The sequence below is a fragment of the Gracilibacillus timonensis genome, from assembly GCF_900086715.1.
GTDB classification, from domain to species: domain Bacteria; phylum Bacillota; class Bacilli; order Bacillales; family Amphibacillaceae; genus Gracilibacillus; species Gracilibacillus timonensis.
In genome coordinates, this window is the sequence record NZ_FLKH01000012.1 from 519,043 (window position 1) to 634,385 (window position 115,343).

At 40.4% G+C, this 115,343-nt stretch carries 118 protein-coding genes, 1 tRNA gene, 1 other RNA gene and 1 pseudogene (1 of these 121 running past the window's edge); 90 read left to right on the forward strand and 31 right to left on the reverse strand.

Annotated elements, in window-relative coordinates:
• The 12 genes from BN6556_RS13505 to BN6556_RS13560 form a co-directional block, all read left to right on the forward strand.
• Window positions 1-18, forward strand: the 3' portion of a protein-coding gene (locus BN6556_RS13505; protein ID WP_066192409.1) for a hypothetical protein. 210 nt of this gene lie to the left of the window's left edge; the window shows 18 of its 228 coding nt (coding positions 211-228); the start codon falls outside the window, past its left edge; it ends in the stop codon at window positions 16-18.
• Window positions 19-551: 533 nt separating this feature from the next.
• Window positions 552-809: a helix-turn-helix transcriptional regulator gene (locus BN6556_RS13510; protein WP_066192411.1), complete on the forward strand. Its 258-nt coding sequence runs from the start codon at window positions 552-554 to the stop codon at window positions 807-809.
• 1,151 nt (window positions 810-1,960) lie between these two features.
• Window positions 1,961-2,905, forward strand: a complete 945-nt coding sequence (locus BN6556_RS13515; RefSeq protein WP_066192413.1) for a hypothetical protein — start codon at window positions 1,961-1,963, stop codon at window positions 2,903-2,905.
• A gap of 44 nt (window positions 2,906-2,949) precedes the next feature.
• Window positions 2,950-3,075: a hypothetical protein gene (locus BN6556_RS22665; protein ID WP_262361316.1), complete on the forward strand. Its 126-nt coding sequence runs from the start codon at window positions 2,950-2,952 to the stop codon at window positions 3,073-3,075.
• Between the two features lie 85 nt (window positions 3,076-3,160).
• A complete protein-coding gene (locus BN6556_RS13520) occupies window positions 3,161-3,823 on the forward strand; it encodes an HNH endonuclease (RefSeq protein ID WP_066192416.1) in 663 nt (220 codons plus the stop codon).
• Window positions 3,777-3,968: a hypothetical protein gene (locus BN6556_RS13525; RefSeq protein ID WP_066192418.1), complete on the forward strand. Its 192-nt coding sequence runs from the start codon at window positions 3,777-3,779 to the stop codon at window positions 3,966-3,968. Before BN6556_RS13520 ends, BN6556_RS13525 begins: the two co-directional genes overlap by 47 nt.
• Before the next feature lie 735 nt (window positions 3,969-4,703).
• A complete protein-coding gene (locus tag BN6556_RS13535) occupies window positions 4,704-5,231 on the forward strand; it encodes a hypothetical protein (RefSeq protein WP_148436785.1) in 528 nt (175 codons plus the stop codon).
• On the forward strand, window positions 5,221-5,550 hold the full coding sequence (locus BN6556_RS13540) for a hypothetical protein (protein WP_066192423.1): 330 nt from the start codon (window positions 5,221-5,223) through the stop codon (window positions 5,548-5,550). Before BN6556_RS13535 ends, BN6556_RS13540 begins: the two co-directional genes overlap by 11 nt.
• Window positions 5,551-5,664: 114 nt before the next feature.
• Complete coding sequence (locus BN6556_RS13545; RefSeq protein ID WP_066192425.1) at window positions 5,665-5,991, forward strand: hypothetical protein; 327 nt, start codon at window positions 5,665-5,667, stop codon at window positions 5,989-5,991.
• A gap of 52 nt (window positions 5,992-6,043) precedes the next feature.
• On the forward strand, window positions 6,044-6,811 hold the full coding sequence (locus BN6556_RS13550; RefSeq protein WP_066192426.1) for a hypothetical protein: 768 nt from the start codon (window positions 6,044-6,046) through the stop codon (window positions 6,809-6,811).
• A 55-nt stretch (window positions 6,812-6,866) separates the two neighbouring features.
• Window positions 6,867-7,205, forward strand: coding sequence for a hypothetical protein (locus BN6556_RS13555; protein ID WP_066192427.1), 339 nt, complete (start codon window positions 6,867-6,869; stop codon window positions 7,203-7,205).
• A 32-nt stretch (window positions 7,206-7,237) separates the two neighbouring features.
• On the forward strand, window positions 7,238-9,544 hold the full coding sequence (locus tag BN6556_RS13560) for a phage tail protein (RefSeq protein ID WP_066192429.1): 2,307 nt from the start codon (window positions 7,238-7,240) through the stop codon (window positions 9,542-9,544).
• Between the two features lie 751 nt (window positions 9,545-10,295).
• Here the strand turns inward: BN6556_RS13560 and BN6556_RS13565 are convergent.
• Together BN6556_RS13565 and BN6556_RS13570 are read right to left on the reverse strand one after the other, a co-directional pair.
• Entirely contained in the window at window positions 10,296-10,532 is a 237-nt protein-coding gene (locus BN6556_RS13565; protein ID WP_066192431.1) for a BRO-N domain-containing protein, read from the reverse strand.
• Between the two features lie 317 nt (window positions 10,533-10,849).
• Window positions 10,850-10,922: transfer RNA gene (locus tag BN6556_RS13570), tRNA-Arg, on the reverse strand.
• 588 nt (window positions 10,923-11,510) lie between these two features.
• Here BN6556_RS13570 and BN6556_RS13575 point away from each other — a divergent pair.
• A complete protein-coding gene (locus tag BN6556_RS13575; protein ID WP_066192433.1) occupies window positions 11,511-13,307 on the forward strand; it encodes a PLP-dependent aspartate aminotransferase family protein in 1,797 nt (598 codons plus the stop codon).
• Between the two features lie 105 nt (window positions 13,308-13,412).
• Window positions 13,413-14,375 carry an L-lactate dehydrogenase gene (locus tag BN6556_RS13580; protein ID WP_066192435.1) on the forward strand — a complete coding sequence of 321 codons (963 nt, stop codon included), beginning with the start codon at window positions 13,413-13,415 and terminating at the stop codon, window positions 14,373-14,375.
• Between the two features lie 857 nt (window positions 14,376-15,232).
• Here BN6556_RS13580 and BN6556_RS13590 read toward each other — a convergent pair.
• A complete protein-coding gene (locus tag BN6556_RS13590; protein WP_066192439.1) occupies window positions 15,233-16,990 on the reverse strand; it encodes a methyl-accepting chemotaxis protein in 1,758 nt (585 codons plus the stop codon).
• Window positions 16,991-17,305: 315 nt separating this feature from the next.
• On the opposite strand from BN6556_RS13590, the gene BN6556_RS13595 reads away from it, so the two are divergent.
• From BN6556_RS13595 to BN6556_RS13630, 8 genes are all read left to right on the forward strand, one after another.
• Complete coding sequence (locus BN6556_RS13595) at window positions 17,306-17,566, forward strand: glutaredoxin family protein (protein ID WP_066192441.1); 261 nt, start codon at window positions 17,306-17,308, stop codon at window positions 17,564-17,566.
• 156 nt (window positions 17,567-17,722) lie between these two features.
• The gene (locus BN6556_RS13600; protein ID WP_078060100.1) at window positions 17,723-18,751 is read left to right on the forward strand and encodes a sugar-binding transcriptional regulator; all 1,029 of its coding nucleotides are present in this window, start codon (window positions 17,723-17,725) and stop codon (window positions 18,749-18,751) included.
• A 37-nt stretch (window positions 18,752-18,788) separates the two neighbouring features.
• On the forward strand, window positions 18,789-19,796 hold the full coding sequence (gene gap / locus BN6556_RS13605) for a type I glyceraldehyde-3-phosphate dehydrogenase (RefSeq protein WP_066192444.1): 1,008 nt from the start codon (window positions 18,789-18,791) through the stop codon (window positions 19,794-19,796).
• 81 nt (window positions 19,797-19,877) lie between these two features.
• Complete coding sequence (locus BN6556_RS13610; RefSeq protein ID WP_066192446.1) at window positions 19,878-21,059, forward strand: phosphoglycerate kinase; 1,182 nt, start codon at window positions 19,878-19,880, stop codon at window positions 21,057-21,059.
• Between the two features lie 21 nt (window positions 21,060-21,080).
• Window positions 21,081-21,839 carry a triose-phosphate isomerase gene (gene tpiA / locus BN6556_RS13615; RefSeq protein WP_066192447.1) on the forward strand — a complete coding sequence of 253 codons (759 nt, stop codon included), beginning with the start codon at window positions 21,081-21,083 and terminating at the stop codon, window positions 21,837-21,839.
• Complete coding sequence (gene gpmI / locus BN6556_RS13620) at window positions 21,836-23,377, forward strand: 2,3-bisphosphoglycerate-independent phosphoglycerate mutase (protein ID WP_066192449.1); 1,542 nt, start codon at window positions 21,836-21,838, stop codon at window positions 23,375-23,377. The genes tpiA and gpmI overlap by 4 nt, the downstream gene beginning before the upstream one ends.
• A 21-nt stretch (window positions 23,378-23,398) precedes the next feature.
• Window positions 23,399-24,685, forward strand: a complete 1,287-nt coding sequence (eno, locus tag BN6556_RS13625; RefSeq protein ID WP_066196381.1) for a phosphopyruvate hydratase — start codon at window positions 23,399-23,401, stop codon at window positions 24,683-24,685.
• Between the two features lie 95 nt (window positions 24,686-24,780).
• Window positions 24,781-25,095, forward strand: coding sequence for a CHY zinc finger protein (locus BN6556_RS13630; protein ID WP_066192451.1), 315 nt, complete (start codon window positions 24,781-24,783; stop codon window positions 25,093-25,095).
• A gap of 266 nt (window positions 25,096-25,361) precedes the next feature.
• Here the strand turns inward: BN6556_RS13630 and BN6556_RS13635 are convergent, their stop codons facing one another.
• The 4 genes from BN6556_RS13635 to BN6556_RS13650 form a co-directional block, all read right to left on the reverse strand.
• A complete protein-coding gene (locus BN6556_RS13635; protein WP_066190544.1) occupies window positions 25,362-26,534 on the reverse strand; it encodes an IS256 family transposase in 1,173 nt (390 codons plus the stop codon).
• A gap of 371 nt (window positions 26,535-26,905) precedes the next feature.
• On the reverse strand, window positions 26,906-28,621 hold the full coding sequence (gene ptsP / locus BN6556_RS13640) for a phosphoenolpyruvate--protein phosphotransferase (protein ID WP_066192453.1): 1,716 nt from the start codon (window positions 28,619-28,621) through the stop codon (window positions 26,906-26,908).
• 7 nt (window positions 28,622-28,628) lie between these two features.
• A complete protein-coding gene (locus BN6556_RS13645; protein WP_066192454.1) occupies window positions 28,629-28,898 on the reverse strand; it encodes a phosphocarrier protein HPr in 270 nt (89 codons plus the stop codon).
• Between the two features lie 124 nt (window positions 28,899-29,022).
• Window positions 29,023-29,955, reverse strand: a complete 933-nt coding sequence (locus BN6556_RS13650; RefSeq protein ID WP_078060101.1) for an alpha/beta hydrolase — start codon at window positions 29,953-29,955, stop codon at window positions 29,023-29,025.
• A gap of 139 nt (window positions 29,956-30,094) precedes the next feature.
• On the opposite strand from BN6556_RS13650, the gene secG reads away from it, so the two are divergent.
• The 5 genes from secG to ssrA all read left to right on the forward strand — a co-directional run bounded on the left by secG (window position 30,095) and on the right by ssrA (window position 34,639).
• Window positions 30,095-30,325, forward strand: coding sequence for a preprotein translocase subunit SecG (secG, locus tag BN6556_RS13655; protein WP_066192456.1), 231 nt, complete (start codon window positions 30,095-30,097; stop codon window positions 30,323-30,325).
• Between the two features lie 194 nt (window positions 30,326-30,519).
• Window positions 30,520-31,260 (forward strand): alpha/beta hydrolase, encoded by a 741-nt coding sequence (locus BN6556_RS13660; RefSeq protein WP_066192458.1) that lies wholly within the window; start codon window positions 30,520-30,522, stop codon window positions 31,258-31,260.
• Between the two features lie 38 nt (window positions 31,261-31,298).
• Window positions 31,299-33,581 carry a ribonuclease R gene (gene rnr, locus BN6556_RS13665; RefSeq protein WP_066192460.1) on the forward strand — a complete coding sequence of 761 codons (2,283 nt, stop codon included), beginning with the start codon at window positions 31,299-31,301 and terminating at the stop codon, window positions 33,579-33,581.
• A gap of 108 nt (window positions 33,582-33,689) precedes the next feature.
• A complete protein-coding gene (gene smpB, locus BN6556_RS13670; RefSeq protein WP_066192462.1) occupies window positions 33,690-34,154 on the forward strand; it encodes an SsrA-binding protein SmpB in 465 nt (154 codons plus the stop codon).
• Between the two features lie 119 nt (window positions 34,155-34,273).
• Window positions 34,274-34,639, forward strand: a transfer-messenger RNA (tmRNA) gene (gene ssrA / locus BN6556_RS13675).
• A gap of 801 nt (window positions 34,640-35,440) precedes the next feature.
• On the opposite strand, the pseudogene BN6556_RS13685 reads toward ssrA, so the two are convergent.
• Window positions 35,441-35,977, reverse strand: a pseudogene (locus BN6556_RS13685) (transposase); the annotation flags it as partial.
• Between the two features lie 273 nt (window positions 35,978-36,250).
• Between BN6556_RS13685 and map the strand changes: the two are divergent.
• From map to BN6556_RS13705, 5 genes are all read left to right on the forward strand, one after another.
• The gene (gene map, locus BN6556_RS13690; protein WP_066192466.1) at window positions 36,251-36,994 is read left to right on the forward strand and encodes a type I methionyl aminopeptidase; all 744 of its coding nucleotides are present in this window, start codon (window positions 36,251-36,253) and stop codon (window positions 36,992-36,994) included.
• Window positions 36,995-37,058: 64 nt separating this feature from the next.
• On the forward strand, window positions 37,059-37,580 hold the full coding sequence (locus BN6556_RS13695; protein ID WP_066192468.1) for a hypothetical protein: 522 nt from the start codon (window positions 37,059-37,061) through the stop codon (window positions 37,578-37,580).
• Window positions 37,581-37,584: 4 nt separating this feature from the next.
• Complete coding sequence (locus tag BN6556_RS22155) at window positions 37,585-37,749, forward strand: hypothetical protein (RefSeq protein WP_161485711.1); 165 nt, start codon at window positions 37,585-37,587, stop codon at window positions 37,747-37,749.
• A 9-nt stretch (window positions 37,750-37,758) separates the two neighbouring features.
• Entirely contained in the window at window positions 37,759-38,175 is a 417-nt protein-coding gene (locus tag BN6556_RS13700) for a hypothetical protein (protein WP_066192469.1), read from the forward strand.
• A 625-nt stretch (window positions 38,176-38,800) separates the two neighbouring features.
• A complete protein-coding gene (locus BN6556_RS13705; RefSeq protein WP_066192471.1) occupies window positions 38,801-40,138 on the forward strand; it encodes a C40 family peptidase in 1,338 nt (445 codons plus the stop codon).
• Window positions 40,139-40,430: 292 nt separating this feature from the next.
• On the opposite strand, the gene BN6556_RS13710 is transcribed toward BN6556_RS13705, so the two are convergent.
• Window positions 40,431-40,859: a BrxA/BrxB family bacilliredoxin gene (locus BN6556_RS13710; protein ID WP_066192473.1), complete on the reverse strand. Its 429-nt coding sequence runs from the start codon at window positions 40,857-40,859 to the stop codon at window positions 40,431-40,433.
• Window positions 40,860-40,907: 48 nt separating this feature from the next.
• Window positions 40,908-42,644, reverse strand: coding sequence for an aminodeoxychorismate synthase component I (pabB, locus tag BN6556_RS13715; RefSeq protein ID WP_066192476.1), 1,737 nt, complete (start codon window positions 42,642-42,644; stop codon window positions 40,908-40,910).
• 567 nt (window positions 42,645-43,211) lie between these two features.
• Here pabB and BN6556_RS13720 point away from each other — a divergent pair.
• Both BN6556_RS13720 and BN6556_RS13725 read left to right on the forward strand, forming a co-directional pair.
• Complete coding sequence (locus BN6556_RS13720) at window positions 43,212-43,691, forward strand: chemotaxis protein CheX (RefSeq protein ID WP_066192480.1); 480 nt, start codon at window positions 43,212-43,214, stop codon at window positions 43,689-43,691.
• A gap of 6 nt (window positions 43,692-43,697) precedes the next feature.
• A complete protein-coding gene (locus BN6556_RS13725; RefSeq protein ID WP_066192481.1) occupies window positions 43,698-44,168 on the forward strand; it encodes a chemotaxis protein CheW in 471 nt (156 codons plus the stop codon).
• Between the two features lie 116 nt (window positions 44,169-44,284).
• Here BN6556_RS13725 and BN6556_RS13730 read toward each other — a convergent pair whose 3' ends face one another.
• Window positions 44,285-44,926 (reverse strand): YczE/YyaS/YitT family protein, encoded by a 642-nt coding sequence (locus BN6556_RS13730; protein WP_130859730.1) that lies wholly within the window; start codon window positions 44,924-44,926, stop codon window positions 44,285-44,287.
• A 180-nt stretch (window positions 44,927-45,106) separates the two neighbouring features.
• Between BN6556_RS13730 and BN6556_RS13735 the strand changes: the two genes are divergently transcribed.
• Window positions 45,107-46,264: an acyl-CoA dehydrogenase family protein gene (locus tag BN6556_RS13735; RefSeq protein ID WP_066192485.1), complete on the forward strand. Its 1,158-nt coding sequence runs from the start codon at window positions 45,107-45,109 to the stop codon at window positions 46,262-46,264.
• Between the two features lie 138 nt (window positions 46,265-46,402).
• On the opposite strand, the gene BN6556_RS13740 is transcribed toward BN6556_RS13735, so the two are convergent.
• Window positions 46,403-46,810, reverse strand: coding sequence for a Fur family transcriptional regulator (locus BN6556_RS13740; RefSeq protein ID WP_066192487.1), 408 nt, complete (start codon window positions 46,808-46,810; stop codon window positions 46,403-46,405).
• Window positions 46,811-47,298: 488 nt separating this feature from the next.
• On the opposite strand from BN6556_RS13740, the gene BN6556_RS13745 reads away from it, so the two are divergent.
• From BN6556_RS13745 to BN6556_RS13805, 15 genes are all read left to right on the forward strand, one after another.
• Window positions 47,299-47,655 carry an arsenate reductase family protein gene (locus BN6556_RS13745; RefSeq protein ID WP_066192489.1) on the forward strand — a complete coding sequence of 119 codons (357 nt, stop codon included), beginning with the start codon at window positions 47,299-47,301 and terminating at the stop codon, window positions 47,653-47,655.
• Between the two features lie 18 nt (window positions 47,656-47,673).
• On the forward strand, window positions 47,674-48,057 hold the full coding sequence (gene gcvH, locus BN6556_RS13750; RefSeq protein WP_066192491.1) for a glycine cleavage system protein GcvH: 384 nt from the start codon (window positions 47,674-47,676) through the stop codon (window positions 48,055-48,057).
• A gap of 141 nt (window positions 48,058-48,198) precedes the next feature.
• A complete protein-coding gene (locus BN6556_RS13755) occupies window positions 48,199-48,552 on the forward strand; it encodes a toprim domain-containing protein (RefSeq protein ID WP_235817572.1) in 354 nt (117 codons plus the stop codon).
• A gap of 15 nt (window positions 48,553-48,567) precedes the next feature.
• On the forward strand, window positions 48,568-48,897 hold the full coding sequence (locus BN6556_RS13760) for a thioredoxin family protein (protein ID WP_066192493.1): 330 nt from the start codon (window positions 48,568-48,570) through the stop codon (window positions 48,895-48,897).
• Window positions 48,898-49,109: 212 nt separating this feature from the next.
• Complete coding sequence (locus BN6556_RS22310) at window positions 49,110-49,250, forward strand: hypothetical protein (RefSeq protein ID WP_162840599.1); 141 nt, start codon at window positions 49,110-49,112, stop codon at window positions 49,248-49,250.
• Between the two features lie 413 nt (window positions 49,251-49,663).
• Entirely contained in the window at window positions 49,664-50,449 is a 786-nt protein-coding gene (sufC, locus tag BN6556_RS13765) for a Fe-S cluster assembly ATPase SufC (protein WP_066196387.1), read from the forward strand.
• 15 nt (window positions 50,450-50,464) lie between these two features.
• Window positions 50,465-51,772: a Fe-S cluster assembly protein SufD gene (gene sufD / locus BN6556_RS13770; protein WP_066192495.1), complete on the forward strand. Its 1,308-nt coding sequence runs from the start codon at window positions 50,465-50,467 to the stop codon at window positions 51,770-51,772.
• Entirely contained in the window at window positions 51,772-52,992 is a 1,221-nt protein-coding gene (locus BN6556_RS13775) for a cysteine desulfurase (protein ID WP_066192497.1), read from the forward strand. Before sufD ends, BN6556_RS13775 begins: the two co-directional genes overlap by 1 nt.
• On the forward strand, window positions 52,982-53,434 hold the full coding sequence (sufU, locus tag BN6556_RS13780) for a Fe-S cluster assembly sulfur transfer protein SufU (RefSeq protein ID WP_066192498.1): 453 nt from the start codon (window positions 52,982-52,984) through the stop codon (window positions 53,432-53,434). The genes BN6556_RS13775 and sufU overlap by 11 nt, the downstream gene beginning before the upstream one ends.
• 32 nt (window positions 53,435-53,466) lie before the next feature.
• On the forward strand, window positions 53,467-54,864 hold the full coding sequence (gene sufB, locus BN6556_RS13785; RefSeq protein ID WP_066192499.1) for a Fe-S cluster assembly protein SufB: 1,398 nt from the start codon (window positions 53,467-53,469) through the stop codon (window positions 54,862-54,864).
• A gap of 547 nt (window positions 54,865-55,411) precedes the next feature.
• On the forward strand, window positions 55,412-56,389 hold the full coding sequence (locus tag BN6556_RS13790) for a TraB/GumN family protein (RefSeq protein ID WP_078060102.1): 978 nt from the start codon (window positions 55,412-55,414) through the stop codon (window positions 56,387-56,389).
• Between the two features lie 579 nt (window positions 56,390-56,968).
• Complete coding sequence (locus BN6556_RS13795) at window positions 56,969-57,343, forward strand: hypothetical protein (RefSeq protein ID WP_066192500.1); 375 nt, start codon at window positions 56,969-56,971, stop codon at window positions 57,341-57,343.
• A gap of 154 nt (window positions 57,344-57,497) precedes the next feature.
• Window positions 57,498-57,971: an SMI1/KNR4 family protein gene (locus BN6556_RS13800; protein WP_066192502.1), complete on the forward strand. Its 474-nt coding sequence runs from the start codon at window positions 57,498-57,500 to the stop codon at window positions 57,969-57,971.
• Window positions 57,972-58,055: 84 nt separating this feature from the next.
• A complete protein-coding gene (locus tag BN6556_RS22160; protein WP_161485712.1) occupies window positions 58,056-58,226 on the forward strand; it encodes a hypothetical protein in 171 nt (56 codons plus the stop codon).
• 21 nt (window positions 58,227-58,247) lie between these two features.
• On the forward strand, window positions 58,248-59,033 hold the full coding sequence (locus tag BN6556_RS13805) for a hypothetical protein (RefSeq protein ID WP_066192505.1): 786 nt from the start codon (window positions 58,248-58,250) through the stop codon (window positions 59,031-59,033).
• A 907-nt stretch (window positions 59,034-59,940) separates the two neighbouring features.
• On the opposite strand, the gene BN6556_RS13810 is transcribed toward BN6556_RS13805, so the two are convergent.
• Both BN6556_RS13810 and BN6556_RS13815 read right to left on the reverse strand, forming a co-directional pair.
• The gene (locus BN6556_RS13810) at window positions 59,941-60,534 is read right to left on the reverse strand and encodes a GNAT family N-acetyltransferase (protein WP_066192507.1); all 594 of its coding nucleotides are present in this window, start codon (window positions 60,532-60,534) and stop codon (window positions 59,941-59,943) included.
• A 106-nt stretch (window positions 60,535-60,640) separates the two neighbouring features.
• Entirely contained in the window at window positions 60,641-61,201 is a 561-nt protein-coding gene (locus tag BN6556_RS13815) for a TetR/AcrR family transcriptional regulator (RefSeq protein WP_066192510.1), read from the reverse strand.
• Between the two features lie 286 nt (window positions 61,202-61,487).
• On the opposite strand from BN6556_RS13815, the gene BN6556_RS13820 reads away from it, so the two are divergent.
• From BN6556_RS13820 to BN6556_RS13830, 3 genes are all read left to right on the forward strand, one after another.
• A complete protein-coding gene (locus BN6556_RS13820; protein ID WP_066192512.1) occupies window positions 61,488-62,237 on the forward strand; it encodes an alpha/beta fold hydrolase in 750 nt (249 codons plus the stop codon).
• Window positions 62,238-62,245: 8 nt separating this feature from the next.
• Complete coding sequence (locus tag BN6556_RS13825; RefSeq protein WP_066196393.1) at window positions 62,246-62,830, forward strand: TetR/AcrR family transcriptional regulator; 585 nt, start codon at window positions 62,246-62,248, stop codon at window positions 62,828-62,830.
• A gap of 118 nt (window positions 62,831-62,948) precedes the next feature.
• Entirely contained in the window at window positions 62,949-63,659 is a 711-nt protein-coding gene (locus tag BN6556_RS13830; RefSeq protein ID WP_066192514.1) for a DUF998 domain-containing protein, read from the forward strand.
• A 61-nt stretch (window positions 63,660-63,720) separates the two neighbouring features.
• Here the strand turns inward: BN6556_RS13830 and BN6556_RS13835 are convergent, their stop codons facing one another.
• The 3 genes from BN6556_RS13835 to BN6556_RS13845 all read right to left on the reverse strand — a co-directional run bounded on the left by BN6556_RS13835 (window position 63,721) and on the right by BN6556_RS13845 (window position 67,017).
• Window positions 63,721-64,509, reverse strand: a complete 789-nt coding sequence (locus BN6556_RS13835) for a helix-turn-helix transcriptional regulator (RefSeq protein ID WP_078060103.1) — start codon at window positions 64,507-64,509, stop codon at window positions 63,721-63,723.
• A gap of 141 nt (window positions 64,510-64,650) precedes the next feature.
• Window positions 64,651-65,811 (reverse strand): DUF418 domain-containing protein, encoded by a 1,161-nt coding sequence (locus BN6556_RS13840; protein WP_066192517.1) that lies wholly within the window; start codon window positions 65,809-65,811, stop codon window positions 64,651-64,653.
• A 273-nt stretch (window positions 65,812-66,084) separates the two neighbouring features.
• Complete coding sequence (locus BN6556_RS13845; RefSeq protein ID WP_235817530.1) at window positions 66,085-67,017, reverse strand: FMN-binding protein; 933 nt, start codon at window positions 67,015-67,017, stop codon at window positions 66,085-66,087.
• Window positions 67,018-67,334: 317 nt separating this feature from the next.
• Here BN6556_RS13845 and BN6556_RS13850 point away from each other — a divergent pair, with 317 nt between their 5' ends.
• Window positions 67,335-68,690 carry an outer membrane protein assembly factor BamB family protein gene (locus tag BN6556_RS13850; RefSeq protein ID WP_066192521.1) on the forward strand — a complete coding sequence of 452 codons (1,356 nt, stop codon included), beginning with the start codon at window positions 67,335-67,337 and terminating at the stop codon, window positions 68,688-68,690.
• Window positions 68,691-68,785: 95 nt separating this feature from the next.
• Window positions 68,786-68,989 (forward strand): CsbD family protein, encoded by a 204-nt coding sequence (locus BN6556_RS13855; protein ID WP_066192523.1) that lies wholly within the window; start codon window positions 68,786-68,788, stop codon window positions 68,987-68,989.
• 380 nt (window positions 68,990-69,369) lie between these two features.
• Here the strand turns inward: BN6556_RS13855 and BN6556_RS13860 are convergent, their stop codons facing one another.
• A complete protein-coding gene (locus tag BN6556_RS13860) occupies window positions 69,370-70,215 on the reverse strand; it encodes a C40 family peptidase (RefSeq protein WP_066192525.1) in 846 nt (281 codons plus the stop codon).
• 344 nt (window positions 70,216-70,559) lie between these two features.
• Entirely contained in the window at window positions 70,560-71,504 is a 945-nt protein-coding gene (locus BN6556_RS13865) for an alpha/beta hydrolase (protein WP_066192527.1), read from the reverse strand.
• Between the two features lie 468 nt (window positions 71,505-71,972).
• On the opposite strand from BN6556_RS13865, the gene BN6556_RS13870 reads away from it, so the two are divergent.
• The 7 genes from BN6556_RS13870 to BN6556_RS21725 all read left to right on the forward strand — a co-directional run bounded on the left by BN6556_RS13870 (window position 71,973) and on the right by BN6556_RS21725 (window position 78,004).
• A complete protein-coding gene (locus tag BN6556_RS13870) occupies window positions 71,973-72,500 on the forward strand; it encodes a GNAT family N-acetyltransferase (RefSeq protein WP_066192529.1) in 528 nt (175 codons plus the stop codon).
• Window positions 72,501-72,621: 121 nt separating this feature from the next.
• A complete protein-coding gene (locus tag BN6556_RS13875) occupies window positions 72,622-73,455 on the forward strand; it encodes a sulfite exporter TauE/SafE family protein (protein WP_066192531.1) in 834 nt (277 codons plus the stop codon).
• Between the two features lie 16 nt (window positions 73,456-73,471).
• The gene (locus BN6556_RS13880) at window positions 73,472-74,857 is read left to right on the forward strand and encodes a bifunctional metallophosphatase/5'-nucleotidase (RefSeq protein ID WP_066192534.1); all 1,386 of its coding nucleotides are present in this window, start codon (window positions 73,472-73,474) and stop codon (window positions 74,855-74,857) included.
• A 63-nt stretch (window positions 74,858-74,920) separates the two neighbouring features.
• The gene (locus BN6556_RS13885) at window positions 74,921-75,232 is read left to right on the forward strand and encodes a YunC family protein (RefSeq protein WP_066196396.1); all 312 of its coding nucleotides are present in this window, start codon (window positions 74,921-74,923) and stop codon (window positions 75,230-75,232) included.
• Between the two features lie 57 nt (window positions 75,233-75,289).
• Window positions 75,290-76,078 (forward strand): sporulation protein YunB, encoded by a 789-nt coding sequence (gene yunB, locus BN6556_RS13890; protein WP_066192536.1) that lies wholly within the window; start codon window positions 75,290-75,292, stop codon window positions 76,076-76,078.
• A 316-nt stretch (window positions 76,079-76,394) separates the two neighbouring features.
• A complete protein-coding gene (locus BN6556_RS13895) occupies window positions 76,395-77,876 on the forward strand; it encodes a sodium-dependent transporter (RefSeq protein ID WP_066192538.1) in 1,482 nt (493 codons plus the stop codon).
• A gap of 23 nt (window positions 77,877-77,899) precedes the next feature.
• Window positions 77,900-78,004, forward strand: a complete 105-nt coding sequence (locus BN6556_RS21725) for a methionine/alanine import family NSS transporter small subunit (RefSeq protein WP_130859748.1) — start codon at window positions 77,900-77,902, stop codon at window positions 78,002-78,004.
• A gap of 41 nt (window positions 78,005-78,045) precedes the next feature.
• Here BN6556_RS21725 and BN6556_RS13900 read toward each other — a convergent pair whose 3' ends face one another.
• Window positions 78,046-79,002 carry a M23 family metallopeptidase gene (locus BN6556_RS13900; protein WP_066192540.1) on the reverse strand — a complete coding sequence of 319 codons (957 nt, stop codon included), beginning with the start codon at window positions 79,000-79,002 and terminating at the stop codon, window positions 78,046-78,048.
• A gap of 125 nt (window positions 79,003-79,127) precedes the next feature.
• On the opposite strand from BN6556_RS13900, the gene BN6556_RS13905 reads away from it, so the two are divergent.
• From BN6556_RS13905 to BN6556_RS13915, 3 genes are read left to right on the forward strand one after another with little or no spacing between them, the layout of a single operon-like run.
• Window positions 79,128-79,403 (forward strand): YutD family protein, encoded by a 276-nt coding sequence (locus BN6556_RS13905; RefSeq protein ID WP_066192543.1) that lies wholly within the window; start codon window positions 79,128-79,130, stop codon window positions 79,401-79,403.
• A 29-nt stretch (window positions 79,404-79,432) separates the two neighbouring features.
• A complete protein-coding gene (locus BN6556_RS13910) occupies window positions 79,433-79,873 on the forward strand; it encodes a DUF86 domain-containing protein (RefSeq protein ID WP_066192547.1) in 441 nt (146 codons plus the stop codon).
• A gap of 12 nt (window positions 79,874-79,885) precedes the next feature.
• Window positions 79,886-80,314, forward strand: a complete 429-nt coding sequence (locus BN6556_RS13915; protein ID WP_066192549.1) for a YbaN family protein — start codon at window positions 79,886-79,888, stop codon at window positions 80,312-80,314.
• A gap of 44 nt (window positions 80,315-80,358) precedes the next feature.
• Here BN6556_RS13915 and BN6556_RS13920 read toward each other — a convergent pair whose 3' ends face one another.
• Complete coding sequence (locus tag BN6556_RS13920; RefSeq protein WP_066192552.1) at window positions 80,359-80,874, reverse strand: phosphatidylglycerophosphatase A family protein; 516 nt, start codon at window positions 80,872-80,874, stop codon at window positions 80,359-80,361.
• An 81-nt stretch (window positions 80,875-80,955) separates the two neighbouring features.
• On the opposite strand from BN6556_RS13920, the gene BN6556_RS13925 reads away from it, so the two are divergent.
• From BN6556_RS13925 to BN6556_RS13960, 8 genes are all read left to right on the forward strand, one after another.
• Entirely contained in the window at window positions 80,956-81,927 is a 972-nt protein-coding gene (locus BN6556_RS13925; RefSeq protein ID WP_066192554.1) for a protein kinase family protein, read from the forward strand.
• Window positions 81,928-82,209: 282 nt separating this feature from the next.
• Window positions 82,210-83,499, forward strand: a complete 1,290-nt coding sequence (locus tag BN6556_RS13930; protein ID WP_066192556.1) for a homoserine dehydrogenase — start codon at window positions 82,210-82,212, stop codon at window positions 83,497-83,499.
• 93 nt (window positions 83,500-83,592) lie between these two features.
• Entirely contained in the window at window positions 83,593-84,654 is a 1,062-nt protein-coding gene (gene thrC, locus BN6556_RS13935; RefSeq protein WP_066192559.1) for a threonine synthase, read from the forward strand.
• Window positions 84,651-85,562 (forward strand): homoserine kinase, encoded by a 912-nt coding sequence (gene thrB, locus BN6556_RS13940; protein WP_066192561.1) that lies wholly within the window; start codon window positions 84,651-84,653, stop codon window positions 85,560-85,562. The genes thrC and thrB overlap by 4 nt, the downstream gene beginning before the upstream one ends.
• 321 nt (window positions 85,563-85,883) lie before the next feature.
• Window positions 85,884-87,293 (forward strand): PTS mannitol transporter subunit IICB, encoded by a 1,410-nt coding sequence (locus BN6556_RS13945; RefSeq protein WP_066192563.1) that lies wholly within the window; start codon window positions 85,884-85,886, stop codon window positions 87,291-87,293.
• 32 nt (window positions 87,294-87,325) lie between these two features.
• On the forward strand, window positions 87,326-89,404 hold the full coding sequence (locus tag BN6556_RS13950; protein WP_066192565.1) for a BglG family transcription antiterminator: 2,079 nt from the start codon (window positions 87,326-87,328) through the stop codon (window positions 89,402-89,404).
• A 13-nt stretch (window positions 89,405-89,417) separates the two neighbouring features.
• The gene (locus tag BN6556_RS13955; RefSeq protein WP_066192567.1) at window positions 89,418-89,855 is read left to right on the forward strand and encodes a PTS sugar transporter subunit IIA; all 438 of its coding nucleotides are present in this window, start codon (window positions 89,418-89,420) and stop codon (window positions 89,853-89,855) included.
• 1 nt (window position 89,856) lies between these two features.
• Window positions 89,857-90,996: a mannitol-1-phosphate 5-dehydrogenase gene (locus BN6556_RS13960; protein WP_066192569.1), complete on the forward strand. Its 1,140-nt coding sequence runs from the start codon at window positions 89,857-89,859 to the stop codon at window positions 90,994-90,996.
• Window positions 90,997-91,032: 36 nt separating this feature from the next.
• On the opposite strand, the gene BN6556_RS13965 is transcribed toward BN6556_RS13960, so the two are convergent.
• Complete coding sequence (locus BN6556_RS13965; RefSeq protein ID WP_066192571.1) at window positions 91,033-91,263, reverse strand: NifU family protein; 231 nt, start codon at window positions 91,261-91,263, stop codon at window positions 91,033-91,035.
• 192 nt (window positions 91,264-91,455) lie between these two features.
• On the opposite strand from BN6556_RS13965, the gene BN6556_RS13970 reads away from it, so the two are divergent.
• The 3 genes from BN6556_RS13970 (at window position 91,456) to BN6556_RS13980 (ending at window position 93,018) form a co-directional block, all read left to right on the forward strand.
• Entirely contained in the window at window positions 91,456-91,701 is a 246-nt protein-coding gene (locus tag BN6556_RS13970) for a DUF1450 domain-containing protein (RefSeq protein WP_066192573.1), read from the forward strand.
• A 17-nt stretch (window positions 91,702-91,718) separates the two neighbouring features.
• The gene (dapF, locus tag BN6556_RS13975) at window positions 91,719-92,588 is read left to right on the forward strand and encodes a diaminopimelate epimerase (RefSeq protein WP_066192575.1); all 870 of its coding nucleotides are present in this window, start codon (window positions 91,719-91,721) and stop codon (window positions 92,586-92,588) included.
• A gap of 70 nt (window positions 92,589-92,658) precedes the next feature.
• The gene (locus tag BN6556_RS13980; protein ID WP_066192577.1) at window positions 92,659-93,018 is read left to right on the forward strand and encodes a HesB/IscA family protein; all 360 of its coding nucleotides are present in this window, start codon (window positions 92,659-92,661) and stop codon (window positions 93,016-93,018) included.
• A gap of 356 nt (window positions 93,019-93,374) precedes the next feature.
• Here the strand turns inward: BN6556_RS13980 and BN6556_RS13985 are convergent, their stop codons facing one another.
• Complete coding sequence (locus BN6556_RS13985; protein WP_066192579.1) at window positions 93,375-94,358, reverse strand: NAD(P)/FAD-dependent oxidoreductase; 984 nt, start codon at window positions 94,356-94,358, stop codon at window positions 93,375-93,377.
• 409 nt (window positions 94,359-94,767) lie between these two features.
• Between BN6556_RS13985 and BN6556_RS13990 the strand changes: the two genes are divergently transcribed.
• The 3 genes from BN6556_RS13990 to BN6556_RS14000 all read left to right on the forward strand — a co-directional run bounded on the left by BN6556_RS13990 (window position 94,768) and on the right by BN6556_RS14000 (window position 96,905).
• Complete coding sequence (locus BN6556_RS13990) at window positions 94,768-95,994, forward strand: NAD(P)/FAD-dependent oxidoreductase (RefSeq protein ID WP_066192581.1); 1,227 nt, start codon at window positions 94,768-94,770, stop codon at window positions 95,992-95,994.
• Window positions 95,995-96,239: 245 nt separating this feature from the next.
• The gene (locus tag BN6556_RS13995; protein ID WP_066192583.1) at window positions 96,240-96,551 is read left to right on the forward strand and encodes a YuiB family protein; all 312 of its coding nucleotides are present in this window, start codon (window positions 96,240-96,242) and stop codon (window positions 96,549-96,551) included.
• A gap of 66 nt (window positions 96,552-96,617) precedes the next feature.
• Window positions 96,618-96,905: a hypothetical protein gene (locus tag BN6556_RS14000; protein ID WP_066192585.1), complete on the forward strand. Its 288-nt coding sequence runs from the start codon at window positions 96,618-96,620 to the stop codon at window positions 96,903-96,905.
• On the opposite strand, the gene BN6556_RS14005 is transcribed toward BN6556_RS14000, so the two are convergent.
• Together BN6556_RS14005 and deoD are read right to left on the reverse strand one after the other, a co-directional pair.
• The gene (locus BN6556_RS14005) at window positions 96,871-97,344 is read right to left on the reverse strand and encodes a divergent PAP2 family protein (protein ID WP_066192587.1); all 474 of its coding nucleotides are present in this window, start codon (window positions 97,342-97,344) and stop codon (window positions 96,871-96,873) included. The genes BN6556_RS14000 and BN6556_RS14005 overlap by 35 nt on opposite strands.
• Window positions 97,345-97,484: 140 nt before the next feature.
• On the reverse strand, window positions 97,485-98,192 hold the full coding sequence (gene deoD, locus BN6556_RS14010; protein WP_066192589.1) for a purine-nucleoside phosphorylase: 708 nt from the start codon (window positions 98,190-98,192) through the stop codon (window positions 97,485-97,487).
• Window positions 98,193-98,492: 300 nt separating this feature from the next.
• On the opposite strand from deoD, the gene BN6556_RS14015 reads away from it, so the two are divergent.
• The 3 genes from BN6556_RS14015 (at window position 98,493) to BN6556_RS14020 (ending at window position 99,899) form a co-directional block, all read left to right on the forward strand.
• Window positions 98,493-98,756 carry a phosphocarrier protein HPr gene (locus tag BN6556_RS14015; RefSeq protein ID WP_066192591.1) on the forward strand — a complete coding sequence of 88 codons (264 nt, stop codon included), beginning with the start codon at window positions 98,493-98,495 and terminating at the stop codon, window positions 98,754-98,756.
• A gap of 338 nt (window positions 98,757-99,094) precedes the next feature.
• Window positions 99,095-99,268, forward strand: a complete 174-nt coding sequence (locus tag BN6556_RS22315; protein ID WP_162840600.1) for a hypothetical protein — start codon at window positions 99,095-99,097, stop codon at window positions 99,266-99,268.
• 55 nt (window positions 99,269-99,323) lie between these two features.
• On the forward strand, window positions 99,324-99,899 hold the full coding sequence (locus tag BN6556_RS14020) for a superoxide dismutase family protein (RefSeq protein ID WP_066192593.1): 576 nt from the start codon (window positions 99,324-99,326) through the stop codon (window positions 99,897-99,899).
• Window positions 99,900-99,919: 20 nt separating this feature from the next.
• Here the strand turns inward: BN6556_RS14020 and BN6556_RS14025 are convergent, their stop codons facing one another.
• From BN6556_RS14025 to BN6556_RS14035, 3 genes are all read right to left on the reverse strand, one after another.
• Complete coding sequence (locus BN6556_RS14025; protein WP_066192595.1) at window positions 99,920-101,092, reverse strand: MalY/PatB family protein; 1,173 nt, start codon at window positions 101,090-101,092, stop codon at window positions 99,920-99,922.
• A gap of 255 nt (window positions 101,093-101,347) precedes the next feature.
• On the reverse strand, window positions 101,348-102,772 hold the full coding sequence (locus BN6556_RS14030; RefSeq protein WP_066192597.1) for a YfcC family protein: 1,425 nt from the start codon (window positions 102,770-102,772) through the stop codon (window positions 101,348-101,350).
• 102 nt (window positions 102,773-102,874) lie between these two features.
• Window positions 102,875-104,029: a M20 family metallopeptidase gene (locus BN6556_RS14035; protein WP_066192599.1), complete on the reverse strand. Its 1,155-nt coding sequence runs from the start codon at window positions 104,027-104,029 to the stop codon at window positions 102,875-102,877.
• A gap of 234 nt (window positions 104,030-104,263) precedes the next feature.
• Here BN6556_RS14035 and yugI point away from each other — a divergent pair, with 234 nt between their 5' ends.
• Complete coding sequence (yugI, locus tag BN6556_RS14040) at window positions 104,264-104,608, forward strand: S1 domain-containing post-transcriptional regulator GSP13 (protein ID WP_066192603.1); 345 nt, start codon at window positions 104,264-104,266, stop codon at window positions 104,606-104,608.
• Window positions 104,609-104,652: 44 nt separating this feature from the next.
• On the opposite strand, the gene BN6556_RS14045 is transcribed toward yugI, so the two are convergent.
• Complete coding sequence (locus BN6556_RS14045; protein ID WP_066192605.1) at window positions 104,653-104,859, reverse strand: DUF378 domain-containing protein; 207 nt, start codon at window positions 104,857-104,859, stop codon at window positions 104,653-104,655.
• A gap of 299 nt (window positions 104,860-105,158) precedes the next feature.
• On the opposite strand from BN6556_RS14045, the gene BN6556_RS14050 reads away from it, so the two are divergent.
• From BN6556_RS14050 to BN6556_RS14065, 4 genes are all read left to right on the forward strand, one after another.
• Window positions 105,159-106,505 carry a glucose-6-phosphate isomerase gene (locus tag BN6556_RS14050; protein ID WP_066192607.1) on the forward strand — a complete coding sequence of 449 codons (1,347 nt, stop codon included), beginning with the start codon at window positions 105,159-105,161 and terminating at the stop codon, window positions 106,503-106,505.
• Between the two features lie 459 nt (window positions 106,506-106,964).
• Window positions 106,965-107,363 carry a YugN family protein gene (locus tag BN6556_RS14055; protein WP_066192609.1) on the forward strand — a complete coding sequence of 133 codons (399 nt, stop codon included), beginning with the start codon at window positions 106,965-106,967 and terminating at the stop codon, window positions 107,361-107,363.
• A gap of 104 nt (window positions 107,364-107,467) precedes the next feature.
• Window positions 107,468-108,526: a M20/M25/M40 family metallo-hydrolase gene (locus BN6556_RS14060; protein WP_066192611.1), complete on the forward strand. Its 1,059-nt coding sequence runs from the start codon at window positions 107,468-107,470 to the stop codon at window positions 108,524-108,526.
• Between the two features lie 92 nt (window positions 108,527-108,618).
• Window positions 108,619-109,182, forward strand: a complete 564-nt coding sequence (locus BN6556_RS14065; RefSeq protein WP_066192613.1) for an ECF transporter S component — start codon at window positions 108,619-108,621, stop codon at window positions 109,180-109,182.
• Window positions 109,183-109,257: 75 nt separating this feature from the next.
• Here BN6556_RS14065 and BN6556_RS14070 read toward each other — a convergent pair whose 3' ends face one another.
• Both BN6556_RS14070 and BN6556_RS14075 read right to left on the reverse strand, forming a co-directional pair.
• Window positions 109,258-109,629 (reverse strand): PaaI family thioesterase, encoded by a 372-nt coding sequence (locus tag BN6556_RS14070; protein WP_066192615.1) that lies wholly within the window; start codon window positions 109,627-109,629, stop codon window positions 109,258-109,260.
• A 12-nt stretch (window positions 109,630-109,641) separates the two neighbouring features.
• Window positions 109,642-110,574: a 1,4-dihydroxy-2-naphthoate polyprenyltransferase gene (locus tag BN6556_RS14075; protein WP_066192617.1), complete on the reverse strand. Its 933-nt coding sequence runs from the start codon at window positions 110,572-110,574 to the stop codon at window positions 109,642-109,644.
• A 758-nt stretch (window positions 110,575-111,332) separates the two neighbouring features.
• On the opposite strand from BN6556_RS14075, the gene BN6556_RS14080 reads away from it, so the two are divergent.
• The 3 genes from BN6556_RS14080 to menH are packed head-to-tail and all read left to right on the forward strand — an operon-like array spanning window position 111,333 to window position 115,238.
• Entirely contained in the window at window positions 111,333-112,724 is a 1,392-nt protein-coding gene (locus tag BN6556_RS14080; RefSeq protein WP_066192619.1) for an isochorismate synthase, read from the forward strand.
• The gene (gene menD, locus BN6556_RS14085; protein WP_066192620.1) at window positions 112,721-114,469 is read left to right on the forward strand and encodes a 2-succinyl-5-enolpyruvyl-6-hydroxy-3-cyclohexene-1-carboxylic-acid synthase; all 1,749 of its coding nucleotides are present in this window, start codon (window positions 112,721-112,723) and stop codon (window positions 114,467-114,469) included. The genes BN6556_RS14080 and menD overlap by 4 nt, the downstream gene beginning before the upstream one ends.
• Window positions 114,459-115,238, forward strand: coding sequence for a 2-succinyl-6-hydroxy-2,4-cyclohexadiene-1-carboxylate synthase (gene menH / locus BN6556_RS14090; protein WP_066192622.1), 780 nt, complete (start codon window positions 114,459-114,461; stop codon window positions 115,236-115,238). Before menD ends, menH begins: the two co-directional genes overlap by 11 nt.
• The last annotated feature ends 105 nt before the right edge of the window (window positions 115,239-115,343 follow it).

Consider the following 115,343-nt stretch of genomic DNA (forward strand, 5'->3'; position numbering starts at 1 on the left):
TTAGGAGGCGAAAGGTGACGGGCTTAAAGGAACGGAGGGAGGAGGAGGAGGAGGGTAGCGCCTTCCTTCTTCTAGGTTTTCGGTTGGCAATCGTTAACTTGGAGTTAGACCGTTCGTCATCGTCTAAAATGTGAACGAAAATGTTACAGTTTCTTTACAATTACAGACGAATGGGCAACTTAGGTGCTTATTAATACCATATATAGTAGGAAAGGTTTTAAATATCGATAACAAAACGTTGTACAGGGTAATTATGTCCGACAAATTGTTAACACCAAAAAAAGTTTAGGTTATATGGTTGTAACGGGGTTTTATTAATACCATATATAGTATAAGCACTTATTATGGAGGATTATCCATTTTGCCGGATAACTACAGTTTCTAAAAAAGTTTAGGTTATATAGTCACAATGAGGGTTAGTTCGTTTACTAGTAAGTAAGGACAACTTTATATAAAAGTATCAGAACGCTAGCTTTTCGCTAGCTTTTTATTTTCGCCTAAAAGCACAACTATAGGCGATAAAATATATTTATTTACAAGGAGGAGTTAAAATGACAAGTATATCAGCAAGCACGTTAACAGCCGAAGAGGTTCGCCTAATCCGCCAATTTTTAGAATTGACGCAAGAGGAGTTTGCCAAAGCAGCAGGGATGACCCGGGCAACTATCGCGAACATCGAAGCAGACAGAGTTATTATCACCGGTAGAAGTTGCCATCGCATTGTTAAGCTACTGGAGCCGGTCAAGTCCGATTTTATTAATTACATGGATATGCGAAGAAAGGTGGCGAAATCGTTGGCAGGGGCGTAGGAAGGCTATAGTCGCCAGTCTCGTACCTGTCAATTCGACAGGTTAGGATTCCGCTACAACAACCGTTTTTATTACGTTATATTCGATAACTACTTTTTCTTCCTACCCTTTAAGGGTTGAACGCTGTACCCCTTGGGGCGCAAGGCTTCATTTTCGAAATAACTACTTTTACTTCCTTATCTATCATTTATACACGGAATTAAATATTCGCTACTGTATATATCGCTAGGCTTTGCCTAGCTGGATTTGATCAATTACATCAAATCCGAAAGGGGAACACTCCGAGAGTTAAATAACTCCGATTAGTGTATTCCGTCAGTGATTTGCGATAAAGGTAGGCGCCTTATAAGTTCAAGGTCAAAGTCAAACCCTTTGCAACTTCGCCTAACGGCTCCGTTGCTGAGTAGATTTATCGGAATGTAGTATATCCGAACAAATATAAGCGAAGCTAATAAGTTACCGGCTTGAACGGTCTTTGTTCAAGGCGGCAGGGTTTAAACATTAGCGGCATATACCGAGGTAAAAAACGCCCTATTTTCTTTTAAGGGTTAAACGCTGTATCCCTTGGCGCTCTAAGCTTCGTAAAAAAATTTAGGAAGGTTTCTTCCTAGAATCATCGTAAAAAAGCAGAAGTTTCGCCAAAAGGGAAACTAAAATTAAACGAGAAAGGAACGAATGAAATGACGAATATAAAAGTAATTGATTTGATTATGGGAAGTGGTAAGTCGGAAAGTACAAATTACATTAGCGCCAACAGATAGCGCCTTATAATGGCGAATCCTACTATCGGTACTATTATTCTTCGGAAAATGTATTCCGTAAATAATAGGCGCTTTTATAAGACTACCTAAACTTGACAAAGTCAAGTTAATTTAGCTTTGCTAAATTTAAGTGTTTTATTAATAGTATTATTCCGAGTAAAAAATAAGTACATTATATACCCTTCGCTAACAGTAAACGTTATACCCTCTGATATAGAAGAGGAGTGACTTTTCAGAGAAAAAAGATGTAACCGTTGGGGCACAAGGGGTTCGGGCGTTTTTTAGCAAAAATTAATGCACATAAAAACCCTCCTATCTATCGAAAAATGCACATAAAAACCCTCCTATCTCGGAGTTATGTAAAAAAAACAATATTAAGGAGCCGATAAAATGACGGATTACAAAAAAGAAACTCAAGCATGGAAAGAGTTAACCGAAGACCAAAAACGCCAACTATTTTCGCTAAAAGAAAATATTGAAGTAGTTGACGGAGTTGTCTACGACAGGCGAACAGGCGAGGATGTGACGGAGAGAGTTAGCGTAACATTAAATATTACACAAGACCAGGCGAACGCCTACAAAGTAATAAAAGAGTTACAAACACACCAAAAAGATAACGGCGGCTTTGTATTCGCTTTCATATCCGAGAGCCAAGCGATTCAAGAACGCTTTCCAAGCCTAACGCAAGCGGACTATGCAATATTAATCTTCATGAGTACGTACCTATCATATAATAGTGGATATTTTAACTACTGTTACCTGGTGCATGACAACGGAAAGAAGATGGATAAGAAAGCGTTAAAAGCATTACTAGGCGTATCAAGGAATAAGTTTCCGGAATTTTATAAGAAACTTGTTGCCGAAGGGATTTTATTAGAATTACCGGAAGGGTTAGCGATTAATCCACACGTATTTTACCGAGGTACTAATGTCGATAAAATTTCGACAGACTACCGATATACTAGAGTATTCAAGCAAACAATCCGAGAGTTATACGGCAAGTTTACCGGACGAACACTAGCAAAGTTAGGCGTTATCTACGCGATTCTACCGTACATTAATTTTAATTATAACACAGTTTGCAAAAACCCGACAGAAGTAATTCCGGATAAGGTTAAACCGATGGAGATAAAGCAACTTGCGAAAGAGTTAGGTTTTGCCGATTATAAACACCTGGCAAAGACGTTAAAGTCGATCAAATATAAAAATAAGGCGGTATTCTTATTCGTAACTGATGGAAGCGATACTAGAAAAAGTTATATTATCGTAAATCCTAACGTCGTTTATGCAGGTAACGGCAAGCACCTAGAAAGTATCAAGGTTCAATTCAACTAACCGTATAAGTATACTTACGCCGGAGTGAAGGAAGGAGCGAGCGAATGACTACAGAACAACTGATTGAGTATCTAAAAGCGCTAGCCGAGCTAAGAAAGGCAGGCTTCCACGTAACTTTAGAGGCAACCGAAGCTATGAAGCAGTTAGACAAATTAACTAAACAGAGTTAGCCGACCAAAGCACGTAAGTTTATTTGTCATGCGCAAAAATGAAAACGCTATGAAAACAAAAAGATCGAATGAAGGAGAGACTAGAATGAACGAACAACTAACCCAAGCACAAGAAACGAAAACAACGGAGATAAAAAGCAAAACGTGCGCCAAGTGCGCCGAAGAAAAGCCGGTAACCGAGTTCACCAAGCATAAAGGCTACAAGGACGGACTAGAGGCGAAATGTAAGACCTGCCGCAGTGTGTATCGCACCACCGGAAAGGGCAAAGCGTTACAAGCCTTACACAACACCCAACGTCGCAGACAGAACGCAGAAACGGAGCTAGGCGAGCAGCTACTTGATACGTTAACAACCGAAGAGGTCGAGGACTTGCAAAACGAACCCGAATGCGCCTACTGTCAAACGCAGCTAACCGAAGAGAACCCAGTTACCTTAGACCACGTTATTCCGTTTAAACACGGAGGCGCTAACGAATACGAGAACCTAGTCGCCTGCTGCCGGTCATGTAACGCAAGAAAAAGAGACGGCTTCTTTTTCGAGTTTCTCCGGGACAACTTCGACCGCCAAGCCGAGTTAAGGTTTCTTCTATTACTAATCGAACGGTACAACGTCGATTTAAGCGACCTTGTCAACGCAGAAACGATCACACAAGCAGCGGAAGCTACTAACGAAGAGCCTACAGAGGAGGAGGAGCCGAGCAATGGATTCGAATGGAAGCGATTACAGTTGTCGAGCGCAAGAGCTTAAAGCCGAGCTAGGCGCCGTTAGCCAAGAACAGATTAGGATAACGAGGGATTTGCAAGAACAACTTGCAGAAATCCAACGAATAAGGTCGGAATTAAACAAGCTACAGAAACAGTTAGAGGAAGCGGAGGAGAAAACCAAATTATGACAGACACCCGAAAAATAAAATCACTACAGCACCGCATACACAAACACGCAAAAGACCATTGCGCTAACCATAAAGACGTAGATAAGTGTTTGTTAACTGACAATGAAAAATGTGTACTTTCGTTTAAAGGGGAGTCAGTAACCGGCAATATATGTCCGTATTTTGTAAAACATGTTGCGCCAAGTAGTCCGAGGTTACTAGAAGAGTACTCAGAACATTTGCCGGACGGGCACGAACTTAAAAAAGATAAAAAAGAGTTTCCTAACAAATGTAGCCGCTGCTACCAGCGATATAAAAAGACAAGTAACCGGCAGAAGTATTGTGATAAATGCCGACCCATCGTACAACAAAAACAAGCGAAGGAGCGTATGAAGGTAAGACGAAAAGCAGCCGTAACAAATCAGATATAAACTACTATCGTTACGCTTTAGACTATTTAAACACTTGATATGGCAGGGGTTGTAATCGCATATTTTCAATTTAGGATTAAACACCCTAGTACCCTTGTTTTTGCAGTTCTAAAGCGTAACAAATCAAGGAGGAACTTATTTGAAATGTATCGTAAGAGAACGCCAGCATGTAGGCGGGAACTCACCCCACCAGCCCGTACTAATTGAGAGCGACCACCTTACGCCTATTTGCGACGAAGGTACCCTTCTATCAATCACCCCGGAAGGATACCAATTAACGACGAATGCAGGCGAAACCCTTCGCCGGGGAAAAGAAACGGACGGAGTGGCAATCGTCCAAAGCCTAACCTTCGACCCTTCCCCGCTTTCCGTCTCCGACCAAATAAAAGGAGTAAGCTTGCCGTGGAAGCAGTACGAACGAAAATACGCACACGGCTTGTTTTTTCGAACGGATTCCCGTTGGTTTGTTGCTACCATAATTGCCAATAAAGCAGAGGAAGCCACCGCGCTGGGAGTTGCGGAAAGGGTTAAAGGAGAGACCGTAGCTATACACGGCATTTTTTACAACGGATATCTAACAAACAAGGAACAAGCCTACTTCTTATTAAACTACATTTACGACGAATTAGGCGCAACAGACTTTGGATTTATCCGAGGGCTGAAAGTCAACACGGGAAAAGTAGACCTAACGAAATTCACCGAACGCCTCCGAATTCACCCGTCCAACCCGAGGCAGGCAGAAGAAGCGGTAAAACTGGCAGAAAGTACGCTACAGAGGCGGACTGATATCGTAGAATACTTCGACGAGCCGATTAAATATAAACGAGAGGAGCAGCACGAACATGGATTATAAAACGTTGTACGAACAGTTAGAAACGGAAATAGCCGACCGAAAAGCCCAAGAAGACACCGAAGGCAAACGCAAGTTGCTGCTAAAGCAAGGCTATAACGAGAAGCAGGCGGAAAAATACCTTTCACATGTCACCGGAGAAACCGAGCAGGAGCAAAAGCAAGCGGCAATGCGGTTAGCGGACGAAATTCCGCCGAAGAAAACGTACGTAGACCCGTCCTTAATGAACGGCAAGCGCCAGCAGCCGAAGAGAGTTAACGGAGAAGAAAAAGGACGGACGCTAGCTAGACGCCTGTTAGCAAAACGGAGAGGTAACAAATGAGCAAAGGCTTTCAAACGCCCGGAATGTTCACACAAGAAGAAGTTAACGAAGAACAGGAGAAATGGCGCAAAAAAGTAGCCAAACAAGAACGCAAACACAAGGAGGAGTTAGAACATGTCAAACGTATCGCCAGAAGCAACGGAAGAGGTCACGGAGGAAGCAGCCGAAGCCGGAGCCGAGGAGGCGCAAGCAGAAGCCGAGGAGGAGCAAGCCGAGTATAAAGCGAAATACTTCGAGGCTTTAAAAAAGAAGGCGCTACTAGACGCAGGATTTACCTTTGACCAACTGTCAACCTATAAAAAGTACGTGGCAGGCGAATCCGCCGAAGCAATTGAACGAGCAGCGGAAGAACTGTACGAGGAAGTAGCTAGCCACGTCAAGCCGGCAGATTCTCCGGCAATGGCGCAGCGACGAAAACAAACGTGGAACCCGTTCAAATAGAGCGGGCAAGGGACGAAAAAAATAACAAACGAAAAGGGAGCGAATTAACAGTATGACAACGAAATTATTTTACTTGGACAACGTAGGAGACAACGCACAGCACACGGTAGGCAACGTAGAAAGCGAACAGGAAGCGAATCAATTAATCGAAGAAGGTAAAGCAAAACGGATTGAGTTCGGAAAATATGACGAGTACCGCCAACGAGCCAAGAAAGCCGTTAGCGATTACGAAAATAAGAAAGCGAAAATAGAGGCGGAGAAAAGCCCCCTCTTTACCGAGGAGGTAAAATCGTATGAGCTAGAAAAGGCGTATAAAGAGTTTCAAGCGGATTCTACCCGCATACAATCGGAATGGCAAGCAGAAGTTGCGGAGATGAAGGAAGAAGCCCGGAGAAAATCCGCCAGAGCAAGGATACACGTCACCCAAGCCGATAGAGATACGGCGGAGCAGTTTGCTAACCGCCATACGTTGGCGATTCAGAGTGCCCCGAACGACCTAGATATGAACGAAGCTATTAGGCGAGTGGAGCAGGACATTAAATATCTTTCCGACGCCGAGCGCACGGCTTTGCAGGGGCAATTAGGAACGCTATTATCCACGATAACGACCAACGGAGGTGATAGCAAAGGCGTTGTAAGAGCCGTACAACGGGTAGATGATTTAGACCTACTCGCTAACAAAGTGGCGGCGTATATTCCGGGTAAAGTTATCGAAGAAGCAGACAGAAAGCGGGCAGTTAGAGAACGTGGAGCGTTTGAATCATTCGGACAGACAAAGCCCCTTGCCGAAGCAGGAGAGCCGTTAGCACAAAGAAGTTAGCGAAAGAAGCAAGCAAGGAATACGAAAAATAAACTATTAAAGGAGCGATTTTACTATGAAAAAACAAATCGAAATCACGCAAAGGTTATACCCGGGAAATAAAGGCTACCCATTCCGTAACGGACGCAGGAGTTATACCGCTATACAAGACGGGGAGAGGATAGAAGTCAGATCAAATTCACGAGAAAATCCTATCGAATTTATAGAAGCGACGCTAAGCACGGTTATAAGTCATCAAATAGCACGGACAACCGACCCCACCCTGGAGCCGCTAGAAATCGAGGTAACCTACCCGAAAGAAGTTACACTGTCCCCGCAGTTAGAAACCCACCTAACCGACAAATATCAAGCCGAGGAGTTAGTCGAAAGCATAACGTTTAAAGCCCCCGAGTAAGGGGCTTTTTTCGTTAGGAAGGGAGCGAGAATATGCAAGATAAATACAATATACGGTTTAGGATATCCGCCATAGACAACTTTAGCAAAAACATGAAGAAGTTAGAACGTCAAATGGACTCGGTAGAACGAAAAGCCCGAAGCTTAGAGTCGCTAAAACCGATTAGTTTTGAAACCAAAGGCGCAGAAAAGGCTGTCTCCGAGTTAAAAGCGGTCGAAGAACAAGCGGAGAAAATTAACAACTATGTTCCGGTTAGAGTCGAAGCAACTGGAACCGGAAAAGCCCTTAACCAGCTAACGCAAGCCAACCGAACAGCAAGGCAAGTCCCTGCTGTCGTACACACTCACTTGCTTATAACCGGCTATAAGGACTATATGAATAAGATGGGCAAAGTCGCCACCAACTTGCGGAACTTTGATGAAATTATGCGAGGGATGGCAAGCGGAGGAATGTTCACCGCCCTGCCTGCCTTAGTCCCGATTATAGGCGTTGCAGCCGGAGGACTTGGAGCTATAGCGAGCGCCTTTAGTTCCGCAGCTTTGGGAGCAGGCGCCTTTAGTGCCGTAGCTATTCCGGCAATTGGAGGCGTGGTTAAGGCTAACGAGGACTTGAAAGAAGCCCAAGAAGCCGTTGACAACGCCTCTAACGAGGAGGAGCGAGCCGAGGCATTAAAGGAATTGACGCAGCTACAGGACGGATACACAGCCAAGCAGTTGGAAACCGTCGGAGCCATGCGGGAGTTTTCGAGTTTCTATAAGCAACTGTCTAAGCAGTTTGAAAATCCGATTCTAGATATCTTTATGGGAGGTTTAACCGCAACTAAAACGCTGCTTGAGTTGTCCAAGCCGGCGATAGAAGGCGTTACAACCGCCATGCAGAACTTGATTAACAAGTTTAACGCCAACTTAGAGGCGGAGGACATCCGAACCTTTTTCAACTGGTTAGGCGAGACTGCCGGACCAAGGCTAGAAACGCTAACTACCGCAGTAGGTAACTTTGCGGTTGGGTTACTGAACATGCTAGTTGCCTTTAATCCGTTAGCGGAGAGTTTTAGCCAAGGCTTTCTAAATATGTCGGAGCGATTCCGAGAGTGGAGCGCTGCCTTGTCGGAGAGTGAGGCGTTTCAAAATTTTATAGCATTCGTGCAGGAACATACGCCTACCGTCCTGAGTTTAATAGGCAATATCGCCACAACGCTAATTAATTTAGGAATAGCTATGGAGCCGGTAGCGGTTAAAGTGTTAGAGTTAGCCGACAAGTTCTTTGCATGGACGTCACAGCTACTCGAAAACCATAAATGGATTGGACAAGTGATAGGCGTCGCTATTTCCTTGGTGGGAATTATTAAACTCGTTGCGCCGATTGTTACGGCTGTCTCCTCCGCCTTTAAAGTATTAGCACCGTTCCTTAAAAAGGCGTGGAGTTGGATAGGGAAGCTAGGTAACATATTCGTTAAGATTTTCCCTAAAATCGCCATGTTTGGGACGAGGATTGCGAGCCTTACCAATCCGATAGGGATTGCGATTAACATCATTATTGCGCTAGCCTCTATCGTGATATCTAACTGGGATACCATATGGAGTTGGACAAAGGATATATTCTCGAAAGTTTCCGGCTGGATTAAAAAGAAGTGGCAACAAGCGAAAGCAGCCTTCGATATCGTTAGTACCATAGTTTCAACCGCCGTGAGAAAGTTTCAAGAACTAGTCGATACCGTTAAAGAAAAAATGGGTAACGTTAAATCGAAAATCGAGGAAATATGGGATAACGTCCTTGACTTTCTAGGTGGCGGATTTGACGACATGAAGGAAATAGGCGGTAACATTATCACCGGACTAATTGACGGGATTAAAGGAATGGCAAGTGACGCCGTTAATGCCGTTGGGGACGTAGTGAACGACGCTATCGGATGGGCAGAAAACCTGCTTAATATAAATTCGCCGTCAAAAGTCTTCATGGCAATGGGAGAATCGACCGGCGAAGGTTTCGTTAAAGGGATCGACCGAATGGCAGGAAAGGTTAAAGGCGCAACCGGCAACATGGCGAAGGACGCTATCAAAGGCTTTAAACCGCCACAGGTTGCCTTATCCTCTCCGGGTTACGCAGAAAGCCCGGACACGTTCAAAAAAAGGCAGCAGCAGACAGACCGTTCAGAAATGCAAGGAATTCGAGCAGAGTTGCAAGCAACTAACGGATGGTTGTCGCAAATTTATGCCGTCGGAAAAGACGGGCAAGTGATCGAGTTAGACCGCAGAGAGGTAGGCAGAACCATTACTTCGGAAGTAACGAGAGAGCAACGTATAAGTGCTAGAAGGTTGCGAGAAAGAAGCGCCTTGTAAACGCCACCTTTAAAGTGGAGATAACCCGCCAGAAAAGCGACATAAGAAGAAAGTCGAAACCTTCGCAGTTAATTCCGAGTTATTTAGTGCGGATTAAATGAACGATTGTTTACGGAGGTTCCGAGGTTAGTTAGTCGAGTAACGAACCCTTTTCGGTTCCATTTCGCAATGGATATGTGTTATCCTCCGTTATAGAGGCGTTGTGATTCCGTTGTGTTATCGTTACGTTATCGGAAAGCCCGTTCACCGCACGCAAGCCCCCAAAAATACGAGGGGCAAGCGCCTTTAACAGCGCCTACAAGCGAAGGCATAGGCGGAAAGCCTCCGAATGCCTAAGCGGACAACTAAGCGCCTTTAGGAACGCCTTCTAAGCGCCTATTATGCCGTACTTTATGCAGTATTTTATTCGTATAATTCCGGTGTATAACCCCTCGTATACATCCTCCGTCTACTCCCTCCGAACAAATGCCGTCATACCAACGGTTATAGTTGACTTCCGATAACATACAATATGTCAACTAGACGTAAAGAATGCCGTCGTATCAATGGTTTGACGTCCTTATTCCGTTTATTTACTTGGGTAAATACGGAAATAATCGAAGGGTTAGCGCTTTGCATACGGTGGATAAATATACGGAAGGCATACGGAGGCTTTGCGGCATAGCTTCGTGTTTTAAACCGCTGTCAAACCCCCGCGGGGAGGGGCTTTTAATTCGTCGCTGCCGGCTGTCCAACAAATTGCTATAAATTTTTATAAGTCGAAGGCAAAAACGGACTCTAGCTTGCTTCCGAAGATTAATGCGTACAGACCGGACTCGTTTATTATGGTCACTTCCCTGTTTTGTCCTGCGTACCCAACGCGGGTACGGAGCTTATCTTCGTTTTCGACTTTATCGCTAACCGCCTTTCTGTAATTTGAATACCCTAAAATCCTAGCGACATCGTTACCGACAAAATAAGTCTCCTCTTCGACCTCTACAATTCGCACTTGGTTACCTTCTTCCGCAGTTGTGAAGGAGTTACAGCGGAGGTTGAATCGAGGGAACTTTTAGGCGGAAAATAATATAGTAGAAACCCGGAACGAACACGAAGCCCCTGCGGAGGAGAGTTATCTCTGCGGGGGCTTTTTCGTGTCATTGATTAAAATAATCATCTAATTTATAATGAAAGGAGGCATAAAACGTAGGAACATTCACAGGCTTAGAGTGGTGGTGCAGGCGCAATTTTTGTCATGTTTATTTTACCCGCACCACTGAGCGTCCATTTCTTCCCAATAGGGTTCCGCCTTACTCTCCCAACGGATTACGCGCCCGGAGGGATTCGAACCCCCGGCTCATGGTACCGGAAACCATTGCTCTATCCCCTGAGCTACGGGCGCAAAAAAGGGTATGTAATAACAAACCTATTACAGTATACGGTTGATCAGTATAATATGTCAAGTTTAGATACTGAAAATTTTGTACTATAGAGAAAACCTATTTTTCACATCATCTAAATGATAAATCTACTGAATACATAACATAACGTCTTTTCTTAAAACGATTGACAACCAACGAGTGCCATGCTAGAGTATTACATATCAAAGTAAAGTGCAATACTTGGATTTAATTACGCTTATCTAGAGGGATGGAGGGGCTGGACTAACAAAGCCCGGTAACTATGAAGCAAAGACTTATAAGTCACGAAAACCTATAAGGGTTGCCCTGAAAGATAAGAAGGAGACATGGATGATGTAGCTAGAGCTTTCTTCTTAGGAAGAGAGCTTTTTTAATCTAGGTGTAAACGTTTGTGAATTTCACCTGGAAAAATGAAAAAAGTTAACCAGGATGGTAACGAACGCTAGCACTTGCTACACGAGGAAAGCCTTGTCAAAAAAAGCTAATGTATTGGCTCAAAAGAAAGTCGAATACGGGTTTTTTTATATAGCAAGCTATTCAAATATTCAAATTTTGGGAGGAAATAAAACATGACAGATTTTAAGCATTCAACGTATGATCCAGAAACCATTCATTTACATGGCGGGCAGGCACCAGATCCTACAACCGGTTCACGTGCTGTTCCAATCTATCAATCTACTTCCTATGTATTCCATGATACAGAACATGCCGAGCGGTTATTTGCCTTGGATGAACCCGGCAATATTTATTCTCGAATCGGAAATCCGACGGTAGATGTGTTTGAAAAACGGATGGCTCTTCTTGAAGATGGTGTGGCAGCTGTTGCAACCGCATCTGGTATGTCAGCCATTACATTATCGATTTTGAATTTAGCAAGTGCAGGTGATGAGATTGTTGCTGGTATAAACTTATATGGTGGTACATACAATTTGTTCAATGTCACCTTGCCACGTTATGGTATTAATGTGAAATTTGTCGATCCAACCGATCCTGAAAACTTTAAACAGGCAATCACCGACAAAACCAAGGCGGTTTATGGTGAAATTATCGGTAATCCTGGGTTACAAGTACTGGATGTGGAACGTGTATCAGAAATCGCTCATGAAGCAGGGGTTCCGGTCGTTATTGATAATACCTTTGCTACGCCGTTTGGCTGTAAACCTATTACACTAGGAGCAGATATTGTCGTACACTCCGCAACAAAATGGATCGGCGGTCACGGTACATCAATCGGTGGTGTGATTGTAGATGGTGGTCGTTTCAATTGGAATTCCGAGAAATATCCTGAATTTACCGAACCTGACCCAAGTTATAGCGGTATTCGATACGCAGTAGATTTTGGTACATTGGCCTTTATTACCAAAGTACGTGTACAGTTGCTCCGAGATTTTGGTGCAGCACTAAGCCCGTTCAACGCATTCCAGTTATTACAAGGATTAGAAACATTACACATCCGCGTCGAGCGTCATAATCAAAATGCTCTTGAACTTGCCCGTCATTTAGAGGCACATGAGGCAGTGGAGTGGGTGCGTTACCCTGGACTGGAAAGCCATCCATCCCATGCCTTGGCAGAACGAATCTTAAACAATGGCTTTGGTTCGATCATTGTATTTGGTATCAAAGGAGGTCGTGAGGCTGGAAGTGCCCTTATTAATAATGTGTCCCTATGGTCTCATGTAGCCAATGTAGGAGACGCCAAGTCCTTGATCATCCATCCAGGCTCTACCACTCATCAACAATTGTCTAAAGAGGAATTAGAGGAAACGGGTGTATCGGAAGAGTTAGTTCGTTTATCCGTCGGTATTGAGTCCCTTCGCGATATCCAAAATGATTTAGATCAAGCGTTAGTAAAAGCGACTGGAATTGGAAGTGAAGCAGATACCCAAATCGTGGTTAATGATGAAGGGGTTATCAAGTGGGCGTTGAATTCACCGTATGAACGCTATACGGAAAATGGCGAAGAAATTACCAGGCAAAAAACGTTGGCAGTGGTTGGATTAAGTGGTAAGGAAGCTCGTCCAAGTTATCGTTTGGCAAGAAAAATGCAGCGACTAGGTTACAAAATTATTCCTGTTAATCCGCGTGAAACAGAAATTTTAGGCGAAAAGGCATATCCGGATTTAAAAAGTGTGCCAGGTCCAATTGATATTGTACAAGTCTTCCGTAGCCCAGAAGCAGCCATAGGTATTGCCGAAGAGGCCATTGAAGTAAAACCAAAAGTATTCTGGCTGCAAGAAGGGGTCGTATCACCAGAGGCCGAGCGAGTAGCCTTGGAAGGTGGCTTGCAAGTAGTTCATAATCGTTGTACCTATAAGGAAGCTCAGCGATTACGAGGAACCATCTCTACCTATGCCTGTGAAATTTAACGAATAGAGGACGTGTTATGGGGGTAACGCGCCTGTTTCTTAAAAGACAAAAGTAAGGTATAGTAGTGAGTAGGTTAATCGTAATTAAGAGGGGATGAGCAGATAATGACGAACATTCAAACGAAAATCAGAAAAGTTGCCATTATTGGTGCTGGTTTTGTCGGAACAAGCTATGCCTATGCATTACTTAATCAGGCAATCGTCAATGAGCTGGTGTTAATCGATTTAGATGAGGAAAAAGCAGATGGGGAAGCACGTGATTTAAACCATGGTTTACCTTTTGGAGAACCTATGAAAGTCAAAACAGGTGGTTATGAAGAATGTCATAATGCTGACTTAGTAGTGATTACAGCAGGAGCTAGTCAAAAACCGGGCGAAACTAGGCTGGATCTGGTAGCCAAAAATGCAAAGATCTTTAAAGGAATTGTGGAGCAAGTAATGGCCGCAGATTTTCAGGGGATTTTCTTAGTTGCTACCAATCCAGTAGATATCCTTACCCATGTGACAAAAGAGGTTTCTGGTTTACCGAAAAATCGTGTATTTGGTTCAGGTACAAGCTTGGATTCCGCAAGATTACAGTATCTTTTAAGCGAGCGATTAGAGGTGGATTCCCGTGATATCCATGCCTATATTATCGGAGAGCATGGTGATTCTTCCTTGCCGGTATGGAGTCAGGCGAGAGTTGGCGGTGTGTCATTACAGTCCTATACCGGGATTACAGATATCGCGAATGACCCTGATATGATTGATCGGTTTGAAGGAGCACGAGATGCTGCCTACCATATCATTGATCGAAAAGGTGCTACCTATTATGGTATTGCCTTAGGATTATTACGTATAACCAAGGCTATTTTTCAAAATGAGAATGCCGTGTTACCTCTCTCAGTGGAACTGGATGGAGAATATGGACAACAAGGCATTTACATCGGGGTTCCAGCCATATTGAATCGTCAAGGCATTCGTGAAGTGTTGGAATTAGAATTGTCAGAAACGGAACAACAACAATTTGCACAATCGGCCGCGATTATTCAGCAAATGAATGAAACAGCACGGAAAGCTATTCAGTAAATAGAGATAATAGCGATATAAAAAACAAGCACACTTGACTCAAGTGTGCTTGTTTTTATTTAAAGATAAGAAAGTATAGAATTCTGAGTATGAAAGGATGTGGACCGATTTTGATCTTGAACGAATGGTGGTGCCGATAAGATGGATTATGTAAATTGGCAAGTCCATCTATTCCATGTAGTAAAGTTGATTGTTTGCCAGTGCTAGGAAACGCTTCGGAAATAGGTTCCGCTTTCCGCGAGCTTGGCTCAGCCTCCTCGTCAGCAAAGATCGCTTCCTGCGGGGTCTTCACACTGCGCTTTTCTCGCAGGAGTCTCCACCTATTCCCTCCGCTAGATTGGCGTACAACAATGGTTATCTCTGCAAGGAGAAAGCGTTCTAAGTACCTAGACACTGTTGTAGCAAAAGAAAAAAATCGTCAACTGATTCTTTGGCTGCGTAATGGATCACGGTACTAATATAAAAGTCATAACATAGGATCAAGCCGTTCTCAGAAATAGGTTATGCGGTTTTCTTATTGGCAGAAATATAGTGTCTGGAACGCTTCATCTTAGCAGTCATTCGATTGTAGTCCTGCTACCCAGCGGAGGAAATAGGTGGAGACTCCTATGGGACCAGGACGAGCTGAAGATCCACTAAAAAGTGCTCTTCTTTTTAGTTAGCTGAAGCCGGCCCCATGGAAAGCGGAACCTATTCCCGGAGCGCTTGCTTTGCACAGATAAAACGGTCAAACTCATCACTAAGGAAAGTGGGCTACTTTACATAATCCATCTTATCGGCAGTTCAGTGGCTACTTTTAGTTATGCGTCAAGGACCGGGCGAATTTTGCCCGGTTTTTCTTATGTTCATGACGCGGCTTATTTATTGGTTAGCTTAAACTTGTTAACATAGCCGTCTAATTCTTCTGCTATGCGAGAAAGCTCATTGGAACTTTGCGCTACAACTTCCATCGAGGAGCTGGTTTGCTGGGATGAGGCAGCTGTTTCTTCCACTCCGGCAGCGGACTGCTCTGAAATAGCAGCAATGTCTTCAATGGACCGATTAAACTGCTGGCTACTATTGGTAATGCTATTTAAGTTGTTAGCTACTTGATTAATATTAGTAACCATTTCTGTCACCGATTGATTAATACGTTTAAACTTCTCGTCGGTAGCCTCCATTTGGTTAGTACCAGCTTCTACCTCATGATATCCATCTAGTAAGGAGGAGGCCACAGTACTGGATTCGTTCTGAACATTGGCAACAATTTTTGAAATGTTGTCAACGGAATCTGTTACTTGTTCTGCCAGCTTTCTTACTTCATCTGCTACCACAGCAAAGCCTTTGCCATGTTCGTCAGCTCGAGCGGCTTCAATCGCAGCATTTAAAGCGAGCAGGTTGGTTTGAGCCGCAATGTCTTTGACAACATAAACAAGCTTGGATATTTCTTTGGTTTGTGTATCCAATCCTTCCACTTTCTCCACTGCTTTATGTACGATTTGATCAATTTTTTCCATTTGCTGTTTGGAAGCATGCATAAGCTCGTTGCCTTCATTGGTTAGCGTTAAGACGTTTTCTGAATGAGCTTGAATTTCTCTGCTCTGCTGATTCGCTTCTGCTAATTTTTTGGCGAAGTTTTGCATTTCGGAAGATAATCCACTAGCGCTGTCCGCTTGTTTTTCAGAACCAGTAGCTAGTTCTTCCATTGTCATCGCAATTTGTTCGGAACTTGTCTTGACTTCACTGGATGATTGTGTTAATTCCTCACTTTGGTTGCTCATTTTTTCTGAGGCTGTTGCCACATTGGCGATAAGAACATGTAACTGCTTTTGCATATGATTCATTGAATCGGCTAATTTTCCAACTTCATCATTGGATTTAACACTGGTTTTGTTGGTTGTGAGGTCACCGTTTGCTAATGCCTTCATTTGTTTGGAAATACGGTTAATTGGTGTGGCAATATTGTTAGCGAATAGCCAGGTAACAGCAATTCCGATGATTAGCGTGATACCAGCAATGATCAGAATGTTATTCAACAGATCATTAGCAGGTTGGTTAAAGTCCATCATATAAGTACCAGCCACTACGTTCCAGCCCCATACGGGATCTTTTTCTGTGTAAGAGACTTTCGGCTGAATGTTGTTATCATCATTGTTTAACGGCCAATGAAAATAGACAAATCCACCGCCATCATTGGCTGTGTTAATATGTTTTTGAGTTGACTTTACTCCATTTGGATCGACAGAATCCCAAGTGTTACTCCCTTCAGTGAATGGGTGAGCAATTTGAGTGCCTTCATCATCCAGAATAAACATATATCCATTTTCCCCAAGGTTAATATTGGAATTGATCGGTCGTGTCCCATCACTGCTTTGTTCACCTAGAATAGCCTGTTTCACTTTTTCTTGTGCCTCTTCTAACGTCAAATGCCCCTCTTCCACTTCTGCATTTAGCGCTTCAATAAGTTCGATGGTCAGAGCGACACTGTTTTTTAAGTTTGTTTCACCTAGTTCGCTTAAACTATTGGCACTCTTCTGGTAACTAAAAATTCCCAACACCGTAATAGGAATAATAAGTAATAAAATAGAAACCGTGATTAATTTTGCCCTAATGGATCTTAATTGCATCATCTTCATGATGTTCCTCCTTGTAGTAGCTATCATTTGTGACTGGCATCTGCCATTTTTACAATAAAAACTAAAAAAGTTATACTTATGTACTAGTCATAAGGTTGTTGTTATTATATCACACTCTCCAGTTCCATAGTAGATAAAATGTCGAATGAGGGTGTCTTTAAGGTCGGTTGTAAAGTATATGCTGATCATAGTTTCCCGTTTGGAGGCCATTCTGTGTAGGTGATCTATAAAAACAGAAGCATCTTATGGTAAAATAGAACGTAGGATTTTGATAAATAACCGATGAATGTTCCATCGACAAGGAGGGAAAAGAGAATGAAGTTGCGTTTATATGGAAAAACAAACTGCAGCCTTTGTGATCAAGCAAAAGTAACCTTGGATATACTGCAGAACCATTATGCTTTTGAAATAGAAGAAATCGATATTTATACTGATGAAGAACTCTTGGAACAATACCATCTCCTTATCCCAGTGGTAACGTGCGAACAAGAGGTAATTGACAGTGGCATTATTGATTTGCAAACCGTAGAAGATTATCTAAAACAATCAGTAAACCCAAATAATATGACAAAATAGTTGAGTGGATCGTCTATCTTTGATACAATCAAATGTAAGGAAGTTATTTGCAGATATTTTTTTATTCTTGGTGGGACGGAATGCGACTATGAGGGACAAAAATTACCCGCAGAATATAAAAGTGCGTGAACAACCTTTAAAAGGAGCGTTTCCGGTTTGAAGGACTTAATCGATATTCAAGAAAAATTGTTTCCAGATTTGCTCGATGTTATGCAGCGACGATATAAGGTCTTGCAATACATTCAATTAATGCAGCCGATCGGACGTCGAAGCTTAGCGGAAAATATCAAGCTAAAAGAACGAATAGTCCGCAGTGAGATTGATTTTTTGAGTAAGCATGGGTTTATCATGGTTACGGGAAAAGGTATGCAAGTTACCGTAGAAGGGAACTTTATGATCGAGAAGTTAGCTGCATTTATGGATGAAATCTCTGAATTTCGTGTTTTAGAATCGCAAATTAAGGATAAATTACAATTGGAACGTGTTATTATTGTTCCAGGAAACAGTGATGAACAAGAAGCAGTCCTGCAAGACTTAGGAAAGGCTAGCGCGCAATTCTTAAGCAATATATTAACTTCCAATCAAATAATAGCTGTGACGGGCGGGACATCGATGGCCGAGGTTGCTAACCAGATGACGCCGTTAGAGCATGCGCGAAATTGTATATTTGTGCCTGCGCGCGGGGGGCTGGGGGAGCAAGTAGAGAACCAGGCCAACACGATTTGTGCCCAAATGGCCAAGAAAGTAAATGGCAGTTACCGGATGTTGTATGTCCCAGATCCATTAAGTGAAGAAACTTATCATTCGATTATTGAGGAGCCAACGATCAAGGAAATCCTAGAATTGATCCACGATGCCAAGGTAATTATTCATGGTATCGGAGACGCGATGACGATGGCAAAACGACGCAAAGCTACGCAGGATGTGCTTACGCAGCTAGCTGAAAGAAATGCTGTCAGTGAGGCTTTTGGTTTCTATTTAGATGAAGATGGTGATGTGGTCTATAAGGTACGGACGGCAGGCATGCAATTAGAAGAATTAAATAAGGCCGAATATGTCATTGCCGTTGCGGGTGGTGCCTCAAAGGGAAAGGCCATCCAGTCCTATTTCAAGCAAGGAAAAAGCAATGTGCTGATTACTGATGAAGCAGCAGCCAAACAGTTATTAAAGGGATATTCCCTTTAACTATAAATTAATAGCATTATTAAGGAGGAATTTTAGCATGGCAGTAAAAGTAGGTATTAATGGTTTTGGCCGTATTGGACGTAATGTTTTTCGTCAGGCACTAAACAATGATGAGGTAGAAGTAGTAGCAGTAAATGACTTAACCGATGCAAATATGCTTGCACACTTACTTAAGTATGATTCCGTACACGGGAAATTAGATCAAGAAGTTTCCGTAAATGGAAATGCACTTGTAGTAGGTGGACAAGAAGTAAAAGTTCTTTCTGAGCGTGATCCAGCAGACTTAGGCTGGGGCGACTTAGGTGTAGAAATTGTTGTTGAATCAACAGGTATTTTTACACAGCGCGATGCAGCTGCTAAACACTTAGAAGCTGGAGCGAAAAAAGTTATTATCTCAGCTCCTGCAAAAGAAGAAGACATTACCGTTGTAATGGGTGTGAATGAAGATAAATATGATCCAGCAAACCATCATGTTATCTCCAATGCTTCTTGTACAACAAACTGTCTAGCCCCATATGCCAAAGTATTAAATGATAAATTTGGTATCAAACGTGGTATGATGACAACTATTCACTCTTACACGAATGATCAACAAATTCTTGACTTGCCACATAAAGACTATCGTCGTGCGCGTGCAGCAGCAGAAAGTATCATTCCAACAACAACAGGTGCTGCAAAAGCAGTATCGCTTGTATTACCTGAATTAGAAGGTAAATTGAATGGTATGGCAATGCGTGTGCCTACTCCAGACGGTTCATTAGTTGACTTAGTTGCTGAATTAGGTCAAGACGTAACTGCAGAAGAAGTTAACAATGCGCTTAAAGAAGCAGCAGAAGGTAACTTGAAAGGTATTTTAGGATACTCCGATGAGCCATTAGTGTCTGTTGACTATGTAGGTAATACCAACTCTTCCACTATTGATGGTATCTCCACCATGGTAATGGAAGGTAACATGGTAAAAGTAGTATCTTGGTATGACAACGAAATGGGTTACTCTTCTCGTGTAGTAGACTTAGCGGCATACCTTAAAAAACAAGGACTATAAGATAGAACCAACGGGAGGGGGATCAATCCTCCTCCCGTTTTCACATTTTTATAAATAAAGTCCTGAAGGAGGATCCTACCCATGAACAAACAAACAATCGAAGACATTGATGTAAAGGGAAAAAAGGTATTCTGTCGTGTAGATTTTAATGTGCCAATGGAAGATGGCCAGGTCACAGATGATACACGAATCAAAGCAGCTTTACCAACTATTCTATATCTTTCCGAACAAGGAGCGAAGGTTATCTTGGCAAGCCACCTTGGCCGTCCAGGAGGAGAAGCAGTGGAAGAGTTGCGTATGGATGCCGTTGCCAAGCGTTTAAGTGACCTTAGTGGTAAGTCTGTGATTAAAACCGATCAAGTCTATGGCGAGGAAATAAACCAAGCAGTAGACCAGTTGGCAGATGGCGATTTACTTTTGATTGAAAATGTAAGGTTTGAACCAGGTGAAACCAAAAATGATCCTGCTTTAGCAAAAGAGTTTGCCAGCCTTGCAGATTATTTCGTAAATGATGCCTTTGGAGCTGCTCACCGTGCCCATGCATCGACAACCGGGGTAGCAGAACATATTCCATCAGCAGCCGGCTTTTTATTAGAGAAAGAGCTTGAGGTATTAGGCAAAGCATTATCAGATCCTGAACGACCTTTCACAGCCATTATTGGCGGAGCAAAAGTAAAAGATAAAATCGGTGTCATCGACAACCTGTTAGATAAAGTGGACAACCTGATTATTGGCGGTGGTCTTGCTTATACGTTTGTCAAGGCATTAGGATATGAAATTGGACAATCCTTATTAGAAGAAGACAAGATCCAACTAGCCAAAGACTACATGGAAAAGGCAAAAGAGAAAGGCGTTAACTTTGTGCTTCCAGAGGATGTAGTCGTTGCAGATGATTTTTCGAATGATGCCCATACAGAAATTGTTACGATTGACAGTATCCCGGCAGATCTTGAGGCATTGGATATTGGTCCGAAGACACGTGAAACATATGCTGACATTGTAAAAGATTCCAAGCTTGTGATTTGGAATGGTCCAATGGGCGTTTTTGAGTTGGAGACATTCGCAAATGGTACAAAAGCTGTGGCAGAAGCTCTTACTCAAACAGAAGGGTATACCGTTATCGGGGGTGGAGATTCAGCAGCAGCAGTCGAGAAATTCGGTTATGCCAAGCAAATGGATCATATTTCAACAGGCGGTGGTGCCTCATTGGAATTTATGGAAGGTAAAGAATTGCCAGGTGTTAGTGTATTAACAGATAAGTAAGGCAAAGGAGAGATAATTTTTATGCGTAAAAATGTAATTGCAGGCAACTGGAAAATGAACAAATTACTTGGTGAAGCCGTTGATTTTGTCGAAGCAACAAAGGATAAGATAGCTGCTGAAGCAAAGGTAGAATCAGTAGTTTGTGCTCCGTTTCCTTATTTACCGGCATTGGTAGAGATTGCAAAAGGGACAGATTTACACATTGCGGCACAGAATATGCATTTTGAAGAAAGTGGCGCCTTTACTGGAGAAGTAAGCCCAAGCATGTTACGTGATATCGGGGTAACCTATGTGGTGTTAGGCCATTCAGAACGTCGTGAGTTATTTGCAGAGACGGATGAATCAGTGAACCAAAAGGCAAAAGCAGCTTTCGATCATGACCTTATCCCTATCATTTGTGTGGGTGAAACCTTGCAACAGCGTGAGGCAAACGAAACAATGAACGTGGTAGAAAGCCAAGTAAAAGCAGCATTGGCTGGATTAACGGAAGAGCAAGTGAATCAAACGATTATTGCTTACGAACCAATCTGGGCAATTGGCACAGGAAAAACCGCAACTTCTGAACAAGCAAACGAAGTATGTACGTACATTCGTAAAGTGGTTGCAGAAGCAGTATCAGAAGCGGCATCAGAAGCCTTACGTATTCAATATGGTGGTAGTGTTAAGCCAGCAAATGTCGATGAGTTACTTGCACAATCAGATATCGATGGTGCCTTAGTTGGTGGAGCTAGTCTTGAGGCAGACTCTTTCTTACAGTTAGTGGAGGCTGGTGCCAAATGAGTCAGAATAAATTAGCGGCCCTCATTATTTTAGACGGATTCGCCATCCGTGATGAAGAAAAAGGGAATGCCGTCAAACATGCCAACAAGCCAAACTTTGATCGTTATTGGAATCAGTATCCAACCAATCAGTTACAGGCCAGTGGAGAGGCGGTTGGACTACCTGATGGTCAAATGGGTAACTCCGAGGTAGGACATCTGAACATTGGTGCTGGACGTATTGTTTATCAAAGCTTGACGCGCGTGAATGTAGCGATTAAAGACGGTGATTTCTTTGATAATGAGGTACTCGTCAAGGCAGTAGAACAAGCCAAACAAAACAATAAAGCCTTGCATGTATTTGGCTTATTGTCAGATGGCGGGGTTCACAGCCATCTTAAACACCTATTTGCTGTGCTGAAATTAGCGGCAGATAAAGGGCTGCAAAAAGTATTTGTCCACGCCTTTTTGGATGGTCGTGACGTCGGCCCGCAAACAGCAGAAACCTATATTAAACAAACACAAGAGAAGATGAGCGAATTAGGTGTAGGAGAAATTGCTACACTATCTGGTCGCTATTATTCGATGGATCGTGACAATCGTTGGGATCGCGTGAAAAAATCTTATGATGCGATGGTATATGGAGAAGGCCCAACGTATACCGACCCAATTGAAGCCGTTAAAGATTCGTATCAAAATGAGATTTATGATGAATTTGTGATTCCTTGTGTCATTACGGATGAAAATGGCAAACCGAAAGCAACGATTGAAGATAATGATTCTGTTATTTTCTATAATTTCCGTCCCGATCGAGCGATACAAATTTCTCGTACCTTTGCAAATGAGGATTTTCGAGATTTTGATCGTGGAGACAAGGCACCGAAGGATCTCTATTTTGTTTGTATGACAAACTTTAGTGAGACAGTCGATGGTCATGTCGCTTACCAGCCCATTAATTTGGATAATACCGTTGGTGAGGTATTGGCACAGAATGATTTGAATCAATTACGAATTGCAGAAACAGAAAAGTATCCCCACGTCACCTTTTTTATGAGTGGTGGTCGGGAGAAGGAATTCCCTGGAGAAAAACGAATTTTAATTGATTCGCCGAAAGTAGCAACCTATGATTTAAAACCAGAAATGAGCGTCTATGAAGTAACGGACGCCTTACTGGAAGAACTAGATAAAGATGAAATCAATGCGATTATTCTTAACTTCGCCAATCCGGATATGGTCGGTCACTCCGGGATGTTAGAACCTACGGTGAAGGCGATTGAGGCAGTCGATGAATGTCTAGGTAAAGTAGTCGATAAAATCACAGAAAAAGGTGGTCACGCTATTATTACAGCGGATCATGGTAATTCCGATGAGGTAGTGACCTTGGAGAATAAACCAATGACTGCCCATACTACCAATCCAGTTCCCGTTATTGTAACAAAGGATGGGGTAGAGTTACGCGATGGCGGCATTTTGGCAGACCTTGCACCAACACTGCTTGATTTACTAGATGTCACAAAACCAAAAGAAATGACAGGCGACAGCCTCATCAAAAAATCATAACCAAAAAGGAGTAGATGAATGATGTCATATATTACAGATATTTATGCACGTGAAGTATTAGATTCCCGTGGTAATCCAACCGTTGAAGTAGAAATCTTTACAGAATCAGGAGCATTCGGCTCTGCCTTAGTACCAAGTGGTGCGTCGACTGGTGAGCATGAAGCAGTTGAATTACGCGATGGTGACAAAGACCGTTATCTAGGAAAAGGTGTCTTAAAAGCAGTAGAAAACGTTAATGAAATCATTGCACCAGAATTGTTAGGTGTAGACGTGACTCGTCAAGTCGTAATTGATCAGTTATTATTAGAGCTTGACGGTACAGAAAACAAAGGTAAACTAGGTGCCAATGCCATACTTGGTGTTTCGATGGCAGCAGCACATGCAGCAGCAGATTACCTAGGTGTACCACTTTACACTTACTTAGGTGGTTTCAATGCGACTACCCTTCCAACACCAATGATGAATATCCTAAATGGTGGAGAGCATGCCGATAACAACGTAGATATTCAAGAATTTATGATTATGCCAGTAGGTGCTCCAACATTCCGTGAAGCTTTACGAATGGGAGCAGAAGTATTCCATAACTTGAAAAAAGTACTCAGCAGCAAAGGTTATAATACAGGTGTTGGTGACGAAGGTGGTTTCGCGCCAAATCTAAAATCAAATGAAGAAGCACTATCTACTATTATTGAGGCGATTGAAGCCGCTGGTTACAAACCAGGAGAAGAAGTGAAATTAGCGATGGATGTCGCTTCTTCCGAATTCTATGAAGATGGTAAATACAACCTGAAAGGTGAAGGGGTTGTGCGTTCATCTGAAGAAATGGTTAGCTGGTTTGAAGAAATGATCAATAAATATCCAATCGTTTCCATCGAAGACGGATTAGATGAAAATGACTGGGAAGGTCACAAGCTTTTAACAGAGCGTATTGGTGACCGCGTTCAATTAGTGGGAGACGATTTATTCGTTACGAACACGAAACGTCTTGCTCAAGGTATTGAACAAGGAGTTGGCAACTCTATCCTTGTTAAAGTGAACCAAATCGGTACACTTACGGAAACATTTGAGGCTATCGAAATGGCTAAACGCGCTGGCTACACTGCCGTTATCTCGCACCGTTCTGGTGAAACAGAGGACGCTACGATTGCAGATATTGCGGTTGCCACCAATGCCGGTCAAATCAAAACAGGTGCCCCATCTCGAACTGACCGCGTAGCGAAATATAACCAATTACTACGCATCGAAGACGAATTGGTTGGTACTGCCAAATACGCTGGTAAAACAGCATTTTACAACTTAAATAAATAAGTTGCTGATAAACTCCTGTATATTTAATATACGGGAGTTTTCTTTACATACAGTACGGGATCCTGTACTGTTAATCTACTGAGGAGGGGAGAAATATGCCTAAGGTTTATGGTTTAACGGTTGATGATCAAACACGTTGTCAACACTATCAGCAAGAGGAGGATATTGTTGCCCTTAAATGTAAAACATGTCAGCGTTATTATCCGTGTTTTTTATGTCATCAGGCCTGTTGCGACCACCCATTTGGTCGATGGAATAAAGAGGAGTTTGATCAATACGCTGTATTGTGCGGGAAGTGCAAAAGGGAACTAACCATCAACCAATATGTACATACGAAAAGTTGCCCTAATTGTCAAGCGCAATTTAATCCTAACTGTTCCAAGCATTATCATGTGTATTTTAATGACTAATTTGCTCTCTCCAGTTCATAAGAAAAAATCTGGCGGACTGAGGAACGGAAATTGCGTTCCCCAGTCGTAAGAATGGATCTAACGGACAAAAAACGGCCGACTCACGAAGTTTTGTCGTAAGAAAGAATCTAACGGAGTCAAGTCCATATTATTGTGTAAAATACATTTACATGTTTTTATCCGGTTAGGGTATGGTGAATGTGTGGAGGAAGGAGGGGGTACCCCCTCCTTCCTCCACACATTTTCGCGCCGACGCTGGCGGGCTTTTAGGTACCTTTCAAGTATATTCGATTGCCTCGGTCTAATTGTTCTTCGATATCCATGAGGACGGCCCCAATTAACCGAAAAGCGGATTGAGTGTTAGGAAATATGCGAATCACTCGTTCTCTTCTTCGGACTTCTCCATTGATTCTTTCCACATTGTTGGTGGTCCGTAACTGCACGTGATAATCAACGGGTTCGTTCATAAATTGAACCGCATCATCAAATCCTTCTTCTAACAATTCTCCTACTTTCGTAAATCTTGGCTGATCTTCATACGCCTTCAAAAACTGATCTTTTAACGCTCGCGCTTCCTCTACACTGCTCGCGTTAAATACACGTTTGATCCATCTCTTGGCCTCCTCTCTCCCTTTTTTCGGCAAGGTATCGAACAGATTCCGTTTGAAATGGACCGTGCAACGCTGCCAACTCGTACCAATGAACCGTTGTTGAATGGCTTGTTTTAACCCTTCATGGGCATCCGAAATAACCAGTTTGGGCGACTGGAGACCTCTCGATTGTAAACTTTCCAAGAAACGGCTCCAGCTTTCCTTCGACTCGGCATGCTGAACTGTCATCCCGATGATTTCCCGTTTCTTTTCTTCGTTGACCCCTACCGCAATATACACCGCTTTAGAGACCACTTTATGATGCTCTCTTACCTTGATATACATGGCATCGGTATAGATATAGGGATAATACTTCACATTCAACGGGCGATTGGCCCATTCCATGACCAGGGGATCCAATTTCTTGGTGATATTCGATACCATGGATTTAGACACCCCTTCTCCACAGAGCGCTTCCATGATATTGGTGACCTTTCGAGTAGATACCCCGTTCACCACCATTTCCAGCATCGATAAGACCAAGGATTGATCGGAGCGTGTATATTTTTCAAACAAGGATGGGGAAAATTCCCCTTTCCTCGTTCGGGGAACATGTAATTTTAAGGTTCCCACAGGTACTTTATAATCGCGCTCATAGTAACCGTTGCGATAGTCCTTACGCCCTTCGGTTCTTTCGTAAGATGCTGCCTCTAGGTAGTCATCCCGTTCTTTCTCCATGAACGAATTCAGCACAATCACTAACGCTGATTTCATCACATCTTCTAAATCCGATCCTAATACTTTTTCTTTTAATTCTTCAAAATTCAGTTTAAAATGGATATGGGTCATCGTTCATTTCTCCTTTATAAGTTTTTAGTGGGATAAAAACATTATAACAGGAAATGAACGAGGCCTTTTCCTTTTTACACAATTATATGGGCTTAATCTCTAACGGACAAAAAACCGGCAAATCGCAAAGTTTTGTCCGTAAGAATGGATCTAACGGACAAAAAACCGGCAAATCGCAAAGTTTTGTCCGTAAGAAAGAATCTAACGGACAAAAAAGCAGCGAATCATAAAGTTTTGTCCGTAAGAATGCATCTAACGGACAAAAAATCGGCAAATCATAGAATGTTGTCTATAAGAACCAATTTCACGCTCTCTCTTCAGTTTTTTCATCACAAAAAAACCAGGCCATCAGATGACCTAGTTTTTTGCAATTATTGATTTGTTTTTTCACGGACGAATGCTTCTACTTCATCTGCGGTACTCATACTAAGTAGTTGATCCTTAAAGGAGGCAAGCTCCTGTTTGGATAAGTCTTTAATTTGTGTACGAGCAGGTAAGATAGAAGTTGCACTCATACTAAATTCATCGAGACCCAAACCTAAGAGAATAGGGATAGCGATGGAATCGCCAGCCATTTCTCCACACATACCAGCCCATTTACCTTCTGCATGGGCCGCCTCAATCACGTTATGAACGAGATTCAAGATAGCCGGGTGATATGGTTGATACAAGTAGCTAACCCGCTCATTCATGCGATCGGCTGCCAATGTGTATTGAATCAAATCATTGGTTCCGATACTAAAGAAATCGACTTCTTTGGCGAATTGTCGAGCAATAACCGCTGTTGACGGAATTTCCACCATGATACCAATCTCGATATCATCTGAAACATCGATACCCTCTTCGGTTAACTTGTCTTTTTCTTCAAGTAAGATAGCCTTGGCCTGACGAAATTCATCAAGTGTTGCAATCATTGGGAACATAATTTTTAAATTTCCATAGACACTGGCGCGCAGTAATGCACGTAGTTGAGTACGGAAAATATCATCGCGATCCAAACAGAGGCGGATAGCTCGATAACCCAAGAATGGATTCATTTCTTCTGGTAATTTTAGGTACGATAGCTCTTTATCTCCACCGATATCCAGCGTACGCACAACTACCGGTCCTTGTTTCATTTGCTCTAGGACAGATTTATAAGCTTCAAACTGCTCATCCTCTGTTGGGAGCTGATTTTTACCCATATATAAAAATTCGGTCCGGTATAAACCGACACCTTCACCACCATTGTTTATTACACCGGCAACATCCTCTGGTGTACCAATGTTGGCAACTAGTTCAACGTGACTACCATCTTTCGATACAGTAGGTTCATCCTTGAGCTTTGCCCATTCACGCTTTTGTTCCTCGAATTCGGACTGTTTTTGCTTGTAGACAGCGATTTGTTCCTCATCTGGGTTAATGATCACTTCTCCATTAATACCGTCCACTATGACTATATCGCCCTCGTCTGCTTGGTTCGTTACATCTTTCGTTCCCACAACAGCAGGAATCTCCAATGAACGTGCCATAATGGCAGAGTGGGAGGTGCGGCCGCCGATATTAGTAGTAAAACCTTGCACAAACTGTTTGTTCAACTGGGCCGTATCAGAAGGTGTTAAATCTTCAGCAATTACAATAACCTCTTCATCGATAAGTGCTGGATCTGGAAAAGTCACCTTTAATAGATGAGCCATGACACGCTTTGTTACATCCTTAATGTCCGCAGCACGCTCTCTCATGTATTCATTGTCCATGCTTTCAAACATTTGAATAAACGTTTGTGCTGTTTCATTTAAAGCAGTTTCCGCATTTACGTTGTCACTCTGAATCTTATCTTGTATAGGTTGAATCAATTCTGGATCACCAAGAACTAATAGGTGAGCAGAAAAAATCTCAGCATGCTCATCTCCAAGGGAAACACGAGCATTTTCTTTGATTTTTTCTAGCTCTGACTTAGAGATCTCCAATGCGTTGTTAAATCGTTCTATCTCTTGGGTGGGATTATCGATCTGTTTTTTGTCAAAAGATAGGTCAGGAATAGCAAGCTTATATGCTTTCGCAATTGCTATTCCATTGGATGCAGCTATACCAGTAAGTGGTGCCATTACAGCTTTACTCTCCTAGACCTTCGGATTTAATGACATCAATAATTGCGTTGATTGCTTCTTCTTCGTCAGAACCATCCGCTACAATTTTGATTTCCGCACCTTGTGGGATACCAAGAGACATAACACCCATAATAGATTTTAAGTTAATTGATTTTCCGTTGTACTCTAAGTTCATATCAGAAGAGAAGCTACCTGCTTTGTTTACGAGTACAGTTGCTGGACGTGCGTGTACACCTGTTTCATCTGTAATTGTTACTGTTCTTTCTACTGCCATAGTAAAAAACCTCCTAAGTATTATTTGAATTGAAGTTAACTCTACAACCTAATTTTACCCTTGATCATGGTGTAATTTCAAGCAAAATATCAAGGTAACATGCTTATTATAAAGATTGTCAGGTCTATTGACAAGCCTTTTGCCTATTAATCCAGTCGAAAAGCTCATGAAAAACAGTATATTGATTCTGCTCATTTAATATTTCATGCCTGCCATCATCATATAATAAACACGTTATTTCAGCTATGCCGAGACTTTGATAAAAGGATACGGCGTTTAGCACCCCTTTTCCATATTGGCCGACAGGGTCTTGTTTACCACTAATAAACAGGAGCGGTAAATCTTTACGGATATGCTGACCGATTTGTCGTGATTGCATTCTTTCCATCCCATTATATAAGTCATAAAAAAATTGATTCGTTGGAATAAAACCGCAAAATGGATCAGATTCATATTGGTCAACTACTTGAGGGTCTGTCGATAACCAATCATTCATTGTTCGTTTTTCTGTATGTTTATTATAACCAGAGAAGCTAATCTGATGCAGCAAAGTTCCTTTAGCTTGTTTGCCTTTATATGTACTGATTATTTTCGCTAATTGTTTCCCTGTTTTCAAGAGGAAGTTCCCCTGCGAACCAGTGCCAACAAAAATTGCACCAGCGATTTGTTCCGACGTTTCAGTGATATAATTTCGGGCGACAAAAGAACCCATGCTATGTCCTAACAGAAAAACAGGCGGATGGTGAGGATGAAGTTGTTTAATATATCGGGTTACCTCTTTACAATCATCGACGACCTTGCGAAAACCATCATTATCGGCAAAAAAGCCATAGGGTTGTTCGTCTTTCCGTGTTCGGCCGTGCCCGCGTTGGTCATGACCATAAACAGCAATTCCACAACGATTAAAAAACGCCGCAAATCGATGATAACGTTCGATATGTTCTGCCATCCCGTGAACTATTTGAATAATGGCTGTTGGTTTCTCTTCCGTTAACCAGCCTTTCAAATATAATCGTTGCTGATCGCTTGTCTCGATCCACTCCTCCTTTTCCATCATATATCCCCCTTTATTGATAAGCTTTTGTACTATCTTTATTGTATCCCAAAAAGTGAATCCCGTAAAAAAATCTTGCTATTTTACGGGATGTTTGCTACATTGTAATTGTGTATTTGTACGTTTAAGGGGGGTTTGCAACTTGTTGACCGTTGCAATGACTTTATTAATTATTGATGCGATTGCTTTAATTGTCATGGTATTACTTCAATCAGGAAAGAGCGCCGGATTATCGGGGGCCATTTCCGGAGGTGCCGAACAGTTATTTGGTAAGCAAAAGGCAAGAGGGCTGGATGCCGTGCTCCATAGAGGGACGATTATTACAGGAACACTATTCTTTGTTTTGACTTTTGCGATTGCCTATCTTATATAAATATAGACATCATAGCATCGTAGACATCCTTTGCCATATGCAGGGGATGTTTTTTCATTGTTTGTAACATGTAATGAGGGATATCGCTTATTGATAAATAAGCATTAGTGGCCTTTTCCCATATCTGTGAGGTTTAATTTTTACTAAACAGGAAATAGCTTATAATGGGGAAGTACAGAAAGGGGAAAATAATCATGCAAAGAAAACAACCTGAACCATTTATGTTTAAAGGAGGAGAACATGCGGTATTACTATTACATGGGTTTACCGGACACTCCGCTGATGTGCGTATGCTGGGCAGGTTTTTAAATGAGAAGGGATATACATGTTATGCGCCAATCTATCGTGGTCATGGTAAGTCTCCAGAAGCGTTAACCGAGGTAACGGCGGATCAATGGTGGCAAGATGTACAAGAAGCCTATCAGTATCTACAAGATAGTGGCTACCAAAAAATTGCGATCGCAGGATTGTCACTTGGTGGTGTGCTGGCCTTACATCTCGCTTGTAATTACCCAGTTACTGGGGTCGTGACGATGTGTACACCAATGTTTTTTGATAATGAAGAACAATTGACCATTGGTTTTCGGCAATTTGCAAAGGAATATAAAGAACTAGAGGATAAGGATGAAGAGACGATAAACGAGGAGATAGAACAGCTTCTATCAAAAGCTTCAGGACTATTCCAACAGATTGCCTCCTCCATTGCCAACGTCAAAGAAAATGTAGACATGCTATATGCCCCTACGTTTGTGATCCAGGCCAAACAAGATGAAATGATTAACACAGACAGCGCTAAGTATATATATGAAAATGTAGAGACCGATAAAAAAGAAATAAAATGGTATGAAAATGCCGGTCATGTGATTACCTTCAGTAAAGTGAAAGATCAATTACATGAAGATATTGCAACTTTTTTAGAATCGCTTGATTGGTGATGATAAATAGGAAAAAAAAGAAAGAGGTGAACAAGATAATGACAAACCAAACATTACAGCAAGAAATACAAGATTACTTTCAAGAAAATGCCGAAAAGCCTTTATCTATTCATGAATTAGAAGAAATCTTGGGAATAGAAGAGAGTGAGCAATTTACAGAGTTAGTCAAGGCGCTAAATCAGCTAGAGGATTCAGGTGATTTAGTAAGGACACGCAAGAATCGGTATGGTTTACCAGAGAAAATGAACTTAATCAAAGGTACGATTCAAATGCATGCTAAAGGTTTTGCCTTTTTACTGCCTGAGAATGAGGATATGGATGATGTATATATCAATCAAGCCGATTTATTATCTGCCATGAATGGGGATAAGGTATTTGTCCGTGTCGATCGAAGTAATGAAGATGGCAAACGATCAGAAGGTGTAGTCGTTCGTATTATCGAGCGATATAGTAATAAAATTATCGGTACTTATGAGGATAATGGAGCCTTTGGTTTTGTGATTGCAGATGATAAGCGGATACCAAACGATATCTTTGTACCAAAAGGAGAAGCAAAGGGTGCAATTGAAGGGCACAAGGTGATTGTAGAGATAACCAAATACCCGGAAGGACGCATGAGTGCAGAAGGCAGAATCGTCGATATCCTTGGACACAAAAATGATCCAGGTATGGATATTATGTCGATTATTTATAAGAATGGTATCGGGGTGGAATTTCCTGAAGAGGTATTAGAGCAGGCTGAAAATACTTCTGCGGAAATAAAACCAGAAGAACTAAAAGGTCGACGCGACTTACGTGATCAAACGATCGTAACGATTGACGGTGCAGACGCCAAGGACTTGGATGATGCTGTCACTGTTACCAAGTTAGATAACGGTCATTACAAGTTGGGAGTTTACATTGCCGATGTTACGCATTATGTCAAGGAAGACTCTCCAATAGACCGTGAAGCATTGGATAGAGGAACCAGTGTTTATTTGGTGGATCGAGTCATTCCTATGATCCCCCATCGCTTATCTAATGGTATTTGTTCCTTAAATCCTCAAGTGGATCGCTTAGTGCTAGGCTGTGACATGGAAATTGATGACAAAGGTTCGGTTGTGAATCACGAGATTTTTCAAGCTGTCATCCGTACAACGGAACGAATGACCTACAAGGCTGTGAACCAAATCTTAGCGGAACAAAATCAAGCAACGATCGAAGAATATCAGTCATTAGTGCCGATGTTTCAAGAAATGGAAGAGTTAGCAGAAGTACTACGTCGTAAACGTTTTGGACGAGGTGCGATTGATTTTGACTTTAAAGAAGCCCAAGTCGTTGTCGATGAAAAAGGGAAAGCAGAAGATGTCGTCATTCGGGAACGATCTGTCGGCGAGCGTTTAATCGAAGAGTTTATGTTATGCGCCAATGAAACGATCGCTGAACATTTTCATTGGATGGACGTACCTTTTATCCATCGTGTACACGAGGATCCAGAACCACAGAAGCTGCAGACGTTTTTTGAATTTATTGGAAGATTCGGTTATATTGTCAAAGGAACATCCAATGAGATTCATCCACAGGCCTTGCAGCAAGTGCTGGATCAAGTGGAAGGAACCGATGAGGACATGATTATTTCGAAATTAATGCTCCGATCGATGAAACAGGCAAAATATGATCCGCAAAGCATTGGTCATTTTGGTCTGGCAACCGAATTTTACACTCACTTTACTTCGCCAATTCGTAGATATCCCGATTTGATTGTCCATCGCTTGATTCGGACCTATTTAATAGAAGGAAAACTCGACCCAAAAACGAGACAATATTGGAAAGACCGCATGCCTGATATTGCTAAACATGCTTCGCAAAAAGAGCGAGCGGCCGTAGATGCCGAACGGGAAGTCGATGATCTGAAGAAAGCAGAATATATGCAGGATAAAATCGGCGAAGAGTATGAAGGTGTGATCAGCTCGGTTACCAACTTTGGCTTATTTGTAGAACTGCCTAATACGGTAGAAGGCTTAGTTCATGTCAGCTATCTAACCGATGACTATTATCATTTTGATGAAAAGGCCTATGCCATGATTGGTGAAAGAACAGGGAATGTCTTTCAGGTTGGTGATACCGTAACGATTAAGGTAGCACAGGTCAATTTAGAGGAACGAGCCGTAGATTTTGAAATGGTCGGTATGAAGCCTAGAAAAGCAAAACCGGTGCAGATCAACAAAGAAAAGCCATCCAATGATAAGAAAAAGAAAGAAGGGCTGAAAAAGACAGCCAAAAAAGCACAAAAGTCACATCACAAAAAGAAAAAAGGACCAAAAAAGAAAAAGCGCGGCTGATCATTAGGGAATTGCTGCTTTAAGTGCAGTAATTCCCTTCGTCGTTAATCTGGAAAGCGGCAGTCCTTTTTGTTATAATAGCTTTACTTAGAACTGGGGGAACGCGGAATGGCAAAGAATCAAGGAAGAGCAATTGCACAAAATAAAAAGGCGAGTCATGATTTTTTTATAGAGGATACCTTTGAGGCAGGCATTGTTTTACAGGGGACTGAGATAAAATCAATTCGAGCGGGCAGGGTTAATTTAAAAGATAGTTTTGCTACGATACGGCAAGGCGAGGCATATCTTAATAATATGCATATTTCTCCATATGAACAAGGGAATCGTTATAACCATGAACCAACTCGGGCGCGGAAGCTGCTGCTGCATCGCAAGCAAATTGATCATCTGATCGGCGAAACACAGCGGGCAGGTTATTCCCTTGTACCATTAAAGGTTTACATTAAGAACGGTGTGGCTAAGGTACTCATAGGAGTTGGTAAAGGGAAGAAGAAATACGATAAGCGGGAAGACATGAAACAAAAACAAGCTAAGCGCGACATGGATCGGGCGATTAAAGATCACCTCAAGTAATTCTCGAGCACTTGATTTTTTATGATTTTATGATATAATAAATATTGTCGTTAGAGACATTACTGACAAATTGAATAGATAAGCTAATATGCTTTTCCGTTTGTCCTTCCTATTTATATGGGGACGTTACGGATTCGACAGGGGTAGATCGAACTCAGGTGGCGCGTCGAGGTTACGACTCGTAAAACGTTATGCCAATAATAACTGGCAAAGAAAACAATTACTCTTTAGCAGCAGCTGCATAAGCACTGCCTAAAGGATCCTTCCTACCATCGCCCATGTGGTAGATTGAAGGGTCTCACTTATCAGTGGGCTACGCTGTGATCCTCCGCCTGGGGATTTACAGAAGAGACCAATCAGGCTAGCTGCCCGGACGCCTGTTGGTAGGCAGAACGACCAGCGAAGCGCTAGTATACCAACTATGCGTGTAGAAGCCTGAGTGCCGATATCCTTGGACGTGGGTTCGACTCCCACCGTCTCCACCAATACATAATTGGTGGTTTTTTTGTGAACGAAAAGAACCTTTATGATAATTTTGTCGAAGGTTTTATTCAGTTAAAATAATGATAAGGTAAGATCGGATTTACACAATGATAGTAAGAGGTTTTATGTGTGGAACAGTTGAGTAAATGGAATTTAAGATTTAACAGTTGAACCTAATCTAGATAAAAGTAGAGGTTTAATGAGTGATAAATTCTTTATAATTCAAAAAAATGTGTTTCGAACTCCATTTTCTTTCATAACTTTTCCTTTGTGTATTTTCCATTTCTTACAGTTACTTCTTCATATTGTTTTAAAACCCATTCTGCACGTTTTCTCTTTTTAGTTATTCTAAGATAAGGAAGGACTTCTTTCAATATATAGAAAACATCTTTTTTGATTTTAATACTAAGTATATAAGAATCTTTAAATTTATCTGGTTTATAATTCTTTTTATTATAGATGTGGCCGCTCGTAACGGTTTGGATATATTCTAACAACTCAAAATCGGTAGAAGCAATAGTGATACAAGGACGTCTGTGTTCCTTTTCATGCATTCTTGTTAGTGTTAATGAGAATTTTTCACTGTTCAGTTGATAACTTAAGGGAAAAATATACTGAAAATAATTAACATGTTATAACCTGAATTATTCATATCAATAGACAAATAGATAAATAAAACTGACATTTGATCGATTTTCTTAAAGTAAGGAAAAAATAGACGAGTAAGGATGGACTAAGTCCATCCGTTTTTTAGACATACGACTCCCTTGGTCGGACGAAGTTGTTATAAAAATGGAGGCCGCTTACGTTGATAGAGACTCACTCTCTATCTGTAATCGCTGAATGCGCTGTAAAAAATCCCAGAAAAAGGTGGCATATACAAAACTGGAAGCTAATTTAACATAAAACGAGCGTCCAGATCTTACCAACTTACTGGCAACCTTAATAATTCTCGTTCGGATCATTTGGAGCTGCATGTTTTTTTGCTCTTTGGGAAAACAAAATGTACGCAGCCAATTCGTCAGGTTGTACGCCAACAGACTAAGCATCATCCGCACTTCATTACAGGCAAAATGATAGCTGCTCATGCGATCCAGATGGACCCCATTTTTAGATTCCTTAATGTAGTTTTCCATCGTTCCTCTTTTTTGGTAAGAGCGTACGATCGTTTTAGAGGAGAAGACATTGGTTAGATTCGTGACAAAGAAAGCATGCGTGAAGAACAATTCCCTAGCTGGACGAATGGACTGGATGATCACTTTTCTGGGCTTGGTCCATAAAGTCGCTTGATACACGGTTTCTTCGTAGTAAGTTTCCGTTTTGTTTGGTTTTGGTGGTACTTTAACCTTATCAGAAATAGATTCTTTTTTCATTTATTTGATGAATACAGGGTGGGGCTATATCGTTTGATATATAGGTGTTTTCAACGTATGAAAGAACTTACGTGAATAATTCAGGTATAACTAAATACTTCGCTTTCGCAAGGTTGAAATCAGTCGATTCTATTTTGAACACAGTGTGATATGTGATAATTAACATGAAATGGCTATTGTGCCTATGTTAAAAACCAAATGAAATATAAATCATAAAATAGTTAAAAAAGAGGGATATGAATGGTCGCAAAAAATAAAGAGGATGTTAATGGATTGAAAGTAATTGGTGAAATCTGTGGGGCCATTCGAGATGAATTAGTCCATTGTACAAAACCTGGGATTACTACAAAAGAACTCGATGAAATAGCAGGAGAGCTGTTTGAAAAAGCAGGAGCTCAATCTGCCCCCAAAGGAGAATATAACTTTCCTGGATATACGTGCATTAGCATAAATAAAGAAGTAGCACATGGGGTTCCAAAGAGAAAAAGGACTATTCAAGAAGGGGATCTAGTAAATATTGATGTTTCAGGTTCAAAAAACGGGTATTTTGCAGATACTGGAATTTCCTTTGTGGTAGGAGAAGGAGAGGCGACTTTACAGAAAATATGTGATGTTGCGAAAGAAGCATTCGATGCTGGACTAAAAAAGGCAAAGCCAGGTTCGAATAAAAGCGCGATCGGAAAAGCTGTACACCATGTAGCGAAACAGAATGGCTTAACAGTCATAAAAAATCTTACTGGACATGGTATTGGCCGTTCGATTCATGAAGAACCAACACATATTTTCAATTACTTTACCCGATGGGATGATGAGATTTTAAAAGATGGGATGGTCATTGCCTTTGAACCTATGATTTCTACTCTGGAAGAGGAAGTTTTCCAATCTGAAGATGGATGGACCTGCTTAACCGATAAAAGCTTTGTGGCTCAATACGAGCATACGGTTATTCTCACTAAAGAAGGACCGATTATTATTACTTTGTAAAAAGTACTAATGCCGTAATTGGAGTGCTTTTAACTATGTAGTTGAGGATAATAGGCTAGATAAGGTGAATGATATTGCCTATTATAGAATAAAAAATCCTAAGGTAAGCAGTGGGATTATGACTGGTGATTCGGAAATCATTTCAAGAGTAGAGAAAACTGCTCAATATAAAGGCTTTGACATAACTGTGAATGTAAAATCGCTTATTGGTTTACTTGATTTTGGCAAGTATCATTATATTCCGAAAATGATCGATGTTATAGATTTTAAGGAGGAGAAAGAAACAAGTAATATTGTTCCTTATCCAGACAGTATTTCTGGTCAAGAAGCAATTTGGAATAAAGCAATCCGCTATTACAGTTATTCATTAGAAGGTGTATTTTTCAAAGAACCTGGTGATCTAATATATTTAGGCTACGATCTACAAATACCTACTGATGAAGGCTTTGAACGAGTTCCAGGCGAAAGAAAACTTGAATACAACTTTCAATTTGATATTTACGGAAGAGACGCTTTTCGTTTTTATACAAAAAAAGTGGGAGAAGTAGAAAGCTACTTTACACAAAGTTATCAAGTACTGGAGTGAAGTTATGAGAATTTTCAAAAATAAATACGTTATAACTACTACAGGATTACTCTTGCTAGTGGTTGCGACACTCAGCTGGTTGTATGTTTCAGAAATGAAGGAAGATAAAGCATATGCGAACGAACTAGAAGCAAGTATAGGGGATCAATTTAGAGAGTCTGTGGATTAGCTAGCATACATGGTAGAAGATGATCATTACGTTGATTTTTCTGTGAATTATTGGATGGAGAGACAAGTGGCAATAGAAAAATCCTTACAAGTCATTTCTGAACGAATAAGTTTTAGGAAGAATCAAGCTTTAACAGAAGATGAATATCATCATCTCAGTTCGATGAGAACGGCTTTTAGAGAGCTAAGTATACTTTTTCAACGAATACCGTCGCTCATTTCGGATACAGATAGCTCCTATACACTATCTACTTGTAGTCATGTGACGTTAGAAACGGAGGAGGATATTAGAAAAAGGGTAACGGAATACTATGAGCTGTTTAATGATTTTGATCGTTTGAATCTTGGAAATGAAATATACCAAAAAACAGTAGATAAATGGGATAAAAAACAGTCGTACCAGGTTAGAAGCTGTGCTAATTGGTAATTTAAAGATAATAAAGGGAGCGAGAGCATCTTGGTAGTTGCTCTCGTTTATTTTTTAAGTAAAGAAATAATATAATTCTTGGCATAATAGGACTTGAAATGATATGGACATGGAATGAACCGCGATACCGATAAGTGGAATGAAATCATGTCTTATGCATCGGATAGGTGCTCTTGACCCATTTACACGAATGGATCAAACGAAGTATTATCAGGGAAATAATGCGAGCAAGGACTTGCTTGTTACACGTTTTTGTTACTTAAAACTACGTTTATTCTAGCAAATAAAAACAACAGCTATAGACGCAGTACTATTTTACTTGATAAGTACAAAAAATATTTTTTTCTTTACAATTTGCATAGCTGCGTAAAATTACCATGAAAATCCTTTTGAAATCAAGATAAACGGCAAAGCGACGGTAAACACTAAGTTTTTCATTTTTTTCTTGACAAAAGCCGATAAATAAATTCTCGATTTTGAAATAAAAATGTAATATGCATATAACATGATTGAAATCTGTGTATGTTACACTGAGTCTGGTTCAAAAGAAATACAACAAGAAGTCCTTTGAGGACAAGGGATTATACATAGAATAAAAAAAAGATTGAAAGTAGGGGAATTGTTAATGCGAGAATGTAAAGTAACGGTAAAGAATTCGGTCATTGCTCTTTCAGTAGTATCTAGTTTGTTATTTGCCTCCTCCGTTAGTGCGGAGACAAAAGAAGAAGTTCAATCCCAACGATCAGAAGTACAAGCGGATATTGGCGAAAAGGAACAAGAGATTGAAGAGATTAAAACGGAATTAGTAGAATTAAACGAAAAAATACTACGTCTAGATGAAGCAATTGAAGACAATGAGAAAGAAATTGACAAAACCAAAAATCAAATCGAAAAAGCAGAACAGGAAATTAGCGACTTAGAAGCAGAAATTGCAGAAATCGAGGAAGACATGGAACAACGCAATGAAATCCTCAAAGAACGTATTTCCTCATTACAGGAAAATGGTGGATCTAAAGGTTATTTAGAAGTGGTTTTAGGTGCAGATAATTTCATTGATATGATTGATCGAGTATCTAAAGTTAATAAGATTACCAATGCAGACAAAGAATTACTTGAAAAACAAGAAGCAGATAAGATTGCCGTTGAAGAAAATAAAAAAGAACTTGATGAAAAACTAGCAGATTTAGAAGATTCGAAGGCAGAGTACGAAGAGATGCAAGAGCAAATCGTTGCACAAAAAGACGAAAATGAAGAATTAAAAGTAGAATGGGCGCAAAAAGAAGAAGAAAATAGTGATATTTTAGCGGACTTACACATCGAAGACCAAGTATTGGCTAATAAAGAACAAGCCTTGAAAGAAGCGGAAGAAGCAGAAGCAGAGCGTCAACGTTTGGCGGAAGAACAAGCAGCAGCTAACGCTGAAAATGAAGAATCTTCTAATGAATCCAATGAAAGCAGTGAGGAATCATCAGATAATTCTAGTAACTCTGATAGTCAAGCTAGTGAAGAGTCTAGTTCATCCAAGGACAAGAAACCCGAGGTAAAAACAGCGTCTGCCCCAGCTCCTAGTGGTGGTGGTATCCAAACAATCATGAACGCTGGTAAGAAATATATTGGAAACTCAGTATATGTATTTGGCGGCGGAAGAAGCAGTTATGATATTGCTAATGGACGTTTTGACTGTTCTGGTTTTGTAAGCTGGGCATTTAAACAAGGTGGAATTAACTTGCCAGCAAGTACAGCTGGCCAATCATCCGTTGGTTCAAAGGTTTCTCCAAGCGATATGCAACCAGGGGATCTAGTATTCTTCAATACTTATAAAACCAATGGTCATGTCGGTATTTACTTAGGAAATAACAAATTCATTGGATCTCAAAGCTCATCTGGTGTAGCAATTGCTGACATGGGAAGCGGCTATTGGGCACAGAAATTTAGCGGACATGTACGTCGTGTAGCTAACTAATTTTAAATCTTTATTAACTAGATTATAGATCGAAATAGAATATTTACAAAGTGGGCGTGGTTAGATACCTCGTCCACTTTTGTGTAATCACCAATAAGCCAAACGACCATGATGAATAATACTGCAGCTGTTTACCTAAACTTCCTCCTATTCTTTTTTACCCTATTCGTATTAAAATAAACCTTATAAAATAAAAACTAATCATTAATTGCAATGATACGCTCGATTTGTGTTTCTTTAACCATCATAAAAAAGACCCCTTATCTTTTACGATAAGAAGCCTTCCTTGTCTTTAGCAAAATTGATCATAGCTATTCGTTAATTGCTGGATAATATCTTCTACTTCAGCCCCTTCAATCTGCTCGCGAGGGATAAAGTGTTGTAATTCTCCATCTTTGATAATGGCCATGGAAGGGGAAGATGGTTCCACACCTTCAAAATATTCACGCATTTTGTTGGTTGCTTCACGATCTTGTCCCGCAAAAACGGTGACCAGTTGTTCTGGTTTTTTATTATGTGCTAATGACCGTACGGCTGCCGGACGAGCCAGACCAGCTGCACAACCACATACAGAGTTAACGACAACTAGTGCCGTACCTTGGTTGCTATCCATAAACTGTTCTACTGCTTCAGGCGTGTTTAGTTCGTTAAAACCAGCCGTCGTCAGTTCATCTCTCATACCTTGCGTAATTTCTCTCATATATTCTTCGTATGCATTCATCTACAAACCTCCTCTATATAATACCTTCTTTATATAGTAACAAACTTTTTATATCGATGGCGACTGTTTTGTTTGTTCATCTGTTAACTCTATCTCTATCCAACCTCTTAATCCGTTAATAAACCATATTTTTTCATAATCAGCTAGTTCTTGTAAGGCAATGCTCTTTTCTATCAAAAGATCTTGATCGATAAGCTTTTCACGCAGGGTGCCGGGCAATAATCCATCGGTTACAGGAGGTGTATAATAGCGGCCCTCTTTTTCGACTACGAGATTACCTGTAGTGAATTCAGTCGCTTGTTCTTTTGTATTCCATAATAACGAAGTAAAGGTCTTTTCTGGTTTTTCACGATCGACCGTTTCATATAATCCTCGATTGGTTGTTTTATGATAGAGGTAACGATCGTCTGGGTTAATCGCGTAAGGTGCAATTACAGCTAATTGTTGTCGATCACTAGCTGGTAGTTCTGTTATGGAAAGGTTGGTCTGATGCTGATGTATAAGTCTTACCTTATACTGGCCGTTTGGATACTGTTGCGCTAACTGTGTTAACTTGTCCTGAATCTCTTCACGATTAAATCGATAGGCAAAATAGGTACAGGATTGTTTTAAACGTGCTAGATGATAAGGAAGTAATGGGTAACTTCCATTATCTAGTCTCATCGTTTCAATTAACGCATAATTCGTATAAGGTTGCAGCACCTTAGTTTTTTGATAGAGTTCATCATACTCTTCATCGATATTCGAATCCCAGGTGATGCCACTGCCCGTGCCATATGTAGCTTGTTGTCTGTCTATTAAAACCGTGCGAATAGGAACATTAAAAATGGCTTTACGCTCTGGTGTAATAAAGCCGATAGCACCACAATAGATATTCCTAGGTTCTGTTTCTAATTTCTCTATTAGTTTCATTGTTTCTATCTTTGGCGCACCAGTAATGGAACCACATGGAAACAAAGCTTTAAACCAATCAAACATGCGATTCGTAGCTAAAGTCGCTGTGATAGTAGAAGTCATTTGGTGTACGGTCGGATAGGTTTCTACGTCAAATAGTTTATTCACCTTAACACTGCCAACCTTAGCAATTCGGCCAACGTCATTACGAAGCAAATCGACGATCATTCGATTCTCTGCTCGATCTTTTTCCGATTGCAAAAGTTCTTGTTTAAGCAGTTCATCCTCTTGCGATGTATTCCCTCGCTTTCTCGTTCCTTTCATCGGTTTGGTAGTGATTATCCCACTCTCTACACGAAAAAATAATTCCGGGGACGCCGATAAAATTTGAAACTCCTCCAAATCTAAAAAAGCGCAATAGGAAGCAGCTTGATTGTCCCGCAGCTGTTGATAGAGACAGTATGGATTACCAGTGAAATCAGCATGCAACCGAGTTGTATAGTTTACTTGATAGCTATTACCAGCAGCGATCGCTTCTTTAATTTTATTAATATGTTCACGGTAGGTGGAGTAATTTGTGGCACTATTCCAATCTGTCAGGGAATAGCCTGTCTCCTTATCTGCTGTATCTCCCACGATAGGCTGATCAAAAGCAGCAAACCATAATAGTGGGATAGAAGCATTTGGAGATACAGCATAGTTTGCATCAAAGGCAGGGGCCGCTTCATAAGCGAGATAACCAGCTATATAGTAACCTTGATCAACAGCCTTCTCTAGCTGGTGAATCAGTTCTTCGATCTCGTCTATCTTATATGTTTTCCAAATTTTTGCTGGATGCTGGAACTGATAGGTTTGTTTCTCAAAATCAAATTGTAACAAGATATCTGACAAAATCGTTCCTCCTTTTGCTGTCTTATCCTACTGCTTATTATAGCGTATGTTGGTCGGTTATACGATAGTTGTGTAAAATTGACTGTTACCATGATATTAGATTATGGGTTACGATAGGAAAGAAGTACTTCAAACAGAAGTTATATAAGTTGAACTTATAAATGTAACAAAAACGTGTTACAAGTAAGTCTTTGCTTGCATTATTTCCTGATAATACCTTGTTTGATCCATTCGTGTGCATGGTAATTCATACCGCGTAAACGGATCAAAGGCACCTATCAGATCAATCAAAATTTATTTAACTCAACTTATATATTAAAAAATATTTGAAATAGCTCCTTTTTTATTTGGGCTTAATATAGTAAAATAAACATAGGGCAAAATAGTCATTAAGGATAAATGATAAAGGCCAATTAAATGATCAAATATTCAGTTAGGAAGAGATCCCTGTTGAATAAAGCTTCACTTAATGAAAGGGAAAGTAATGAGGGGTTGTTTAATGTATCCAGTTTCTTTCATAAGTCTTTATGGCTAAAAATGAAATGTGTTATAATAAGGGGGTATTATATGTCAGCTGTTATAGGCTTGTCAGCTAATATGATAATTAAAGAACTTTACAATGGATCGGTGAAGACGATTCAAAATATAATAAAGACAGAGCAGCATTTTGCAGCGCCTCAATTAACTACTAAGTCAATTGAGGTAAAGTATGGCGTGCTAATCGGATATAATGGCAATTTCAAAGGAGATTTGGTCATTCAAGCAGATCCTTCTGTTTTTCGTGAAATTGGGGGGTTACTGTATGGTATGTCGCTTCCAGATGAAATGCTGGACTCCTTCTCAGGCGAGCTAGGCAATATGCTGGCGGGAGGATTGTCTACCCACTTAGCAAATGCAGGCATTGAAACGGATATTACACATCCTACCATCATGAATGGGGTGACACAATTATCTGGTTTCAAGCGCGCGTTAGAGGTAATGATTCAATACGAGGATATTGGTAATATGAAGATGTCGATCTTATTAAATGATGAAACAGGCAGGTGATAGAAAATGGTACAAGACATCGTAACGAAAACGATTATTTTTAAACTAGATCAGCAAGAATTTGGCGCTAGTATCGCACAAATCAGATCGATTGAGCGTTTAGAAGAAATTGTTCCCATTCCGCAAACCTCCGAATTTATTAAAGGTATTATTAATTTGCGTGGTAGTGTAACTCCTATTATTGATTTGCGAACAAGACTAGGGTTAGAGCAAACGGAAACAGATGATCAGACAAGAATATTAATTGCTAATGTAAGAGATGTGCAGGTTGGCTTTATTGTGGACGAGGCGACCGATGTGTTGGATATTGATACAGAAAGAATTGATGAGGCACCTGAGTTGGTTCAACATATTGATTACCGCTATTTAAAAGGTGTGGCCAAAATAGAAGATCGAGGTATGATATTACTGCTGGATCTTGATCAAGTATTAACTGTCCAGGAAGCAGATGAAGTACAGCAAGTTGTAGAGGACTAGAGAAGTAAATCTCCAGAGGAAACATTCAAACGAAGAACTGTTATCAGCAGATCTTCGTTTTTGTTATGAAATCTCAACTATTATGGTTGTCTCGTTTGTTCAGGGAGACAAGCTCATCACTTGGTATCATAACGAACGGAAGCAGAAGCAGTTTGTAGTTTCTTTTGTATCATTTGAACATAAGGCCTAGCGAATTGAATCACGATGCCGCTGGTTAAGGCGTTAAGCAAAGTACCTACCCCAACATCCCCATGAAAGAACAAGGCGATGATAACAAGGACCACACTAATAATGGCCCTGGATCTGCCAAGCGACCAATTTGTTTTATCGGTTAATATCACCATTGATCGGTCCATTGGGTTTGGAGCAAAACTAGATTCAAGATAAATAGCAATACCTATTCCTGATAAGACGATACCGAGTATTAATACCAGCGATTGTCCGAATAATTGAGACATTTCTAACCATGGTCGTTGAATGACAAGCCATGTATCGATCCCAATACCTGTAATGAAAGAGGTTAAAAGGGCAGTCAATTCCGGTCTTTGCTTGACAGCAATGGCATTAGCTACGACAATCGTGAAACCGACAACAATTTCCCAACTTCCGATAGATAGTCCGAACGTTCGATATAATCCCACTAATAAAGCGTCGAATGGGGAAGCCCCTAACTGGGATTGAATCGTAAGGGAAATACCAAGTGTTAAAATGATTAGGCCCAATAAATAGGTGGCAAAGTTTTTACTCCATTGTTGCATAAGCATCCCCTCAATAATTTCTGAATTTCACTCCTATATGACTATACCAAACTATCCTTCTTTTGGCTATGTATTGATTTTCGATGTAACTACTCTCCATTTCCAAGTGAATTAGTGGTAATAATTCATGATTTTAGCTATCATTAATTTATGAGAAAGGAATACGAAGGAGGTAGGATCATGCATTTTTCTAATCAGTTTATTCAAACAGAACGTCAAGAGCTATTATATAAGCGAGCGGCCGAATTAGCAGATAAGGTAAGACAACGTAGAAAACAAGGCGATCAAACGGCTACGTTACCACGTGAAAATTTGACAGATTTAAAGAAGAGTCATTATTTATCATTGACCTTACCAGCAGCCTATCATGGAGACGATATATCACTGTATGAATTTTTATTGTTGCAAGAGAAGCTAGCAGAAGGAGATGGGGCAACTGCCCTTTCGGTAGGATGGCACTTAAGTGGTATTAAGCAGATTTTTGAAGAAAATCAATGGGAGCAAATTGACCTGGACTATTTGGCAAAAGAAATTGGAGATAACCAGAAGCTGATCAATCGCTGCAATACGGAGCCTGCAACAGGAAGTCCGACAAGAGGCGGAATGCCAGAAACGAGAGCCATTCCTGATGGAGAAGATTACATCATCAGCGGGAGAAAAAGCTTTGCAAGTATGGCGGAAGTATTGGATTATTACATTATTAGTGCTTATGTTGAGGATAAAGAGGCAGTAGGAGCGATTCTAGTCCCTAGCGACTTAGCGGGCATTAGCGTGGACAAAACTTGGGATACGCTTGGCATGAGAGGAACCGGTAGCGATGACCTGGTCTTTGATCATGTACGGGTATCGAAGGCTCACGTTGTGGAATTAAATGACAAACCTAGCAAACCAAAACCAAATGGCTGGTTATTACATATTCCAGCATGTTATTTGGGTATCGCGATCGCAGCACGTAATGATGCGATCGAATTTGCAAAAAGCTTTCAACCAAATAGTTTAAACAAACCCATTGCAGAAGTAGAACATATTCAGCAAAAAATTGGTGAAATGGACTTGAAATTATTACAGGCTCGCCATTTTATGTACAGTGTAGCCGAGAAATGGGATAAATACCCGGATCGTCGCGGGGAGTTAATGAATGCATTGGGCGCTGTAAAATGGACGGCAACCAACCATGCAAACGATGTAGTGGACTTGGCAATGCGTATTGTTGGTGGTAGAGGACTATCCAAACAGCTACCTTTTGAACAATACTATCGAGATGTGCGGGCAGGCTTACACAATCCGCCGATGGACGATATGGTGATCTCTTTATTGGCCAAAAATGCCCTGTCCTAAAACGACGGTCTCCAGGTTGATGGATACAATCTGGAGACTTAGACAGTGTAAAATGGGAAGCTGCTTCCAGTAATACCTTCCTATAAAAAAGCCAACCGCAGAAGCTGTTGACCTTTTTAAATATGTTTGATTATTTTATTATTGACAAGCAGGACAGTATCCGTATATTTCAAACTTGTGATCGGCGATATCGAATTGCTGCAACTCTTGGGTGATTTGCTCCATTGGGCAAAAACGGATTTCTTTGGTTATTCCGCATTTTTTACAGATGAAATGATGGTGATGTTCTTGTCCACATTTGAGTCGGAAATGTTTTTCACCACTTAACTCCGTTGCTTCAAGAATCCCTAAATCCACAAATAAATGAAGGTTACGATAAATAGTATCAAAGCTAATCCCTTTATAATGAGGTTCCATATTTTCCAATAGATCTTTTGCGGTTCGATAGCGGTTCTCTTTAGCAAAAAAGTCAATGATATGCTTCCGTTTATCAGTGAATTTATAACCTTTTTCCTTTAAGGTGGTTAATGCTTCTTGTGTGTCCATCCTATATTCACCCCCATTTATATGCACTGCTAGCCATTACGTAGTTTCGAGATTAGATAACACGATGACAATCGCTCCTCCATCGAACGATAGTCACTCTATATATTATCGCATAAATCAGCATTTATTTAAATTCCTTTGCACAAATCGAGTTTCGATGAGCATTCCTCTTCTATATTTATTGTATTGTAATCATTACGATTTGTAAAATAGTCTGCAATGTTTCATCAATAAAGGTTGTCGTTTCGACGAGAATACCAATCTTATCCTTATCGTAAAAACATTTATATAAGTGGAACTTAATTTCCTGATAATACCTCGTTTGATCTATTTATGTGAATGGTTATCTCATCTTACTGCGTAAATGAACCAAGAGCACCTATCCGATCCATGAGAAATTATTTCATTCAACTTATTTAGATTATTTGTTTTTATTCCTGCTTTTGGTTAAAATATGATCAATAGGTTGTTTTTAAAGGAGGATTAGAATGACTCTACAATTTTATTGGTATCCAAAGTGTGGTACTTGTCAAAAAGCAAAGAAATGGCTGGATGAACATGATATTTCGTATGAAGCGATACATATAGTAGAACAGCCGCCCAGTGAAGCGAAACTGAAAGAGGTAGTATCCAAGAGTGGGCTGGAGGCAAGGAAATTATTTAATACGAGCGGTAAAAAGTATCGTGAACTTGGTCTGAAAGATAAAGTAAAGGATATGCAAGAAGACGAAATACTTGCTCAATTAGCCTCAGATGGTATGTTGATTAAACGCCCGCTAACCATTGGGGAGAAACAAGCTACGGTTGGTTTTAAACAAACGGAATATGCCGAAACCTGGGAATAGTAGAAGGAGGATGTACCAATGAGTATACCAGATAATTTATTATATTCGAAAGAGCATGAATGGATAGAAAGAGACGGCAATCAGGTGAAGATTGGCGTGACAGATCATGCACAAGCCGAATTAGGAGACATTGTATTTATTGAACTTCCCGAGACAGGAGATGAGGTAAAAGCCGGTGAACCTTTTGGCAGTGCAGAATCGGTAAAAACTGTTTCGGAGATTTATGCCCCTGTGACAGGTAAAGTCGTAGCGGTTAACGATCATTTGGATGACAATCCTGAATTAATTAATGAGTCTCCATATGATCAAGCATGGATGATCATAGTAGAAGTAGAAGATGAAAAAGAACTGGAAACATTATTGTCTGCGGATGAATATGATAATTTAATACATGAGGCATAATAAAGATAATGGCATTCGCTTGAGCGAGTGCTATCTTTATATTTTCCTTTGCTTCGTTCGGTCATAATGCATGGGATCTGTTCCATAGAATACATTAACGACCTTTCGTGAAATGTACCTTGGATGAAGTGGGTGAGCCGGTTGTCATTAATGGAGAATAAATTAATTATTGTAGAAGGAAGAACCGACAAGGAAAAAGTAGCAAGAATCGTGAATGAGGAAGTGGACATTGTCTGTACCAATGGCACGATCAATGTCGAGCGTCTGGAAGATCTGATCGAATCATTTGAAATGGATGAACGAGACGTGTATATTTTGGTGGACGAGGATGCGGCAGGTAAAAAGCTCAGGAAACAATTAACCAAAGAATTGCCGCATGCAGTGCATATTTATGTGGATAAATCGTATCGAGAGGTTGCGGCAACTCCAGAGCCAGAACTATCTGTTGCCTTATTAGCAGCACATATACAGATTAACCCAATGTACTTATCATGATTGAAGGTGATGTTTTTGAAGGAAGTAACCGAGCAAGTAATGGAACAGGAGCTGCAAGCTGGTCAAATCGCCATGGTTTTTGTGCATACACCTTTTTGTGCTACTTGTCAGCTGGCTGAAAGAATGCTTTATATATTGGAAGAAGCAGAGCAGGAAGAATGTTTTTATCGGCTGAATGCCTCTTTTTTTCCTGATTTTATGGAACAACAACAGATTTCTAGCGTGCCTGCATTGCTGTTGCTGCAAGAAGGTGTGGTTGTCGAACAAATATATGCTTTTGAATCGGTAACGAATATGTTTCATGTATTAGAAAGATGGCGGCAAAAACAGAGCATTTCCTTTTAAACAACCGCAAAAAAGAAGGATTTTAAATGATTGCTATTCTGACCACGCTATTTAAGCTTCAGTTGGCCTCAGTAGCTTCAAATCTAGACTGAATCGGTTTTGCTATGTTGTTAGAAGATGTTACAATGTTCATTGTAGAAATAAGAAAGGATTGATTTATTATTAATGACCAACAGGTAAATCTTAATTATACGCCAGACATGGAGAAAGCTATGCAGCAAACTCATGGCGTAGGTTATGCAGAGTATTGCCGTAAATTGGATCAACGTTTAGCAGTGGAAAAAGAGCGTGAAGAAAGCTATAAGCAAGGAAAAGATGTTATTAAGGATGTAGAACATTTAGTTCACAGATAAAAGCATAGACATGAAATAAGCAGTTATCTCATAAATGGGGATAGCTGCTTTTTAACATGATAAAATAGTAATATGCCCTAATAAGCTATATCCCACTTGATTTCAATCTAACAGCTCCCAGGAGCTACTGGCGATTATTTCATATCATTCAAAAATTCAGTACATGTTAAGGAATAAACCAAGAGGCAGTCTGTAAAAATCGAACGGTTTATGGTGACTGACTCTCAACGAAGGTACAATCTTTCGATAAAAGCCTTCAAGGTATGATATAATCATAAACGTGAGCTTTGAAAATGTAACAGTAAATGGTTGATAATAGTTTCTAAATAGTATAAGATTATAATGAGAATAAAGTGAGAATGAATGTAATTCCACTTCAATTTTATCATTATATCGTTTTGGAGGTATTAGATATGGCAAATTCTACATTAGAAATTAAGGATCTTCATGTCGAAATCGAAGGTCAGGAAATATTAAAGGGTGTAAACCTAACTATCAATGGCGGAGAGTTCCATGCAGTAATGGGACCAAATGGTACAGGTAAGTCTACCTTGGCTTCAGCTATCATGGGACACCCTAAGTATGAAGTAACCCAAGGACAAGTTTTACTTGACGGTGAAGATGTATTGGAAATGGAAGTAGATGAACGTGCAAAGGCTGGTTTGTTCTTGGCTATGCAATATCCAAGTGAAATTAGCGGGGTAACTACCTCTGATTTCTTGCGTTCTTCCATTAACGCTCAACGTGAAGAAGGCGATGAAATTTCTTTAATGAAATTCATTAAAGAAATGGATGAAGCAATGGATTACCTTGAAATAGATAAAAACATGGCTCAGCGTTATTTGAACGAAGGCTTCTCCGGCGGGGAAAAGAAACGTAATGAGATTCTTCAACTGATGATGATTAAACCGGAAATTGCCATTCTTGATGAAATTGACTCGGGTCTTGATATTGACGCATTGAAGGTAGTTTCTAAAGGTATTAACAAATTACGTGATGAGTCTTTCGGCTGTCTTATCATCACCCACTATCAACGTTTGCTTGATTACATCACCCCAGATAAGGTGCATGTGATGATGCAAGGACAGGTTGTGAAATCAGGTGGTCCTGAATTAGCACAACGATTGGAAGCAGAAGGTTATGACTGGATTAAGCAAGAACTCGGAATTGAAGATGAAACAGTAGGACAAAAAGCGTAAGGTAGGAGGTATCATATGACTGTGGAAACTAAACTTCCCTATGATCAGGACTATATCCGATCATTTTCAGAGAATAGAAATGAACCAGAATGGATGAAAGAACTGCGATTACAAGCCCTTGAATCGGCAGCTGGATTGGATATGCCAAAACCAGATAAAACAAGCCTTAAACGTTGGAATTTCGATGATTATAAACATGATGTAGCTGGAGAAACGATTACATCCTTCCAAGAACTTCCGTCTGATATCCAGGTGTTCTTAGATATGGAAAATCAACATCAGAATATTGTGATTCAGCGTAATCAATCCATTGCGTATCAATCATTAACCGATGAATTAGCCGAAAAAGGTGTTATCCTAACCGATATGCAAACGGCTTTGACAGAGTATAGTGAATTGGTACAGCGTTATTACATGAAAGACGCTGTGCAGGTGGATGAAAATAAAATGACGGCCTTACATGCGGCCTTAATGAATGGTGGTGTCTTCGTTTATGTACCAAAAAATGTACAAATTGAAGAACCATTACAGGCTGTTTTCTGGCAAGAAGACCCAGAAGCGGCTACTTTTAATCATGTGATTGTAGTAGCGGAAGCCAATAGCTCGTTAACGTATGTAGAAAACTATATCTCACAGAATAAAGAAGAGCATGCTGTAGCAAATATTGTGACGGAAGTAGTGGCTCACGATAATGCGAGTGTCAATTTCGGTTCAGTCGATAATTTTGCGGCAGGTACGACCGTCTATATTAACCGCAGAGGTGTTGCTTACCGTGACGCAAGGATTGAATGGAATCTTGGTCAAATGAATGACGGTAACACCGTTTCAGAGAATATTACCCATTTGCTTGGTGATAATTCCTATTCTTACGCAAAGACTGTTGCTGTTGGGCGTGGCAATCAAATTCAAAATTATACAGCGAAAATTGTCAATTTCGGTAAACAAAGTGAAGGTTTTATTTTGCAGCATGGTGTGATGAAGGATAATGCTTCAGCTATCTTTAATGGCATTGGTAAAATTGAACACGGTGCTTCTAAGGCAAATGCAGAGCAAGAATCAAGAGTATTGATGCTAAGTAAAGGTGCACGTGGCGATGCAAACCCAATTCTTTTAATTGATGAGGATGACGTCATGGCAGGTCACGCCGCTTCTGTAGGACGAGTGGATCCCGTTCAGCTTTATTATTTAATGAGCCGTGGTATTTCTCAACAAGAGGCAGAGCGTTTAATCATTCATGGTTTTCTTGCACCGGTAGTATCAGAAATACCAATTACGGCCGTACGCAATCAACTGACAGAGGTTATTGAAGGGAAAGTTTATTAATGGATATTCAAGCTATTCGTCAACAGTTCCCTATCCTGGATCAGGAAGTAAATGGTCATCCATTGGTCTATTTGGATTCAGCAGCCACCTCACAGAAGCCACTAAATGTGATAGAGGCGCTGGAGGCTTACTATAAGAATGACAATTCCAATGTACACCGTGGCGTTCATACCCTTGGTTCACGGGCGACGGATCAATATGAAGGCGCCCGTGAGAAGGTAAGACAGTTTATCCATGCCGGTTCTACCGAAGAAGTTATCTTTACGCGTGGAACCACTGCTTCCATCAATACAGTAGCATATGGATATGCTCGTCTATTCCTAAAACCGGGTGATGAGATTGCACTAACTCAGATGGAGCATCATAGCAATATTATTCCATGGCAACAAGTAGCCAAGGCAACTGGAGCAAAACTCGTGTATATTCCGATGGAGTCGGATGGTACGATTACACTCGATTCGGTACGGAATACCTTGACCAATCGGACGAAACTCGTAGCTGTTACGCACATTTCTAATGTGCTAGGCACGATTAATCCAGTCAAGGAAATCACCTCTATTGCCCATGAAAAAGGAGCCGTTGTCGTGATAGATGGTGCCCAAGGTGTACCTCATATGAAAGTGGATGTTACAGATATAGACTGTGATTTTTATGCCTTTTCGGGACATAAAATGTGTGGACCTACCGGCATCGGTGTCCTGTATGGAAAAAAAGAGTTGCTTGAAAAAATGGATCCAGTAGAATTTGGCGGAGAAATGATTGACTTTGTTGATTTGTACGATGCCACGTGGAAGGACCTTCCTTGGAAATTTGAAGGAGGGACACCGATTATTGCAGGTGCCATTGGATTAGCTGCGGCGATCGATTTTCTTGATGAAGTTGGTATGGAGAATGTGCTGGCACATGAGCAGAAGCTTGTGCACTATGCACAAGAGCAGCTTTCAGCAATCGATGGACTGCGTATTTTTGGGCCGGAACGTCGTGGAGGTTTGTTGACTTTTAATATTGATCAAGTACATCCACATGATACGGCAACTGTCCTCGATGCTGAAGGTGTCGCTGTTCGGGCGGGTCATCACTGTGCGCAGCCTTTAATGAAATGGCTGGATGTGACAGCTACTGCACGAGCAAGCTTTTATCTATACAACAATGAACAGGATGTTGATCGCTTAGTAGATGGAATAAAGCGAGCGAAGGAGTATTTCGGCGATGTCTTTTGATAATTTAGATACATTGTACCGACAAGTAATTATGGATCATTATAAGAATCCGCGTAACCGTGGAACTTTAGCGGATGAATCTGTTACAATAGATATGAACAACCCCACATGCGGTGATCGCATAGAATTGCATTTACGCATAGAAGGTGGCATGGTGCAAGAGGCCAAATTTGAAGGGGAAGGTTGTTCAATAAGCATGTCATCAGCTTCGATGATGACGCAAGCAGTAAAAGGGAAAACATTAGACGAAGCAGTGGAAATGTCTACGGTTTTCTCGAAGATGATGTTAGGTGAAGAACTGGATGACGTGGATGTTGATTTGGGAGATATCGAGGCATTGCAAGGTGTTTCTAAGTTTCCTGCAAGAATCAAGTGTGCAACATTAGCATGGAAGGCAATGGAGAAGGCCGCAGCCGCTAATGAAGAGGAAAAGCAAGAATAGTCAACGGAAATCCATTAATAGGAGGTAATCATATGGCTAAGCAAGCACCTGAAATAAGTGAATATAAATATGGCTTTCATGATAAGGATATCTCGATCTTTCGGACCGAAAAGGGGTTAACACGAAATATTGTTGAAGAGATTTCCCGAATGAAAGAAGAGCCAGAGTGGATGTTAAATAAACGCTTGAAGGCTTTGGATCAATTCTATAAAAAGCCAATGCCACAATGGGGTGGTGACCTTTCTGAACTAGATTTTGATGAAATTACGTATTACGTAAAACCGTCCGAACGTTCCGAGCGTTCTTGGGATGAAGTACCTGATGAAATCAAACAAACCTTTGATAAATTAGGTATACCAGAAGCGGAACAGAAATATCTAGCAGGTGTATCGGCTCAATACGAATCAGAAGTGGTTTACCACAACTTAAAAGAAGATTTAGAAGAATTGGGTATTGTCTTTAAAGATACCGATACAGCATTAAAGGAAAATGAAGACTTGTTTAAAGAATACTTTGGTAAGGTTATTCCGTCAGCAGATAATAAATTTGCGGCCTTGAATACGGCGGTATGGTCTGGTGGTTCTTTCATCTATGTACCAAAAGGCGTGAAAGCTGAAACACCATTGCAAGCCTACTTTCGAATTAATTCGGAAAACATGGGACAATTTGAGCGTACGCTTATTATTGTTGATGAAGGTGCATCAGTCCATTATGTAGAAGGTTGTACAGCGCCAACGTATACAACCAATTCCCTTCACAGTGCTGTTGTAGAAATCTTTGTTAAAAAGGACGCTTATTGCCGTTATACAACGATCCAAAACTGGGCAAACAATGTATATAACTTGGTAACCAAGCGTGCTACTTGTGACGCTAATGCAACAATGGAATGGATTGATGGGAACATTGGCTCTAAGCTGACGATGAAATACCCATCTATTCTTCTTACAGGAGAAGGTGCACGTGGAAACACGCTTTCCATTGCATTAGCAGGTAAAGGGCAACATCAGCATGCCGGAGCAAAAATGCACCATTTGGCGCCTAACACATCTTCAACGATCGTATCGAAGTCCATTTCAAAACAAGGTGGTAAAGTAACCTATCTTGGTATGGTTCACTTTGGACGTAAAGCAGATAATGCACGTTCCAATATCGAATGTGATACGTTAATTATGGATAACAAATCCACATCGGATACGATTCCTTACAACGAAATTTTAAACGAGAACATCTCGTTAGAACACGAAGCCAAAGTTTCTAAGGTATCGGAAGAGCAGTTATTCTACTTGATGAGCCGTGGTATTTCTGAACAAGAAGCAACCGAAATGATCGTAATGGGCTTTATTGAACCATTTACGAAAGAGTTGCCAATGGAATATGCGGTTGAGATGAATAGGCTCATATCCTTCGAAATGGAAGGAAGCATCGGATAAAAATAAAAAATAAAAAAGTGACTTCTGCGGAGGTCACTTTTTTTATTTTTCATAAAAGTATAACAGTCTTGGTATGATAGGGTGTGGACCGATTTTGACCTGGAACGAATCGCGATACCGATAAGTTGGATGATGTAACGTAACGAGTCCCTCTATGCCTTAGAGTAAAGTGGTCTACTTAATATCATCCCGCCTTATCGGTAGTCAGCATCTTCTTTTGATGATATAAGTGGAATGAAATAATTTCTCATGGATCGGATAGGCGCTCTTGATCCATTTATACGAATGGATCAAACTAAGTACACGTTTTTTAATTGCTTCTACGCTGGGTAATTCCACTTTCGTTAACGAATCATACTCCGCATTTTTTATATGTTCTTCTACCGCTGCCCTCCAGCTGCATGCATATTCCGTTACCAGTATTTTTTCTTGTTCATTCTTTTGAATGGAATTCTTTCATATGACTTCTTATCTTTTGTATAGTAGAGTTATGGTAAATCAACAAAAGGATTACACCTCATTTTCAAATTAATTGTGGAGGGATTAGATGAAGCAAATAGTATTAGCATTATTTATCTTCCTGTTTGCATCTGTGCTTGGAGCATGCAGCACGGAAGACGATGCGCCTGAAACGGAGGGCACCCAGGATGAATCTGTAACAGAAGCGCAGGATCAGGATGCAATAGAGGAAACAGATCATAACGAAGAGAGCGGGGAAGGGAATGGAGGGTTCTTGTGGAAGGTGGAATCTGGTGATACTGAAATGTACTTACAAGGGACAATTCATTTAGGCAATGATGATTTTTATCCACTGGACCCAGCGATTGAAGAAGCCTTTGATCGTGCGGATGTGGTATTGCCGGAGTTTAACTTGTTGGAAGAAACGCCTCCTCAACAAGAAATCATGGAATATGCCACATTCGAAGATGATACCACCTTGGACGAGGTGCTTCCAGAGGAGACCTATGCGGAGTTGGAGGGAATTCTTGAAAGCAATGGGATGGATGTAGAAGCCGTCAATGGATATCAACCATGGTTTGTAGAAATGACGCTGCTTCAATTTACCATTATGAGCAGTGATGTAAACGCACAAGACGCTGTGGATTTGTATTTTCTAGAAAAAGCAACGAAGGAAGGAAAAGAGATTGTTTCTTTAGAGAGTGCAGAAGAACAATACGAAATGCTCAGTGGATATTCGATGGAAACACAAATACAAACATTAGAGTTAGCGTTGGACGGCTATGAAAATGCTGCGGATGAAATGGAAGAGCTAGCTGATGCCTGGTTGGAGGGAGAGATCGAAATATTGTCCGATGCTGACAATGAAGCGGAAATTAATGATGAGTATATGGAAGAGTTAAATGATAAGCGCAATGTCGATATGGCAAATCGTCTTGATGAGATTTTGCAAGAAGATAATGGTCAAATTTATTTTGTGTTTGTCGGAACAGCCCATTTGACAGTGGATCCGAGTATATTGACGGAGCTGGAGGACAAGGGCTATGAAGTGGAGCGTGTGTATTAAACCGAATTGGCGACAGTGAGGTGCTTCATTTCGTAAGTGTATATAAGCTTGCGGATATTTTCTCATCCTATTTTCGTGGTAAACAAATAGGGGTGTTGAATGGTGTGTTTAAAAAAGGCTATTATCATAGCTATTTTGTCGCTTATTATCAATCTGGCAAATGTTTTAAATGCTGTATTTGGTGTTTGGTCCAAAACCGGATAACCTCTTTCTGAGAACGATTTGATCCTACGTTATGGCTCTTATAAGTTAACGATTTTCTCCTTTCGTTACCATCCTGTTTATGTACCAAGAATTCTTCATCCTTGCAGTAACGACCGTTGTGTACGTCTTTCTAGCGGAACCTATTCCCGTAGCGCTCGTCTAGTACAATCAAACGGTCAGACTCACTATATGAAAAAAATACCACTTCACATAATCCATCTTATCGGTAGTTCCGTATCTATTTTGAGTGGTTGGTAAAGGTCTCATACTATTTGGCTGATTAAGAAGAGAAGCGATATTTACTGGGAAATAAAGTATCTTTATCACGGTGCTTTAACACTTACTAGAAAAAATAATAGGTAAGGAGTAATAAAAATGAGTATAAAAGTGAAAAGAAACACGGGCATGCTGGGTGGCGCGATGAAGGTGTCATTGTCCGTAGATGGCCAGCAAACGAGTAAATTAAGCAATAATGAAGAATGCATCATTGATTCAACGAAGGATTCCACAAAGATTCAGGCGAAACAATCGTTTTTTGGAAGCCCAGAAAAAGAAGTAAAAGATCCAGTAAGGATAGAAATAAAAATAAATACAATGGCGGTGTTATTGTTTATTATTTCGCTGGCTTTTATCTTTATTGGGGGAATGATAAACCATGTGATTGTTATTGGAATAGGCTTAGTCAGTGTGATTGCGACCATGATTTATGGGGTTAAAAATTGGTTCGCTCTAGAAATAATGGAAGAGTGAGAAAGATACATAGACATTGTGCAAGTGTAAATGTTTTAAAATAAGCCAATTAGCACCAAATACCTTGTGGTGGCGAATAAATCCACTTTAATCTTGAAAAGACAAAAGATAGGTTGGCTGGTGTTTCGAAATCATAAGATAGAGAGGTATTGTAATGGTATGTAAGGCTGAATCAATCATTTATCCACTACCAGATGATATGTTACTGGCTGAAAAAGAAAGTAAATGGAGAATCCATTTGCCAGAAGCGTACAAAGAATTTATAAAAAAATATAACGGCGGCATTCCTATCAAAGATCGTTTTACTTGTCATAATCATCTTTATGCACTGGACAGGTTTTTGTGTATATTACAAGTTAGTGGAGAAAACGATGATGAGTATTACGATATAGGAGTAGTCCGAACACAATTAGATGAGAGAATCGTGTTTGATGAAAATGTAGTAGGTGCGGAATTGCTGCCAATACTTGCTTTATTTGCAGGTGACTTTGTTTGTTTAGACTATACCGACAATGTGGAAGAGCCAAGTGTATGCGTTTGGAGTCATGAGGCATCTTCCAATTTACAACCAGTAACGTATACGATAAGTAATAATTTTGCAGCGTTTCTAAATAGCTTGACAGCATAAATATTATTTGAAAACGCACAAAAATGGTTTTAAATGAATCAAGTAAAGCAATAAGTGCTTTTACCCATAAATAAGTGGACAATAATGAAAAGTTTGGAAGATAGTTTTTCAGAATTACAAAGTGATATGGTCGCTGCTGCTTTAGAATATGTTACGTCTGAAGCTGATATATTTGAGGCATGGCATAAGGAAATAAAACAGCAGATGGAAAATAAATGTGTGGGAAATCAATTATCCCAATCAATAGATGAATGAGATGGAAGAAGGAAAGAAAACATGCGTTTGCGTAAGTTAGAAGAAAAAGATTTTCAAGTGTTAAGAGGGCCTCTGGAATCTGGAAGGCAAAGCCCAAAAGCAAATAGTGGAACATTATTATTGGCCATACCTCTGGCGGTTTTCATGTATGTCATCCTTTATGTCGTATTAGGATGGGGGCAGGATTTTCCGTATCCTTATCAAAAACAGATATTGTTCGTCTGCTTCGCTATACAGGTTACTATGATTCTCTCATCTATCATTTTTGCTGTGCCTGTAGTGTATAAGAGGAATGAGAATCTGCAATATGCAGTATTTATCGTAGCGTCCCAAAATTTGTTTACCATCCCTGCTTATTTAATGACGATATTTATTGCTGCAGAGAGTAATGCTTCGAATAGCTCTTTACTCATCTTTACCTTTATTACGTTGTTATTAGGTGTTTTGGTATTTGTAGCAACTTGCGTGCGTTTTTCTATTCTGTTAAAAAAAGGCCAATACAGAAAAGGTTCAAAGAAGGATAAATCAAGAGTACATTTGGAAAAGAAGTCACTTATATCAATAGGCATCTTCGGTGGTTTAATGGCATTGTATATTATTCAATACATAGCCCGGCATTTTGATTATATTCAAGTGGATTCTATTTTCATCGCTGTGTTAGGTATGGGAATATTTTATACGATGATCTTTGTCTTGCAGGAGCAATTAGTCATCTTGTATTGCAAATATCGCTTCGATAGTTTTAATTTTGAACCAAGCGGAGAAATAAAACCATTTCGAGATGAAAATGAAAATATGGTAAGCTAACTATATCAACTTCTGCATACTAAAATAGACATGTACCCGTCGATATAGTTGGGTGAACTTGCTAGCCGTTGTTATACTTAATTTTTGATTAAACTTTGGATGTGTTTATGGCTGTGAGAAGGGGAATATTTCAAGTGTACGAGTGACCGCATTTTCACGTAATCGGAAGTAGAGAAATAACCTTCTTGTGTTATGTGATCAAACCGTTCATCATCTATATAACCTCAATCATGTTTTTTGGCATTCGTAAGCTCGACAACGTTGTCTTTTTATCCCTTGTTTGAAAGCCCGGTTTATCGTGAATTTGTATTATTAATTTAAGAAAAATATCTTCAAAAAATACTGTCGGAACTTGACTTTGTACAAATAAAAAATAAGCCCCCTATTATAAATCATTTGGAGAGTCCTATCTATTCACAAGCGTAATTTCATTTATTATATATGTGCGTCGGATACATCACTGCTTCCACTCGTTCCACATGTATACTCATGGGTGGGGGGGGGAGTTGTATACGTCCCATATTTGTAAGCGTCATTGTTTTTACTTTACCTGCGTGTTGAAACCCATAACGCATGGCCATATGTTTAATTGGTATAGGAACGAATCTTGCTGAAAGCCTTTTTTCTAATTTTACGTTATCGTAAATTTTATAAGCTAAGTGCTTCTTCGTTTTCAACACCGTCCATGGATTTATACCAATAGCAAAAATAAATGCTATTTACTATGCATATCGTCAACCTGGAAGTGAATTCAACCTCTGTAAATCAGTGCTAGCTATAATGAAAGATTCTCATACCAGCTTTCGAAGGTATGAGACCCGATTTTGTTTCACATATAAACGGGAATTATTAGTCTCTTTTTCAATTAACATCATCCATCACAAAGAAATATCTATCACTATAAAGTTTACACTTCCAGCTTCATATAAATACGCTCCTTAAACCCTTTAAAAGAAGAAAATCTCTCCTGCTTCCTTTCCATCTCGCTAAATCCCAGTTTGACATACATCTGATACGCTATTTTATTCGTATCGATCACTTCTAAAATAAAGTGATGATAAGCAGTATGGTATAAAACATGCTGAAATAAAGCTGTAGAAACTCCTTTTCCTCGAGCCTTTACAGAAGTGGCAACACATTCAATATATCCCGTACTATCTTTATACGGAAGTTTTTTATTAAAATCGTCTTTCATGAAGCGATAGCCCAAGTTCCCCTTCACAAGACCAAAGTGTCTTTTCAATATATTTCGATCAATGTTGAGTCCGCGCTCCTTATCATTAGAACAAGCAAGTATACCTACTATTTCTCTATTTAATAAAGCAAGATAGAAAACCTCTGGATTTATCATTTTTTGAAAAGCATCGACTAAGTTTTTACGGTCTTTTGAGAAAAAACCCAATTCTTTTTTATAACCATCCACAAACACTTCAGCGGCTTCTCTTCTTACGTCGCTGTCAAAATCCTTCATTTGCTTCACTTCAATGGCAGTCTTTTGCATTTTTTTCTCTCCTTCGCTGGATATCATACCAAGCTTGTAATTTTATTTGTTAATTATAAAACTATTATGGTTTTATTAGTTTTTTTAAAAAAATAAATCGAACTTTTTATTTTTTTTTAGAAATTAATCCATATAAGATGATATCTGTCATTTGCGATAAAGCTTCCGTAATGGAAATGTCATTTACGATATAGAACTGCTGATCTTGAGCAGTTTCAATTGCCCCTCTGATCATTTTTACAATCAAGGCAGGGTTTTTATTGACGATAATCCCTTCACGAATAGCTTGATCAATTAAAGTATTCATTTCATCCCAGTCTTTGGTGTACATTTTGGATAGTTTCTCCCATTGTTTTGGGAAAGAACGTTTAATTTGTTCTAATGTAGGGCGATCAACAAGTTCGATGTGAGTAGGTAAACTTATGATAACTTGTTTAATCTTCTCGGTTACTGGGATAGCATCGTTTTGCAAAATTAATTCGTTTCTCTTATCAACTTCAGAAAAAGAGTCTTCGATTAGTGCATCCAAAATATCTGCTTTAGATGAAAAATGCTCATATAACGTACGTTTACTAATACCTAAATGACGAGCAAGATCATCCATTGTAAATTTTATGCCACTTTTCTTTAATTCTTCCGCGAATCCTTGGATTATACGTTGTTCCATAATAACTTCCTTTCCGAAAACTAATTAAACCAATTTAGTTTTTTTGTTTCGAGTATTAGTATACCTGATAGATAACAGGGGTGCAAGTCACTTTTTAAGCATTTTTGATAGTGGAGATGAGTAGAAAACCACACAAGTCACTTTTTAGGTGTTTAGTAGGGTACATATCAATAATCAGAAAATGAAATAATGTATACTGAATGATCATACATTTATCATTGACTAATCGGTCATTCAATAGTAAGATGAAGACAAATAGTTAGCAAAAGCATAGGAGGAGATAGAAATGGATCTGCATTACGAAGTTGCTGGTAGTGGGCAACCGGTTATTTTACTTCACAGTGGGGGTGCTGATTTACGAGATTGGACGTTTATTGCTCCCCTTTTAGCCAAACATTATATGGTGGTTAGTTATGACGGCCGTGGAGCGGGAAAGTCACCAGATCCAACTGGTGATGTAAACTATGTGGAAGATTTGAAAGCGCTTCTGGATCACTTACAGATTCATAAGGCTGTGTTAGTCGGACATTCGATGGGAGGACAAGTGGCTACAGACTTTTCTTTGGAGTATCCCGAATATGTTTCCGCACTAATTGTTATCGCACCAGCATTAACTGGATTTGACTACTCTGCTGATTTCTTAGACTATATGAATAACATAAATGCGGTGGCACCGAATGTGGAAAAAATGATGGAAGTGTCACAAAGTGCAGCCTCCTATCGTGTCGTTCAAGCCAGCCCTCATAAAGAACTAGTAGATGAAATGCTGCGACATCATATCAAACGAACATTTCAGTGGCCAGGTTTTGAATTGATTTGGCCAGCTCCTCCGGCAGTGAAGCGGCTGAACGAATTGGTCGTTAACACGCTATTTATCATAGGTACGGAAGAATTACTCGATAATCTCCGTGTGGCTGATTATTTCCGGAAAGAAACAAATGCTCGGATCGTTGACATTTCTGGTGCAGATCATATGGTTCCCTTAACCCATTCAGAGGATTTATATCGCCATATAACAGAATTTTTGGAGGATTGATGACTGCTATGCCAAGAACAGCACAGGAAAATGAGCGTATACGTCAATTAGCGAAAGAGAGAATTTTGACAGCTGCTATGGAATTATTTATAGAGCAGGGGTATCACGCGACTTCTATCAGCAAGATTGCCGAACATGCTAGCATATCTAAGGGATTGCTTTATAATTATTTTAAGGGAAAAACTGAACTGCTGGCGACCATGGTGGATAGAAGAGTGGCAGATATGGTGGAAGTGATGGAACAAGCTCAGAACATGGAAACTCCGGAACGACAGCTTGAGTATATTATTGCAGGGGCTATTGATAATGTCTTCAGCAATCCAGAAGTATTCCGTTTCTATCTTCATTTGCAAACACAACCAGAAGCAGATCAGGAGCTGCTTCCATACAGTCGTTTTCTTGTCGAAGAGAACGCAAGACAGTTTGAGTTTCAATGTGAGATTTTTGAAAGGCTGGGTGTGCAGGAAGCGCGGAAACGATCGCTATACTTTTCTTCCACGCTTCAAGGGATTATGTTGATGATAGCTACGTATCCGCAGCAATTCCCTATAAATGAAATAAAACAGCAAATCATTGACGAGTTTTGTCGCTAGTTTAATAGGTAACGAAATGCATAAGTCGAATGAATGAAATGAATGCAATTGAGATCAACGTGTGAGATTTGATATGCTTATCAAATGATAAAAAACAGGGAAGTGGGGATAGGATAACATGAATGATGGATTCCATGCAGGATTAATGATACTTGTTGCCATGATAGCCATATTAACACTGTTTTTATTGCGTAAACCAACGAAAGGTTCGGTTCTCATTGGCTTGATTAGCTGGGTGGCACTAAGTGCGTATTTTGTAATAGAAGTAATCGTTATTCGTGCAACGACCGTACCCTATGATTTTCTGAAACAACCGATGAGTGACCTAGGGGTAACTGCTTGTGGAACGGACACATATGAACTTGCCTCGTACGATATTTGTTCACCCTATCATTGGCTAATGAACTGGACTTTTTTTCTAACTGGTCTGTCAATTTTGGTAGGGGCGGTTCTTCTTTACCCTTTATGGCCGAAAGCTAGGTCATCTAAAGTGGCAACCGTTTTTATTGGAATTTTTGGAATAAGCTATGGGATTTCAGGTATCATTCCTGCAGATGTGAACTTTTATTGGCATACACTGAGTGCGCTTCCTGGGATGGTAGTGCAGATTCCCGCTATGATTCTAATCAGTAAGGTTACCTATAAAAAAATGCCTTACATAGCTTGGTGGACCATTGTTTGTACCGTGGTGACTATGGGGACGCTTTTCATGCTATTCTTGCAGCCGGTATTCACGGATATTCCAGGTGGATTGCTGCAGCGTATATTGTATGGCTCTGTCTATTGGTGGTTAACGGTAACAGCTATTATTTTCTGGAGAAAACATTGAGAAAGCAAAAGTAGGGATGTGCCAATGAACCCACGGTGGTGCATCCCTGTTATTTCTATCGTTAATGGGAAATAGAGGATCGCTGCAGAAAATGCTTCATTAACAACGGTAAAGAGATAAGAATTGGTGGATCTGTGATTTCTGGTTTCCTCATGATCAGATGGATATCAGGTACAGGTAGTTTTTTATCGATACAAATGGGCTCTAGGTGACGGGCGCGTAATGTTTCATGCGGAATAAGAATAGATTCGGCATTTGTTTCCCATGATACAGCCGTTGCCATGATAAAATAAGTACCAACAGGGATATTGGTTATCTGAAAATAATCCGTCTGCGTTAGTAAGGTGCCGCGGATGGGAAGTCCTTCTGGAATCGGTTTAGGGAAAAGACCTACAAAAATAATGCCATGAAAAGCTTGCGATGTCTGAATGGTTCCGGATACTTGCCGCTCAGAATAAGCGTTTATTTGCCTGTGTTGCCATTTGCCTTGTTTTAAGTCTGTCATATACCGTTCGGGATGCTGAACAGACGAACGAAATGAAGCGGGTGTCATGCCGATACTTTTCGTAAAGCGCGTGGAAAAGGTACCGAGACTTTGCTGTCCGATTTCAAGACCGATATCACGAATGGGGAATGAAGTGTCTAACAATAATTTTTTGGCAAGCTGGAGTCGTAAGCTGGAAATAAAATAGATGGGAGATACCCCAACTTGTCCTTTGAACATACGGGAAAAATGATAGGGACTATAGGCTGCCTGTTTAGCAAGTGATGTGAGTGTTAGGTCCTTATCCAAATTTTGCTGTATATATACAATAGAATCCTGAATCGTTTTATCTGGTATTAACATCATAAATCCCTCCCTTGGTTACGAGTATAACGCAAAAAAGGAAAAAATCTATGATGATTTTTGATTTTTATATGATTTTGCATCGATTTATCACTATCATTTTTGTCAACCTAAAAACAAATAATAGGCGATTTGATGCGTTTTCTATTTTTTATAAATCAAATAGCGAATATAGCTCTCCAGCGGCCCTGCTATGTGACGTTGTTCCATCAAGTATGCAATGGATAAAGTAAAGAGCCACATCAGGATGCCAACCATTACAGAAGTGGTGACTGTTAAGGAGGACCCTAAATCGAAGCCAATAGGGGAGAGAAGCATAACTGTCAACACCTCATGAATAACAAAAAACGTTAACGATCGTTTGCCCATCGCTGCGATGGCTTGTATCATCACTCCTTGTTTTTTAATAAAGATTCCAAGCAGTCCAAATAGTGCTGCATAGCCAAGCCCTCCTGCAAAACCTGTGATAATATGAAGGCCATAAGCAAATCCTGCAGTGAATAGAGAAGGAAACCAAACATCATTGATTAGTACAAGTGGAATAGCGCCTGCAAGTGAAATCGTTAAGCCACTAATGGTTAGCAGCTTTAATCGTTTGATATGCTGCTGCTGTTCTGTCAAGATGTTGATGTTCCCTAACCAAATCCCCATTAGTACAGAAGGTATAATGGGAAAGGTGATATGGGTGAACAGTGGAATAATAGGGATCGAAACCACCCGCTCCAGTATGGTATCGAAGTAGGTTTCCTGACCGGTTAATGCTATTGGTAACCCATAGGATTGATTTTCTGCGATTATGCCGCCCCATAAAAAAGGGATATATACAAGACATATCATGGTAGAAATAAGGGTATACTTTTTTATCTTAGTATGAGCCTTTTTCAAGCTAGGGGTCAACAAAAGTCCGGCAATACCATAAGTCATTAAGATATCCTGACCGCCTGCAACACCTGCGAGGACTGCACCAAATAATATCAAATACCAGCAACGCCGTTTGATGATGCGTTTGGCTTCATTTGTTCCATTTCTTTCTGTTTGTTTACGGTAAATCATGGAGAGTCCATAACCGAACAATATGGCAAATAAGGGGCGTGCACGATTATCTACCATTATTTCCATTAATACATTTAAGATGTGATCCAAGGCTGTACTGCCAGCCACTTTGGTTATCACACCAGGTTCGATAGTATATAAGAACAATGGAATATGCGAGAGGATAATCAAAAAGAGCATCAGTCCTCGTGCAAGATCTAGGGATAGTGCACGTTTGGCGTGCATTGTTTTAGCGGTTTTTGTCTCGACCATGAACCTTCCTCCTTTTCAATTGCTATTATGATTGTCCAATTAATTTGTTGTTTAGGTAATATAAAAAATTGTTTGATTAATTATATTTTTGGTTACATAACCAAAAATTATCATCAAGTATCTTTCTTGTCAAGTACTTTTTAGGACAATTTGATAGTTTTAAAGGGAATATTTTTATACAGGGGAAAGAAAAGTGCATTTAATCAAAATAAAAAAGACTGCTTTAATCGTGTGTAGCAGTCTTTTTATACTTGTTTTAAATTGTCAATTATTTTATTGTGCGTCTGCCAACGCTTCTTCTGCTAAGTCAAAGAACTCACTAACATGGATGGATACGCCAGAGATGGCATCCGTGTGTCCTTCATCATCGGTATATTCGATATCTGTTGGATCTTGTGTTTCTAGTAAATGTGCTTCTGCTAACTCTGCTTGTTCATGCCATTCTAATTCAGCGTCACTATTTTCTACCATTCCATATTCACCATTAGCGGAAACGGTGTCTTTATTATCGCCACCATCAGTATGCACTCCATTCCAATCAGCAGCTACAATATAGCCATCAATTACCGTTAAATCAGCAGTATACTTCCACCCTGAATCAGGATCAAAATCGGCTTGTTCTGCATGGTAAGCACCGTCAGTATAGTCACCTCTGCCCACAGGTCCATTATTTAGTGCTTGTTGGGCAAGGTCAAAGAATTCAACGACATGAATGGAAACGCCTGAAATTGCGTCGGTGTGCCCTTCATCATCAGAATATTCAATAGCAGCTGGATCTTGTATTTCTAATAAATATTCTTCAGCTAATTCTGCTTGCTCATGCCACTCTAATTCAGCGTCACTATTTTCTACCATTCCATATTCACCATTAGCGGAAACGGTATCTTTATCATCACCGCCTGCTATATTGGCGCCATTCCAGTCAGCAGACACGATGGAGCCGTCTTCTACTTCTAATGTAGCGGTATATTTCCAGCCGCTATCCTCGGAAAAGCCATCTTCTTCTGCAAAATAAATACCATCTTCGTATTCTCCTGGTTCTGCCTCAACTTCTGGTGTTTCCTCTGTTTCTGTTGTGTTATTACCGCTCTCCTCATTTTCTGAACCATCTGCATCCTCTGTGTCAGAGCCACAGCCAGCCATTACGAGAACAAAGAAGAGTGCACTGATTAGGAACAGAAACCCTTTTTTTCTTTTCAACATCATCGCCCCATTTCTTTTTAAAAATTTTGTTCAATCTTTCACAATTCCATTATAAATGATCGCTAATATAAATGCTATATTAAAGTTAAATATTTCACATAATAGTCAACTTTGTTTAGGAGGATAACTTAATGAAAAGTTTATAATAATAATCTTTATAAGCTAATGTTATATGATTTCACATGTGGAATATCCAGTGATATTGTGAATATTCAAACTTTATAATAATAAGTTTGTCATGTTTCTCGTTCAAATGCTTGTCTTTCATTTTCTACAACAATCGTTTAAAATGAAGAAAACTTATCGGTGAGGAGAATTTGATGTACACCAAAACTTTTTTCTGCTTGATTCTTATGTGCACTTTCTTTCTGTTACCTGGCTTCGTATCAGCGGAAGATTTTGGACCAGAGGAATGGCAGCAATATCGAATGAAAAGTGATAAAAATGCGGTATTTGATAATGGGAGTGATCCGCTTGAAAGTCAAGTTTACGAAACGGCGGATGAAGTAAGGGCGACGCCGGTAGTTGTCGGTGATAGATTATTTGTGGGAAATCATAATTCTGGTGATTTATTTGCTTTTGATATTGCAAGTGGAGAAGAAATCTGGCGTAATCAGGCACCTAATTGGATTCATTCAGAAATGATTTATCAAGATGGTACTATTTTTGTAGGTTATGGGAATCGCTATTTCCAGGATAATGGTATCCGAGGTACAGGGGAGAGTGGTGTCTTAGCATTGGATGCGGGAAATGGCGATATTTTATGGAAGTACGTAACGGAAGGAGAAGTTATGCCTACTCCGGTTTATTATGATGGTGCTGTGTATGCAGCTACTGGAGATCGACATTTATATAAGTTAGAACCTGATTCTGGTGAATTGTTGCACAAAGCAGAAATCGGCTCCACTGTCAGTATGTCGGCACCGAATATTACGGATGATCAGCTGTTTGTAGGCGGGAGCAGTCCATCACCTTACACATTCTCAGCCTATTATTTAACATCAGATGAATTTGCCTGGCAGACAGAATTCCCTGAAGTTATTGCTGGTCTTGATGATGTGCCACCAGCCGTTGCAGACGACCTGGTTATTACGACGGCGATAGAAGGCACACAGGAAGAACCAGAGCATAAGATGTATGCGATGGATACGGAAACAGGAGAATTAGCATGGGAAGCTAGTTTTGGCGTTGGTCAGTTTGTCAAAAACAATAAATCTGGCGCACCTATCATTTATGAAGACATGATCTATGTGGGAAGCCCGATCACCAAAACATTTTATGCGTTTGATTTGGATACAGGGGAGAAGCAATGGGAATTTGAGAATGAAGTGATGAAAGCACCTCCTGTTGCACAAGATGGGGTAGTTTATTTTTCGAATGCGGAAGGATTTATTTATGCGTTGGACGCTGAATCAGGCGAAGCATTAGGAGAGAAACAGCTACAAGGTGTATTGGCTCCTGCAGGTCCTATTATTGTCAATAATACGATGTTTATTGGTAGTCAGGATTCCAATGTATATGCCGTTCCAATTGAAGAATTTGGAGAAGATGTATTACAACATGCAAGTAAACATACTGGAATCAATCAGACCATGGTCTATACAATCGGTGCTTTGCTTCTCATTGTCCTTGTTATTGGTTTGGTATGGTTGAAAAGACGTCGTCAAAGAGGATAAATGATGTGTTACCACCAGCTTTAAAACCTGATGAATGATCATGTTTAATTGTCAATCCTTCAGGGAACCAGTCATTGTAAAGGAGGATTGGTAACATGACAGATGGATTTAAAGATAAAGTAGAGGGAGCAAAGGATAAAGTAAAAGGGGAAGCAAAAGATGCGTATGGAAAACTAACAGGTCAGAAAAGTAAACAAGCAGAAGGCAAAATAGATAAGGCGAAGGGTTTTGCCAAGGACACGAAAGGAAATATAAAAGATGCCAAAAACGAAAATGAGGAAGAAAACGATCAGCGCTAAAGGGATAGTTATAGCAGACAGGACGCTTATTTGAAAGTGACCTGTCTGCTTGTTTTTAGCATATAGATGTAACTAACCTGAAATTTGACTTGTTCAAGGCTCTGGACAGACTTGGATAGTGATAAATCGTTAATGTAAACTAATTCGGGGGCCAAAAACGCTTGCTTGACTTATTTTTCTAGCAGCAACGTATGGTAAGGTGATCGAATTCTAGCTTTCTTACGGACTGAGGAGAAGCAAACCAGTTCCTGAGCCCATAAGAAATGAGTGATGTGCTGCGCTGCGCAAATCACGGGAGACATCTAACTCGATGCTATTTTAGCTAGTCGTTCCTTTTTGAATATAAAAAAAGAGCCTTCCTAAGAAGACCCTTTTGTTGCTTATCTAATAAATGATTTTGCTCCAATATAGTGATTTTGCCAATAATCGATACTCATATCTGCAGCTACAACACCTTCACTGCCAGTATGGATCATTTGGTTATTACCGATATAAATTCCGCTGTGAGAAGCTCCTTCTGTGTCATAGGTACCTTCAAAGAAAACCACATCACCAATCTGCGGAGAGTCCACGTGAACACCAGTATTTGCCCACATGTCACTATGAGTACGAGAAATATCTACTCCTACTTGATTGAAAACGTAGTTAATGAAACCACTGCTATCCATTCCGCTAGGGCTTGTCCCACCCCATGCATACGGCGTACCAATTACGCTTTGAGCAGTGTCAACGATATCTTGCTGGATAGAAGTATCTGTTGTATTAGAATCATTGTTGTCACTTGGCTGATCAACCTCAACCACTTCTTCTTGATTACCTTCACTGCTGGAACCATTAGTAGGTACGTCTAAGGATTGAGCAGTATTTGGACCGACAATGCCATCCACCTGCAATCCTTGATCGGCTTGGAAATCCCGAACTGCTTGTGCGGTAATATCCCCAAAAATGCCATCAATGTTATATGTATAATAACCTTGATCCTGTAGTTGAATTTGGATATCTTCTACGGATTCGTTAACGTCACCTTGTTGGATAAGTGAGGTTTGATTAGCAACGGGTTGCTCTATGTTAGGAGCGTTGCTTTCGTTAATGGAAATATCACCTTCTGAAGATCCTTCACCAGCTTTAGCAAAGACGCTGCCGCTGAATACGGGGGTAAGGGCAATTGAGGTGACAATTGCAGTCGAAATAACGTATTTTTTTAGATAATGTTGCGATTCTACCAATGTTACTCCTCCTTAAAAAATTGTAGTAGAATTAAGCGAAAGCCTAATTACCGCTTATTACGCTCAACTGTCTACTACTTTAACATCTGAACATCACAGGGGAGTTGCAAAATATTTAAGCAGGGATAACAAATTATGATAAATTATTACACAGATAAATCGACATTAGAAGTGATAATTTGGCTATGACGGCTTATTCTTCACATTTTACAAAGAACCCCATTTCAATTAGGTAAAAAGATGACACAAGCAATAATCAAAACCGTTTGTAAAAGGGATTTATATTACACAAAGAATCAAGTTGTTTCCATTCTGGGGGATCACAACTTGATTCTGAATGTAGTCTACCTCATTTGATTATCTAACCAGCTAGTTATTTTTGTGATTACTTCATTCGCTAGGGACAGCTTGGACTGCTGTTCGATAAAATCGGCTGTTTGCTGATGCGGAGGCTGATCTTCTCCTTTTCGTAAAAAATGATTGATCTCAGGGATGATCTGCCATTCTGCTTGACCGGAAACGAGTTCGGCTATAGTCTGGGCATGATCTGGCGGTACATGCTGATCATTAGCACCGGTTAGGCTGAAGGTGGGACAATGGATAGCTGGAAGTATTTCGCAGACATTATAACGCCAAAATTCTCGAATATATTTTGCGTTTATCCGTCTTCCGTTAGACATCATTACCTCTTGATCAGAGAAGAGTATCTTATTTCGTTGTTTATTTAATACTTTTTTTTGCAGGGAATCGATTTTAAATAGGCGATAAAGCAAGCTTTTCAATGATTTACTTTGTTTGAACTGCTCAAAAAACGCATCATTTTGCCGATTGGTTAAATCAATGATGGATTCTGCTAAACCGCTAAGCAAGATGATTCCCTGCACCTCCTCTTGTTTTTGTATGGCTGGGGTGATCATCGCCCCTTCGCTATGTCCTAGTAAATAAATTTGTTCAGCGTTTACTTCCGTTACTTCACGCAAATGATGGATGCAGTGTACGGCATCTTCAATAAAGTCATAGAAACCGGTCTCTAAAAAGTCTCCTTCACTTTCAAAGAGCCCTCGCTTATCATAACGAAATGACGCATATCCGCGAGCAGCTAACGCCTCCGCTATGTCTTGATATAAATACATCGCTGGTTGTTCTGCTGTATCGCCATTTCGGTCTATCTCGCCGGAACCAGGAATAATGAGAACGGTAGGGTAGCTGACTTGTTCGCTATCGGGAAAGGTGAAGGTACCTTGTAATGGATATGCTGCGGGGATCGTTATTTCCTTTTGATTGAACATTTTTCCAGCTCCTTTTGGTTATAAATTCTGTTCGATAGGTTGTTTAAAGGGTTATTCTTGCATTACTAATAATGAACATCTTGATTCCGTTTTAGGCTCATTTCGTGCTATATGCCGTCATTAGTCTTTATTTGCCACTTGGATAAGGCAAGACTCGTTGCCTGACATTTAGCGAGATTTTAACTATATAAGTTGCATGAAATCATTTCCCATTGATCGGATAGGTGCTCTTGTTCCATTTACATGAATGGATTAAACGAAGTATTATCAGGAAATAATGTGAGCAAAGACTTGCTTGTCACACGTTTTTGTTGCATTTATACGTTCAACTTATATAGAAGGGGTGACTATAAGTAATCATATCATAATTATTGAAGAGATTGTACATTGCAATAAATTGACGTTCGTTCTGCATCTCTTTAAAATAAATAATATAATGAAGAGGTTGTTCCAAAAGGAGAGAAAACTATGCACTATACCATAAGACAAGAAACAGAAACTGACTATGCTGAAACCGAACGAATAGTGAAGCAGGCGTTTGCCGATGAGACATACAGTGATCAAACAGAGCATGTTTTAGTACATAAAATCAGACAAACAGAAGCGTTCGTCCCAGAACTATCCTTCGTTGCGTTTAATGAAACCAATGAAATAGTTGGGCAGGTACTGTTATCCAAGATAACCATTGGAGCCTTCCATACTCCATCCTTGGCACTTGCGCCGGTATCTGTATTGCCTGCATATCAGGGACAAGGGATCGGTAGTAAGCTGATTGGTACATCGTTGCAGAAGGCCGCAAAGCTTGGTTATTCCTCTGTTATTGTACTTGGCCATCCAGATTATTATCCGCGATTTGGTTTTGCGCCAGCAAGCAAGTGGGAAATAACGGCACCTTTTGCAGTAGAAGATGAAGCGTTCATGGCAGTTGAGTTAATACAGGGCGGGCTAACTAATACACAAGGTGTTGTCCAGTACAGCGCACCCTTTGATCAATAATCCAACATCACTTGGCAAAATGGATATTTAAAGACAGAATCAGTATAATATAGGGAGATTGCCATCAGCAACGATAGGTCGCTGATGGCTAAGAAAAATATCTGTAAAAGAAGGGATAACTGTGTTTGTCATCATACTTTGTTTTATAATAGGTTTGGCCTCTGCCACGGTAGGGAGTTTAGTAGGACTTGGGGGCGGAGTGATACTTGTTCCCACATTATTAATTCTGCATGTTACTACGCCGTCGTTTGACTGGGCGGATACTAGTACGATTGTCGGGATATCACTGATTATTATGATTTTCACTGCGGCATCCTCCACTTATACGTATGCCAAAAATCATCGAATCGATTATAAGAGTGGTGTATATTTTATTATTGGAAGTTTACCTGGTGGAATATTAGGAGCATGGCTTAATCAGTTTGTCGAAACAGACATGTTCTCTGTGTTTCTAGGACTTTTTATGTTGGTGATCTTCCTTGTCTTTATTTTGAAAAAAACACCGGATTCCGGTGAGCAAATGCCTCTGAAGAAAGGCAGACATAAGGTGAGGAGAGAAATCACAATTGGTTCTTCTACTTATCGTTATGGGTTTTCGCCAGTTATTGCTATGTTGATTGCCTTTGTGGTGGGGGTATTATCCGGATTTTTCGGTATTGGCGGGGGTTCTTTAATGGTGCCAGCGATGATTTTACTCTTCTATTTTCCACCACATATTGCAACGGCAACCTCGATGTTTATGATCTTAACACTTAGCACGGTCAGTTCATTAACACATATCAGCCTGGGACATATCGAGTGGATGTACGTTTGGGCATTTATTCCGGGTGCTTGGTTTGGCGGTATACTAGGGGCCAAACTGAATCAACGTTTGTCGAGCACCTCGGTAGAATATTTGCTTCGCGCCATTCTGTTGTTGATTGGTTTGCGATTAATATGGCAAGGACTGTTTTAGAAGGGGGTTTGGCTAGATGATCGAACGTTTTCATTTTTATTATTGTAATGATTTACATAGTCATTTTGATCAGTGGCCAAATATTGTACACTATTTCAAAAAAGAGAAGGAGAAAAATGCACAGCGTGGTCAGCAGAGCTGGATCGTCGATATTGGGGATCATATTGATCGTTCTCATCCAATTGCAGAGGCTTTTCGTGGCAAGGCCAATATTCGCTTATTAAATGAAGCGGGGTTTGATTTTGCCACGTTAGGCAACAATGAAGGAATCACGCTAGAGCATGAAGATTTATTTCATTTATATGATCAAGCGGCATTTCAAGTAGCTTGTGCTAATTTGGATACGTTGCAAGGACCTAATCCTTCCTGGTTAAAAGACAGTATCACATTTGAAACAAAGTATCAATTAAGGGTGACAATATTTGGTTTGACGGCTCCGTTTACTGCTTTTTATCAGCCATTAGGATGGCAAGTTACTTCTCCTTATGACTATTTGGCCGAACATATTCAAGCGTTAAAAAAAGATTGTGATGTATTGATTTTCTTATCACATCTCGGATTGTCCGATGATGAAATGATTGCGGAGAAATACCCGGAGATTGATGTGATTATCGGTGGTCACACCCATCATTTGTTAAAAAATGGGAAAGAGGTTAATCAAAGCCTGTTAACGGCTGCAGGGAAATTTGGGAAGTATGTCGGTGAAGTCCATCTGGAGTGGGACCATACAGTAGGCCAATTGACGAAAAAGCAAGCCTATACAGTGGAAACAGAGTACTTGGATCGAGATCAGGCAACAGTGAATTTGGTCCAATCGATGGAACAGCAAGCAATGGAGTTACTACAGCAGCCAGTAACCGAGCTTGCCCAGCCACTAAGGGTTGATTGGTTTGCTAATACGCCGATTATTCAAGAACTGACGGATAAGTTAAGGGAATGGACAGATGCTGATATTGCCATGCTAAACGCTGGTATTTTGTTAGATGGTTTACCTGAGGGAGTAGTGACCTATGGAGATATTCATCAAATATGTCCACATCCGATTAATCCATGTACAGTGCCGTTAAGGGGCATAGAGGTACTGGAAGTGATCAGAGGAGCTTGTCAATCTTCTTTACGACATTTAGAGTTAACTGGGTTTGGTTTTCGAGGAAAAATTATAGGTGAGTTTGTCTTTAGTGGAGTCAAGGTGACGCTACAAAGCGATCAAGATGGTTCAACAAGAGTACAGGATGTAGAATGGCAGGGGAGACCGCTGAAATTAAATCGCATTTACACCTTTGCTACTGCTGATATGTTTACTTTTGGCAATATGTTTCCGGAAATTGTCCGTTCCACAAGGAAAGAATTTTTTCTTCCAGAGTTTATGCGAGATCTGTTAGCGCAAATGCTGAAACAATAGGATCCATAAACACCAAAGCAGCCTCTTTTTCATAGACTAAGAGGAAAAGGGGTGTGTTGGATGATGATGGAGGTTTATCCAATTACGATAGAAGGGAAAACATTCACAGCGATCACTGTAAAGCTACCACATACCAACCTATTGGTAATTTCTAATGAGATAGGTTATGTGATGTGCGGTGCTTTGGACGTGGAGTTATTAAATGAAAAATTGTCGGATCGCCCAATTGTGGCAGGTCGAGCAGTCGGTGTCAAGACCATTGCTGAGCTGCAAGAGGCAGAGTTAGAGAGTGTGACTCATCATGCTAGGCAATACGGATGGCAACAAGGCATGAAAGTGCGTGAGGCATTAGTAAAGATTGGCCAAGAAAAATAGATATACGTATATAAACGGCTCCCCTTATCATAAATATAAGATAGGGGGAGATTTTTTATGAAACGAAAACCAAGAGTAAGACAATGGAGAAGATCTCCAGTACATCGCATCTTCTTTCTTTCTTTCTTCTTTTTTATATTGGCACTGATTTCCAGTATACTAGTGGTCAATCAAGGGTTAAAACCAGTGCTGCTTAAATATGCGGAAGTACGTGTGACGCAAATTGCTAATCAGGCATTAGGGATTGCCGTTAGTAAGAAAATTTCGGAGGACTTAGATACGGCTGATTTATTTGAAGAACAAGTTGATGATCAGGGCAGGGTGGAGAGTTATGTGTTTAATACAATTGTGGAGAACCGCGTCCAGCGGAATGTACAATATCGGGTAGAGAATTTCTTGAAGCTCTTGGAGGAAGGCGAGCGGCCGGAGACCGGTGTGCCGATTGAAGTAGAGTTAGAGTTGGATGAATCTGAGCAAGCCTTGTTGGATGATATTCGTAAGAGGGGGTTATTAGTCGAAATCCCCATTGGCCAGGCTTTAGGCATTCCGCTGTTAGGGAATCTAGGTCCGAAGATTCCGGTTCATATGGAGGTAATCGGAAGTGTGGCAACGGAAACAACTAGTGAGATTGTTCAAACAGGGATTAATGGAGCGATAATCGAAGTGAATGTACATGTAGAAGTAGAAATGAGTGTTGTCATTCCGTTTGCTTCTAAACCAGTGAAACTAGAGCAGAACATCCCTGTAACAAAGGTATTTCATCCAGGTGATGTGCCGAATTACTATCATAATGGGGAAGGGTCATCTGATTTATCCATTCCCATTGATCCCAATCTTTCTCCTTAATGTTTATTGGGTGTAAAGGTGGAAAAGATATAATCTTGTTGCTCAAAAAAACTAGATGAACGCTTGAGTTAATTCCGATTCCGTTTTATTTCAGAGTGAATATGGACCATGAATAGCAGATCTCTGCTATCCATGGTCAACAAAAAAACAACTGCCTTTCTTTTTTAATATTTGACAGAATATTCAAACATTCGTTATACTTTCATGGATTAGCACTGTTATCTATTCATCATGTTTTCACTGGATCATGTGAGTTGGTGAACAGTAAATTCATCTGGCAAACAAATTAAATAGAAATGAGAAAGGAGCAAACATTATGGATAATCGTTCACAATGGGGAACCAGGATAGGCTTTTTGCTGGCGGCAATCGGTTCAGCCGTTGGTTTGGGTAACATATGGCGATTCCCCGCAACTGCATTTGAGAATGGAGGAGGTGCTTTCTTTGTACCCTATCTATTTGCCTTGCTAACGGCAGGTATTCCATTATTGATTATGGAGTATACAATCGGTCACAAGTATCGCAGTTCAGCTCCTCGTAGCTTCTCTAAAATTAGTAAAGGGATGGAATGGATAGGCTGGTGGCAGGTACTGATATCTTTTGTGATTTCGACCTATTATCCGATTATTATTACTTGGTCTGCCATGTATGCCTATTTTGCAATTGGAACCAAATGGGGAGATGATGGCGCAGCATTCTTTACCGGAGATTTTTTAAATTTAACTGATCCCGGATCATTTGGATCGATTGTTCCGATGGTTATGATTCCGCTCCTTGTTGTATGGATCATCGTCTTCTTTATTTTGGGAAGAGGGGTGAGGAAAGGGATTGAGTGGGCCAATCGGATTTTTATCCCAACTCTGTTTATTGTCTTTCTGATTATTGTTATTCGTGCCGTTACCTTGCCTGGTGCGATAGATGGTCTTGATGCCTTTTTTAAACCGGATTGGTCTAGTATTATGGATGGCTCCGTCTGGGTAGCAGCCTATGGACAGATTTTCTTTAGTTTATCGATTGCCTTTGCGATTATGATTACTTATGCTTCTTATTTGCCGAGAAAATCAGATATTACGAATAATGCCTTTATTACCGGATTTGCCAACTCATCGTTTGAATTACTGGCCGGTATCGGTGTTTTTGCTGTGTTAGGATTTATGGCTTTACAGTCAGGTGAAGAGGTCTCTGAAGTAGTGGACAGCGGGATGGGATTAGCCTTTATGGTCTTTCCTGAGATTATTAATCAAATGCCTGCTTCTGGATTCTTTGGTTTCTTATTCTTTGCGTCCTTGTTCTTGGCAGGTCTGTCGTCGATGATTTCGATTTCTGAAACTTATATTGCAGGTCTCCAAGAGAAATTCTCGATTACACGAGGAAAGGCACTATTATTTGGTGGCGGTTTGGCCTTCTTGGCTTCGTTATTATATGCCAACCAAGGAGGTCTCAATTTATTAGATACCGTGGATTATTTTATTAACCAATATGGTGTAGCTTTAGCCGGTTTGTTTGAGGTAGTAGCGATTGCATGGTTTGCACGTTCGTTGAAAGACTTACAACAGCATGCCGATTCGATCTCTGATATCAAATTAGGTCTATGGTGGAGATTCTGTCTGGGTGTAATCACCCCAATTATTCTAGGTTATATGATGTTGCAAAATTTAAAAGGAGATCTGAAAGAGAACTATGAAGGGTACCCCATTGATTTCCTCTTTAATTTTGGTTGGCTTGTGGCGCTTGGAGCGATGTTAATTGGTGCTTTAATTACGATGAAAAAATGGCCGGCAAAGGATCATCAGGCTTAAAAAATATAAAAGGAGGACTCACTATGTCTGCAAGTGCCATTGTGATGGCTGTGATTGGAATTGTGATTATCTGGGGCGGGTTAATTGCCAGTGTATTGCGGGCAAGAAATGCGTCGAAGGAATCATAACATAGTAAAGCTGAAACAATCCGTAAAGTGCATTTCGTGCTTTACGGATTGTTATTTTCCCAACGTTTTAAATGGGGATACGGATCAAAGGACCATTCTGTTTTGCCATTATCTTTGTACATACCATAATGAAGATGTGGCGGGAACTTTCCAGCGGTACCAGGCGGGCCGTAGCCTGTGGAACCTACCGAACCAATCGTTTGCCCGGCTTCGACGATATCTCCCATTTCCAGACCTTCCGCAAAGCCATTAAGGTGGGCAAAGTAGTGATATCTGTTATAAATATCGCGAATGCCAATACGCCAGCCACCATACTTATTCCAACCTTTCAGTTCCACAACCCCATAGGTGGTTGCACGTACAGGGGTGCCATAGCTTGCAAAAATATCTGTTCCTTCATGAATTCTTCGTCCGCCGAATCCACGGGCATCACCCCATGTGCTGCGATAACTATAATTATACCCTTTAGGAACAGGAAAGGCTGTTTCATCCAAGCTAATTGTCTGATATTGTTGAAATAGCTTGGCATAATTCATAATGGACATCACCGTTAACTCTCGATGATAATAATTCCATAACGCCGTGCGAATGTCTTGAGAAGTATAACCGCTCTCTTTTAAATAAGATGCCATCGTATATAATACATCGATATCATTGTCTTTATCGGCAAGCTGATCTCCATCACCATCTTGTCCGATACCGCCAAACATCTGCAGCAGCTCAGGGGTAGCAGGTTGTTGAAATGGTACAAATCCGTACCATTTTTCTTCGCTAATGTTTATATTAATTAAACCAGTTTCTTGACCATCGGCGTCACGTATGTTTGCTTCATAGCGATCAATCGCAGCTAAATAATACCATGGAATGAGGGTGACGGCTTCCATTTGTCGATAAAGTGCGATTTTTTCAGCGTCTGCATCCACATTTTCTTCTGCATATGCTATAGTAGATAGAAGAAAAAAACCTAACAAGGCAAATAGTAAGATACGTTGAATCAAAAATAATAACCTCCTTTTCTTTAGGGGTGGAACGACTTGAACCGTTTCTACATAGTGTGAGCAGTGCGATTATTTTCATGCTAGAAACATTTGTAAAAACTTTTACGAAAAAGGTGTGACATCGAATGATTGAAGTACAAGGAAAACGTTATGAAGTGATCAAAGATTATCGGTCTGCCTTTGAGGAAAAAGCCTTCAAGGAGAGATATGCCGATATATTAACGAAATATGATTTTATTGTTGGTGACTGGGGGTATCAACAGCTGCGGTTAAAGGGCTTTTATGATGACCAAAACCCAAAAGCTACCTTTGATACAAAATTTAGTACCTGTGAAGATTATTTGTACGAATATTGTAATTTTGGCTGTCGTTTTTTTATTGTTAAACAGGTGAACCATTAGAAAAGGATAAATATATGGAGGGAAGCACGTTGTATTTTGTAGACATGATGCAAATGAATGAAACGTTGGATTTTTTTGACCGAACCCTGCCGAAAGTAAAAGATTACTCGGGTGAAAGTGACTTGGACAAATATGCGTTGGAGCGTATGACACATGTGCTGATCGAGGCCTTCATTGATACGGGTAATATGATGATAGATGGGTTTATAATGCGTGATCCAGGGAGTTATCTGGATATTGTTCATATATTAGTGGATGAGCAAGTGATTAATAAGCAAGATCAAGGGGCTTATGAGGTATTTGTATCATTGCGAAAGCATGTTGTACAAGAATATAAGCAGATCGATCATGCCCGCTTAATGAGTGTTTTCATCGTTGCCTACGAACCTTTATCGCGGTTTAGCTCCAGTATACGACAATATCTGGCTAATGAAATCGGCGTAGCGAATACATTTACAAACAAGGGGTAAGGAGGATATACCATGAGAAAAATACGGCGATTATGGTTTCTGACGATGGGGACACTGAGCTTACTTAGTGGTCTGATTGGTATTATTGTACCGATTTTGCCGACTACTCCTTTTATTATATTGGCAGCCTTTTGTTTTGGAAAGGCTTCGCCAAGGTTGCATCATTGGCTGATCACTAACCGGTACTTTGGCCGTTATATCGCCGATTATCAACAAGGTAAGGGAGTGCCTGTGAAAATTAAGATTGGTGCTGTCTGCCTTGTTTGGACAAGCGTTGTGTTTTCGCTCTTTTTTATTCCTTTAAGTGCGATTAAGGTCATGATGATCGGCATAGCCATATTTGTAACCATTTTTATTTTCACCTCACCGTTGTTGAAGGAGAAACAGGATGTCTACCAAGAATCGGCAGCCAACCAGGTTCCAGCAAAAATAAGCAAGTGACTGTTAATAAGCCGTATCCACTGTGGATACGGCTTATTTGAGTTTTATTCATCGTCAATAGTGGATTCATCATGTTCTGCGCTATGTGCTAAGCGTGAGGAGGCAGAAGCAGCAATCGCTCCTACGATATCATCAAGAAAAGTATGGCAGCCATTGGCCTTATCGTTGAGCTTCTCCAATATTCCTGGCTTTTGCTTATCGATATAACCATAATTGGTAAAACCGATCGAACCATATACATTAACAATCGATAAGGCAATAACCTCATCAATTCCATATAAGCCTTCATCTGATTCAACAATTTCCTGTAGTGGAGAATGGAGTTTGCCTTGTTCTGCTAGGATATCTAGCTGGATACCGGTGATGATGGCATTCTGCACCTCTCGTTTCATTAGTACATGGTCCACATTCTTATAACATGTTTCTAAGGTTAGATTCTCTTGATATTTATTTTGTAGGTAAAAGACTAGATCAGCAATATCATCAAGCTCTACTCCCCGATCTTGCAGCATTTCTCTTGCTTTTGTTTCCAGTACACTCTTTTTTCGTTGATTTGACATCTAATCACATCCTGTATTCATCATTTTTGAGAGGAAAGACACATATAGTTTAATATATTTCTAAAAAAGGGGGGAATAACCATGCATTCTGTATTCTTACACTACCCGATGCAGGTTCCCGTTAAACCAATAGCTGACCAGCCTTATATGACATATCAGGACCAATCTACCTATTATTTCGTGGTGCCAAGTGCTTATTCAGAAGAAGCCGCTTTGGAATGGTACAGCATTGCCTCTTATTATCATCAACAAGGGTTTACCAATGTAACCTGCCCCATACCTAATATACATAATCAGTTTATCACGACGGTTGGTAAAGAACAGTATGTTGTCTGTTATGCTTATCCATCCAACTTCGAGCTGGAGGAGGGGCAAATGTTGGCAGCCTTTCAGCAGATTGGGTTTCAGTACCCTTATCAACCTAAGGAGATCAATCATTATGGTCGTTGGCGGCAACTTTGGTCCAATAAGACGGATCAGTATGAGTTAGTATATAAACAACTATATCAACAACGGCCAGCGAATTCAATCTTGCGGGATACGGTAAACTTATTTCCCTATATTGTTGGTTTAGCAGAAAACGCCATCCAATACTTACATGTGGTGGAACAGGAAAGGCAATTCAGTGCCAATGATCAGCCGACCATTACCTTTGGACGTTATCAAAAGGAGATGAAGGAAGATTTTATTTATAGTCCTACCTTTATATATGATCACCCCGTTCGCGATCTTGCCGAGAAGATAAGACATTTTATGCTGGAAGAAGAAGGCCTGCGCCATGCAGATTGTGAACGTTTTTTACGTTCCTATCTCTCGCAAATACCATTGTCTGCCTTTGGCTGGAAGTTATTATATGCCAGACTGCTTTTTCCGATTCATTTATTCGATTTGGTGGATCAAATCCAACAAACGTCTCGATCCACGATATCAATGGAAGACATCATCACACAACAACATAATTACCAACAGCATTTGGCGTCCTTTTTTTATCAATTAGGGGTGGATGAAAGAGACATAAATGGTATACAATTAGATTGGCTGACCAATATATAATCAACCTGCTATTTTAGATCATTCCATCCTAATGGGCAGTTCTGTATCTCATTTATGTCAGCAATAAAGTACCAGGTAGCTTTCAGCTTCGATAAACTTCGGTGAGGCTGGATGGTGAAGGACAAGTTATAGTTAATGAATCAAATCTACTCATTCGATCAGCAGCACGAGGCTTTTTTTCAATTTTAGATGAATGCACCTTGCTAAAGCAGGTATTCAGATGTATAATGTCCACTATGGAAATACAAATGTACACGTTATGCAAACAAGGGAGGCGTCTAGATGGATCAAATCAATGTTGGTTTGTGTGGCTTGGGAACAGTAGGTACTGGAGTTGTCAAGCTATTGCAAAACCATGCAGAAGAAATAAAATATAAGGTAGGTTGTGAAATTAATATAGAGAAAATTCTCGTTCATGACTTAAACAAACAACGTGATGTGGTGATCCAGCAAGAATGGTTAACCGATCAGGCAGCCGAGTTAATTGATAATCCCAATATCGACATTATTATCGAAGTAATGGGCGGTATTGAGGATACTAACCTTTTATTAGAAAAAGCAATTCAAAATAAAAAACATATCGTAACGGCGAATAAAGATTTAATGGCAGTACATGGTCAGAAACTGCTTCGATTAGCCAAAGAAAACAATTGTGACATCTTATATGATGCAAGTGTTGCCGGTGGTATTCCGATTATTCGTTCGTTAACAGAAGGGCTAGCCTCCGATCGTATCCAAAAAATTATGGGGATCGTAAACGGCACTACAAATTATATATTGACCAAAATGACAGATGACTCATTGGCATTTGAGCCCGTTCTAAAAGAGGCCCAGTCGCTTGGGTTTGCAGAAGCGGATCCTACTTCTGATGTGGATGGGCTGGATGCTGCCCGTAAGATGACTCTCTTGGCAAATTTAGCCTTCAAAATGGAAATTGCCTTAGAGGATGTTGAAGTGACAGGGATTCGTACTATTTCTCAAGAAGATATTACGTTTGCGACGAGTTTAGGGTATACTATTAAATTAATAGGAATTGCGTCTATTACAAATGGGAAAGCAGAAGTGACGGTAGAGCCAACCTTGCTTCCGATTGATCACCCATTGGCACAGGTGAAAAATGAGTATAACGCCGTCTATGTCTATGGGGAAGCAGTAGGGGAAACGATGTTCTATGGCCCGGGTGCCGGTAGTATGCCAACCGCAACGGCTGTTGTATCCGACTTGATGGATGTGGTGAAGAATATTCAGCTTGGTACCACAGGCAACGAATACGTTATCCCACAGTATGAAAAGCAATTAAAAGCAGACAATGAAAAGTATATGCAGTATTTTATCCGCATGGAAGTCGATGATCAAGCAGGCACTTTTCAAAAATTGACAAATGTGTTTACCGATGAACAAGTAAGCTTCCAGAAGATCTTACAATTACCATCAGAAAAAGAGAAACTGGCAGAAATTGTTATGGTGACACATAAGATAAGCAAACAGCAACTACTCAATAGTAGAGAAAACTTAAAACGGTTAGACGTTGTTAATGAAATCATTAGTTGTTACCGCGTTGATGGAGAATGATACGTCATTACCGTATATTAACTAGTCTATTCCAACAGGGGTTTGAACACGAATAGACGTAAATTGTTGCAAAATTAGAGGGGAGACTTATTCATGGCTTGGCAAGGATTATTAGCAGAGTATCAATCATATTTACCAATTGAAGAGAACACACCAATGCTTACATTATTTGAGGGAAATACACCTTTGTATAAACTGGAGAAATTATCAGAAAAATTTGGAATTAATGCCTATGCAAAATTTGACGGACTAAACCCAACTGGTTCTTTTAAAGACAGAGGGATGGTTATGGCAATGGCTAAGGCCGTGGAAGATGGAGCCAAGGCCGTTATCTGTGCTTCTACCGGAAATACGTCTGCTTCAGCTGCGGCGTTTGCGGCTAGAGCGGGTCTTAAATGTATTGTCGTGATTCCAGATGGCAAGATTGCACAAGGAAAATTGGCACAGGCGGTTATGTATGGCGCCGAGATCTATTCTATTGCTGGCAACTTTGATGATGCTTTGCGTTATGTGCGTAAATTGGCGGAATCAGGCGATGTGGCGTTAGTGAACTCGGTCAATCCTTATCGAATTGAGGGCCAAAAAACGGCGGCATTTGAAGTGTGTGATGAATTAGGCAAGGCCCCTGACTATTTATTTATTCCAGTTGGAAATGCCGGCAACATTACGGCATACTGGAAAGGCTTTAAGGAATATCATGAGCAGAAGCAGACCGGCTTACCGAAGATGATGGGCTTTGAAGCGAGCGGTGCAGCTGCTATTGTCCATGATCGTGTATTTGAAAATCCAGAAACAGTGGGGACAGCTATTCGAATTGGTAATCCAGCTAGCTGGCAAGGTGCCGTTAATGCCCGTGAGGAATCCAATGGAGAAATCGATGAAATTACGGACGAGGAAATGATTGCCGCTTATAAATGGATTGCCCAGGAAGAAGGGGTATTCGCCGAACCTGCCTCTTGTGCCTCGATTGCTGGATTGTTCAAGAAGCTGGAACAAGGAAAAGTAGAAAAAGGATCGACCGTTGTATCGGTCTTGACCGGTAATGGTTTAAAAGATCCAAACACGGCAATTGACTATAGTGACGTACAACCAACGGTGTTGCCGAATGATGAAGAAGTGATAATTAATAAAATCTTAGGCAGTGTCAAGGCATGAGCTGGATGATAAAGGTTCCTTCCAGCACTTCTAACTTAGGTGCTGGTTTTGACTCGATTGGTTTGGCATTAAACTTATATTTGGAATTACATGTATCAAAAGCGGAAGAATGGCTGTTTACTCCCGTTTCGGAATCGTTAAGCGACATTCCAACCGGAAAAGATAATTTGGTTTATGAAATAGTAGAAAACGTGGCGCTTCAATATGGGAAAGCGGATCAAATTCCTGCATGTCATGTAGAGATGACGAGTAATATTCCATTAGCGCGAGGGTTGGGCAGCAGTGCGACAGCTATTATCGCTGGGATTGAACTAGCTAATATATTATTGGATTTGGATTTGACGGAAAATGATAAATTGCAGATTGCGACCGATGTGGAAGGACATCCTGACAATGTTGCGCCTTCCCTAATTGGTGGCTGTGTAGTTGGTCATTATGATGGTAAGGTAAGTTACACCAAGCTTCCAGTCAAAGGGGTTACCTTTGTCGCCATGATTCCTCCATTTGAGCTTAAAACTAAGGAAGCCCGGGCTGTACTGCCGCAGACTTTTAGCTTTAAGGAAAGTGTCCAAGCAAGCAGTGTGGCCAATTTAAGCGTGGCGGCTATCTGTAAAGGCGAATGGGAAACGCTTGGTGATATGATGGAGAAAGACCATTTTCATCAGCCATTTCGTAAATCCTTGATTCCGCATTATGATGAGCTCTATCATTACATGAAAGAAGATGCTTACGGTGTTTTCTTAAGTGGGGCAGGACCGACTATGATTGCTGTAGTCGATGATAAAAAAGCTTTTGCGACGATCCGTAAATGGCAACAGGCATACCCTGATTTTCAATGGCTGCCATTACAAGTAGAACAAAGAGGATCATCCGTAGAGCAATTCGAACAAGCCGAAATGAAAGAATAATATACGCAGCTGTTATAGAGCCTGACATAAGGTTTTATAGCAGCTTTTTTTATAGATAAGAAAACATTCTTGTTATGATAAGATGTGGAACGATTCTGACCTTGAACAAACCGAGGTGCTTAGTTTTAGGCAGTCATAAGGGATCGGGTGGAATTTGCTGAATCAATCTTATGAACTCCCCCATAATATAACCGCTTACAAATTTGATTTTGGCAGCATAGGACGGACAAAATAGCATTTTGATCTTATTGTATAGGGATGAAACACTCCATTAAAATAAAAGATAAGCAAGAACTACACAATGGAGAGGAGATTAACAAAATGTCAGAACAAACAAGCGCTTTTAGGGCAAAGATCCAGAAGTTTGGCAGTAATTTAAGCGGAATGATCATGCCTAACATTGGTGCATTTATTGCTTGGGGGATTATTACTGCTTTGTTTATCCCTGATGGCTGGACACCAAATGAAACAATGGCACAGTTGGTAGATCCAATGATCAATTATCTATTACCATTATTGATCGGTTTTACTGGCGGGCGGGTGGTATATGGTGCCCGTGGCGGTGTAGTAGGTGCTACCGCAACGATGGGTGTGATCGTCGGCGCCGATGCACCTATGTTCTTAGGTGCTATGATTATGGGGCCTCTTGCAGGTTACTTAATGAAAAAAATTGACGAACCATTCCAATCAAGGGTTCGACAAGGGTTTGAAATGCTTTACAATAATTTTTCAGCAGGAATTCTTGCCGCATTACTAGCGATGTTGGCTGTATCTGGGGTAGGGCCGATTGTATCTAATTTAACCAGTTGGCTTGCGTCAGGTGTAGAGGCTATTATTAATGCAGGACTACTGCCTATTGCAAGTATTATCGTAGAACCAGCTAAGGCGCTATTCTTAAACAATGCGATCAACCACGGTATATTAACACCGCTTGGGGCCGACCAAGCAACTCAAGCAGGGAAATCGATTCTCTTTCTAGTAGAGGCCAACCCTGGACCTGGTTTAGGTATCTTACTAGCTTTTGCTATCTTCGGTACGGGTGTGTCGAAGTCGTCTGCTCCAGGGGCAGCTATTATTCAATTCTTAGGTGGTATTCATGAAATTTATTTCCCTTATATCTTAATGAAACCTACTTTGTTGATAGCTGCGATTTTCGGCGGCATGTCTGGTATATTCACCTTACAATTATTTGATGGCGGTTTAAGAGCAGCCGCTTCCCCTGGAAGTATTTTTGCTGTGTTGGCGATGACTCCTGGTGATAGTTATGTGGGAGTAATACTAAGTGTCATTATAGCAGCTTCGGTATCTTTTGTGATTGCCGCTTTTATCTTAAAAACATCGAAATCGTCAGAAGATGATTTGGCTGCGTCAACAGCGAAGATGGAAGCAATGAAAGGGAAGAAAAGCAGTGTGAGCAGTGCATTAACAGGAAATGATGAGAAACAAGCAGCACAAGTGGAAAAAGTGATTTTTGCCTGTGATGCGGGGATGGGATCGAGTGCTATGGGCGCTTCTTTGTTACGAAAGAAATTTAAGGACAATAATATTGATATCGAAGTAACGAATAAGGCAATTAATGAAATTCCAGCAGACGCCGATATTGTTATTACACAAGCAGCTTTGACAGAGCGTGCTAGAAGTAAACAGCCATCAGCGGAACATATTTCAGTAGATAACTTTTTAAACAGTCCTAAATATGATGAATTGGTGGAACGAATGAAAAATACGTAAACGATACTAATTGGAAAAGGGGGTGAATGGTCATGTATCTATCGGGGCGTGAAAGAAGTATCTTAGGATATTTGTTATCTAGTTCAAATCATAAAACCGTTAAGGAAATTGCTGAAAAGTTTCAAGTTAGTGCACGAACCATTCACCGTGAGTTAAGGAGACTTGAACATTCGTTATCACATGACAATGTCAAGCTAGTAAAAGAGGTTGGCAAAGGAATCATGGTGGAAGGTTCAGCAGAAAGTATAGCAGCGCTCAAGAATAAAGTGGCACAGATAACGGGAGTGGAATTAACAACAGAAGAAAGACAATCGATTTTACTGCACACCTTAATTCAATTAAATGAGCCGGTTAAATTATATACGCTATCTCTTGAGTTAGACACAACTATTCCAATGATTACACAAGATTTAGATGAAATAGCAGATCGCATAGCCAGCTTTGGTTTGGAACTAATAAGAAAAAGGGGGTATGGCGTACAGGTAAAGGGAGAAGAGGCACAGAAACGTGCGGTACTAAGCCACCTTATTTCCAGCCATATTGATTTGTTTCAATTTATAGACCGGATTAAGGCTAAAAATAAAGAGCAATCAGAAACCACAGAAACGATTGCCGATCGCTTACTTGGTTTGATTGATCCATTAAAACTGGAGTTGATTGAACAGCAAGTGCAGCAAATGCGTCATCAATTACCTTATGATTTGGCGGACGGCGCTTATATTGGTCTAATTGTTCATTTAGCCTTAGCTGTTGAACGTTTACAAAAGGGAGATACGATTCATTTTGATGAAGCGTACCGAACAGAAATTAAAAATACACCCGAACATCAAGTAGCGACTGAGATGATTGAACGATTAGGAACCGCATTTCATATGCAAATTCCACAAGACGAAGTGGGTTATATTACCATGCACCTAAGAGGGGCAAAACTACGTGAGAACCAGGATTATTTATTAGAAGATACAAGCCTTAACTTGGCATGGAAGGCAAGGGAACTTATCGAATTTGTGAATGAACACATGCAAACCCAGATTGAAGGGAATACCCAGTTTTTAAATGATTTAACGACCCACCTAAAACCTGCAATTTACCGAATTAAACAGCAGATGAATATTAATAATCCCATGCTAGCGGATATTAAACGTGATTATTTGGAATTGTATACCGTCCTGAAAGAAGGGCTGGTCACGATATTTCCAGAACTTCAGGTGCCTGATGAAGAAATTGGATATTTAGTGCTCCATTTTGCAGCTATCCTTTTACAAACAGAGGAACGACGCCATTTGCGAGTACTGGTTATTTGTTCAACTGGGATTGGTACTTCTAATATGCTTGCGAGTAAATTAAAAATAAGATTTCCTGAAATCGACAGGGCAGACCATCGATCGTTTTTTGAACTAGATCGTTCCACTGCAGAAGGCTATGATTTGGTAATATCGACCATGCCATTGGAGACAGTTGACTTAGATTATGTACTTATCTCGCCTATGTTGTCAGAAGAAGAAGCGGTAAAAGTGAAACAGCAAATTGACAAGCTTTCACTGAGAACTTCTCGTCACAGGCACAAGCTTAAAGCAGAGAATGGATCGGCATTTATTGATAATCTGCAATCGATGCAGCGCTATGCCGAGACAATTCTGGAGATTTTGCATGGTTTTACTATTTATTCGATCCCGGGTCACGATTACTTTTTGCAGGAAGTGTGTTTGATAACAGAGACAATCGGTTTGGTAACGGATAAGCAAGTATTATTCGACAAGTTAAAAGAGAGAGAAAGACATGGCGGTTTAGGGATTCCAAATTCAGATATTGCCTTGTTTCATACGAGATCAGAGATAATTCAACGTCCAAGCTTTCTCATTTTTAGCTTACCTTATTCTGTTAATGTGCAAGCCATGGATGGTTCTTACCTAGCGATTAATCGTATCCTGTTAATGCTTGCCCCAACCTCTGCACATCAAGAAGCGTTAGACATTTTAAGCCAAATTAGTGGGTTGCTTATACAGGATCAAGATACATTGCAGCTCTTTGCAAATGGTAGTGAAACGAAAATTTATCAGTATTTAAGCAGAAAATTTCAACTATTCATGAATGAAAAATCTGATATATAAGGGAGTGCCAACAATGACAAAACAAATGTTAACTGAAAACAATATTGAATTACATCAAAGCTTTGAGACAAAGGAACAAGCCATTCGACAAGTAGGACAGATTCTCTTAGATAATGGCTATATTAAGGAAACTTATATTAATAAAATGTTAGAGCGTGAGGCTCTAGTCTCTACGTACATGGGGAACTATTTGGCAATACCGCATGGTACGGAAGATGCCAAAACAGAAGTGGTAGAAACAGGATTGTCTGTCGTAACGGTGCCTGATGGTATTGACTTTGGTGATGGCAATGAAGTAAGGGTGCTGATCGGGATTGCCAGTCAAAAAGATGAGCATCTGGAGATATTGTCACAGATTGCTATTATCTGCTCAGAAGTAGAGAATGTGGAAAAGCTGGTGAATGCCTCAAAAGCAGCAGAAGTGATCGACTTATTACAAGAGGTGAATTAATATGAATGCTGTCCATTTTGGTGCAGGAAATATTGGAAGAGGCTTTATTGGATTGTTATTAGAGCAAGCTGGCTATCATATCACCTTTATCGATGTTAATCAACAACTGATTGAGGAAATAAATAAACGACAATCGTATAATGTACACTTTGCAGATGACACTAGTGAATCGCAGACGGTGCGACAGATATCCGCTGTTAACAGCAAGGAAGATCCTTTATTAGTTACACAAGCTATCGAAGAAGCAGCTATTATTACGACAGCAGTTGGTGCATCAGTATTACCGATGATTGCAAAGACGATCGCAGAAGGACTACAGCAACGCATCCATACAAATAAAACACCCTTGTCGATTATTGCCTGTGAAAATATGATTGGTGGCAGTTCCAAGCTCAAAGAAATGGTTTATCAGGAGATTACACAGGACGAAAAAGCAACATTTGATCGTTTATATCATTTCCCAGATGCTGCCGTCGATCGAATTGTGCCCAATCAGACAAATGATCATATATTGGATGTCACCGTTGAACCCTATTATGAATGGGTCGTGGATCGATCTGCAATAAAAGGGCCGGTGCCAAGGATAGAGGCGATTCACTATGTGGAAGATTTAGGGCCATATATCGAACGAAAATTATTTACCGTTAACACTGGGCATGCCGTGATTGCCTATGTGGGATACAGTAAGGGTTATACCACGATAATGGAGGCATTAAAAGACCGATCGATTCTGCAAACGGTACGAGGTGCTTTAGAGGAATCGGGGCAAGCATTGACGGAAATCTATGGTTTTGATCATCATCAGCACCAAGCTTATATGGAAAAGATAATCGAACGTTTTCAAAATCCATATCTTTCCGATGCTATCATTCGAGTGGCAAGAGGGCCGATTCGGAAGCTTGGTCCAAACGATCGTTTGGTAAAACCTGCGCTCATGTATTTAGACACTACAGGCAAACTTCCTTATCACTTGGTTACGGCCATCGCTGCTTCTCTAACTTTTTATAACGAAGCAGATGAAGAGGCTGTGCACTTGCAGGATATGATAAAAAAGCAGGGTGTAGTTGCCACCTTTGCAGAAATGAGTAAGCTATCTTTAACACACCCACTGACTGAGGCAGTGATGGAACAATACCAGTAATGTGAAAAGGTGACCCAGTTATCAGGGTCACCTTTCTTAAAATACTTGTTCTATTTCCGTTACACCAGGCACTTCAGCCATTAACGCCCGCTCAATCCCTGCTTTTAAGGTGATGGTTGAGCTAGGGCAATTACCGCATGCCCCCATTAGTCGTAAGCGTACAATACCATCTTCCACATCGACCAATTCCACATCACCGCCATCACGTAAAAGGAACGGACGCAATTTATTTAAAATTTCCTGTACTTGTTCCGTTTGTTGCTCCATCTCTTAAGGCCCCTTTCTGTTCTTGAAAGCTTTATTCGATAGTGATATGATTTCCGTAAAACCATAATCACGCCATTGATAATCATTCTCCCTTTTATTTTAGCGTTTATTATTTTATTTGTAAACGAAAGTGTGTTAAAAATAAGAGAAAAGCAAAGGCGTATCTAATGGATATAAAGGTGTGATAAGATTATGATTACGATAAAAATAGGATTTTGTGTCAAGAATTTGGCGAAAGGGACCGAGCAGGTACGCCAAAAATTATTAAAAGATCCGGATATGGATGTAGTCGAATATGGTTGCACAAGCTATTGTGGTATTTGCCGACGGTACCATGTAGCGATTGTAAACAGCCACCCGATCAAAGCGGATACACCAGAAGAACTGCTTGACCGTATTTATGACTATATTGACAATGAATTAGTCGATCAATTTTAAGAAGGGAAAGAACAGGAATGAATATACCATTCACTAAAATGCATGGACTTGGAAATAGTTATATTTTTATAAATATGTTTGAGGTTACTTTAGCAGAAGGCATATTGGCTGATCTTGCCATTGCGGCTGCCAATAAAAATACAGGGATTGGTTCGGACGGACTTATTCTGATTCATCCGACAGAGCAGGCAGATGTGGGGATGCGGATTTTTAATAAAGATGGCTCTGAAGGAAAGAACTGTGGTAATGGGTTACGTTGTGTGGCCAAATATTCGTATGAGAACAAGCTCGTTGCTAACAAACAGTTTACGATTGAAACGAAGGCGGGCAAAGTGACGGCGGAAGTGCACGGTGATCGGGAATTGATCTCGGAGGTCACGGTTGATATGGGTGAACCTATTTTGCAGCGATCGGCCATTCCAATGACAGGAGAAGACACAGCGTCGGTTGTAGCAGAACGTTTTGAAATAGATGAAAGTAAATGGGAGTTTACCGCTGTATCGATGGGGAATCCACATGGCGTGTTTTTTGTGGGGGATATTGAAGAAGCTCCTTTAACCACCTTAGGACCAAAAGTGGAAACAGATCCACGTTTTCCAGAAGGAGTAAATGTGGAATTTATTGAACAAGTAAACGAAGAAGAACTCCATTTCCGTGTATGGGAAAGAGGGTCTGGTGTGACGCAAGCCTGTGGTACAGGAGCATGCGCGGCTGTTGTCGCAGCTGTTTTAAATGACAAAGTGAGCAAAAATAAAGAAATAACCGTGCATTTAGCAGGAGGCGACCTATTTATTACTTGGGCGGAGAGTGGTCATGTCTGGATGCGTGGTGCAGCCGAAACAACCGTTGAAGGAAGTTTTCTTTGGCATAAAAAACAAAAAAATTGAATTCATCGCTAGCTGTTTGTATACTTAATTACAGAAACGTTTGTTAACTAAATGGGAAAGGAGTTTTCCAATGATTTTAAATATTACTGATGATGCAAGATTACAGATAAAAGAGATGATGAAAGAAGAGGATGCCGACCGTGTTCGTCTGCGTTTTGGTGTGAAAGGCGGTGGCTGTAGTGGTCTTTCCTATTCACTGGGATTTGATTATGATGTAAATGAAGAATTAGATCACACAGAGACGTCGAATGGTATCCCGATCATCATCCAAAAATTCGATATTGATGTGATCGAAGGCACTAAAATAGATTATAAACAAAACATGATGGGTGGCGGCTTTACCATTGATAACCCGAACGCGATTGTGTCCTGTGGCTGTGGCTCTTCTTTTAAGGCAAAAGCACGAGAAGGAACACCGGAGAATTGTTAAAAAAATAATGCTTTTTAAGCGATCCGCAACCCTTACCCACACTGTCTAGTAGTGAGGGTTTACAACCTCTTTGGTAGATAATGTTAAAATGCCAAAGGGGTTTTTTGTAGAAAAAAGCATATAATTATTGATAGGAAGTCGTGTGCCAGCTGAAGAGGGTGAACCAACTGTAAAATGTAAAGAAAATGAAAAGTAAGTTGGCTAATCAACTAGAATCAGTAGGATGTATGACAGAAGATGAAAAAGGCAGATTCCTTATTTAGAAGGCGACATATGATGAAAGGTTATTTATGAAAACAGGCGAAGGGCCCTATGACTTTACAAACCCTTCGCCTTTTTCTGGTTACGCGACCATCTTAAAACATGCTTGTTGAGTGTTTCGGCTGAATTCTAGCCTTTGGATCCATGTAGGATTTGGCATTATTAACAGCCGTTGGTCCCTCACCAAAGCCAGAAGCAATCAAGTTTACTTTACCTGGATAGGTACAAATATCACCAGCTGCATATATACCAGGAATGTTGGTTTCCATTTTTGAATTGACGACAATGCTGTTTTTATCAATTTCCAGTCCCCAATTCTTAATCGGACCAAGTGATGAGATAAATCCATAGTTAACAAGAACATGGTCAATATCCAAAATGATTTCTTTATCCCCTTTGACTTCTTTTAAACGAACTTGCTCAATCAAATGATCCCCGATTAAACTCTCAGGAACATAAGGTGTAAGTAAATTAACTCGAGAATTCATCAGGTTTTCGACACTCGCTTCATGAGCTCGGAAGGTATCACGACGGTGTACTAAGGATACTTCTTTGGCAATCGGCTCTAGCATAAGGGCCCAATCGACCGCAGAGTCTCCACCGCCAAACAAGACGACACGCTGATCTCTAAACTTGTCCATATTATCGACGAAATAATGGAGATTGCCCTCTTCATGAGCTTCGGCATTATCTATCGTTAACTTTCTTGGCTGAAAAGCACCGTTACCACCTGTGATAATGATCACCTTTGTATAATGCTCTTCTGTGGGTGTTACAATGCGGAAAGTCTCGTCATCTAAACGTTCTACTTGTTCAACAGATTGATTTAAGACAATTTCCGGCTCGAATAAATCGGTTTGTTCCTTTAGGTTATCGACTAATTCTTGTGCACGGACCTTTGGAAAGCCTGCGACATCATAAATATATTTTTCAGGATACAAGGCACTTAACTGTCCACCGATTTGTGGTAGACTTTCAATGATTTTGACAGAAGACTGTCGTAATCCACCATAAAAAGCAGTAAACAAGCCGACAGGACCAGCGCCTATCACCGTTATATCATAAACTTCTTTTGACATTTCTTGATTTCCCCCTTAATGCAACGCTCAACGATTTTTATTTTAACATAATTTCATATAAAGTGTCATACTTTATTACTTGCTAATTGAGAATTTTTATCACAATGCTAATCGTCCGTAAATCCTCATTTCAAGATGCCAAAACCAAAGAAGCTAAGTAGGGAAGGTGGAAGTAGACAAAGTTCGCTGTACTAGCGCTTCCTGCGCGTTGAAAATTTCCATATAGGATAGTTTCACTTTATCATGATAAAAATTATTAGTACTAAATCATCATCAAGGGTTGAAAAATGTTGAAAAAAAGTCTAACATATTAAAAGGGATGAATTCTTCTCGTTGATTTGTTAGAGCATTTTACGTGAAGAATATCACGAGCTATTATAGAAAATATTTAATAATGGATGTGAAGAAGATGGGTCAACCAAAAATTGTTGTTTTAGGTGCGGGGTATGGTGGTTTAACAACCGTTACAAAGTTACAAAAAAAGCTAGGGGTAAATGACGCGCAAATTACTCTTGTCAACAAGAATGACTATCACTATGAGTCAACGTGGCTGCACGAAGTATCTGCTGGTACAATTGCGCCGGATAAGGGGCGTTTTAAAATTACGGACGTGATTAATTCAGCGACGGTTAATTTTGTGCAGGATACCGTAACAGCTATCAAACCTGATGAGAAAAAGGTGGAGTTAGAAGATGGTGAATTGGATTATGATTACCTAGTTGTTGCGTTAGGTTTTGAGGCCGCTACTTTCGGTATTCCTGGATTATTGGAGAATGCCTTAACGATTGGCAGCATTAACAAGGCTAGATTAATTCGTGAGCATATCGAATACCAATTTGCCCAGTACAATAATGAAGCAGAAGCAAAACAGGAACGCTTAAACATTGTTGTAGGTGGAGGTGGATTCACTGGTATTGAATTTGTCGGTGAAGTAGCCAACCAAATTCCGAAATGGTGTGAAGAATTCGACATTGATCGTAGTAAAGTGCGTTTAATTGTAGTAGAAGCAATGGATACGATTATGCCTGGATTTGACCCTGCATTAATTGAATATGCAATGAACTCACTAGAAGGACGTGGAGTAGAATTCAAGCTTGGTGCGTTCTTAAAAGAAGTACGAGCGGATGGCATTACGATTGAGCAAAATGGCGAGAAAGAAGATATTCCAACGATGACAACCGTATGGGCAGCAGGTGTACGAGCTAATCATTTAGTAGAAGAGTCGGTCTTAGAGGATAATCGTGGTAAGGTGGAAGTATCTGCTGAATTACGTGCACCGTCTCATCCAGAGGTCTTTGTTGTTGGAGACTGTGCCTTAATATGGAATAAAGAAATTGATCGCCCATATCCACCAACTGCACAGATCGCTATGCAACAAGCAGAAACTTGTGCACATAATCTTATTACCTTAGTAAAAGGTGATGGAGAATTACATGGATTTGAATTTAACGATCGCGGAACGGTTTGTTCATTAGGTGAAAATGATGCGATGGGTTCCATTTTTGGCGGTAAGAAGATCTATGGCTGGACAGCCACCGTCATGAAGAAAGTCATCGATAATCGTGCCCTACTGAAAACAGGCGGCATCGGTCTGATGTTGAAAAAAGGTAAATTCAATATTTTCACTTCTAAATAAGAACAATCGAGCAAAGCAGAGGAGAGGATACCCTCTGCTTTTGCTCTTCCATCTGAAAGGAATCAAGACATGAAAAAAGTGATATTTAGTGTGGAAGTTGTTGATTTATCTTGTGATGAGGAAGAATGTCCATTATTTAAGTTACAATCGTATGAACAGGATTGCACTCTGACCTGTCTCATTATACAATGTTAGCAGAGGTTGTTAGAAGTGAAAGAAATGTGTGATCAAAGAGGAGCAGACAGATGATACAACTTTTTATTTCCGTGCTTTTGTTTTTTGTGTTATTTTTCGGTATCAGTTTTATTCTTAATATGATTTTAAGGCAGACTTGGCTGATGGCCTTTGTATTCCCGATTATTGTCGTTTTGATTGTGGATACGTTCTCCTTTTTTACTTATTTTACAGATCCAGGATTTGCCTTTACCACATTAGGTAGAGAATTTGCAGCATTAGGTGTTCAGGATATCGTTATTTTATCGTCAGGATTTATTGGAACCATTGTAGCAGGCTTTGTGATCAGATTCTTACGTAAGAATGGTTATCAAATGTTTTAATGTAGTAGAAAAGGTATATTTAATAACAGGAAGGAAAAGATGACATCTAAAAAGGTGTGATCTTTTATGTTTTTAAAGAAAGTGTCAAAAAGCGGATTGCTCATCATGTTATGGTTTTGGGCACTTATTGCAAGTTTCACGATGATTACCAATTTATCTGCCTTCGAGGTATTAAATGGTTTTCAAGAAACAGCTCAGCCGTCTGTTAAACAAACGGCATTACATACATCGGACATGGCTTCTCCACAAGAAACAATAGAAAACAAGCGACGCGCTGGGCAAACACAAAAAGAAAAGGAGTCGGAACACCTCCTTTTCTTTAGAACAACGGATATAACAAGAATGCCAAAATAATACCTGTTAAACCACCGAAAAATACTTCAATAGGTTGATGGCCTAATAATTCTTTTAATTCTTTTTGTTTTTGATATTCTCCTTTTTGTGCCCAACCTTTTGCTTCAGATAAGAAACGGTTAAAATCCTTGACTAGCATATTTAGTAAAATAGCTTGTTCACCAGCTTGCCTACGAATACCGGTGGCATCAAACATGATGATAACAGCTAGTACACATGAAACGGCAAACAGGCCTGAGGAAACACCGTGTTCGATCCCTATACCGGTTGTTACAGCAGTAACTGCTGCCGAATGACTGCTGGGCATGCCTCCCGTACTGAAGGCTAGGCCTGGTTTAAATTCCTTTGTAGCAACAAAATGAAGGGGGACTTTCACTGTTTGTGCAAAGATTATCCCAATTAAAGCCGCCCAAAGTGGATAATTCGTGAAAATTTCCAAAACATAACATCCTCTCTATCTCTAAAAAAACGCTCTAATGATTAGCGATTATAAACAGGTATCGCTAGTTTTCTAAACCCCTCATCTCACGTTGCCTCATTCATAAATTGAGCTGGTCGTTGCTTGCAGAGACCATTTACTTATTTAATAGCTGCTTCTAATGACACCTCAATCATGTCGTTAAAGGTTGTTTGTCGTTCTTCGGCTGTTGTTTCTTCACCTGTAATAATGTGGTCCGATACGGTTAGGACAGAGAGTGCCTGTCGATTAAATTTAGCTGCTAAGGTATACAAGGCAGTGGTTTCCATTTCGATCGCCAGCACATTATATTGATCCAATAGAGCGAGCATTTCTTTCATATTATCACGATAAAAACTATCACTTGTAAACACATTCCCGACTCTTAAGGCAAGCCCTTTATCTGTGCCCGTATCATATGCCTTTTTCAGCAAATCAAAAGAAGCGGTCGGTGCATAATCAATACCGCCGAAAACCATGCGATTCATTTGCGAATCGGTAGAAGAGGTGCTTGCTAGAATAACATCCCGAACCTTGACATCTTTTTGAATTGCCCCACAGCTTCCGACCCGAATCAAGTTTTTGACATCATAGCTTTGGATTAATTCATTGACATAGATGGAGATAGACGGAACGCCCATCCCTGTTCCTTGTACAGAGATTTTTTGGCCTTTATAGGTACCAGTGTAACCATACATGCCGCGAACTTCATTGTAGCAGTTTACATTCTCCAGGAATTTTTCTGCAATATATTTTGCACGAAGCGGATCGCCAGGCAGTAAAATAGTATCAGCAATTTCTCCTTGTTTTGCTCCAATATGTACACTCATTGGGATAGAACCTCCTTCATAATGGTTATTGTAGGGATAGAAACACGAGTAACGGTAACTTCCATAAATAAAAATTATCACAAAGTCCCGATAATTACAAACAGAAGCGTAAGAGATGTGAAAGATATGGAATTTGTACCAATAAAGAAGGTGATTTTGTTTCTAATTTTCTCATTATCGTATATAATGGGAGTAGTAAGCTTTTTTATATTAACAAAAGAGAGTTTGCTTTCTTGTGAGCTGATTCATCTTTTGGAAAGAAAGCGCTATCATTAAGTATACTGGAGGAGGAAGTGCAATATGAAGGAGCAATCGTTTCATATCGAAAGCGACACTGGAATTCATGCAAGGCCAGCTACATTACTTGTGAATAAAGCTGGTCAATATGAATCACACATTGAATTACATTATAATGGAAAAACAGTTAACTTAAAATCAATCATGGGGGTTATGTCACTAGGTGTACCACAAGGTGCCGATGTGAGAATTACCGTCGATGGTAATGATGAAGAACATGCCATGGAAGGGATCGCAGCAACCATTGCAGAACAGTTTGACAAATAGAACAGGGGCTGATCCAAGCCCTTGTTTTTTTGTAAGTAAAGCATGTAATCCAATCCTTGGTATAATAGGACTTGTTTCATTGATTGGATAGGTGCTCTTGATCCATTTACACGAATGGATCAAACAAGGTATTATCAGAAAATTATGCGAGCAAAGACTTGCTTATCACACGTTTTTTCTTATTTGAAAGTATAAATCCTTGATATCATAAGATTTGAAACTATTTTAGCCTTGATCGCTCTGGTTATCTTGTTCAACGTCATTTTTCTAAGGTATCCTTTGTCGATATGTGATACAATGAATGGTATAATGCTTGTTTACAAAGGAACGTGATAACTATGATGGAATTTCTCTATTTTCCCGAGGATAAAAGTTTGTATATACCTGCTGTCATCACCTTGATCATTTTTGTGACAGGAGCAATAGTGACCATGTCACTGATCAAGAAAGCGGCAAAAAAAGAACAGCAGAAATTTGAGCAAGAGTATCAAGATATGGATCGGCATGATTAGAATCGCTTCGGTCCGTCCATAATAAAGGATGGATAATGAAGAAGAGAGGCGAATAATGATGCGAATCAGGCTGATTATGTTTGTGATAATGATCGTATTGCTAACAGCGTGCCAAGAAAATGAACGTTCACCACTAGAAGTTCGCTTATATAATGCAGATAAGGACGCGGTAGGAACGGCCAGATTTAATGAGTTAGAAGATAATGTAGCAGTACAAATAAAGGTAGAGGGACTGGAACCAGGTTTGCATGGTGTTCATATTCATGAATATGCCAAATGTGAAGGGCCAGATTTCGAAAGTGCGGGCAATCATTTTAATCCGGAAGGGAAGGAGCACGGGTTGATGAATCCAGATGGTGCCCACTTAGGTGATATGCCTAACCTTGAAGCAGGGCAGGATGGCACTGCGGATGTAGAATTCGATTTACCTGGAGCGACATTAATGGATGGAAATAACTCTCTGCTAAGGGAGGATGGTACATCGATTATTATCCATGCTGATCAAGATGACGGTGTTTCCCAGCCTGGAGGTAACTCAGGAGCACGTATTGTCTGTGGAGAAATCACCTTGAAAAATCAGCCGGAGGAAGAGGCCACGGATCCAACTGAGACGAATAATAAAGAGGAGTGAGGGAATTCCCTCACTCCTCTTTATTTTCGTGCTTCCAGTGCATAGATAATACGCGATGTTCCTTCTTGTACAACGGAAAGCGGACAAGCTACATTCATACGCATAAAGCCATTGCCTTCTTCTCCGAAAGAAGCGCCATCATTGAGTCCAACTTTCGCCTCTTTCTGCAAGAAATCCTTTAATTGATCTTGATCCAGTTGTAATGATCGAAAATCAAACCAGATCAGATAGGTTCCCTCAGGCTGAAAAACGTTCACATCGGATCGTTCCTGAAATGCCTCTATTACGTGATCAATATTGGTTTGCAGTTGCACAAGTAGTTGATCAAGCCATTCGCTACCGTTAGTATAGGCGGCATCAAGTGCAGTTACCCCCATGGTATTGATATGGTTGGCCCCTTGTTTATGGAACATCTTCTCTAATTCCGTCCTTTTTTGTTTATCTGAGACAATCACAAACGAAGCTTGAAGTCCTGCTAGATTAAAGGTTTTTGTCGGGGACATACAGGTGATAATATTGCCCTGCATATCATTATCCACTGTAGCCGTCGGAATATGCTTGTTTGGGGAAAAGACAAGATCAGCATGTATTTCATCGGAAAAAATCATGACATGGTATTGTTTACACAAGTTTACCATCTTTGTTAATTCCTCTTTAGTCCAAACCCGTCCTACCGGATTATGCGGGTTACATAAGATGAAGGCCTTAACTCCTTGTTTTAATTGCTTTTCAAAATCGTCAAAATCGATTTCATAGTGTTGATTATTTAAACGTAATTGATTTTTGACAAGTGTTCGTTCGTGTTTCTCCACTATGTCATAAAAAGGAGGATAAACCGGTGTTTGGATTAGTACCTTATCACCCTTCTCTGTAAAAGTTTGCATGGCCATCTGTAAGGTGGTAATGACACCAGGGCTGTACATGATATCTTGTTTTTTAATCTGCCAATCATGACGTTCTGCCAGCCAGTTACTTACGGTTTGATCTAATGCCGAGTCGGTAATTGTATAACCGAATACACCGTGTTGTGCTCGTTTAACTAAGGCATCTTTTACTGCTGGCGGAACTTCGAAGTCCATATCGGCTACCCACATGGGCAGCACGTCGTCTGCGCCATATAATGTCTTTATCAAATCCCATTTTGCGGCTCGTGTATTTCGTCTTTCAATTTTGTTTTCAAACGAAAAAGTCATTTCATCCTGCACTCCTAACTTGTATAAATCCTATACATTATTCCATCATATCACTTGTCGAGGAAAAAGTCTTTCGATGCAATGCGGCATCTAGGTGATAATATGCAAAAAAAAGAGCAAAGCGGAAAAACGCTTTGCCATCTAAGGGGAATACGAGAAAGTCTTACACATTAATACTATGCCCGATTTTCATAAATGCTAAACCTACTTATACGCATTTTTTGGCAGAATATTTCATTTGCTATGTTCGTGTGCTTAAGCCGGCCACACGAATAAATGGATAATCGTTAGAGTAACAGCCCCGAGAATATAGAACAAAACAAGTAGGGGCATTACCCAGCGTAGCCAAACGGTCCATGGTATTTTTGCGATGGCCAGAGAAGCCATTAGTACACCGGTAGTTGGTGTGATTGCGTTCGAGATACCGTCGCCAAACTGGAACGCCATGACGGCCGTTTGACGATTCACACCTGTAAGATCCGATAATGGTGTCACAAGCGGCATTGTCAGGGCAGCTTGACCACTTCCAGATGGGACGAAAAAGTTAATAAAGCTCTGCATCAGATAGATCCCCATCGCTGAAAACGTGGTAGGAAGCTGACTAACCAGGTTGGAGGCGGTGAATAAGATCGTGTCAATTGTCTTGCTTTCTTCGAGTACAACGAGGATCCCGAAGGCAAAACCAACCACTAATGCTCCGACTATCAGGTCTTTACAGCCATTAATAAACGCTTCGGCAATTTGATTGACACGTAAGCGACCGATAAATCCAGCGAATACGCCCATCACTAAGAAGAGAGAGGCGATCTCCATGATATACCAATGAAAGTAGATAACGCCAATGGCTAACATGATGATAGAAGCAATTAATAATCCAATAATGATCCATTGTCTCGTTGTTAGCCTTGTTTCGTGCTCTGGGAATGTTTCCGTGATCGTTCGCTGCTGATCGATTTTATACATTGAGCTTTTTTCAGGATTTTTTTTGATCTTTTTTGCATAAAGCATGACAAAAATAATACTAATAGAAACAAAAATGATCCATATGATAAAGCGTACTCCCATACCTGAGAATTGTGGTAGTTCTGCAATTCCTTGAGCTACACCAATTGTAAATGGGTTCATAAAGGAAGCGGTAAAACCTATGCAGGATCCGATAATCACCATTCCTGCACCGACCAAAGAATCAAAACCTAGTTTCAGCGCCAGTGGAACCAAGATCATGATAAACGGTATGGTTTCTTCTGACATGCCAAAAGTTCCGCCGCCCAGAGCGAACAATAGCATGACAATGGGGATCAGATAAACTTCTTTGCTGGCTAATTTGGTTGCTACACTGGCAAATCCTGTTTCGATGGCTTGGGTAGCACTCAAAATACCAAATGCCCCGCCCACAATAAAAATAAAGAAGATAATCTCGGCACCTTGAACCATTCCTTTATGAACGGCCTCAAAAATGCCAAAAAATCCGGTCGGGTTGGAGCTGACTGCTTGATACGTTCCATCAATCACAACCGTTCTTCCTTGTTCATTCATTTCACGTTCAAATTCTCCCGCAGGTATGATATAGGTTAATAAGGACGTTAGAATAATAAGTCCAAATAATAGGACAAATACATGGGGGAATGTAAATTTCTTTTTAATTTTGTTTTCAGTAGATGGTGCATGGCCATCACTCATTTTCTTACTCCTCCTTGGGTGGTTCACTATTGCATTTTTTCGAAAAGAAACAGGTAGTTTACCCTTTCAAACATAAACTACCTGTTACGATGGGTGTATACCTTATGATTGGCGGTTAAACGCCTCTTTAATCGCATGTAGTAAATCTTTATTGGCGATAATATCGTAACCAGTGTGAGCTAAGGAAAGTACTGCGTCATGAATTGCTGCTTCGCCATCAGGAGTCATCGTTTTATCAGCGAACTCCTTGGTGTGAAACACAAGCCCGGGTTCATTCAGGCCGACAAAAGGGTGGATCGCAGGTACTACCTTGCTGACATTTCCCATATCCGCTGATCCCGTTGCTGGTACTGCAGGGTAGACAGGATTGGCGCTGTATGTCTTTAGATGTTTGGTAAACGCAGCGGACAGGGGTTGGTTAGTTACCATATTATCATAGCTTAATTCATAATTTGATATCGTCAAATCAGCTCCTGTCATTGAAGAGGCACCTTCCGCAATACGTTTTACCTTGGTAACAACGTCATCTAATACCTCCCGCTGATTGGCACGAATATAAAATTGTGCCACGGCTTCTGCCGGAACGATTCCAGCAGCTTCACCGCCTTTGGTAATAATACCATGCATTTTTACATCGGAAGGGACATGTTGTCGCAATGCATTGATGCCATTAAATAATTGAATGACGGCATCTAATGCATTAATCCCTTGTTCGGGTGCCGCTGCTGCATGGGCTGCTTGTCCTTGATAGGCGAACTGAAGAGCATCCATCGCCAACATTGGTCCACTTTCAGAAGAAACATCTGCCCCGTGCACCATCATTGCTACATCAATATCATCGAACGTGCCTTGTTCACTCATCGGCACCTTAGCACCATTGGTTTCCTCCGCTGGTGTACCAAGCACCACTACTTTTCCGCCAATTTCTTCAATCTGTTTACGGAGCATAACGCCAGCTCCAACCGCGAAAGTGGCAATTAAATTATGGCCACAGCCATGTCCGATGCTTGGTAAGGCATCGTATTCTGCTAGATAGGCAATGGTTGGTCCAGGTTTATCACTGGAGAATTCTGCTCGAAAAGCCGTTGGTCGTTGCACAATCCCGGTTTCTACATCAAAATCATAGGAACGTAGATAATCAACTAGCAATTTCATCGATTGGTATTCTTGATCCCCTAATTCGGGGTTTTCAAATAGTTGTTTGCGAATTTGGAATAATTCATCTTGGATGTCTTCAAAGTCTTTCTTTAGTGTCATGTTGCGCCTCCTAAAAAGATTCAATCGTTTTGCATTATATCATAAGGAAGTCTGCACAGAAAAGAAGAATATCCTCACTGGTTTTACCTGGTAATACTTCCAGCAACTCAGCCTAAGTTTCTGCTTTTTTGAATGTGTCAGTGCTTGGGATTAGGCATTTTATGTATAGTATGTTAACATTATTCGTTGTTTAAAAAAAGAAGAAGCGGCTATAAATAGAAGAGAGGGGTGTAAATGGTGACCGTTAAATATCAAGTCGGAGATATAGTAGAAGGTATAGTGACAGGCGTACAGCCATATGGAGCCTTTGTTTCTATCGATCAGGACACACAGGGATTGATCCATATATCTGAAGTAACGAATGGTTTTGTCAAAGATATTCATGCATATATACAAGAGGGCGAAACCATTAAAGTAAAAATAATTGAAATGGACAATAAGGAGAATAAATTGGCGCTATCGATTCGAGCGATTGAGGATCAATTAAAAAAAGAAAGTGTGATTGCAGATAAAGAAGGCGAACATGGCTTTCATACTTTAAAGGACAAGCTGCAAGAATGGATTAAACAATCAGAATAAGCAACATCAACCCACCTGACTGTTAACAGGTGGGTTGATGGAGATTAAGCCGTTTGCCGTTGTTCATTTTTAAATAGAAAGGCAATACTTGCTAATCCTGCGATTCCGACAATCGTGTAAATAATCCGCGAAATCATCCCAGCTTGACTTCCGCCTCCAAACAGAGACGCTACTAAATCGTATTGAAATAGACCAATTAATCCCCAGTTAATCGCACCGACAATAATAAGAATTAAGGCTAATTTTTTCATGATGGTCCTCCTTTCTTTATTTTTCAAAGTGTAAGCCGTAAGACTTCCATCAATAAACATTTCAGTTCTAAGTGGAAGCATGAACGGCTTGATTAGTTTGATAAACATGCAGTGGGTTTTCCCATTATGCGCTGTTATTGTATGGATATGCAGAAAAATTATACAACATTTCTGTTAATTGCTGATAAAAACAGTCATAATGATAAAAAAATTGTCATTATCCTAGTAGATAGCTTGATTTAACGAACAGGATTCGGTACATTAAAGGGAGACGATAAAATATTGGAGGGTTATATATCATGACACATATTCGTTTTGATTATGAAAAAGCACTTAGCTTTTTCGGGGAACATGAATTAACGTATTTAAAAGAACCTGTAAAATTGGCACATGAAATGGTACATAATAAAACGGGTGCAGGCAACGATTTCTTGGGTTGGGTAGACTTGCCGACCGATTATGATAAAGAAGAATTTGCCCGTATCCAAAAGTCCGCAGAGAAAATCAAATCCGATTCTGATATCTTGTTAGTAATTGGAATTGGTGGTTCTTATCTGGGTGCGCGTGCTGCATTAGAAATGTTAAACCATTCTTTTTATAATGAACTGTCCAAAGATCAACGAAAAACCCCACAGGTATTTTTCGTTGGTAACAGTATCAGTGCGCCATATCTTAATGATTTATTTGATTTATTGGAAGGAAAAGATGTTTCTGTTAATGTTATTTCCAAGAGTGGGACAACCACTGAACCGGCAATTGCCTTCCGAATTTTCCGTAAGTTCTTAGAAGAAAAATACGGAGTGGAAGAAGCAAGGAAACGGATCTATGCCACTACAGATAAGGCAAAAGGTGCGTTAAAGACACTTGCGAATGAAGAAGGCTATGAAAGTTTCGTCATTCCAGATGATGTGGGTGGTCGTTATTCTGTTTTAACCGCCGTTGGACTATTACCAATTGCAGCAAGTGGTGTTGATATTGAAGCAATGATGAATGGTGCGCAAAAGGCCCAGGAGGAATTGAACGTGGCCGATATCGAGAAAAACCCTGCATATCAGTATGCAGCCGTACGTAATGTCCTTTACAATAAAGGGAAAACAATCGAAATGCTGATTAATTATGAACCGTCCTTGCAATATTTTGCAGAATGGTGGAAGCAATTATTTGGCGAAAGTGAAGGCAAAGATTTTAAAGGAATTTACCCATCTTCTGCCAACTTCTCAACCGATTTACACTCATTAGGCCAGTATGTACAGGAGGGCCGTCGTGATATTTTTGAAACGGTACTTCATGTGGAAGAACCGAAGTCCAATATCACAATTGAAAAAGAGCAGCAAGACTTAGATGGGCTTAACTATTTAGCTGGAGAGACGATTGACTTCGTTAATGAGAAGGCCTTCCAAGGTACATTGTTGGCTCACACGGATGGTCAAGTGCCAAACTTATTAGTACATGTACCTAAGTTGGACGCTTATACATTTGGTTACATCGTCTATTTCTTTGAAAAAGCGTGTGCCATCAGTGGCTATCTATTGGGAGTAAATCCATTTGATCAGCCAGGGGTAGAGGCATACAAAAAGAATATGTTTGCCTTGCTTGGTAAACCAGGATTTGAAGAAGAAAAAGAAGAACTAGAAAAGCGTTTATAATAGCATGCAACGAAGCCCCATAGGTGATGACTTATGGGGCTTTTTTATGAAAAAGTATACAATTCTTGATATCTTAGGAACCGGATTAGCTTTCTCCAGACCGCGAGATTGAATCTTATGGACTGAAGAACCGGATTAGCTTTCCCCAGTCCATAACATCCTTACAGACTGTTCAAATGCAGCATATTCCCAAAGCGAAGTGTTTGCCTAGCATAAAAAACCAGTCAAACTCACTGCTAATAAAAGTGGTTCTACTTCACATCATTCATCTTCCATTTTTTTATAGTGCTAATGTGTTGCCTCTCTCCTCCTTTTTTCTGAAAGTGAGAAGTACCATGGTTTGCTAATTAGGCAATGTTCCTTTTTAAGACGGAACAAGGGAAATGGTTACGAAAAATCAACGTTTGTGCGTATGATATTTCGATAAACGGAGATTGTAAGGACAAAGGAGGAATTCCATTGTTTCCATTAGAATCCACTGTTACAGACCGTACATTTGACTATCAAAAAGCAAAGGGTATTTTAGAGGGTCAAGGTTTTTCATTAGGAGGATCCTGGGATTATCAGCACGGTTCGTTTGATTATAAACTAGCCAACGATGACGGTTATCACTTTTTGCGTATCCCATTCCGTGCAATACGGGGAGAAGTGGAGCAAGATGCTGTGATTGTTATCGATTCACCGTTTATTTTAACTCACCGCTATCAAAATGATAATGATTCGACGGCAGAAAGTGGGGTATTGCAAGCATCCTTTAACCAATTTCAAACACCTATAGACAAAGATGGGGACATTCCATCAAAATATGTAGAGCATGCCAAAGTTGTATTAAACAATATGGAGACACTGCTTTCCTAAGCGTCTGAATTAGTAGCTGTTTATTGAAATACTCTGCTATAATAATAACAGGGTATTTCTTGAACTAGCGCAGACGTTTGGAGCAAAAAGGAGGAAGAGTTAGCATGAGTCAACTAAACATAAACTTTTTACAGGAGTTATTACATACACCCTCACCGTCCAGCCTTGAAATGAATATTCAGCGGAAATGGATCGATTATGTGAAACCATACGTAGACGAGATTCGGACAGATAATGCTGGAAATGTGATCGCCGTCAAAAACGAACAGGCTGATTTTCATTTGTTATTAGCAGGTCATTGTGATGAGATTGCTTTTGTCGTTAATCGAATCGATGAGAATGGTTTTGTATATGTAGACAAAATGGGGGGGATCAATCCTAAAGCGGCCATCGGCATGAAAGTGGAGATTCTTGGCGAGACCCAATCGATTTCAGGTGTGATTGGCGTAAATGCCCAACATCATGGCGGCAGCAAGGGTGGCTTTGAGGTCGATGATTTATTCATTGATTGTGGAGCAGAGTCCAAAGAAGAAATAATCGACACCATACAAATCGGAGATCTGGTAGTGTACCGGAGGCAGTCAGAGATCTTAATGGGTCGTTATTTATCGGGGCGGGGATTAGATAATCGAACAGGTGCCTTTATTGTTGCTGAAATTATGCGAAGACTGCATGAGCAAGATATTCAGATTGGCGTATATGGAGTAAGCACCGTCAACGAGGAAACGAATATGGGTGGCGCCTATTTTGCGGCAGCTGGACTTGAACCGGATATGGCCGTAGCCTTAGATGTAACTTTTGCTACAGATTATCCAAGTGCTGATAAGCAAAAATTTGGTGACATTCGCTTGGGAGGAGGACCTGTCCTTGCCAAGGGGGCACCGATTAGTCGTCCATTTAATAAGCTATTAGAACAAACGGCACAAAGGCTTGGCATGGATGTACAATATGAATTAACATCCAGTCACACGAGCACGGATGCTGATAGAATGCGATTAACTGGTAAGGGTGTACCTATTAGCCTGGTCTCATTACCATTACGTTACATGCATTCACCAGTGGAAACCGTTAGTATTCGAGATATAGAAGAGGAAATAGAACTAGTGACGAATACCATTGCGGCGATGACAGGGAAAGAAAGTTTAAATCCTCTTGACTTATAAGAGATTTTTAAGGCCCAACAATCAACAGTTTGTAGTATACTAGATAAAGAGTTTTTACGAATCATCAAAGAAAAGAAAGGGGGGTCATACTATTGAAATCAACCTCAGGAAATCTCTACCGTCTGATTGTATTATCGATTATGGGTACGATAGCGGTTGTGCTGATGTTTTTAAGTTTTCCATTGCCGTTTCTCCCTCCTTACTTGAGGATCGATATCAGTGATATACCTGCATTGGTTGCTGGTGTTATCTTTTCGCCAATGGCAGGTGTACTAGTCGTTGCTATCAAAAATATATTATATTTATTAATTACGGCGATTTCTGATCCAATTGGTGTGGTTGCTAATTTCGTGGCAGGGGTATTATTTATAGTGCCAGTTGCATATATGTTTAAGAAACATCGAACCAAACGAAGTGTTATTCATGGATTATTAATTGGTACGGTGTTCATGGCAGTTGGAATGGCCGTAACAAATTATTTCTTGTTTCTACCCGCATATAGTCTTTTTATGGGGTGGGATTCCATGTCTCAAGCTGTTAAACTCCATACTGTACTTATAGGATTTTTACCGTTTAATTTTATTAAGGGAATAGCAGTTGGGATTCTTTTCTTGCTTTTGTTTGGTAAGTTAGAAAAATGGATTCAAAAGACTTAGAGCGTCAAATACTGTGTATATCCGCAAATAAAACAGGCAGTGAAGGGTATCTTTTATCCCTTCCTGCCTGTTTTATTATTCATTCGTTATCCTGCCTAAAGTACAGCGCGCACTCGCGATTAGTTCGTCCTTCTCATCGGTAACAGTAATACTCCAGATCATGGTCATTCGGCCGATGTGGATAGGCGTAGCTTCTGCAATAATTTTACCATCTTGTTTTCCTTTGATATGATTACAATTTATTTCTATTCCAACTATCGATTCGGTTTCGGGATCAACATGTTTCATCCCGCCAAGGCTTGCGGCAGTTTCTGCTAAGGCGACAGTTGCACCGCCATGCAGAAAGCCAGCTGGTTGTTTAATCTTATCGGTAACAGGCATTTCGATGATAACTTGCTTTTTGTCTACAGTTATCGTGCGCATCCCCAGAGTTGTCATCAATGTCATTAGGGCTCCTCCTTATAATGGAAAAACAATTTGTATAAGCAAGGAAACACCAATTAATCCACCGTACATCGTGTTTGTTTTTGCAACGGCAACCATTGCGGGTATCATGCCTACATTCGTTGTATTGGCTAAGAATTGGCGAATCGCTTTCCGCGCCTTTAAGATGCTAAGCAGGCTGATCGCACTGTATATTGGCAGCAGACCAGTGAAAATAAAGGAAGCGGTGAGACAATAACTCACTAGCATTAAGCTTGATAATAGAAAGATGGCACGATTTCTCCCAAGCAAAATGGCGAGTGTTTTACGTCCGTTTTCCTTGTCGCCGTCTAAATCTCGAATATTGTTGGCAAGTAGGATACAACCAATCAGAATAGCGATTGGTATCGAGATAAATACTACTTCCCACGTCATTGTCATGGATTGGATGAAATAACTGACTCCAATAATAACCGTCCCCATTAAAAAACCAGAAAATAATTCGCCAAAAGGGGTGTAAGCAATTGGCAAAGGTCCGCCCGTATATAGATAACCGATCAACATACATATGACGCCAATCAATGCAATCCACCAGCTAGAAAACAAGCAGATATAAACTCCTAATAAAACAGCTACAGCGAAAAAAGTAAACGCCAACTGTTTCACTACTTTCGGTTTGATCCCATCTCTTACAATGGTTCCACCAATGCCGACAGATTGTTCATTGTCTAATCCACGTACGAAATCGTAGTATTCATTAAACATATTAGTGGCTGCTTGAATAAGCATGGAAGCTAACAACATAGCTAAAAAAACTAGTGGTTGAAAGTGACCATCAAGAATCGCCAGCATGGTACCAACAAAGACGGGGATGAAAGAAGCGGTTAAAGTATGTGGACGAAGTAACCTCCACCATATATGGAAGCCAGGCTTCTCATTTAAATGATTTGCAGTAGAGTTTGTTTCCATTGTTCTATCCCCTTAAATAGTTATAAAAAAATGCCGTAACAGTATTAGTTTAGTGAATACTTGAAGGTGTGTCAAACTATTGTTACATCGTGTATGAGAAAAATGATATAGAAATGACGACAAAATCTCGTGAAATCCAGTTAAGAAAAACCGGGCCAAAATCGTCCGGTCCTTGACGCATAACTAAAAGTAGCCACTGAACTGCCGGTAAGATGGATTATGTAAAGTATCTAGTTCCATTATTCCATGTGGTAAAGTTGATTGTTTGTCAGTGCTAGGAAGCGCTCCGGAAATAGGTTCCGCTTCGATGCACAGGACGAGCTGAAGATCCACTAAAAAGTGCTCTTCTTTTTAGTTAGCTGAAGCCGGCCCCATGGAAAGCGTAGCCTATTCCCGCAGCGTTTGCTTTGCACAGATAAAACGATCAAACTCACCACTAGAGAAAGCAAACTACTTTACATAATCCATCTTATCGGTACCACCATTCGTTCAAGATCAAAATCGGTCCACATCCTATCATACTCAGAATTCTATGCTTTCTTATCTTTTAAAATAGTCGTCATTGTTTTCACACTTTATTCCATTGATATGTCATAAAATTCAAACTTCTTTGCGATGAAGCAATAAACAAGCTTTAACAGAACATTTTTTGCTATACTAGGAAGGAAGGTAAAAAGTGCGACTTTCAAAAAGAGTAATTTTATAATATAATGGATAGCGTTTATGAGAACATGCCCTATAATATTGGAGGGTTAGCAATGATTGAAATGCAAGACATAAACATAGATGGTGTGTTACAGTCTGCTCAGCAGCAAGCGATTAAACAGGCTGCACCAACGTTTGTCAGTGTGACGGAACAGGTGGATCCCATCGATCCTATTATGTTCTTTCATACAGGCAGAGGGTTAAGTGACAATCGGATTTTTTGGTCGAGTGCTGATCAGGAGCTGGAATTTGTTGGTGTCGGTGAGGCGATGACTTATCAAGATGGACAGGCTTCTACACAGCAGATTAAGCAGCAATGGTTAGAGGGATTACAGCAAAGTTATATTAAAAACCCGTTTGCACAATTTAAAACGGGGCCGATTGCCTTTGGTGGTTTTCCTTTTGATGGGGAAGAACAGCTGCAAACCTTATGGAAAGAGTTTGCAGGAAGTCAATTTCGTGTGCCCACCTTTCTATTAACTGTTGAGCAAGACCAGTATTTTGTAACCACTTCTTTGCATGTAGAACAAGACAGTGATTTGCCTGCATTATTGGAACAGCTACAGCGTCAAAAACAGTATTTGCTACAACGCATGGAGGCCCCTCAACAAGAGAATCACATTGTATTAAAACATGAAGTGGACCCTCAGCAGTGGAAAGAAATGGTTGAACAAGCTACCGCACAGATTGATAGAGAAGAAGTTCATAAAATTGTATTAGCAAGAGAGCTACAAGTTGAATTTGAACAGTCATGTAATATGGGAGAAGTCTTGACAAATCTGAAAAAGACGCAAAAGAATAATTATGTATTTGCATGGGAAAAAGCGGGTACTTGTTTCATAGGTGCCACCCCAGAACGGTTAGTCAAGGTAGAGAACAATCAGGTTTATTCAACGTGTTTGGCAGGTACTGCGCCGCGTGGCGTTACCATTCAAGAGGATCGTGAAATTGGTGAACAATTACTGCAAGATCAGAAGAATCTCCAGGAACACCAATTAGTAGTGGACATGATCAGACAAGCTGTTCATTCTTTTGCCACCTATGTTCATATTCCAGATCAACCGGTATTATATCCATTGAGAAACTTGCAGCATTTATATACACCGGTAGAGGCAACATTAAAGCAGGGGTACACGCTTTTAGAGATAGTTGAGAAATTGCATCCTACACCGGCGTTATGTGGGTACCCGCGCCAGACGTCTTTAGCATTTATCCGCACATTTGAACAATTAGAAAGAGGCTGGTATGGCGCGCCAATTGGCTGGTTCGACAGTCAATTTAATGGAGAGTTTGCCGTGGCGATTCGATCTGCACTTGTTGATGGTACAAACGCCTCTCTTTTTGCTGGGTGTGGTGTGATGCGTGATTCTGATGCAAGGTTAGAATATCAAGAAACAGCGATAAAATTTGCTCCTATGTTGGATGCCTTAGGAGGATCGCAATGAATCATACATCGAGTCTGACCTTTTATGTAGGAAACTTTGTCGCACAGCTCTACCGATCTGGTGTACGGGATGTGGTGATTTCACCGGGTTCGCGTTCGACACCACTTTCCTTAACATTTGCTGCTGACAGGAGGTTCCAGATTTGGGTGGATATTGATGAACGATCGGCGGCCTTCTTTGCCTTGGGTATTGCCAAGCAAACCAACCGGGCTGTCGCTTTAGTTTGTTCATCTGGTACGGCTTCCGCCAACTATTTTCCAGCTATTATCGAAGCAAGCCATCAACGGATACCGCTTATTGCCCTGACCGCTGATCGGCCACATGAATTAAGGGCGGTTGGCGCACCGCAATCGATTGATCAGATCAAATTATTTGGGGATTACGTGAAAGCATTTCATGAGATGGCTTTGCCGGAAGATTCTGAACAATTGCTTCGATATGCGTGTCATCATGCAGATCGAGCCGTTCAAACAGCCTTGGCTCCATTACAAGGACCGGTACATCTCAATTTTCCATTTAGAGAGCCATTGATTCCAGATTTTCAACAGGTCGTGCCAACAGAAATGCCATATGAAGAAGCACGGCATTACCCATCGACACATACGCAATTAACTGTGGAAGCCTTGCAGGATATCAAACAGTATCTTATGGCAAAACAACGAGTGGTATTAGTGATTGGACCTCATCAAACGGAAGGTCTAGCTGAAGCCGTGTTACGATTGGGTGAAGCTTGGGATATACCTGTATTGGCAGATGTCTTATCCTCCGCACGCATCAATACGGAAAAAAGGGTTGTCATGGATTGTTTTGATAGTATCTTAAAAAGGCCTGCCGTGAGAAAGCGAATCGGGGTGGATGTGATCATTCGTTTTGGTGCGATGCCGGTTGCCAAATCAATATTGCAGTTATTACAGGAACAAGAAATAGAGCAAATGATTGTTGATGAGGCTTTTAGTTACCGCAACCCAGTGCTGAAACAGGCGCGTTATGTGCAGGGGAATCCCGTTGATATCGCATTACAATTAGCAGAAATACCGCGAGAACAAGGGGATCGCTGGTTAGCTTTTTGGCAAAAGTTAAATCATACCGCCAAACTGGTTCTGCTTGATAACCAAGAGGAATTAACAGAAGGAACAGTTATACATGTGATCCAAGAGGTGATTCCAAAAGATAGTAATCTTTTTGTTGGCAACAGTATGCCCGTACGTGATGTAGATACTTTTTGGCACAATACAGATAAGAATGTGGCTATCGCTGCCAATCGAGGCGCAAATGGTATCGATGGTGTAGTGTCTACTGCCTTAGGGATGGGAACCACAGGGAAACGAGTGACACTCATTATTGGCGATATCTCCTTTTTACACAGCATAAATGGACTGTTGTTGGCAAAAAGATATCCGCTGAATGTGACGATTGTTTTGATCAATAACCAAGGCGGTGGAATCTTTTCCTTTTTACCGCAGGCGCAGCAGGAAAATAAGGATGACTATGAGTTACTATTTGGTACACCACAACAGGTAGATATCCAGTATGCTGCAGCATTGTATCAATTATCATCTTATCAGCGTGTGAACGATGGGGGAGAACTTAATCAAGCGTTAACAGCTAGTTATCAAACAAATGGGGTATCATTGATCGAAGTGAATACGGATCGAGATGAGAATGCAGCATGGCACATGGAAAAATGGCAAACGATTGAAAGAAATGTTTTGCAGGTTATAGAGGACAATCCATATGTTGATTAACCAATATTGGGTAGAGCGTATCGGGGATGGGGATCCGATTGTCTTCTTCCATGGCTTTACAGGTTCTGTTCAAACATGGTCATTTATCCGAGAATATTTGCCTGGATACGAGTTGATCCTTATTGATTTGCCAGGGCATGGCAAATCAATGGCAAAGGTGGATTCCCTGCAGGCGTGCTGTCATGATTTGCAGCAGGTATTGATGGAATTACAAATTACAAGCTTTCATTTGGTAGGCTACTCTATGGGAGGGCGTACGGCGCTGCTTTTTGCTTCCTATTTTCCAGGCATGATAAAATCACTCGTGTTAGAGAGTGCCTCACCTGGGCTGCAGGATAGGGAGGAGCGTCAACAAAGAAAGCAGAAGGATCAAGAGCTGGCAGCATACATCCGTCAGCATCCCTTACAGACGTTTGTCGACAAATGGGAAAATATTGCTTTGTTTGCATCGCAAAAATCGTTAAGTGCAGAGAAAAAGCAGCAAGTAAGGGAAGAACGACTGGCGCAATCCAGGTCAGGTCTGGCTACTTCTCTCGAAACAATGGGAACAGGTACGATGCCTTCTTGCTGGTCGTACTTGCCAGAATTAGAACTGCCAGTTTTTTTAATAACAGGGGAGTGGGATCAAAAGTTTATCATGATTAACCAACAAATGCACGAGCGATTGCCTAATAGTTCCTTTCAAGTCGTAAAAAGAGCGGGACATGCAGTTCACGTGGAACAAGCGGTGTTTTTTGGTACAATGGTAAAAGAGTTTTTCGCAGTGTAACTGGCTGTAAGGCTTCCACTACAAGAATCAGTGAAGGTATGAGGGAAGAGGATGGAATCCAAACAGCCAGTAACGGCCCGATTGGCTCAACTAACATTCAGCGAA

Bases quoted from the DNA above. Each gene is read 5' to 3' on its own strand.
- BN6556_RS13510 (WP_066192411.1), top strand. From the start codon at position 552: ATGACAAGTATATCAGCAAGCACGTTAACAGCCGAAGAGGTTCGCCTA.
- BN6556_RS13515 (WP_066192413.1), top strand. From the start codon at position 1,961: ATGACGGATTACAAAAAAGAAACTCAAGCATGGAAAGAGTTAACCGAA.
- BN6556_RS22665 (WP_262361316.1), top strand. From the start codon at position 2,950: ATGACTACAGAACAACTGATTGAGTATCTAAAAGCGCTAGCCGAGCTA.
- BN6556_RS13520 (WP_066192416.1), top strand. From the start codon at position 3,161: ATGAACGAACAACTAACCCAAGCACAAGAAACGAAAACAACGGAGATA.
- BN6556_RS13525 (WP_066192418.1), top strand. From the start codon at position 3,777: ATGGATTCGAATGGAAGCGATTACAGTTGTCGAGCGCAAGAGCTTAAA.
- BN6556_RS13540 (WP_066192423.1), top strand. From the start codon at position 5,221: ATGGATTATAAAACGTTGTACGAACAGTTAGAAACGGAAATAGCCGAC.
- BN6556_RS13545 (WP_066192425.1), top strand. From the start codon at position 5,665: ATGTCAAACGTATCGCCAGAAGCAACGGAAGAGGTCACGGAGGAAGCA.
- BN6556_RS13550 (WP_066192426.1), top strand. From the start codon at position 6,044: ATGACAACGAAATTATTTTACTTGGACAACGTAGGAGACAACGCACAG.
- BN6556_RS13555 (WP_066192427.1), top strand. From the start codon at position 6,867: ATGAAAAAACAAATCGAAATCACGCAAAGGTTATACCCGGGAAATAAA.
- BN6556_RS13560 (WP_066192429.1), top strand. From the start codon at position 7,238: ATGCAAGATAAATACAATATACGGTTTAGGATATCCGCCATAGACAAC.
- BN6556_RS13575 (WP_066192433.1), top strand. From the start codon at position 11,511: ATGACAGATTTTAAGCATTCAACGTATGATCCAGAAACCATTCATTTA.
- BN6556_RS13580 (WP_066192435.1), top strand. From the start codon at position 13,413: ATGACGAACATTCAAACGAAAATCAGAAAAGTTGCCATTATTGGTGCT.
- BN6556_RS13590 (WP_066192439.1), bottom strand. From the start codon at position 16,990: ATGAAGATGATGCAATTAAGATCCATTAGGGCAAAATTAATCACGGTT.
- BN6556_RS13595 (WP_066192441.1), top strand. From the start codon at position 17,306: ATGAAGTTGCGTTTATATGGAAAAACAAACTGCAGCCTTTGTGATCAA.
- gap (WP_066192444.1), top strand. From the start codon at position 18,789: ATGGCAGTAAAAGTAGGTATTAATGGTTTTGGCCGTATTGGACGTAAT.
- BN6556_RS13610 (WP_066192446.1), top strand. From the start codon at position 19,878: ATGAACAAACAAACAATCGAAGACATTGATGTAAAGGGAAAAAAGGTA.
- tpiA (WP_066192447.1), top strand. From the start codon at position 21,081: ATGCGTAAAAATGTAATTGCAGGCAACTGGAAAATGAACAAATTACTT.
- gpmI (WP_066192449.1), top strand. From the start codon at position 21,836: ATGAGTCAGAATAAATTAGCGGCCCTCATTATTTTAGACGGATTCGCC.
- eno (WP_066196381.1), top strand. From the start codon at position 23,399: ATGTCATATATTACAGATATTTATGCACGTGAAGTATTAGATTCCCGT.
- BN6556_RS13630 (WP_066192451.1), top strand. From the start codon at position 24,781: ATGCCTAAGGTTTATGGTTTAACGGTTGATGATCAAACACGTTGTCAA.
- BN6556_RS13635 (WP_066190544.1), bottom strand. From the start codon at position 26,534: ATGACCCATATCCATTTTAAACTGAATTTTGAAGAATTAAAAGAAAAA.
- ptsP (WP_066192453.1), bottom strand. From the start codon at position 28,621: ATGGCACCACTTACTGGTATAGCTGCATCCAATGGAATAGCAATTGCG.
- BN6556_RS13645 (WP_066192454.1), bottom strand. From the start codon at position 28,898: ATGGCAGTAGAAAGAACAGTAACAATTACAGATGAAACAGGTGTACAC.
- BN6556_RS13650 (WP_078060101.1), bottom strand. From the start codon at position 29,955: ATGATGGAAAAGGAGGAGTGGATCGAGACAAGCGATCAGCAACGATTA.
- BN6556_RS13660 (WP_066192458.1), top strand. From the start codon at position 30,520: ATGCAAAGAAAACAACCTGAACCATTTATGTTTAAAGGAGGAGAACAT.
- rnr (WP_066192460.1), top strand. From the start codon at position 31,299: ATGACAAACCAAACATTACAGCAAGAAATACAAGATTACTTTCAAGAA.
- smpB (WP_066192462.1), top strand. From the start codon at position 33,690: ATGGCAAAGAATCAAGGAAGAGCAATTGCACAAAATAAAAAGGCGAGT.
- map (WP_066192466.1), top strand. From the start codon at position 36,251: ATGGTCGCAAAAAATAAAGAGGATGTTAATGGATTGAAAGTAATTGGT.
- BN6556_RS22155 (WP_161485711.1), top strand. From the start codon at position 37,585: ATGAGAATTTTCAAAAATAAATACGTTATAACTACTACAGGATTACTC.
- BN6556_RS13700 (WP_066192469.1), top strand. From the start codon at position 37,759: ATGGTAGAAGATGATCATTACGTTGATTTTTCTGTGAATTATTGGATG.
- BN6556_RS13705 (WP_066192471.1), top strand. From the start codon at position 38,801: ATGCGAGAATGTAAAGTAACGGTAAAGAATTCGGTCATTGCTCTTTCA.
- BN6556_RS13710 (WP_066192473.1), bottom strand. From the start codon at position 40,859: ATGAATGCATACGAAGAATATATGAGAGAAATTACGCAAGGTATGAGA.
- BN6556_RS13720 (WP_066192480.1), top strand. From the start codon at position 43,212: ATGTCAGCTGTTATAGGCTTGTCAGCTAATATGATAATTAAAGAACTT.
- BN6556_RS13725 (WP_066192481.1), top strand. From the start codon at position 43,698: ATGGTACAAGACATCGTAACGAAAACGATTATTTTTAAACTAGATCAG.
- BN6556_RS13730 (WP_130859730.1), bottom strand. From the start codon at position 44,926: ATGCAACAATGGAGTAAAAACTTTGCCACCTATTTATTGGGCCTAATC.
- BN6556_RS13735 (WP_066192485.1), top strand. From the start codon at position 45,107: ATGCATTTTTCTAATCAGTTTATTCAAACAGAACGTCAAGAGCTATTA.
- BN6556_RS13740 (WP_066192487.1), bottom strand. From the start codon at position 46,810: ATGGACACACAAGAAGCATTAACCACCTTAAAGGAAAAAGGTTATAAA.
- BN6556_RS13745 (WP_066192489.1), top strand. From the start codon at position 47,299: ATGACTCTACAATTTTATTGGTATCCAAAGTGTGGTACTTGTCAAAAA.
- gcvH (WP_066192491.1), top strand. From the start codon at position 47,674: ATGAGTATACCAGATAATTTATTATATTCGAAAGAGCATGAATGGATA.
- BN6556_RS22310 (WP_162840599.1), top strand. From the start codon at position 49,110: ATGCAGCAAACTCATGGCGTAGGTTATGCAGAGTATTGCCGTAAATTG.
- sufC (WP_066196387.1), top strand. From the start codon at position 49,664: ATGGCAAATTCTACATTAGAAATTAAGGATCTTCATGTCGAAATCGAA.
- sufD (WP_066192495.1), top strand. From the start codon at position 50,465: ATGACTGTGGAAACTAAACTTCCCTATGATCAGGACTATATCCGATCA.
- BN6556_RS13775 (WP_066192497.1), top strand. From the start codon at position 51,772: ATGGATATTCAAGCTATTCGTCAACAGTTCCCTATCCTGGATCAGGAA.
- sufU (WP_066192498.1), top strand. From the start codon at position 52,982: ATGTCTTTTGATAATTTAGATACATTGTACCGACAAGTAATTATGGAT.
- sufB (WP_066192499.1), top strand. From the start codon at position 53,467: ATGGCTAAGCAAGCACCTGAAATAAGTGAATATAAATATGGCTTTCAT.
- BN6556_RS13790 (WP_078060102.1), top strand. From the start codon at position 55,412: ATGAAGCAAATAGTATTAGCATTATTTATCTTCCTGTTTGCATCTGTG.
- BN6556_RS13795 (WP_066192500.1), top strand. From the start codon at position 56,969: ATGAGTATAAAAGTGAAAAGAAACACGGGCATGCTGGGTGGCGCGATG.
- BN6556_RS13800 (WP_066192502.1), top strand. From the start codon at position 57,498: ATGGTATGTAAGGCTGAATCAATCATTTATCCACTACCAGATGATATG.
- BN6556_RS22160 (WP_161485712.1), top strand. From the start codon at position 58,056: ATGAAAAGTTTGGAAGATAGTTTTTCAGAATTACAAAGTGATATGGTC.
- BN6556_RS13805 (WP_066192505.1), top strand. From the start codon at position 58,248: ATGCGTTTGCGTAAGTTAGAAGAAAAAGATTTTCAAGTGTTAAGAGGG.
- BN6556_RS13810 (WP_066192507.1), bottom strand. From the start codon at position 60,534: ATGCAAAAGACTGCCATTGAAGTGAAGCAAATGAAGGATTTTGACAGC.
- BN6556_RS13815 (WP_066192510.1), bottom strand. From the start codon at position 61,201: ATGGAACAACGTATAATCCAAGGATTCGCGGAAGAATTAAAGAAAAGT.
- BN6556_RS13820 (WP_066192512.1), top strand. From the start codon at position 61,488: ATGGATCTGCATTACGAAGTTGCTGGTAGTGGGCAACCGGTTATTTTA.
- BN6556_RS13825 (WP_066196393.1), top strand. From the start codon at position 62,246: ATGCCAAGAACAGCACAGGAAAATGAGCGTATACGTCAATTAGCGAAA.
- BN6556_RS13830 (WP_066192514.1), top strand. From the start codon at position 62,949: ATGAATGATGGATTCCATGCAGGATTAATGATACTTGTTGCCATGATA.
- BN6556_RS13835 (WP_078060103.1), bottom strand. From the start codon at position 64,509: ATGATGTTAATACCAGATAAAACGATTCAGGATTCTATTGTATATATA.
- BN6556_RS13840 (WP_066192517.1), bottom strand. From the start codon at position 65,811: ATGGTCGAGACAAAAACCGCTAAAACAATGCACGCCAAACGTGCACTA.
- BN6556_RS13845 (WP_235817530.1), bottom strand. From the start codon at position 67,017: ATGATGTTGAAAAGAAAAAAAGGGTTTCTGTTCCTAATCAGTGCACTC.
- BN6556_RS13850 (WP_066192521.1), top strand. From the start codon at position 67,335: ATGTACACCAAAACTTTTTTCTGCTTGATTCTTATGTGCACTTTCTTT.
- BN6556_RS13855 (WP_066192523.1), top strand. From the start codon at position 68,786: ATGACAGATGGATTTAAAGATAAAGTAGAGGGAGCAAAGGATAAAGTA.
- BN6556_RS13865 (WP_066192527.1), bottom strand. From the start codon at position 71,504: ATGTTCAATCAAAAGGAAATAACGATCCCCGCAGCATATCCATTACAA.
- BN6556_RS13870 (WP_066192529.1), top strand. From the start codon at position 71,973: ATGCACTATACCATAAGACAAGAAACAGAAACTGACTATGCTGAAACC.
- BN6556_RS13880 (WP_066192534.1), top strand. From the start codon at position 73,472: ATGATCGAACGTTTTCATTTTTATTATTGTAATGATTTACATAGTCAT.
- BN6556_RS13885 (WP_066196396.1), top strand. From the start codon at position 74,921: ATGATGGAGGTTTATCCAATTACGATAGAAGGGAAAACATTCACAGCG.
- yunB (WP_066192536.1), top strand. From the start codon at position 75,290: ATGAAACGAAAACCAAGAGTAAGACAATGGAGAAGATCTCCAGTACAT.
- BN6556_RS13895 (WP_066192538.1), top strand. From the start codon at position 76,395: ATGGATAATCGTTCACAATGGGGAACCAGGATAGGCTTTTTGCTGGCG.
- BN6556_RS21725 (WP_130859748.1), top strand. From the start codon at position 77,900: ATGTCTGCAAGTGCCATTGTGATGGCTGTGATTGGAATTGTGATTATC.
- BN6556_RS13905 (WP_066192543.1), top strand. From the start codon at position 79,128: ATGATTGAAGTACAAGGAAAACGTTATGAAGTGATCAAAGATTATCGG.
- BN6556_RS13915 (WP_066192549.1), top strand. From the start codon at position 79,886: ATGAGAAAAATACGGCGATTATGGTTTCTGACGATGGGGACACTGAGC.
- BN6556_RS13920 (WP_066192552.1), bottom strand. From the start codon at position 80,874: ATGTCAAATCAACGAAAAAAGAGTGTACTGGAAACAAAAGCAAGAGAA.
- BN6556_RS13925 (WP_066192554.1), top strand. From the start codon at position 80,956: ATGCATTCTGTATTCTTACACTACCCGATGCAGGTTCCCGTTAAACCA.
- BN6556_RS13930 (WP_066192556.1), top strand. From the start codon at position 82,210: ATGGATCAAATCAATGTTGGTTTGTGTGGCTTGGGAACAGTAGGTACT.
- thrC (WP_066192559.1), top strand. From the start codon at position 83,593: ATGGCTTGGCAAGGATTATTAGCAGAGTATCAATCATATTTACCAATT.
- thrB (WP_066192561.1), top strand. From the start codon at position 84,651: ATGAGCTGGATGATAAAGGTTCCTTCCAGCACTTCTAACTTAGGTGCT.
- BN6556_RS13945 (WP_066192563.1), top strand. From the start codon at position 85,884: ATGTCAGAACAAACAAGCGCTTTTAGGGCAAAGATCCAGAAGTTTGGC.
- BN6556_RS13950 (WP_066192565.1), top strand. From the start codon at position 87,326: ATGTATCTATCGGGGCGTGAAAGAAGTATCTTAGGATATTTGTTATCT.
- BN6556_RS13955 (WP_066192567.1), top strand. From the start codon at position 89,418: ATGACAAAACAAATGTTAACTGAAAACAATATTGAATTACATCAAAGC.
- BN6556_RS13960 (WP_066192569.1), top strand. From the start codon at position 89,857: ATGAATGCTGTCCATTTTGGTGCAGGAAATATTGGAAGAGGCTTTATT.
- BN6556_RS13965 (WP_066192571.1), bottom strand. From the start codon at position 91,263: ATGGAGCAACAAACGGAACAAGTACAGGAAATTTTAAATAAATTGCGT.
- BN6556_RS13970 (WP_066192573.1), top strand. From the start codon at position 91,456: ATGATTACGATAAAAATAGGATTTTGTGTCAAGAATTTGGCGAAAGGG.
- dapF (WP_066192575.1), top strand. From the start codon at position 91,719: ATGAATATACCATTCACTAAAATGCATGGACTTGGAAATAGTTATATT.
- BN6556_RS13980 (WP_066192577.1), top strand. From the start codon at position 92,659: ATGATTTTAAATATTACTGATGATGCAAGATTACAGATAAAAGAGATG.
- BN6556_RS13985 (WP_066192579.1), bottom strand. From the start codon at position 94,358: ATGTCAAAAGAAGTTTATGATATAACGGTGATAGGCGCTGGTCCTGTC.
- BN6556_RS13990 (WP_066192581.1), top strand. From the start codon at position 94,768: ATGGGTCAACCAAAAATTGTTGTTTTAGGTGCGGGGTATGGTGGTTTA.
- BN6556_RS13995 (WP_066192583.1), top strand. From the start codon at position 96,240: ATGATACAACTTTTTATTTCCGTGCTTTTGTTTTTTGTGTTATTTTTC.
- BN6556_RS14000 (WP_066192585.1), top strand. From the start codon at position 96,618: ATGTTTTTAAAGAAAGTGTCAAAAAGCGGATTGCTCATCATGTTATGG.
- deoD (WP_066192589.1), bottom strand. From the start codon at position 98,192: ATGAGTGTACATATTGGAGCAAAACAAGGAGAAATTGCTGATACTATT.
- BN6556_RS14015 (WP_066192591.1), top strand. From the start codon at position 98,493: ATGAAGGAGCAATCGTTTCATATCGAAAGCGACACTGGAATTCATGCA.
- BN6556_RS22315 (WP_162840600.1), top strand. From the start codon at position 99,095: ATGATGGAATTTCTCTATTTTCCCGAGGATAAAAGTTTGTATATACCT.
- BN6556_RS14020 (WP_066192593.1), top strand. From the start codon at position 99,324: ATGATGCGAATCAGGCTGATTATGTTTGTGATAATGATCGTATTGCTA.
- BN6556_RS14025 (WP_066192595.1), bottom strand. From the start codon at position 101,092: ATGACTTTTTCGTTTGAAAACAAAATTGAAAGACGAAATACACGAGCC.
- BN6556_RS14030 (WP_066192597.1), bottom strand. From the start codon at position 102,772: ATGAGTGATGGCCATGCACCATCTACTGAAAACAAAATTAAAAAGAAA.
- BN6556_RS14035 (WP_066192599.1), bottom strand. From the start codon at position 104,029: ATGACACTAAAGAAAGACTTTGAAGACATCCAAGATGAATTATTCCAA.
- yugI (WP_066192603.1), top strand. From the start codon at position 104,264: ATGGTGACCGTTAAATATCAAGTCGGAGATATAGTAGAAGGTATAGTG.
- BN6556_RS14045 (WP_066192605.1), bottom strand. From the start codon at position 104,859: ATGAAAAAATTAGCCTTAATTCTTATTATTGTCGGTGCGATTAACTGG.
- BN6556_RS14050 (WP_066192607.1), top strand. From the start codon at position 105,159: ATGACACATATTCGTTTTGATTATGAAAAAGCACTTAGCTTTTTCGGG.
- BN6556_RS14060 (WP_066192611.1), top strand. From the start codon at position 107,468: ATGAGTCAACTAAACATAAACTTTTTACAGGAGTTATTACATACACCC.
- BN6556_RS14070 (WP_066192615.1), bottom strand. From the start codon at position 109,629: ATGACATTGATGACAACTCTGGGGATGCGCACGATAACTGTAGACAAA.
- BN6556_RS14075 (WP_066192617.1), bottom strand. From the start codon at position 110,574: ATGGAAACAAACTCTACTGCAAATCATTTAAATGAGAAGCCTGGCTTC.
- BN6556_RS14080 (WP_066192619.1), top strand. From the start codon at position 111,333: ATGATTGAAATGCAAGACATAAACATAGATGGTGTGTTACAGTCTGCT.
- menD (WP_066192620.1), top strand. From the start codon at position 112,721: ATGAATCATACATCGAGTCTGACCTTTTATGTAGGAAACTTTGTCGCA.
- menH (WP_066192622.1), top strand. From the start codon at position 114,459: ATGTTGATTAACCAATATTGGGTAGAGCGTATCGGGGATGGGGATCCG.